101 protein-coding genes and 1 pseudogene (2 of these 102 running past the window's edge) are annotated in these 114459 nt (G+C 69.2%); 58 read left to right on the top strand and 44 right to left on the bottom strand.

Annotated elements, in window-relative coordinates:
• From ACTWPT_RS09760 to ACTWPT_RS09750, 3 genes are all read left to right on the top strand, one after another.
• Positions 1-653: the 3' portion of a hypothetical protein gene (locus ACTWPT_RS09760; RefSeq protein ID WP_443176945.1), read on the top strand. Its footprint begins 169 nt before the window's first position; the window shows 653 of its 822 coding nt (coding positions 170-822); its start codon lies beyond the left edge, outside the window; the stop codon is at positions 651-653.
• 349 nt (positions 654-1002) lie between these two features.
• Positions 1003-2694 carry an RNA ligase family protein gene (locus ACTWPT_RS09755; RefSeq protein ID WP_443176944.1) on the top strand — a complete coding sequence of 564 codons (1692 nt, stop codon included), beginning with the start codon at positions 1003-1005 and terminating at the stop codon, positions 2692-2694.
• Positions 2694-5510, top strand: coding sequence for a poly(A) polymerase (locus ACTWPT_RS09750; RefSeq protein ID WP_443176943.1), 2817 nt, complete (start codon positions 2694-2696; stop codon positions 5508-5510). The genes ACTWPT_RS09755 and ACTWPT_RS09750 overlap by 1 nt, the downstream gene beginning before the upstream one ends.
• A gap of 127 nt (positions 5511-5637) precedes the next feature.
• On the opposite strand, the gene ACTWPT_RS09745 is transcribed toward ACTWPT_RS09750, so the two are convergent.
• Positions 5638-6075, bottom strand: a complete 438-nt coding sequence (locus ACTWPT_RS09745) for a DUF234 domain-containing protein (RefSeq protein ID WP_443176942.1) — start codon at positions 6073-6075, stop codon at positions 5638-5640.
• 180 nt (positions 6076-6255) lie between these two features.
• Here ACTWPT_RS09745 and ACTWPT_RS09740 point away from each other — a divergent pair, with 180 nt between their 5' ends.
• On the top strand, positions 6256-6381 hold the full coding sequence (locus ACTWPT_RS09740; RefSeq protein ID WP_443176941.1) for a hypothetical protein: 126 nt from the start codon (positions 6256-6258) through the stop codon (positions 6379-6381).
• A gap of 13 nt (positions 6382-6394) precedes the next feature.
• On the top strand, positions 6395-6772 hold the full coding sequence (locus ACTWPT_RS09735; RefSeq protein WP_443176940.1) for a DUF1801 domain-containing protein: 378 nt from the start codon (positions 6395-6397) through the stop codon (positions 6770-6772).
• An 825-nt stretch (positions 6773-7597) separates the two neighbouring features.
• Here the strand turns inward: ACTWPT_RS09735 and ACTWPT_RS09730 are convergent.
• The 4 genes from ACTWPT_RS09730 to ACTWPT_RS09715 all read right to left on the bottom strand — a co-directional run bounded on the left by ACTWPT_RS09730 (position 7598) and on the right by ACTWPT_RS09715 (position 12803).
• Positions 7598-8245 carry a nucleotidyl transferase AbiEii/AbiGii toxin family protein gene (locus ACTWPT_RS09730; RefSeq protein ID WP_443176939.1) on the bottom strand — a complete coding sequence of 216 codons (648 nt, stop codon included), beginning with the start codon at positions 8243-8245 and terminating at the stop codon, positions 7598-7600.
• A 648-nt stretch (positions 8246-8893) separates the two neighbouring features.
• Positions 8894-10057: a trypsin-like serine peptidase gene (locus ACTWPT_RS09725; RefSeq protein ID WP_443176938.1), complete on the bottom strand. Its 1164-nt coding sequence runs from the start codon at positions 10055-10057 to the stop codon at positions 8894-8896.
• Positions 10058-10267: 210 nt separating this feature from the next.
• Positions 10268-11398 (bottom strand): trypsin-like serine peptidase, encoded by a 1131-nt coding sequence (locus ACTWPT_RS09720; RefSeq protein WP_443176937.1) that lies wholly within the window; start codon positions 11396-11398, stop codon positions 10268-10270.
• A gap of 283 nt (positions 11399-11681) precedes the next feature.
• A complete protein-coding gene (locus ACTWPT_RS09715; protein WP_443176936.1) occupies positions 11682-12803 on the bottom strand; it encodes a trypsin-like serine peptidase in 1122 nt (373 codons plus the stop codon).
• A 284-nt stretch (positions 12804-13087) separates the two neighbouring features.
• Here ACTWPT_RS09715 and ACTWPT_RS09710 point away from each other — a divergent pair, with 284 nt between their 5' ends.
• The 6 genes from ACTWPT_RS09710 to ACTWPT_RS09685 all read left to right on the top strand — a co-directional run bounded on the left by ACTWPT_RS09710 (position 13088) and on the right by ACTWPT_RS09685 (position 18150).
• Positions 13088-14527, top strand: coding sequence for an acetyl-CoA synthetase (locus ACTWPT_RS09710; protein WP_443176935.1), 1440 nt, complete (start codon positions 13088-13090; stop codon positions 14525-14527).
• A gap of 81 nt (positions 14528-14608) precedes the next feature.
• The gene (locus ACTWPT_RS09705) at positions 14609-14878 is read left to right on the top strand and encodes a hypothetical protein (protein WP_443176934.1); all 270 of its coding nucleotides are present in this window, start codon (positions 14609-14611) and stop codon (positions 14876-14878) included.
• Positions 14865-15290: a type II toxin-antitoxin system VapC family toxin gene (locus tag ACTWPT_RS09700; protein WP_443176933.1), complete on the top strand. Its 426-nt coding sequence runs from the start codon at positions 14865-14867 to the stop codon at positions 15288-15290. Before ACTWPT_RS09705 ends, ACTWPT_RS09700 begins: the two co-directional genes overlap by 14 nt.
• Positions 15291-15335: 45 nt before the next feature.
• Positions 15336-16232 carry a hypothetical protein gene (locus ACTWPT_RS09695; RefSeq protein ID WP_443176932.1) on the top strand — a complete coding sequence of 299 codons (897 nt, stop codon included), beginning with the start codon at positions 15336-15338 and terminating at the stop codon, positions 16230-16232.
• Between the two features lie 33 nt (positions 16233-16265).
• Entirely contained in the window at positions 16266-17222 is a 957-nt protein-coding gene (locus tag ACTWPT_RS09690) for a zinc-binding dehydrogenase (RefSeq protein ID WP_443176931.1), read from the top strand.
• Between the two features lie 76 nt (positions 17223-17298).
• Entirely contained in the window at positions 17299-18150 is an 852-nt protein-coding gene (locus ACTWPT_RS09685; RefSeq protein WP_443176930.1) for an oxygenase MpaB family protein, read from the top strand.
• A 14-nt stretch (positions 18151-18164) separates the two neighbouring features.
• Here ACTWPT_RS09685 and ACTWPT_RS09680 read toward each other — a convergent pair whose 3' ends face one another.
• The 5 genes from ACTWPT_RS09680 to ACTWPT_RS09660 form a co-directional block, all read right to left on the bottom strand.
• Entirely contained in the window at positions 18165-18905 is a 741-nt protein-coding gene (locus ACTWPT_RS09680; RefSeq protein WP_443176929.1) for a helix-turn-helix transcriptional regulator, read from the bottom strand.
• Complete coding sequence (locus ACTWPT_RS09675; RefSeq protein ID WP_443176928.1) at positions 18902-19705, bottom strand: DUF4097 family beta strand repeat-containing protein; 804 nt, start codon at positions 19703-19705, stop codon at positions 18902-18904. The genes ACTWPT_RS09680 and ACTWPT_RS09675 overlap by 4 nt, the downstream gene beginning before the upstream one ends.
• A gap of 90 nt (positions 19706-19795) precedes the next feature.
• On the bottom strand, positions 19796-19975 hold the full coding sequence (locus ACTWPT_RS09670) for a DUF6104 family protein (RefSeq protein ID WP_305916790.1): 180 nt from the start codon (positions 19973-19975) through the stop codon (positions 19796-19798).
• A 286-nt stretch (positions 19976-20261) separates the two neighbouring features.
• Positions 20262-23900, bottom strand: a complete 3639-nt coding sequence (locus tag ACTWPT_RS09665; RefSeq protein WP_443176927.1) for a multifunctional oxoglutarate decarboxylase/oxoglutarate dehydrogenase thiamine pyrophosphate-binding subunit/dihydrolipoyllysine-residue succinyltransferase subunit — start codon at positions 23898-23900, stop codon at positions 20262-20264.
• 204 nt (positions 23901-24104) lie between these two features.
• On the bottom strand, positions 24105-24749 hold the full coding sequence (locus tag ACTWPT_RS09660; RefSeq protein ID WP_443176926.1) for a B3/B4 domain-containing protein: 645 nt from the start codon (positions 24747-24749) through the stop codon (positions 24105-24107).
• Positions 24750-24815: 66 nt separating this feature from the next.
• Here ACTWPT_RS09660 and ACTWPT_RS09655 point away from each other — a divergent pair, with 66 nt between their 5' ends.
• Entirely contained in the window at positions 24816-25382 is a 567-nt protein-coding gene (locus ACTWPT_RS09655) for a helix-turn-helix domain-containing protein (RefSeq protein WP_443176925.1), read from the top strand.
• On the top strand, positions 25379-26677 hold the full coding sequence (locus ACTWPT_RS09650; protein ID WP_443176924.1) for an MFS transporter: 1299 nt from the start codon (positions 25379-25381) through the stop codon (positions 26675-26677). Before ACTWPT_RS09655 ends, ACTWPT_RS09650 begins: the two co-directional genes overlap by 4 nt.
• 10 nt (positions 26678-26687) lie before the next feature.
• On the opposite strand, the gene ACTWPT_RS09645 is transcribed toward ACTWPT_RS09650, so the two are convergent.
• The gene (locus tag ACTWPT_RS09645; protein WP_443176923.1) at positions 26688-27611 is read right to left on the bottom strand and encodes a glutathione S-transferase family protein; all 924 of its coding nucleotides are present in this window, start codon (positions 27609-27611) and stop codon (positions 26688-26690) included.
• 46 nt (positions 27612-27657) lie between these two features.
• Between ACTWPT_RS09645 and ACTWPT_RS09640 the strand changes: the two genes are divergently transcribed.
• From ACTWPT_RS09640 to ACTWPT_RS09605, 8 genes are all read left to right on the top strand, one after another.
• Positions 27658-28722 carry an MBL fold metallo-hydrolase gene (locus ACTWPT_RS09640; protein ID WP_443176922.1) on the top strand — a complete coding sequence of 355 codons (1065 nt, stop codon included), beginning with the start codon at positions 27658-27660 and terminating at the stop codon, positions 28720-28722.
• Positions 28723-28780: 58 nt separating this feature from the next.
• Positions 28781-29653, top strand: a complete 873-nt coding sequence (locus tag ACTWPT_RS09635) for an SDR family oxidoreductase (protein WP_443176921.1) — start codon at positions 28781-28783, stop codon at positions 29651-29653.
• A 253-nt stretch (positions 29654-29906) separates the two neighbouring features.
• Complete coding sequence (locus ACTWPT_RS09630; protein ID WP_443176920.1) at positions 29907-31064, top strand: ROK family transcriptional regulator; 1158 nt, start codon at positions 29907-29909, stop codon at positions 31062-31064.
• Between the two features lie 16 nt (positions 31065-31080).
• Positions 31081-32565 (top strand): sugar ABC transporter ATP-binding protein, encoded by a 1485-nt coding sequence (locus tag ACTWPT_RS09625; protein WP_443176919.1) that lies wholly within the window; start codon positions 31081-31083, stop codon positions 32563-32565.
• A gap of 74 nt (positions 32566-32639) precedes the next feature.
• The gene (locus ACTWPT_RS09620; protein WP_443176918.1) at positions 32640-33569 is read left to right on the top strand and encodes an ABC transporter permease; all 930 of its coding nucleotides are present in this window, start codon (positions 32640-32642) and stop codon (positions 33567-33569) included.
• Positions 33566-34612, top strand: coding sequence for an ABC transporter substrate-binding protein (locus tag ACTWPT_RS09615; protein ID WP_443176917.1), 1047 nt, complete (start codon positions 33566-33568; stop codon positions 34610-34612). Before ACTWPT_RS09620 ends, ACTWPT_RS09615 begins: the two co-directional genes overlap by 4 nt.
• Before the next feature lie 11 nt (positions 34613-34623).
• Complete coding sequence (locus ACTWPT_RS09610) at positions 34624-35781, top strand: Gfo/Idh/MocA family protein (RefSeq protein ID WP_443176916.1); 1158 nt, start codon at positions 34624-34626, stop codon at positions 35779-35781.
• Positions 35782-35784: 3 nt separating this feature from the next.
• Positions 35785-36789 (top strand): sugar phosphate isomerase/epimerase family protein, encoded by a 1005-nt coding sequence (locus tag ACTWPT_RS09605; protein ID WP_443176915.1) that lies wholly within the window; start codon positions 35785-35787, stop codon positions 36787-36789.
• 69 nt (positions 36790-36858) lie between these two features.
• Here the strand turns inward: ACTWPT_RS09605 and ACTWPT_RS09600 are convergent, their stop codons facing one another.
• From ACTWPT_RS09600 to ACTWPT_RS09590, 3 genes are read right to left on the bottom strand one after another with little or no spacing between them, the layout of a single operon-like run.
• The gene (locus tag ACTWPT_RS09600) at positions 36859-37947 is read right to left on the bottom strand and encodes a Zn-dependent alcohol dehydrogenase (protein WP_443176914.1); all 1089 of its coding nucleotides are present in this window, start codon (positions 37945-37947) and stop codon (positions 36859-36861) included.
• Between the two features lie 54 nt (positions 37948-38001).
• Positions 38002-38193 (bottom strand): ferredoxin, encoded by a 192-nt coding sequence (locus tag ACTWPT_RS09595; RefSeq protein ID WP_305916774.1) that lies wholly within the window; start codon positions 38191-38193, stop codon positions 38002-38004.
• A complete protein-coding gene (locus ACTWPT_RS09590; RefSeq protein WP_443176913.1) occupies positions 38190-38642 on the bottom strand; it encodes a pyridoxamine 5'-phosphate oxidase family protein in 453 nt (150 codons plus the stop codon). Before ACTWPT_RS09590 ends, ACTWPT_RS09595 begins: the two co-directional genes overlap by 4 nt.
• Positions 38643-38721: 79 nt before the next feature.
• Here ACTWPT_RS09590 and ACTWPT_RS09585 point away from each other — a divergent pair, with 79 nt between their 5' ends.
• A complete protein-coding gene (locus tag ACTWPT_RS09585; RefSeq protein WP_443176912.1) occupies positions 38722-39360 on the top strand; it encodes a class I SAM-dependent methyltransferase in 639 nt (212 codons plus the stop codon).
• Between the two features lie 179 nt (positions 39361-39539).
• Here the strand turns inward: ACTWPT_RS09585 and ACTWPT_RS09580 are convergent, their stop codons facing one another.
• The 4 genes from ACTWPT_RS09580 to ACTWPT_RS09565 all read right to left on the bottom strand — a co-directional run bounded on the left by ACTWPT_RS09580 (position 39540) and on the right by ACTWPT_RS09565 (position 43648).
• Positions 39540-40526: a DUF1702 family protein gene (locus tag ACTWPT_RS09580; protein ID WP_443176911.1), complete on the bottom strand. Its 987-nt coding sequence runs from the start codon at positions 40524-40526 to the stop codon at positions 39540-39542.
• A 118-nt stretch (positions 40527-40644) separates the two neighbouring features.
• Positions 40645-41694 (bottom strand): prenyltransferase, encoded by a 1050-nt coding sequence (locus ACTWPT_RS09575; RefSeq protein WP_443176910.1) that lies wholly within the window; start codon positions 41692-41694, stop codon positions 40645-40647.
• Complete coding sequence (locus tag ACTWPT_RS09570) at positions 41691-42401, bottom strand: class I SAM-dependent methyltransferase (RefSeq protein ID WP_443176909.1); 711 nt, start codon at positions 42399-42401, stop codon at positions 41691-41693. The genes ACTWPT_RS09575 and ACTWPT_RS09570 overlap by 4 nt, the downstream gene beginning before the upstream one ends.
• On the bottom strand, positions 42401-43648 hold the full coding sequence (locus ACTWPT_RS09565; protein WP_443176908.1) for a glycosyltransferase family 4 protein: 1248 nt from the start codon (positions 43646-43648) through the stop codon (positions 42401-42403). The genes ACTWPT_RS09570 and ACTWPT_RS09565 overlap by 1 nt, the downstream gene beginning before the upstream one ends.
• Before the next feature lie 231 nt (positions 43649-43879).
• Here ACTWPT_RS09565 and ACTWPT_RS09560 point away from each other — a divergent pair, with 231 nt between their 5' ends.
• Positions 43880-44908 (top strand): GDP-mannose 4,6-dehydratase, encoded by a 1029-nt coding sequence (locus ACTWPT_RS09560; protein WP_443176907.1) that lies wholly within the window; start codon positions 43880-43882, stop codon positions 44906-44908.
• 6 nt (positions 44909-44914) lie between these two features.
• Here ACTWPT_RS09560 and ACTWPT_RS09555 read toward each other — a convergent pair whose 3' ends face one another.
• Together ACTWPT_RS09555 and ACTWPT_RS09550 are read right to left on the bottom strand one after the other, a co-directional pair.
• On the bottom strand, positions 44915-46381 hold the full coding sequence (locus ACTWPT_RS09555) for an AAA family ATPase (protein ID WP_443176906.1): 1467 nt from the start codon (positions 46379-46381) through the stop codon (positions 44915-44917).
• Positions 46382-46565: 184 nt separating this feature from the next.
• Positions 46566-47342: an AraC family transcriptional regulator gene (locus ACTWPT_RS09550; RefSeq protein WP_443176905.1), complete on the bottom strand. Its 777-nt coding sequence runs from the start codon at positions 47340-47342 to the stop codon at positions 46566-46568.
• A gap of 117 nt (positions 47343-47459) precedes the next feature.
• Here ACTWPT_RS09550 and ACTWPT_RS09545 point away from each other — a divergent pair, with 117 nt between their 5' ends.
• The 4 genes from ACTWPT_RS09545 (at position 47460) to ACTWPT_RS09530 (ending at position 50494) form a co-directional block, all read left to right on the top strand.
• Positions 47460-48041 (top strand): helix-turn-helix domain-containing protein, encoded by a 582-nt coding sequence (locus ACTWPT_RS09545; protein ID WP_443163744.1) that lies wholly within the window; start codon positions 47460-47462, stop codon positions 48039-48041.
• Complete coding sequence (locus ACTWPT_RS09540; protein WP_443176904.1) at positions 48034-48870, top strand: SRPBCC domain-containing protein; 837 nt, start codon at positions 48034-48036, stop codon at positions 48868-48870. Before ACTWPT_RS09545 ends, ACTWPT_RS09540 begins: the two co-directional genes overlap by 8 nt.
• Before the next feature lie 64 nt (positions 48871-48934).
• Positions 48935-49345 carry a DUF2000 family protein gene (locus ACTWPT_RS09535; RefSeq protein ID WP_443176903.1) on the top strand — a complete coding sequence of 137 codons (411 nt, stop codon included), beginning with the start codon at positions 48935-48937 and terminating at the stop codon, positions 49343-49345.
• Positions 49346-49537: 192 nt separating this feature from the next.
• Positions 49538-50494, top strand: a complete 957-nt coding sequence (locus ACTWPT_RS09530) for a DUF5685 family protein (RefSeq protein WP_443176902.1) — start codon at positions 49538-49540, stop codon at positions 50492-50494.
• Here ACTWPT_RS09530 and ACTWPT_RS09525 read toward each other — a convergent pair.
• The gene (locus tag ACTWPT_RS09525) at positions 50382-50915 is read right to left on the bottom strand and encodes a hypothetical protein (RefSeq protein ID WP_443176901.1); all 534 of its coding nucleotides are present in this window, start codon (positions 50913-50915) and stop codon (positions 50382-50384) included. The two genes, ACTWPT_RS09530 and ACTWPT_RS09525, sit on opposite strands and share 113 nt — an antisense overlap.
• Positions 50916-51683: 768 nt before the next feature.
• On the opposite strand from ACTWPT_RS09525, the gene ACTWPT_RS09520 reads away from it, so the two are divergent.
• Positions 51684-52511, top strand: coding sequence for a DUF559 domain-containing protein (locus ACTWPT_RS09520; RefSeq protein ID WP_443176900.1), 828 nt, complete (start codon positions 51684-51686; stop codon positions 52509-52511).
• A gap of 38 nt (positions 52512-52549) precedes the next feature.
• Here ACTWPT_RS09520 and ACTWPT_RS09515 read toward each other — a convergent pair whose 3' ends face one another.
• On the bottom strand, positions 52550-53734 hold the full coding sequence (locus ACTWPT_RS09515) for a cytochrome P450 (RefSeq protein WP_443176899.1): 1185 nt from the start codon (positions 53732-53734) through the stop codon (positions 52550-52552).
• Between the two features lie 646 nt (positions 53735-54380).
• Between ACTWPT_RS09515 and ACTWPT_RS09510 the strand changes: the two genes are divergently transcribed.
• Genes ACTWPT_RS09510 through ACTWPT_RS09495 form a run of 4 tightly spaced genes read left to right on the top strand, consistent with a single transcriptional unit; the run spans position 54381 to position 58305 of the window.
• The gene (locus tag ACTWPT_RS09510) at positions 54381-55226 is read left to right on the top strand and encodes a fumarylacetoacetate hydrolase family protein (RefSeq protein ID WP_443176898.1); all 846 of its coding nucleotides are present in this window, start codon (positions 54381-54383) and stop codon (positions 55224-55226) included.
• Complete coding sequence (locus ACTWPT_RS09505; RefSeq protein ID WP_443176897.1) at positions 55223-56524, top strand: enolase C-terminal domain-like protein; 1302 nt, start codon at positions 55223-55225, stop codon at positions 56522-56524. Before ACTWPT_RS09510 ends, ACTWPT_RS09505 begins: the two co-directional genes overlap by 4 nt.
• Positions 56521-57258 (top strand): SDR family NAD(P)-dependent oxidoreductase, encoded by a 738-nt coding sequence (locus tag ACTWPT_RS09500; RefSeq protein ID WP_443176896.1) that lies wholly within the window; start codon positions 56521-56523, stop codon positions 57256-57258. Before ACTWPT_RS09505 ends, ACTWPT_RS09500 begins: the two co-directional genes overlap by 4 nt.
• 15 nt (positions 57259-57273) lie before the next feature.
• Positions 57274-58305: a sugar ABC transporter substrate-binding protein gene (locus ACTWPT_RS09495; RefSeq protein WP_443176895.1), complete on the top strand. Its 1032-nt coding sequence runs from the start codon at positions 57274-57276 to the stop codon at positions 58303-58305.
• A gap of 1 nt (position 58306) precedes the next feature.
• Here the strand turns inward: ACTWPT_RS09495 and ACTWPT_RS09490 are convergent, their stop codons facing one another.
• Positions 58307-59230: an RNA-guided endonuclease InsQ/TnpB family protein gene (locus ACTWPT_RS09490; RefSeq protein ID WP_443176894.1), complete on the bottom strand. Its 924-nt coding sequence runs from the start codon at positions 59228-59230 to the stop codon at positions 58307-58309.
• 164 nt (positions 59231-59394) lie between these two features.
• Here ACTWPT_RS09490 and ACTWPT_RS09485 point away from each other — a divergent pair, with 164 nt between their 5' ends.
• Genes ACTWPT_RS09485 through ACTWPT_RS09475 form a run of 3 tightly spaced genes read left to right on the top strand, consistent with a single transcriptional unit; the run spans position 59395 to position 62791 of the window.
• Positions 59395-60876: a sugar ABC transporter ATP-binding protein gene (locus ACTWPT_RS09485; RefSeq protein WP_443176893.1), complete on the top strand. Its 1482-nt coding sequence runs from the start codon at positions 59395-59397 to the stop codon at positions 60874-60876.
• 5 nt (positions 60877-60881) lie between these two features.
• Complete coding sequence (locus ACTWPT_RS09480) at positions 60882-61862, top strand: ABC transporter permease (protein ID WP_443176892.1); 981 nt, start codon at positions 60882-60884, stop codon at positions 61860-61862.
• Positions 61859-62791, top strand: coding sequence for an aldo/keto reductase (locus tag ACTWPT_RS09475; RefSeq protein ID WP_443176891.1), 933 nt, complete (start codon positions 61859-61861; stop codon positions 62789-62791). The genes ACTWPT_RS09480 and ACTWPT_RS09475 overlap by 4 nt, the downstream gene beginning before the upstream one ends.
• An 80-nt stretch (positions 62792-62871) precedes the next feature.
• Here the strand turns inward: ACTWPT_RS09475 and ACTWPT_RS09470 are convergent, their stop codons facing one another.
• From ACTWPT_RS09470 to ACTWPT_RS09455, 4 genes and pseudogenes are all read right to left on the bottom strand, one after another.
• Entirely contained in the window at positions 62872-63327 is a 456-nt protein-coding gene (locus tag ACTWPT_RS09470) for a GNAT family N-acetyltransferase (RefSeq protein ID WP_443176890.1), read from the bottom strand.
• A gap of 14 nt (positions 63328-63341) precedes the next feature.
• Positions 63342-63674: a DUF4143 domain-containing protein gene (locus ACTWPT_RS09465; RefSeq protein ID WP_443176889.1), complete on the bottom strand. Its 333-nt coding sequence runs from the start codon at positions 63672-63674 to the stop codon at positions 63342-63344.
• A gap of 312 nt (positions 63675-63986) precedes the next feature.
• The gene (locus tag ACTWPT_RS09460) at positions 63987-64934 is read right to left on the bottom strand and encodes a DNA polymerase ligase N-terminal domain-containing protein (RefSeq protein WP_443176888.1); all 948 of its coding nucleotides are present in this window, start codon (positions 64932-64934) and stop codon (positions 63987-63989) included.
• A gap of 113 nt (positions 64935-65047) precedes the next feature.
• Positions 65048-65497, bottom strand: a pseudogene (locus ACTWPT_RS09455) (MmyB family transcriptional regulator); the annotation flags it as partial.
• 101 nt (positions 65498-65598) lie between these two features.
• Between ACTWPT_RS09455 and ACTWPT_RS09450 the strand changes: the two are divergent.
• Complete coding sequence (locus ACTWPT_RS09450; RefSeq protein ID WP_443176887.1) at positions 65599-66294, top strand: SDR family oxidoreductase; 696 nt, start codon at positions 65599-65601, stop codon at positions 66292-66294.
• Here ACTWPT_RS09450 and ACTWPT_RS09445 read toward each other — a convergent pair whose 3' ends face one another.
• From ACTWPT_RS09445 to ACTWPT_RS09425, 5 genes are all read right to left on the bottom strand, one after another.
• On the bottom strand, positions 66295-66975 hold the full coding sequence (locus tag ACTWPT_RS09445) for a FadR/GntR family transcriptional regulator (protein WP_443176886.1): 681 nt from the start codon (positions 66973-66975) through the stop codon (positions 66295-66297).
• Positions 66976-67000: 25 nt separating this feature from the next.
• Positions 67001-68038 (bottom strand): MBL fold metallo-hydrolase, encoded by a 1038-nt coding sequence (locus ACTWPT_RS09440; protein WP_443176885.1) that lies wholly within the window; start codon positions 68036-68038, stop codon positions 67001-67003.
• Positions 68039-68072: 34 nt separating this feature from the next.
• Positions 68073-69188, bottom strand: a complete 1116-nt coding sequence (locus tag ACTWPT_RS09435) for a steroid 3-ketoacyl-CoA thiolase (protein WP_443176884.1) — start codon at positions 69186-69188, stop codon at positions 68073-68075.
• A 76-nt stretch (positions 69189-69264) separates the two neighbouring features.
• On the bottom strand, positions 69265-70260 hold the full coding sequence (locus tag ACTWPT_RS09430; RefSeq protein ID WP_443176883.1) for a sigma-70 family RNA polymerase sigma factor: 996 nt from the start codon (positions 70258-70260) through the stop codon (positions 69265-69267).
• Between the two features lie 444 nt (positions 70261-70704).
• Positions 70705-71646 carry an NADP-dependent oxidoreductase gene (locus ACTWPT_RS09425; protein ID WP_443177004.1) on the bottom strand — a complete coding sequence of 314 codons (942 nt, stop codon included), beginning with the start codon at positions 71644-71646 and terminating at the stop codon, positions 70705-70707.
• Positions 71647-71723: 77 nt separating this feature from the next.
• Here ACTWPT_RS09425 and ACTWPT_RS09420 point away from each other — a divergent pair, with 77 nt between their 5' ends.
• The 3 genes from ACTWPT_RS09420 to ACTWPT_RS09410 all read left to right on the top strand — a co-directional run bounded on the left by ACTWPT_RS09420 (position 71724) and on the right by ACTWPT_RS09410 (position 74553).
• Positions 71724-72686, top strand: coding sequence for a GlxA family transcriptional regulator (locus ACTWPT_RS09420; protein WP_443176882.1), 963 nt, complete (start codon positions 71724-71726; stop codon positions 72684-72686).
• 152 nt (positions 72687-72838) lie between these two features.
• The gene (locus ACTWPT_RS09415; RefSeq protein ID WP_443176881.1) at positions 72839-73333 is read left to right on the top strand and encodes a SigE family RNA polymerase sigma factor; all 495 of its coding nucleotides are present in this window, start codon (positions 72839-72841) and stop codon (positions 73331-73333) included.
• A complete protein-coding gene (locus ACTWPT_RS09410) occupies positions 73330-74553 on the top strand; it encodes a hypothetical protein (RefSeq protein WP_443176880.1) in 1224 nt (407 codons plus the stop codon). Before ACTWPT_RS09415 ends, ACTWPT_RS09410 begins: the two co-directional genes overlap by 4 nt.
• 49 nt (positions 74554-74602) lie before the next feature.
• Here ACTWPT_RS09410 and ACTWPT_RS09405 read toward each other — a convergent pair whose 3' ends face one another.
• The gene (locus ACTWPT_RS09405; protein WP_443176879.1) at positions 74603-75256 is read right to left on the bottom strand and encodes a TetR family transcriptional regulator; all 654 of its coding nucleotides are present in this window, start codon (positions 75254-75256) and stop codon (positions 74603-74605) included.
• A 187-nt stretch (positions 75257-75443) separates the two neighbouring features.
• On the opposite strand from ACTWPT_RS09405, the gene ACTWPT_RS09400 reads away from it, so the two are divergent.
• The 7 genes from ACTWPT_RS09400 (at position 75444) to ACTWPT_RS09370 (ending at position 82766) form a co-directional block, all read left to right on the top strand.
• Complete coding sequence (locus ACTWPT_RS09400) at positions 75444-77087, top strand: AMP-binding protein (protein WP_443176878.1); 1644 nt, start codon at positions 75444-75446, stop codon at positions 77085-77087.
• Positions 77087-78058: an acyl-CoA dehydrogenase family protein gene (locus ACTWPT_RS09395; RefSeq protein WP_443176877.1), complete on the top strand. Its 972-nt coding sequence runs from the start codon at positions 77087-77089 to the stop codon at positions 78056-78058. The genes ACTWPT_RS09400 and ACTWPT_RS09395 overlap by 1 nt, the downstream gene beginning before the upstream one ends.
• Entirely contained in the window at positions 78058-79212 is a 1155-nt protein-coding gene (locus ACTWPT_RS09390) for an acyl-CoA dehydrogenase family protein (protein WP_443176876.1), read from the top strand. Before ACTWPT_RS09395 ends, ACTWPT_RS09390 begins: the two co-directional genes overlap by 1 nt.
• Positions 79213-79232: 20 nt before the next feature.
• Positions 79233-80132, top strand: a complete 900-nt coding sequence (locus ACTWPT_RS09385; protein ID WP_443176875.1) for a bifunctional MaoC family dehydratase N-terminal/OB-fold nucleic acid binding domain-containing protein — start codon at positions 79233-79235, stop codon at positions 80130-80132.
• On the top strand, positions 80129-80575 hold the full coding sequence (locus tag ACTWPT_RS09380) for a MaoC family dehydratase (protein WP_443176874.1): 447 nt from the start codon (positions 80129-80131) through the stop codon (positions 80573-80575). The genes ACTWPT_RS09385 and ACTWPT_RS09380 overlap by 4 nt, the downstream gene beginning before the upstream one ends.
• Entirely contained in the window at positions 80572-81735 is a 1164-nt protein-coding gene (locus tag ACTWPT_RS09375) for a lipid-transfer protein (RefSeq protein ID WP_443176873.1), read from the top strand. Before ACTWPT_RS09380 ends, ACTWPT_RS09375 begins: the two co-directional genes overlap by 4 nt.
• 143 nt (positions 81736-81878) lie before the next feature.
• A complete protein-coding gene (locus tag ACTWPT_RS09370) occupies positions 81879-82766 on the top strand; it encodes a sigma-70 family RNA polymerase sigma factor (RefSeq protein ID WP_443176872.1) in 888 nt (295 codons plus the stop codon).
• Here the strand turns inward: ACTWPT_RS09370 and ACTWPT_RS09365 are convergent.
• On the bottom strand, positions 82763-84301 hold the full coding sequence (locus ACTWPT_RS09365) for a hypothetical protein (RefSeq protein ID WP_443176871.1): 1539 nt from the start codon (positions 84299-84301) through the stop codon (positions 82763-82765). The genes ACTWPT_RS09370 and ACTWPT_RS09365 overlap by 4 nt on opposite strands.
• Positions 84302-84566: 265 nt before the next feature.
• Between ACTWPT_RS09365 and ACTWPT_RS09360 the strand changes: the two genes are divergently transcribed.
• From ACTWPT_RS09360 to ACTWPT_RS09340, 5 genes are read left to right on the top strand one after another with little or no spacing between them, the layout of a single operon-like run.
• Positions 84567-85625 (top strand): ABC transporter ATP-binding protein, encoded by a 1059-nt coding sequence (locus ACTWPT_RS09360; protein WP_443176870.1) that lies wholly within the window; start codon positions 84567-84569, stop codon positions 85623-85625.
• On the top strand, positions 85618-86298 hold the full coding sequence (locus tag ACTWPT_RS09355) for an ABC transporter permease (protein ID WP_443176869.1): 681 nt from the start codon (positions 85618-85620) through the stop codon (positions 86296-86298). Before ACTWPT_RS09360 ends, ACTWPT_RS09355 begins: the two co-directional genes overlap by 8 nt.
• Before the next feature lie 28 nt (positions 86299-86326).
• A complete protein-coding gene (locus ACTWPT_RS09350) occupies positions 86327-87010 on the top strand; it encodes an ABC transporter permease (RefSeq protein WP_443176868.1) in 684 nt (227 codons plus the stop codon).
• A gap of 48 nt (positions 87011-87058) precedes the next feature.
• A complete protein-coding gene (locus tag ACTWPT_RS09345; protein WP_443176867.1) occupies positions 87059-87991 on the top strand; it encodes an ABC transporter substrate-binding protein in 933 nt (310 codons plus the stop codon).
• A gap of 40 nt (positions 87992-88031) precedes the next feature.
• The gene (locus tag ACTWPT_RS09340; protein WP_443176866.1) at positions 88032-88514 is read left to right on the top strand and encodes a flavin reductase family protein; all 483 of its coding nucleotides are present in this window, start codon (positions 88032-88034) and stop codon (positions 88512-88514) included.
• On the opposite strand, the gene ACTWPT_RS09335 is transcribed toward ACTWPT_RS09340, so the two are convergent.
• Positions 88493-88999, bottom strand: coding sequence for an SDR family NAD(P)-dependent oxidoreductase (locus tag ACTWPT_RS09335; RefSeq protein ID WP_443176865.1), 507 nt, complete (start codon positions 88997-88999; stop codon positions 88493-88495). The genes ACTWPT_RS09340 and ACTWPT_RS09335 overlap by 22 nt on opposite strands.
• A 157-nt stretch (positions 89000-89156) precedes the next feature.
• Here ACTWPT_RS09335 and ACTWPT_RS09330 point away from each other — a divergent pair, with 157 nt between their 5' ends.
• Together ACTWPT_RS09330 and ACTWPT_RS09325 are read left to right on the top strand one after the other, a co-directional pair.
• Positions 89157-91868 (top strand): AAA family ATPase, encoded by a 2712-nt coding sequence (locus ACTWPT_RS09330; RefSeq protein WP_443176864.1) that lies wholly within the window; start codon positions 89157-89159, stop codon positions 91866-91868.
• Between the two features lie 85 nt (positions 91869-91953).
• Positions 91954-93774, top strand: a complete 1821-nt coding sequence (locus ACTWPT_RS09325) for a DJ-1/PfpI family protein (protein ID WP_443176863.1) — start codon at positions 91954-91956, stop codon at positions 93772-93774.
• A 52-nt stretch (positions 93775-93826) separates the two neighbouring features.
• Here ACTWPT_RS09325 and ACTWPT_RS09320 read toward each other — a convergent pair whose 3' ends face one another.
• Entirely contained in the window at positions 93827-94825 is a 999-nt protein-coding gene (locus ACTWPT_RS09320) for a helix-turn-helix transcriptional regulator (protein WP_443176862.1), read from the bottom strand.
• Positions 94826-94910: 85 nt separating this feature from the next.
• Between ACTWPT_RS09320 and ACTWPT_RS09315 the strand changes: the two genes are divergently transcribed.
• Positions 94911-95645: an SDR family oxidoreductase gene (locus tag ACTWPT_RS09315; RefSeq protein WP_443176861.1), complete on the top strand. Its 735-nt coding sequence runs from the start codon at positions 94911-94913 to the stop codon at positions 95643-95645.
• 108 nt (positions 95646-95753) lie between these two features.
• On the opposite strand, the gene sppA is transcribed toward ACTWPT_RS09315, so the two are convergent.
• Positions 95754-97451, bottom strand: a complete 1698-nt coding sequence (gene sppA, locus ACTWPT_RS09310; RefSeq protein WP_443176860.1) for a signal peptide peptidase SppA — start codon at positions 97449-97451, stop codon at positions 95754-95756.
• An 83-nt stretch (positions 97452-97534) separates the two neighbouring features.
• On the opposite strand from sppA, the gene ACTWPT_RS09305 reads away from it, so the two are divergent.
• Positions 97535-98974, top strand: coding sequence for an ATP-binding protein (locus tag ACTWPT_RS09305; RefSeq protein WP_443176859.1), 1440 nt, complete (start codon positions 97535-97537; stop codon positions 98972-98974).
• Positions 98975-99228: 254 nt separating this feature from the next.
• On the top strand, positions 99229-100299 hold the full coding sequence (locus ACTWPT_RS09300; protein ID WP_443176858.1) for a hypothetical protein: 1071 nt from the start codon (positions 99229-99231) through the stop codon (positions 100297-100299).
• A 265-nt stretch (positions 100300-100564) separates the two neighbouring features.
• On the opposite strand, the gene ACTWPT_RS09295 is transcribed toward ACTWPT_RS09300, so the two are convergent.
• The 4 genes from ACTWPT_RS09295 to glgB all read right to left on the bottom strand — a co-directional run bounded on the left by ACTWPT_RS09295 (position 100565) and on the right by glgB (position 107920).
• The gene (locus ACTWPT_RS09295; protein WP_443176857.1) at positions 100565-101923 is read right to left on the bottom strand and encodes a S8 family peptidase; all 1359 of its coding nucleotides are present in this window, start codon (positions 101921-101923) and stop codon (positions 100565-100567) included.
• A 177-nt stretch (positions 101924-102100) separates the two neighbouring features.
• Positions 102101-103543, bottom strand: a complete 1443-nt coding sequence (locus tag ACTWPT_RS09290) for a S8 family peptidase (protein WP_443176856.1) — start codon at positions 103541-103543, stop codon at positions 102101-102103.
• 212 nt (positions 103544-103755) lie between these two features.
• Entirely contained in the window at positions 103756-105669 is a 1914-nt protein-coding gene (locus ACTWPT_RS09285; RefSeq protein ID WP_443176855.1) for a S8 family peptidase, read from the bottom strand.
• A gap of 97 nt (positions 105670-105766) precedes the next feature.
• Complete coding sequence (glgB, locus tag ACTWPT_RS09280) at positions 105767-107920, bottom strand: 1,4-alpha-glucan branching protein GlgB (RefSeq protein ID WP_443177003.1); 2154 nt, start codon at positions 107918-107920, stop codon at positions 105767-105769.
• Positions 107921-108115: 195 nt separating this feature from the next.
• Here glgB and ACTWPT_RS09275 point away from each other — a divergent pair, with 195 nt between their 5' ends.
• The gene (locus tag ACTWPT_RS09275) at positions 108116-108823 is read left to right on the top strand and encodes a DUF4328 domain-containing protein (RefSeq protein WP_443176854.1); all 708 of its coding nucleotides are present in this window, start codon (positions 108116-108118) and stop codon (positions 108821-108823) included.
• Here ACTWPT_RS09275 and ACTWPT_RS09270 read toward each other — a convergent pair.
• Entirely contained in the window at positions 108820-111924 is a 3105-nt protein-coding gene (locus ACTWPT_RS09270) for a BTAD domain-containing putative transcriptional regulator (RefSeq protein ID WP_443176853.1), read from the bottom strand. The genes ACTWPT_RS09275 and ACTWPT_RS09270 overlap by 4 nt on opposite strands.
• A 59-nt stretch (positions 111925-111983) precedes the next feature.
• Here ACTWPT_RS09270 and ACTWPT_RS09265 point away from each other — a divergent pair, with 59 nt between their 5' ends.
• Entirely contained in the window at positions 111984-112838 is an 855-nt protein-coding gene (locus ACTWPT_RS09265; RefSeq protein WP_443176852.1) for an NAD(P)-dependent oxidoreductase, read from the top strand.
• On the opposite strand, the gene ACTWPT_RS09260 is transcribed toward ACTWPT_RS09265, so the two are convergent.
• Together ACTWPT_RS09260 and treS are read right to left on the bottom strand one after the other, a co-directional pair.
• On the bottom strand, positions 112835-114160 hold the full coding sequence (locus ACTWPT_RS09260) for a maltokinase N-terminal cap-like domain-containing protein (protein WP_443176851.1): 1326 nt from the start codon (positions 114158-114160) through the stop codon (positions 112835-112837). The two genes, ACTWPT_RS09265 and ACTWPT_RS09260, sit on opposite strands and share 4 nt — an antisense overlap.
• A 3-nt stretch (positions 114161-114163) precedes the next feature.
• Positions 114164-114459 carry the 3' end of a maltose alpha-D-glucosyltransferase gene (treS, locus tag ACTWPT_RS09255; RefSeq protein WP_443176850.1) on the bottom strand. 1408 nt of this gene lie beyond the right edge of the window, so 296 of the gene's 1704 nt are visible here — the last part of the coding sequence; its start codon lies off the right edge, out of view — the gene reads right to left on this strand; its stop codon occupies positions 114164-114166.

Below are 114459 nucleotides of genomic sequence, written 5' to 3'. Positions count from 1 at the left end.
GCTACGCTGCCGCGCTGTGGCTGATGCTGGGCTGCGACGTCACGGTGCTGGTGATCTGCCCAGATCGTGGGGTCGCCGACTACTACGCGCAGCCGATCGAGTCGGGGCTGACCGGCTACCGGCTCCAGGCCCGGGTGTTGGGACCGGACGGCATCCCTGCCATCACCGACCCCCAGCAGGCGGCGGACCACCTGGCACTGTCGGCCATGTCGGTCATGGTCCATGGCCGTGACCGCAAGGTCGTCGAGGCGTTCGCCACGGCACTGAACGACATGCGCGACGAACACGCTCCGAAGTACTATGAATACGCCTACAGCATGGCCGCGCCCGATATCCGGCGCCTCTTGGAGGAGATCATGACGTCCACCGACTGGCCGGTCTACAGCCCCTTCGCCCGTGAACACTACGGCCGCGGCGTAGCGGAAGGCGAGGCGAAAGGCAAGGCACAAGGCAAGGCGGAAGGCAAGGCGGAAGAGGCTGCCAGGATGGTGCTGCTGGTGCTGACCGCCCGCGGTTTCGACGTCCCAGACGACATACGCACCCGGATCACCACCTGCACCGATCTCGCCCAACTAGAAACGTGGGCCACCCGTGCAGCCACCGCTCAAGACCTCCGCGACCTGTTCAGCGAGACCGGCGGGCAGGCCGGCTAGCACCATGGATGCCGCCGAAGAGGCGGCATGGACGCTCCTTTACGGCTTCGCAGATGTGCTTGGCCCTAATCGCTCGCTCAACGTCGTGCTGGGGACCCTTCCCGGGTTTTGGAAACCGCCAACAAGACGATCACCTTCCCTTCTAGCCCGTAGGTAGCCCAGTAGGCGATTCGCCGCGACGTGGCTGTCTGATTATTCGATGGATCGGTCCTCCCGGCCGCTCGTACAGTGATGCGACCAAGCGTTCGTCGGGGGAGGGATCATGCGCGTGCACTATCCGCGTACCCCTCATCTCCCCTGGTCGCCTGGCGCGACACCGGACGACTTGCGAGCAGGTGACCTTTCCGGGATGCGGGGGCGAGAGGTGGTGGTCACCGAGAAGCTCGATGGGGAGAACACCACCCTGTACGCCGATGGTCTGCATGCGCGGTCGCTGGACTCCGGGCACCATCCTTCCCGCGCATGGGTCAAGCAGTTGCAGGGGCGGGTCCGTGCGAGGATCCCGGTGGGGTGGCGGGTGTGCGGGGAGAACATGTTCGCCCGGCACTCCATCGCCTACCAGGAGTTGGAAAGCTGGTTCTACGGGTTCTCCGTTTGGGACGATGATCGCTGCCTGGACTGGGATCGTACGGTGGCCTTCCTGCGGCGGCTTGGAATTCCGGCGCCGCCGGTGTTGTGGCGCGGCGTCTTCGATGAGCGGGTGTTGCGGGCGCTTCGGCTGGACACGGAGCGGCAGGAAGGGTACGTCGTTCGGACCGTTGAAGGGTTCGGGCGGGAGGGGTTCGGCGGGCGGGTGGCCAAGTGGGTGCGCCCGGCGCACGTGCGGACTGACACCCATTGGATGCACTCGACCGTTGTGATGAATGGCTTGGGGCCGGCCGTGGCTCTGTGGTCGGTGCGGTCGGGGGCGGATGCCGACGTCCCCGAACTGCTGGCCGCGGTGGGCATCGCGGTCAAGGACCCGGCCGGAGGTGGGGCGGCGGGCATCCGCGTGGATGATACGGCCCACGCCGAGGCGGCGGTGGCCGAGGTGATGGGCAGGCTCGACCTGATCGGGCGGTACGGGGATGCACGGCTCGCGGGTGTGCTGGCCACCATGCTGCACGCCATGCCCCGTGCCTGGCTGGCGGCTCGGTTGGCGGGGCCGCTGGGCATGCCGCTGGCGCGGCGGGTCGCGGACCTGGTCGGTCTGCACGCCGCCCTGCACCGGCCCTATCCGGATGAGGATCGGCGTGCCGGGCTCGTACGTATGGCGTCCGCCGCCGATCTGGGAGTGCTGCATGCTGTCGCGGCGGCCGTGCTGGTGGGCCGCACGGACGATGCGGATGGTGCGGACGACCAGGCGCGCGAGCAGGTCGAATGGTCGGCGATGCACGCCGAGGACGCCGGGTTGCTCGGGCCGGAGCCGCTGGAGCCGTTGCGGGCCGGCCTGCGAGAGGCCCTCGCCGGCCTCGGCGCGGAGGTGGTGGACCGGTGCTGGGCGGAGGCGCGTGATGCCTATGCGCGGGGGCGGATCGCCACGGTCGACGAGGCCGTGGCGGCGACCTGGCGGTGGCGCTCCGGGCGGTTCCCCCAGCTGGTGCACCTGGTCGGGCCATCGGGCAGCGGCAAGAGCACGTTCGCGGCGAGCCTGCCCGGCGTCGACGTGCACCTGTCACTGGACGACCTGCGCCAGGCCCGAGGGTCACGGGCGGACCAGCGGGCCAACCAGCAGGTGCTGGCGGAGGGGCTGGAACGGCTTGACGCCGCGCTGGCCGCCGGTGGCACCGTGGTGTGGGACGCGACGTCGCTCAATCAGCACCAGCGCTCCCTGGTGCACGCCGTGGCGCGCCGCCGCGACGCGCTGACGACGCACGCCATCATGGTGGTGGAGGAGGACGAGCTGCACCGGCGCAACGAGCGCCGAGCGCACCCGGTGCCGCCGCAGGTGCTCACAGCGCAGGTGCGCCGGTTGGTCCCGCCGTACCCCGGCCAGGCCCATCGCACCTGGTACGTCGGGGCGTCCGGAACCATCGAGGATGTGGACGGTGCGGAGGCGTGATGCGTACCAGCGAGGAGATCTATCACCGGGTTCGCTGGGATCCGCGGTTCGACCCTGCGCGTTTCGTTCTGGGCGTCGGCCAGCGGGGCGCCGCTCCCAAGCGTGTTCCGCTGCCCGCGTTCGTCCCGGGCGGCGAAATTCCGTGGCACCGGGTGCTGTTCGTGGAGGCGGACGGCGAGGTGGTGTGGGACCGGGCCAGCGGGTTGGACCGTGTCGACACCTGCGACGCCGGCCGGGTGCGGGAGCCGCGTCTCCTGCGGGCGCCGTTCTTCACGGCCCGGACGCCACACATCTGGGACGCCGGCTGGCGCCCCGGCTCCGGGGGCGCAGTGGCTGCTGCCACGGCCGTGCGGGTCCTGACATGGAACACGCTCTGGGACCGCTACGACAGCGAACGCATTGACACCGCCCGCCGTCGGCCCCTGCTGCTGGCAGCCTTGGAGGAGGCCGACGCGGACGTCATCGCGCTGCAGGAGGTCGAGCCCGCGCTGCTGTCCATGCTGCTGTCCGCCCCCTGGGTACGCGCCCGCTACGCCATCGGCACCGACCCCGACGGCGAGGACGTCGACGACAGCGGGCTGTTGTTGCTCAGCCGGTTGCCCGTACGGGAGGCGGCCTGGCACGTGCTCGGCCCACACAAGGCGGTGGCGGCCATCGTCGTGGACACCGCCGATGGTCCACTCACTGTCGCCGTCACCCATCTGACCAGCGACCACGCCGACGACGGCCAGACCAGACGGACGGAAGAGCTTGCTCAGATCGCCGAAGGGCTCGCAGGGGTCGGTGGCGACCTGATTCTCGCCGGCGACTTCAACGACGGCACGGACGCCCCCGCATCAGTGCTCGGGCTCCGGGACGCCTGGACGGAAGCGCACGAATCCGACCAGACCCCCACCTTCGACCCGCACGCCAACCCGCTGGCGGCACTCTCCTCGCTGTCCGGGCGTGCCACGCGGCTGGATCGCATCCTGCTACGCGGCCGACCACGGGTGATCTCGGCGGCCCTGCGAGGTGACGCGCCGACCCCGGAAGGGCTGTACATCTCGGACCACTACGGGGTAGAGGCTGTCCTCGATCTCTCGCAGTCCGACCTCGCCGGGGTGCTCGACGTGCCGCCGACTGCGCGTACGGCGGTGGCGTGGGTGCCGCCACGGGCGTTGTGGCCGCCGATCCAGGACGTCCGCCGGAAGCACGATCCGCAATTCGATCGCTGGCCACCGCACGTCAACCTGCTCTTCGGCTTCGTACCGGAGTCGGACTTCGAGTCGGCGGCGCCGATTCTCGCTGCGGCGGCCGCCGAGGTCGAGCCGTTCACCGTACGGCTAGAAGGGGTGCGTACGTTCCAGCATCGGGACGACGTGACCGTCTGGCTCGACCCCGCGTCCGCCAGCGGCGACGGCCCGGCACCGTGGACCCGCCTGCGCGAAGCGCTGGAGCGGCGCTTTCCCCGCTGCAAGGGGCGAGCGGAAGGGTTCACCCCGCACTTGACGCTGGGCCGCGCCAGAGATCGGCAAGGTTTCGCTGCCCGGCTTGAGGGGATGACCGCGCAGGTCGGTGACCTGGTAGTGCTGTCCCGCCGTGCGGACGAGCCCATGCGCCCACGGGCAGTGATCGCCCTGGGGAGCGGGGAGGTCCGATGGCTCGACGGGGCCGAAAACGGTGAGGTCGAGGTCGGCACACCCCTGCGGGCGGCGGGAACACCGCAGCGGAAAGCCTTGGCCGAACAGGTCGCCCAGCGCTTGGCGGAGGCGCTGCGTCCAGGGATCGTGCACGTCGCCGGATCCCGCCGCATGGGATGCGAACTCCCCGCGGCGGACCTGGACCTGGTGGCGGCGCTTCCCGGCGAGCCGGACGTGGCAGAGGTCGAAGCGCTGGTACGGGTGGCCCTGCCCGACGCCGTCCGGCTGCGGCAGGTGATCGGCGCCAGGGTGCCCGGCCTGCGACTACGCGTGGCCGACCTGGACGTCGACCTGACCGTGGTCTCCACCGGCTCGATGTCCCCCTCGCAGGCACTGGCCCGCCGCGCCGAACTCGGCCAAGCGGCCGCGATCGCCATGAGCGCGGTCAGCGACGCGGACGCAATACGCGGGGCCGTCGGCGCCGAGCACGCCCGTTTCGCCCTCCTCGCCAGGCAGGTGAAGGCATGGGCTAGGGCACGCGGCCTCGACTCTGCTCCGTTCGGCGGGCTGCCCGGCCTGGCCTGGACGGTGCTGGCCGCGCTCACCGTACGTCAGAGCGCCGACCTCCCCGCCGACCGTCTGCTGGGGCAGTTCTTCAGTACGTGGGCCGCTTGGAACTGGCGTGACCCGGTCACCCTCACGCCCACCGTCATCTCGGAGGACCCGGCCCCGATGACGGTGATGACGCCCAGCGACCCCATGCGCAACTGCGCGCGCCAGGTCTCTGCCGGCGGCCTGGATCTGCTCACGCAGGAGCTCTACCGGGCTTGGGAGCTCATTGAGAACGGCCGCTCTCAGGAACTGCTCGCCCCACCTCCCCTCCACCGCCGTCATACGGCGTGGGCCGTTCTGACGGTGCACTCCGACCGGACCGAGGAGTTCGACGCGGTGCTCGGCCGTGTCAGGGGCCGCATGCTGGAGCTGCTCAGCGCCTTGGAAGAGGCTGGAGTGCCGGACGTGCAAGCCTGGCCGCGCCCATTCGAGACGGGGCCGGCCTCGGCCCGGTACGCCATCGGATTGGGATCTACGCCGCTGGAGGCCGCCCAGCTCGCCGAGATCACCGGCCGATGGGGCAGAGGACTGTCCGAGATCACGATCGAACGCGCCGATGGCGGTGCCGTGCCCAGCCTGGCCTGACAGTTGACCTAGGGGTAGGTGGCGTGTTCGTGTCGAGCGTCTTCCAGCCCTACTGAGGGCCCGCGGGCCAGCCTGGGTGTCCAGCTGTTCATTTTCCGCGCCAAGCTGCGAGCAGCTCTTCTGGTCCCTATGCGGCCTGGAGCCCGGAACAGTTGACGCCGCTGCGGGAGACCGCGACCAGCGGTACGGGATCATCGGTGATCGCCGCCCGGTGCTTGTGCAGTGCGGCCAGATCGTCGCTGTCGAACGCCGAGTTCTCCAGCCACTTGACCGATCCGAGGAAGAGCAGTCGCTTGGCCACCGGCTGGCGGTCGGCACCGACCAGGTCGATCTCGACGTCGTTGCTCCGGGTCCAGTAGCCGCCGATAGCCGGGGCGGCGGGGAGGAGGCCGTCCGGGAGGATGCGGGCGAGGGATTCGCGGACGAGCGGTTCGATGGCCCGGCCGCGCCAACTCGTCCAGTTCTCCTTGATCCGGCTCAAGGTCAGGTCGCCTCGCATCCGTTCGATCTCCGCCATGTGCGGGTCGAGGAAGGCCAGCCAGAACCGCAGATACGGGTCAGCCACTCGGTAGCGGCGTTCCTTGGAGGGCCCGGGCAAGCTCTCACACGTGCATGCCGACTTCCGGTACGTCTTCGTGGCCGACGGATTCGAGACGTTCACGTCGACCAAGAAGGGCACCACCTTCGCCTGGCGACCGCCGCTCGATCTGCCAGCCCCTGGCGCTACGGCCCTGGCTTACGCGGCGTGGGCCGACAGGCGCGCATCTTGCTGAGCGGCAGGACCGCGGAGGGCTCCTTCCACCGGCATCACAAACTGGCCAGGGCCGCCATGCCCGTCGTCGTCGGGCTCGATCCATCCCCGCCGCTGTGAGTAGGCTTCCAGCATGGGAGATCCGGTTGACCAGCTTCTGGAGTCTTGCAGCCCCGCCGTCCGGGCACTTGCGCTGGCTGCGCAGGCACTCATCGAAGAGGCGGTGCCGGACGCCGTGGTTGAGGTCGATCCGTCCGCGCGGTTGATCGCTTACACCTTCCAGCCCGGTACATATAAGGGCCTGGTCACGGCGATCGCGCTGCATAAGGCGCACCTCAACATCATGTTCAGCCGCGGCGTGGAGCTACAGAAAGAGGACCCTGGCGGGCTGCTCGAGGGCACGGGCAAGGCGGCGCGGCATATCAAGGTGGCCGAGGTGGATCGGCTGTCGGATCCCGAGGTGAGAAGACTGATCGAAGCGTCGGCCAGGATAACGCCGCGCGCAGCCTAGCCTGGCGTTATGCGACGTGCGCTGCGAACCAGACCGATCCCAGATCGTGGCCCGGCGTGAGGTGGACGTCGGCACCCAGCGCCGCGGCTAGGTGGCGCAGTAGAGCGATGGTCGGCTCGGTTCCGCCTTGCTCGACGTGCTGCAGCGTGAGTGGATGATGGGTGCGCGCCAACAATGGCGCGTCGAGTATTGGGCGGACCACGCCGGCCGAGGTCGAGGAGTACCCGATGGTCGGGCTGCTCGATGAAGCGGCTGGCGAACTGCTGGAGGGACGGTATCGCCCGCTTCCGGCGCAGAGGGTCTTGATCCCCAAGCCGCGAACCACGGAGCAAGGCCGTCATCGATTCCGAACGCGAGTGCTCGCACAGCGGGAGTCGACGACCACTCTGACATGCTGTGGGACGACATTCCCATGCACCGGGTCCAGAGCTGCTGGTCTTCGCAACTCGGCATCGTACGGGTGGAGCCCATGCCCACCTTAAGCAGGAAGCGGACAATCAATCTCATTCCGGACACAGAACTCTCACAAGATCGTCGCTCGATGGACCTGCACTCTCAAGAGAAAATGTTGAGAACACGACGGAGAAATTGAGGAGTAGAGCTAGGAAAAAATGTCGAGTAGACGTGGTCGTGCACGGCGCTCACCAACGGGCAAGACCGCTTTGGCCAGTCGGCGCAGTTCCGCCTTCCTCGATGCACTCGATCTCGTCCTCGGTCATGCCTGCGCGGCCGGCAAGCTCGGAAACACTCGGGCCGAGGGCGGCAGGTCAGCGCCAGCGGATGGCGATCCGCTCAGATCCTCCCACGTACGAGCGAGCCTGCTGGCTACTTCGGGCCTCCCCCGGCACGCAGGCCGGCCTCCCAGTCTTGGAAGCAACGGCGTAGCTCTTGGACATCCTGGTCGCTGAGCCCATGGCTCGATAGGGCCCGATCGGAGATACGTTCCAATGCGGACAGGGCAACCGCGAACATCCCTTCATCGAAGCCGGGATCTGCCGCTGTGGCCAGCGCCATCAACTGGCTGGCGCTGTAACGTCCGCTGCGGAGGATGGCGAAGACGTCGACGAAATCACGGACCTCTGCTCTGCTGTAGAGCGCAGCGACCTTGTTGCCGACCGCGTCGTCGGGGTGGAGCACGGGGCCGATTTCAAGCCGTACCGGCGGATGGGCGCGCCAATCGACACCCATCTCGACTCTGACGGATCTCTCCTGGGCGTCCGTGACGTGCAATCGAGCGAAGCCAGCGTTCTGAAGCTCGATCTCCACCTTCAAGCCGGCGTTGCGATAGGCCGCTTCGGCTGCTGCAACCGCCGCTTCGAACTCCCCGCCTGCAGCAGTGAAGAGGTCCACGTCCTCCGACCGACGGGTGAGGAATCCGTGGACCTGGACGGCGTAGCCGCCGGCGAGAGCGAAACCGAATCGCCCCGTCGCCGCGAGACCAATCCGCGTGACAAGTTCGTGCAAGGGCTCCATGGGAACTATGCGACCCGTCGTAGCGTTGGGAATTTTGTTTCCCACGCCTGTCTCGCCTCGACCGGCAAGTAAAGGCGAGGCCAGATCCGGACCAGCGTTTCGTGGTTCAGGTATGTTCGCAGGTCGTCAAAGTGGACCGCTTCGCGGATCACGCGCTCATACATCAGGACCAAGTCGCTGCTGTCCGACAAGTCGTAAACCCGCTGTTCTGACCAGTCCAACCAAGTCGGCAGTTCTACGACACCGGTGGCTGGTCCAATCAGCTCCCCGAGGTCGGAGGGCACCAGGTATACGCGATTGCTGGCGTAGCGAGGTCGCGACTTCATGCTTCTAGTGTGCCCGTAAACGACCAGGTCTTGCACCGGGGGAGCGGGAGCGGCGGAGCCCCTCGCCCCGGGCGAAGCCCGATAAGGACAGTCCGAGCGTAGCGAGGTCCGCTCGGGGTGGGCTCCCGCCAGCCCACGGGGTAATCGGGCAACGGGTGGGTGCTTGTCGGGGGATCGAAAGGGGGCGGAGCCCCCTTGGGAGGCGCTGTCTGGAGCTCCCCAATGCCGAAGCGCCTCCGAAGCGGAAGGCCTTGCTGTGGGGGAAGCCAAGGCGAGGGCCCGGCCTGTGCCGCCGGGCCCTCGCCTTTTCCCCTGGCAGGGCTTACTTGTACAGTTCGCCGTTCGGGCCGACGATCTTGCCGGACCACACGTTCTTGGCCGCGTTGTACACAGCGGCCGTCTCGCCGTCGAAGTACGGCGACGTGATGTAGTCCACGCGGTCGTTACCGTCCTGGTCGGCGAACGTGCTCGTCACGCCGTTGACGTAGCCCAGGCGCTTCGCGTTGCTGTAGTTCAGGAGCCACGGGCCGCCGTCGTAGCCGGGGGTCACGGCGCACTTGAGGCCGATGTGCTCCTCGATCTTGAGCCAGGGGGCGCCGACCATCTTGGCGGTGGTCTTGCCGTAGCAGTGCTTCGGCGTGACGCCGCTGTACGGCTTGTCGCCGTCGGGGTGCGGGGCCGCCGGGTAGCCGAAGGCGCGGACGGCCTTGCCGGTGGGCTGGTTCCAGGCGAAGCCCTGGCCGCCGACGTTGTCGCCGAGGCGCCCGGCGTCCTTCGACAGCAGGATGTAGTAGTGGCCGCCCCAGCGGCGCTTGGGGCCGGTGAAGCGCTGGTAGTCCCGGCGGTCCACCTGCTTGACGCCGTTGAAGAGGATGCCGTTGTAGACGGTGACGAACGCGTAGTCGCGGTCGTAGTCCTCGTAGACGTCGAAGTCGTAGTGGGTGAAGGCCTGCTTGCCCACGTAGATGCCCCAGGGGGCCTTGCCCTGGTAGTAGCCGGGCACGAAGACCCAGTTGTCCAGGAGCGCCTTGTCCTGGTCCGTGTCGTACACGCAGTGGCCGGCGGTGGCGACCAGGTTGCGGTAGTTCGACTGGATGGAGGTGGCCGAGCACCAGCGGAACTTGCCGGAGGCGTCGACGAAGAAGACCTTGCCGACGGTCTTCGGGAGGTTGATGTTCTGGGCGCGGCCGGTGGACTTCGTCTCACCGGTGGGGGCCGTGGTGCCGGGCCGGCCGTCGGGGTCGGCGCTGCCCTTGGAGACGACCTTCCGCACCTCGTTCGAGTCCCAGGTGTACTGCGTCGCGGCGCGAAGAGCGGCGCCGTTCGACGCCAGCCAGAAGGAGGCGACGGAGGCGGCTTCGGACGTGTTGCGGGCCATCGGGTCACGGGCGACGTCAGGCTCGGCCTGCGCGGTGCCGGCCAGGCCGGCTGCGAGCAGACCGGTGACCAGAACGGCGCCACTGGCGGGGAGAAGGATTCGCTTCAAGGAAACTCCAGGTTGCGCTGACCTGAGGCGCCTTATGCACCTCGAAACTCAGCAAAACGCGATCAAACAGTCAGCCCGGGAACTTACTACCTTGACTCTGGTCATGTGAATTTCCGGTCAGGCGGGCCGACCTTCCAAACGCCCGTCGTGACCTTTCTGAGATCAAGATCTGGCCTGATCACCTGCAGTGACGGCAGGGTCGCGTATGACTTACGTCACTTTTCCTGGAGTGGTCTGTGCGGCGGCGCGTCGGTAGACCTCGCCCGTGACGCTGTCGAAGTGCGGGGACGACACCGCGTCGTACAGGCCCTTGGCGTCCCTGTTCCAGGTCAGGCTGTTGACGCCGTTCAGGCTGCCGATCCTGCGGTCCTTGTCGTAGCCGATCACCCAGGGGCCGCCGCTCGCGCCGGGGCTGAAGTCGCACGCTTGGAGCTGCACGCCCTTCTGCAGGTCGAGGCTGGGGGCCACGGTCCAGCGGGTCGGGCCCTCGCGGCACACGCGCAGCTTCGTGCCGTCGTACGGGTGGGTGCCGTCAGGCTGGGCGCCGGCCGGATAGCCGAACGCGGCCACCGTGTACGTGGCCGGCTTCTTGTTCAGCTCGAGCCCCAGGCCGCCCACGTTGTCCTGGAGTCTGCCCACGTCCTGCATCTCGTACTGGCCGTTCTTGGCCACCCAGGTGAAGCCGCGGTGCACGGTCACGAACGCGTAGTCGTAGTCGTAGTCGCCCTTGCCCGACCAGTCCTCGTGCATGCTGATCGACGAGCCCACGTAGATGCCGGCCGGCGTCTCGCCGTTGGGGCCGGGATTAGGGACGAAGATCCAGTATTCGGCCGGCTTGGCCTGCCGCGGGTCGTACACGCAATGCCCGGCGGTGGAGACCACGCTGCGGTTCTTGGCCGCGACCGCGCTGGCGGAGCACCAGTATTCCTTCTCGCCGAACTTGAAGTAGACCTTGCCCATGGTGCTGGCGACCTTGCTCTTGCGCGGCATCGCCGGAGCGGCGACCTGCGCGGCGGAGGTGCGCTTGGCGGCCGTGGAGGTGGGCGCGGCGGGGCCGGCGGCGCCCGAGGCGGCGGAGCTGGTCGGGGAGGCGGCTGCGCCGGGCGTGGCGGGGCTGTAGCTGTCGGCCTTCTTGAGCTTGTCCGGCTTCCAGTAGGCGGCGACCTTCTGGGCGTCGGCCACGGTCTTGGCCAGCGGGACAGAGTAGACCGCGGCGGCGGGTGCGGCCCCGGCAGACGCCGCGCCGGCGGACGTCGCATTGGCGACTCCCGTGAGGGCAGGCAACATCAGCAGCGCGCTGCTCAGCGCAGCCGCCACCACGTGCCTTGCCCGGGAGATCATCAATTGCCTTTCATTGAGGTCGTAAGGCTGGATTTTTCCAGATGTACAGAGGGTATTGCAGCTTGGATAGAGATTCGTTACCTGATCTAGGGTCCCTTGTGAACTATAAGCACTCTGTCAGCCGACCACTCCGGATACCTCGAAACGATCAGTAAAGGCGATCGTCGCCGCAGGTCAGGAGAGGTGCGCGTGGAGTTCGAATTGCTCGCGTATTGACCGGTGAACCCGCGAAGGGGAAGGCCCCGGGATCCCTACGGGACCCGGGGCCCAGGGTGCCAACTCGTTACGGCATGTTGCCGCTCCACCGGTTGGCGGCGGCCTTGTAGACCTTGTAGGTGTCGGTGTTGAAGTACGGCGACGAGATGTGGTCGAAGCGGTCGTTGCCGTCGGTGTCCCACGCGACGCTGTTGACGCCGACCAGGTAGCCGGTGCGCGACGCGCTCTTGTAGTTGTAGAGGAACGGTCCGCCGCTGGCGCCGGCGGTGAAGGAGCACTTGAACCCGATGTGCTCCTGCAGGTTGTACTTCCTGGCCTCGGGCATCGGCTTGGTCTTGCCGTAGCAGTACTTCATCGTGCGGCCCGTGTACGGCTTGTCGCCGTCGGGGTGCTCGCCCGCCGGGTAGCCGAACGAGAACACGTTCAGCTTCGTGCTCCGGTTCCAGGTGAAGCCCTGGCCGCCGACGTTGTCACCGAGCCGGCCGACGTTCTTGACCGTCCACTGCCACCGGCCGTCGACCTTCTCCCACTTGACCTTGATGCCGTTGTAGACGTTGACGAACGCGTAGTCGAAGTCGTAGTCCTCCTTCACCACGAAGTCGTCGTGCGCGTTGAACGTCTTGGCGGCGTAAATGCCGTAGGGGGCCTTGCCCTCCCAGACCTTGTCGCCGTCCCAGTACGACGGAATGAAGATCCAGTTGTCGTAGAAGGTGTTCTTGCTGGTGTCGTACACGCAGTGGGCGGAGGTCGCCACGAGGTTGCGGTACTTGCTCTGCACGGAGCTGGCCGAGCAGTAACGCCAATTCTTCGGATTACGCGGGTCGGCCTTCGGCAGCGTGAAGAACACGCGGCCGACGGTGTTCGGCAGGTTGACGTGCTTGCTCTTCTTGGCCTTCGTCTTCTCCTCGCCGATCGGCGGCACGGAGCCGGGAGGGCCGTCGGGGGTGTCGTTGCTGCCCTTGACGCCCTTCGACGTCAGGTCCAGGCCGTCGTTGTGGTCGGTGGCCAGCTTGATGCGGTCCGGCGTCCAGAACTGGATCGCCTGCTCGGCGGGGGTGGCGGCGTTCTTGGACACGACGTCGGAGGGTGCCGTCGCGCTCGCCGCGGCGCCGCTGAGGGTTCCCGCGGCCAGTCCGATGGCCACGAGGCCGGCGAGCGGGATCGCGATGCGCCTTGCTCGGGAATACATGGAGCTCCTCTCAGTTCTCGGCGGCCCAGAGCGGGGTACTGCGCCCCGGTGGGCCAGGAAAACGATCGGAACGTTAATGAATGACGCGAGCGGGCGGCCAGGAAACGACGTGAAAAAGCATGGCCCGGTTCCATTCCGTTATGGAAATAGCGAAATCGCATGTATGACGAGAAAGCATTTCCGCAGGTCGTGGCGGGTGCATAATCGAGCTCCGTAACAGCGGTAACGCTAATTATCAGAGGCCACTTCTTATCAACCGAATGTTGTTCTGGTTGAATGGGTTCATGGATCCACGCACCCCCTGTCTCATCGGTATCGCGCAACGCACCATTCGCGAGCAGCCCGGTCCTGAACCGCTCGACTTGTGGGAGGGGGTCGCCCGCGCGGCCGCCGCCGACGCCCGGCTCCCCGTCGAGCGGCTGGACTCGATCCAGATCGTCTACACCGACTCCTGGCAGTACGACTCGCCGGTCGGCCGTCTCGCCGAGCGCCTCGGCGCCACGCCCCGCCACCGGGCGTACTCCAAGGTCAGTGGTACGGCCCCGCAGCTGCTCATCGGCGCGGCGGCGGCCGGGATCGCGGCGGGCGAGTTCGACTCCGCACTCGTGACGGGGGCCGAGGCGCTGGCCACGCGGCGGGCGTACCGGCTGGCGGGCGAGCACGTGCCGTGGAGCCACCCCGCCGACCCCAAGCCGCCTTACGGTTGGGAGCGCCCGCCGCATCCTGCCGAGCTGGCGCACGGGCTGTTCCTGCCGGTGCACACGTACGCGATCATGGAGACGGCGCGGCGGGCGGCGCTCGGGATCTCCATCGAGGAGGAGATGCGCGATCGTGGGCGGATGATGGCGCCGATGACCGAGGTGGCCGCCGCGAACCCGCACGCTTGGCGCAGGACCGCCCGCACCGCCGAGGAGCTCGTGACGGGCGATCGGTTCGTCGGCTGGCCCTACACCAGGAACACCGTGGCCGTGCTGGAAGTGGATCAGGCGGCCGCCGTCATCCTGGCGAGCACGCGGCTGGCCGACCGGCTCGGTGTGCCCGCGGAGCGGCGGGTGTATCTGCGGGGGTGGGCCTACGGGGAGGACACGTGGGAGGTGGCCGCCCGGCCGGCGCTCGGCGCGTCCCAGGCGATCCCGCGGGTCGCCGAGGCCGCCTTCGGGCGGGCGGGGCTGGGGCTCGGCGACATGGACGCCATCGACCTCTACAGCTGTTTCGCGATCGCGCTGCGGCAGGCGTGCGACGCGATCGGGCTCGATCCGCTGGAACGGCGCGGGCTGACGGTGACCGGCGGGCTGCCGTACGCGGGCGGGCCGGCCAGCGATTACGTCCTGCACTCGACCGCCACCATGGCGGGGCTGCTGCGGTCGCAGTCGGGGCACGGGCTGGTGACCGGGGTGGGGATGCACCTGACCAAGCACACGTACGCGGTGTGGTCGAGCGAGCCGGGCGGGCGGCTGGGGGACGCGGCGCCTGTCTTCGTGGCCAAAGGGGTGCCGATCGTGGGCTCTTACGAGGGGCCGGCCGTGGTCGCGGGATACACGGTGGCCCACGGGCGGGGCGGGAGCGCCGAGAAGGGGATTCTCGTGGTGGATCTGCCGGGTGGCGGGCGGGCGCATGCGGTGGTGGAGCGGTCGGAGCTGCTGGCGGACGCCGAGTGCCGGGAGCTGGTGGGGGAGGAAGTGCGGCTGACGTCGGACGGGAAGGTCAATGTGGCCACGTGGTGACGTAAAGTAGTCGTCAATCCAGTGACCGTTCGACTACGCTCCGGGATTGACATTTTGATGTCAGGCGCGGACGCTGGAGTCATGCGGAGGACAACGGTGCGCATCGACGAGCAACTCCTCAACGAGGCGAAGGCGTACGCGGCGCGAAAAGGACGCAGTCTCAACTCAGTGATGGAGGACGCCTTGCGGCAACTCATTCACCGCTCCGCCGACGTCGCGGAACGGCCCCCGATCAAGCTCCCGCTCTCCGGGGACCCCCACGGTCCGAAGCTGATCTGGGCGGAGCTCAAGGAGCTCGACGACCAGGACTTCGTCGAGCATGTGCTGAGGGCCGGCCATGAGGATGCTTGACACGAACGTGTTCGTCAACGCGCAGCGGCGGGATGCCGATCATCACGAGCAGTGCCTTGCCGTGGTCACGGAGCTCCTGCAGGGCGATGAGGCCTATGCCGTCAGCGACTTCGCACTCAACGGCTTCATCCGCGTGGCCACTAATCCGCGCATTCCCGGCGCCACCTCGTTCGACGAAGCGCGGGAGTTCGCCGACACCGTCCGGCACCAGCCGCATGCCGTCGTGGTGCACGCCGGTCCGCGCCACTGGGAGATCTTCGTCAAGCTGTGCCGCAAGGCCGACGCGCGCGGCAAGCTCATCCCTGACGCCTACCTCGCCGCACTCGCCATCGAGCACGGTTGTGAATTCGTAACCTGCGACAAGGACTTCGCCAGGTTCGAGGGCTTGCGCTGGCGGTCGCCGCTCAACTGAACTGGAGACGAGGGCGCAAGCCGCACTACTCGGCAAGGAACGCCGGTGGTTGACCAGTTCGACGTCATCGAGGCGGGCCAGAGTGGCCGCCGCCGGTGGATCGGGCTGATCGTGGTGGTGGCGGTCCTGGTCGTCCCTGTCATCGGGCTGATCGCCAGCCGGGACCCCGAGCCGCTTCCCCCGACTCGGCCCATCCCTGAGCCGATCAGGTCCTTGACCAGACTCGACAGCCCGCCGAACATCCTGCAGGTCCCGTCCAGGGCGGCCAAGGGCGGCGACGAGGTCATCGAGGTGGTGTTCCCGCACGGGCTCCGGGCCGAGGTACGTTACCCGGCCGAGCTGGACCTGGCAGGGATGGGGTCGCGGCCGTTCCAGGGCGGGTGGATCGATGGGGACTACCGCCAGTTCGTGGCGCCGTATGGCGGGGAGGTCGAGATCACCCGGGGTGGGCAGCCGATCAGGAACTACGCGTCCCACGTCACGCTCTGGCCGCGCCAGGCGGGCAGCGGCTCGTATGGGCAGGTGCTGCTGTTCGCGTTCGAGAAGTGGCGGCTGGCGATGTACGACCGGGGCCAGGGTCTGACGTTCGACCAGCGAATCGCCGTCGCGCGGGGCTTGAAGGGGACGGTGACCAAGGACGGCTATCTGGTGTTGTCGGCCGGCGGGAAGCTGCGGCTGACCGAGCCCGGCGAGAGCGCTGATGGGGAAGCGGTCGGGCCGCAGCTGTGGTTCGGTGGTGGGGCGAGGGAGATGATCGCGCTGGTGCCCACCCCCGGATGCGCGAAGAAGGCCAGGATGCCGTTCGTGATCGATGGGCGCGGGCTGCCGGCCGAGTCGGTGTGCCGGGGCGACGTGCTGGTCGCCGTCACGGGGCCGGGGTGGTACAGAGAGATGGCGATCGAGGGGATTCGGGTCACGGTAAAGGGGCGGGGCTCCCAGTAAGGTGCGGCCGTGTTCGCTTAGTAAGGTGCGGCCATGTTCGCCGTAACCGCCACACAGACCGATCCCGACAACCCGCTCGCCGGACTCACGCTCGGGGAGCATCCGGAGCCCACGGCGCCGGACGGATGGACGACCGTCTCCGTGCGGGCGGCCGCGCTCAACCACCACGACCTGTGGACGCTCAAAGGCGTCGGCATCAAGCAGGACCGGCTGCCGATCGTGCTCGGGTGCGACGCCTCCGGGGTGGACGAGGACGGCAACGAGGTCATCGTGCACTCCGTGATCGGCACGGGGGCGGACGAGACGCTCGATCCCAAGCGCACGCTGCTGTCGGAGGTGTACGACGGCACGTTCGCCGAGCGCGTGGCCGTGCCGCGCCGCAACCTCGTGCCCAAGCCGTCCGCGCTCAGCTTCGAGGAGGCCGCGTGCCTGCCGACGGCGTGGCTGACCGCGTACCGCATGTTGTTCGACAAGGCCGGTCTGCAGCCGGGCTCCACCGTGCTGGTGCAGGGCGCCGGCGGGGGCGTCGCCACCGCGCTGATCGCGCTCGGCCGGGCCGGCGGTTACCGGGTCTGGGCCACCAGCCGCTCCGAGGCCAAGCGCGACCGTGCCCTCCGGCTCGGCGCCGACCGGGTGTTCGAGACCGGCGCGCGGCTGCCCGAGCGGGTCGACGCGGTCATGGAGACCGTCGGCCAAGCCACCTGGGACCACTCGCTCAAGTCGCTCAAACCCGGCGGGCGCATCGTCGTCAGCGGCGCCACCAGCGGTGCGGTCCCGCCCGCGGACCTCAACCGGGTCTTCTTCCTGCAGCTGTCGGTGGTCGGGTCCACGATGGGGACGCGTGACCAGCTCCAGCGCCTCGCCGTGTTCCTGGAGCAGACCGGGCTGCGGCCGGTGATCGACCGGACGCTGTCGCTGGTGCAGGCGCGGGACGGGTTCGCCGCGATGGCGGAAGGGGAAATCTTCGGAAAGATCGTCTTTTCCGTCTGAATAAGTGAAGGGTTACTTCTGGGCCTCCTGGGTGATACAAGGAAAGTGAGGTTGTATCAACCGGGAGGCCGCCATCATGGACGTTGAGCCCTTCGGCCCGGGTTCGATGCATTGGGACACCGCGGGCGAATATCGAAATCTGCTGGTCGCCGGTAGCGCGCTGGTGCTGCAGACCATGCATCCGGCGGTCGGCGCGGCCGTGGCCGAGCACTCCACGTACAAGGACGACCCGTGGGGGCGGCTCACCCGCACGCTCGAGTCCGTACAGAAGTGGGTGTACGCCGACGGGCCGGCCGAGGGGGAGCGGCTCCGGAGGGTGCACCGCACGATCGGCGGCGTGGACGAGCAGGGCCGGCCCTACCATGCGCTGAACGGCGAGGCATGGGCGTGGGTGCACCTGTCGTTGTTCGAGCGCTTCATCGCGCTCAACCGCTACTTTGCCACGCCCTTCAGCGTTGCGCAGGAACGCCGGTTCTACGCCGAGTCGCGGCAGCTCGGCGCCATCCTGAAGGTCCCCGAGCGGGAGATGCCCGCCGACCTGGACGCGTTCTGGCGGTACTTCGACGACATGGTGGCCGACCGGCTGGAGGCGCACCCGACCGCGCTGGAGGTGTTGTCGGTCCTGCGCGGCACCCCGGCGCCTCCTGGGCTCCCCAGGCCGCTACGCCGGCTGTGGACGCCCGTGGGGGTGGGGTCGGGCGAGTTCAACCACTTCGTGACCGTCGGCACCCTGCCGCCGGCCGTACGCGCGAAGCTGGGGCTGCGGTGGACGGCCCGGGAGGAGCGGCGGCTGCGGCATCTCGGGCACGCGGTGGCGGTGCTGACGCCGCGCCTGCCCGAACGCCTCCGCTACATGCCGATCGCCTACCACGCGCGCAAGACCGCACGGACCTCCCGCCGCCTCGAGCGCCAGCTCCGCTCCGCGTAGCGCGCGGGGTCAGGTCAGGACTCCAGGATGTCGCGGATCCGGCGACTCGCGTCGTCGAGCGCCGTACGCAGCTCGACCATCTTCTCCGGGGTCAGCCGGGCCTGTGACGCCTCCTGGCGCTGCTGGGCGACGAAGTCGGCCAGCAGCTCGCCCAGCGCGGCGTCGAGATCGGCCCGGCTGGGCGCCTCGCCCCCGAGTGTGGCCCAGATCTCCGTCCAGATCCTGCGCCACTCGCCGGCCAGCCGCTCGCCCTGCCCCTGCCACTGGTAGGCGTGCTCCGTCCACTGCCGCTTCTGCTGCTCCCGCAGCCGCTTGAGGTCCTCTTTCTGCTGCTCCCTGAGCCGCCTGGTGTCGTCCCGCGCGCCGGTGCGCACGTCCTTGGCCATCCGCGTCAGCTCGTCGCGCAGGGACTTGACCGTGTCGCGGACGTCCTCCTTGACCTCGCGGGCGATGTCGCGTACCGAGGCGGAGATCTCCTGCTCCAGATCGTCGAGCTCGTCGAGGCGGGCGTTCAGCTCCTCGCGGCCCTTGTCGGTGATCGAGAACACCTTCTTGCCCTCGACCACCTCATGCGTCACCAGGCCCTCCTCCTCCAGGCGGGCCAGGCGCGGGTAGATCGTGCCGGGGGAGGGCGAGTAGACGCCGAGGAAGCGGTCCTGGAGCAGCCTGATCACCTCGTAACCGTGGCGCGGGCTCTCCTCCAGCAGCTTGAGCAGGTACAGCCGGAGCCGGCCGTGACCGAATACAGGGCTCATTCCTTCTCTCCCTTGAGCAGCGCGACCTCGCCGGAGACCGTGATCGCCGACACCGAGGCCATGCCGCCGCCCAGCCGCCCTGACATCGTTTTGGTGCCTGGGCTGCTCGTGTTGAACAATTCCTCGAATGTGCTCACTAGCCTGCCGGACGTGGACCGCACTCTGACGTCCGCGTCCGCGCTCTCCGGCAGTCTGACCAGGATGTCACCGGAGACGCTGTTGAGCGTGACATGACCCGTGGGTCGCAGCGCCAGATCCGCGGTGATGCGGCCGGAGACGGTGTTCGCCTTCAGCCGGCGCGGCGTGCCGTCGGCGACGGTCAGGTCCCCCGAAACGCTCTTGAACGCCAGATCGCCGTCCATCGCCCGGCTTTCGACCGGGCCCGAGACGGTCGTGGCGCTGACGTCGCCGCTGACCCCGTCCAACACGATCTCCGCGCTCACGCTTCTCACCTGGGTCATCTTCTCGAATCCGGCCACCACGGCGGGCGCGGACACCACCCCGGCGTTGACGCTGCAGCCCTTCGGCACGGTGATCGTCAGGACCGTCCTGCGCCGGTCGCGCCGCAGCCAGCCGAGCAGGCCGTCCCAGGTGAGGTCCTTGTACGCGACCGAGAGCTCCCTGGCGTCCTCGTCATAGGTCACCATCAGCGGCGAGGCCGACTCGAACTCGGCCACCTCGAGGGTGGGCGGACCCTCGCTGGCGAGCACGGCCAGCCGCCCGGCGACGATGCGCACGTCGAGCGACTCCACTGGGCCGAACGTCAGCTGTTCCGGTGCCTCGATCGTCCACTGCTGCATGATCCCCGCCCTTCCGGCGACACATCTCGATGTAAGACACGATATGTCGCGTCTAGCCAAAACTCAAGATGTATCGCGTCTATTGCGGGGTTACTCGTCGTCCTCGTCGTCGAGCCGCGCCAGCCACGTGGCCAGGCGCTCGACCGGGATCTCGAACTCGGGGTTGAGGTCCACGAACTCGCGCAGCCGCTCACCCAGCCACAGCAGGCTGACCTCCTCCTCGCCCCGCCGTTCGACGAGTTCCTCGATCCCCCGATCGGTGAAGTACATCGTTCTCCATTCAGTCCGTACGCAACCGTGACGCCAGGTCGCCGACCGGAACCCAGGCATCGGCGCGCCCTCGTCTGACTTTAGTGAGTAGCCCACGATGCTCCAGCTCGCGCAGGTCGGTGCTGGCCGTCTGGAGCACGATTTGGTGGCCGGCGGCATGGGAAGCCACGGTGTACTCGGCTCTGGGCTGGTGGGCGGCGTGCCGTCCTCGAACCAAAATTGGCAGTTGTCAGCAGCCAATTAGCTGCTGACAACTGCCAATTTGGCAGTAGGTCGGCCGGCTCGGTCAGCCGAACAGCTGGTGGAGGATCTCCTCCAGCTCGGTGTCATGGCCGTGGTGCGAGCCCGTCGCCGGCGAGCTGTTGGGCGTGCGCGACACCCGCCGCACCGGCCGGCCGGCCAGCGCCTGCGGGTCCTCGGCCAGCTTCAGCGTCAGGTACGGCCACGGCCCCATGTTGCCCGGCTCGTCCTGTGCCCACACCAGCTCCACCTGCGCGCCGTACCGGCCCAGCTCGGCGACCAGCTCCTCGGCCGGGAACGGGTAGAGCCGCTCCAGCCGGACGAGGGCGACGTCGTCGCGGCCCGTCTTGTCACGCTGCGCGGCTAGCTCGTAGTAGAGCTTGCCGGAGGTGAGGACGACCTTGGTCACCTTGGCCGGGTCGACGGTGGTGTCGCCGAGGACCGGCTGGAAGGTGCCTGAGGTGAAGTCGGACGCCTTGGAGGTGGCCGCCTTGTGGCGCAGCAGCCACTTCGGCGTGAAGACCACCAGCGGCTTGTGCCGGTTGGACTCCACCTGCCAGCGCAGCAGGTGGAAGTAGTTGGCCGGCGTGGTGGGCTGCGCGACCGTCATGTTGTCGAGCGCGCAGACCTGCAGGAACCGCTCGATGCGGGCCGAGGAGTGGTCGGGGCCCTGGCCCTCGAAGCCGTGCGGCAGCAGCAGCACGACCGAGGACTTCTGCCCCCACTTCTGCTCGCCCGACGAGATGAACTCGTCGATGATCGTCTGGGCGCCGTTGACGAAGTCGCCGAACTGCGCCTCCCAGGCCACCAGGGCGTCCGGGCGGACGACGCTGTAGCCGTACTCGAAGCCCAGTGCCGCGAACTCGCTGAGCAGCGAGTCGTAGACGTAGAACTTCGAGGTGCCCTGGTTGAACGCCTTGAGCGGCGTGTGGTCGGCGCCGGTCATCCGGTCCACCAGCACGGCGTGGCGCTGGGTGAACGTGCCGCGCCGCGAGTCCTGGCCGACCAGGCGCACCGGGTGCCCGTCCATCAGCAGTGAGCCGAACGCCAGCGTCTCGCCCATCGCCCAGTCGATCGCGTCCTGCTCGACCATCTGGCCACGGCGCTGCAGCACCGGCGCCAGGCGCGGGTGCGGCGTGAAGCCGTCGGGCAGGTTGAGCTGGGTGTCGACGATGCGCTTGAGCGTCTCGTCGCTGATCGCGGTCGGCGTGTCGTCGTGCGACCACTTGACGACCTCGGTCGGGGGCACCCGCATCGCGGCCGCCTCCGCCGGCTTCTTGGCCGCCTCGCGGACCTCGGTGAACGCCTGCTCCAGCTTGGCCTGGTAGTCGCGCAGCGCCTGCTCGGCCTCCTCGACCGTGATGTCGCCCCGGCCGATCAGCGCCTCGGTATAGAGCTTGCGGGTCGAGCGCTTGGCGTCGATGAGGTCGTACATCAGCGGCTGGGTGAAGGCCGGGTTGTCGCCCTCGTTGTGGCCGCGGCGGCGGTAGCAGATGAGGTCGATGACGACGTCCTTGCGGAACGCCTGCCGGTATTCGTAGGCCAGCTGGCCCACGCGGACCACCTGCTCGGGGTCGTCGCCGTTGACGTGGAAGATCGGAGCCTGGATCATCCGCGCCACGTCGGTGGCGTACACCGACGAGCGGGACGAGGCGGGCGAGGTCGTGAAGCCGACCTGGTTGTTGACCACCACGTGCACGGTGCCGCCGGTGCGGTAGCCGCGCAGCTGCGACAGGTTGAGCGTCTCGGCCACGACGCCCTGGCCGGCGAAGGCCGCGTCACCGTGGATGAGCACGGGCAGGACGGTGAAGCCCTCCTCGCCACGCTCGATGAGGTCCTGCTTGGCGCGGACGACACCCTCCAGCACCGGGTCGACCGCCTCCAGGTGGGAGGGGTTGGCGACCACGGAGGCGGCGATCGTGTTGCCACTGGGCGCCGTGAACGTTCCAGTGGCGCCGAGGTGGTACTTCACGTCACCGGAGCCGTGCGCGGTGCGCGGGTCGATGTTGCCCTCGAACTCGCCGAAGATCTGGGCGTAGGACTTGCCCACGATGTTGGCCAGCACGTTGAGCCGGCCGCGGTGGGCCATGCCGATGACGACCTCGTCGAGCTGCTCGTCCGCGGCGTCGCTGAGGACGGAGTCGAGCAGCGGGATGAGGGACTCGCCGCCCTCCAGCGAGAAGCGCTTCTGGCCGACGAACTTCGTCTGCAGGAACGTCTCGAACGCCTCGGCGGTGTTGAGCCGCGACAGGATGTTGAGCTGCTCGTCGCGCTCGGGTGAGGCGTGCGCCTTCTCCACCCGCGCCTGGATCCAGGCCCGCTCCTCGGGGTTCTGGATGTGCATGTACTCGATGCCGACCGTGCGGCAGTAGGAGTCACGCAGCACGCCCAGGATGTCGCGCAGCTTCATCAGCGGCTTGCCGCCGAAGCCGCCGGTGGCGAACTCGCGCTCCAGGTCCCACAGCGTCAGCCCGTGCGACTGGATGTCGAGGTCGGGGTGCTTGCGCTGCTTGTACTCCAGCGGGTCGGTCTCGGCCATCAGGTGGCCGCGCACGCGGTAGGCGTGGATCAGCTCGATCACGCGAGCGGACTTGGCCACGTCGTCGTCGTGGGTGGCGGAGATGTCCTGGACCCAGCGGACCGGCTCGTACGGGATCCGCAGCGCCTCGAAGATCTCGTCGTAGAAGCCGTCCTCGCCCAGCAGCAGCCGGTGGATCTGGCGCAGGAAGTCGCCCGACTGGGCGCCCTGGATGATCCGGTGGTCGTAGGTGCTGGTCAGCGTCATGACCTTGGAGACGGCCAGCCGCGACAGCGTGTCGGGGGAGGCTCCTTGGTATTCCGCCGGGTATTCCATCGCGCCGACGCCGATGATCGTGCCCTGACCGGGCATCAGGCGGGGCACGGAGTGTACGGTGCCGATGGTGCCGGGGTTGGTCAGCGAGATCGTGGTGCCGGCGAAGTCGTCGACGCCCAGCTTGCCGGCGCGGGCCTTGCGGACGACGTCCTCATAGGCCATCCAGAACTGCCGGAAGTCCATCGCCTCCGCGCCCTTGATCGAGGGCACGAGGAGCTGGCGCTCGCCGTTGCTCTTCTGCACGTCGATCGCCAGGCCGATGCCCACGTGAGCGGGCTTGACCAGCGTCGGCTTGCCTTCGACCTCCGCGTAGGAGTAGTTCATCTCCGGCATGGCCCGCAACGCCTTGACGATCGCGAAGCCGATCAGGTGCGTGAAGGAGACCTTGCCGCCGCGACCCCGCTTGAGGTGATTGTTGATCACAATGCGGTTGTCGATGAGCAGCTTCGCCGGGATGGCACGCACGCTCGTCGCAGTAGGCACCGACAGCGACAGGTCCATGTTGCTCGCCGTGCGGGCCGCGGCGCCGCGCAGCTTGACCTCTTCGGCATCCTTGGGCACCGGAGTGGCCGGCTGCTTCGGCTTCTCGGCCGCCGGTGGCGCCTTGGGGGGCGCCGGGGTGGGAGCGGGGGCGGTCACAGTGCCGTTCGCCGCTTCTTTGACCGGGGTACGGCCCGGTCCGTAATCAGGGTTGTAGTCAGCGAAAAAGTTCCACCAGGCCTTGTCGACCGACTCGGGGTCCTGGAGGTACTTCTGATACAGCTCGTCGACAAGCCACTCGTTCTGACCAAAGCTTGCCAGCGGGTTTGTCCGCGACGACTCAGACGACACGGCGGAAATCGCCCTCTTCCGCAGATCGGCGTTGATGTTAGAGAACCTGTCCAAGGCTACTCGCCCGAACTGGCAGCGTGCGCCGGGGTACCCGTGCCGCCTCGCACGATCCTCTCAAGACCAGGCAAAGAGGTCACGACCCCCTCGTCAATCCGGGTGGTGCCGCGTTTATTGCTGTTTGGTATCAACACTAGGACATCGGGTTTATTTCGCGCTGGACAGCAATCTGCTTGTGATCCGCACCTCAGGGGAGAGCTGGGACAGAAGATCGGTGAGCTCCTCGCCGGCCTCCTTGAGCTCCTCCAGCGACATCGGCTCCAGCCGCTCCAGCAGGAAGATCGCGTTCGTGGTCTCCTCGGTGAGGCGAGTGCGCACCACCTGGCGCCAGTTCCACCGGCGGCAGGTGACGCCGACGTCGTCGCGCCAGATCACCTCGCCTGGCTCCGGCTGCCCGAGGGCCTCCTCCGATGCCTCGTCGCCGGTGGCCCTGACCAGTCGCGCCGGGCCGACGTAGTGGTCGAGGTCCTCGCCGCCGATCGGCAGCGCGTGCTTCACGCTGATCGAGTTGTACGCGTCCACGGCCCGGTTGATCTCCGGCAGCGGCATGCGCCGGGTGAGGGCGTCGACCGAGGGCCTGGTCCGCTGCGGCTTGGCCCCGAACGCACGGTAGGCGTCCTTCCACGCGTCGATCTTCACGGTCTGCACCTCCAGGTCGGAGGCCGCCGCCAGCCAGGCACGGGAACGGTCGTCGGTCGGCCCGTTGTGCAGCCCGTGCGCGGTCATGATCAGCACCGCGAAGTCCGGACGTAGTTCGAAGACGGCGTCGTCCACCCAGATGTCATCAAGCATGAGGCTCAGCTTACCGTCCGCAAAATTCCATTTGCAAAATTGTCTTTGCGGTCTAGGGTGGGGCTTGTGGAGGAGCAATACAAGATCAGCGATCCGCAGGTGCTGAAGGTGGTCGCCCACCCGTTGCGGGTGCGCCTGCTCGGCCTGCTGCGCACCGACGGCCCGGCCACAGCCAGCGAGCTGGGCCGCAAGGTCGGCGAGAGCTCCGGCTCGACCAGCTATCACCTGCGCGAGCTGTTCAAATACGGCTTCATCGAGGAGGACGCCGAGCAGCGCGACGGTCGCGAGCGGCGCTGGCGCTCCCGCCACCGTTACACCTCGTGGGACGCCGTCGAGATGTCCGGCACCGCCGAAGGGCGCGAGGCCGTCAGGATCATGCATCTGCGCCAGGTCGAGATGGTCGGGCGGGTGATGGAGGAGTTCGACCTCGCCGACTGGCCCCGCGAGTGGGTGGACGCGTCAGGGATGAGCGACCACATCCTCCACATGCCGCCGGCCGCGCTGCGCGAGTTCCACGACAAGGCCGAGGCGCTGCTGCTCGACTTGGCCGCCCGATACGCCGACGACCCCGAGTCCAGGCTGGTTCATGTCTGGATGGGGTCCGTCCCGCGCACACGACAGGAGGACCCATGACCGCTCGTTCGGCGTTACGCCGCTACCTGCTCGTCAGCTCCCTGACCTGGTTGCCCATCGGGCTCATGATGGCCTCCATGGTGCTGCTGCTGACCGAGAGAGGTCTGAGCCTGGCCCAGATCGGCCTGGTGGTGACCGTGTTCTCGATTGTGACGATCGGTCTGGAACTGCCCACCGGCGGGCTGGCCGACGTCGTGGGGCGGCGTGTGGTGCTGGCCGCCTCCGCCGCGTTCCTCACCGCGGCTCTCGTGCTCATGAGCGTGGCCACGACGTTCTGGATGTTCCTGGTGAGCGGCGTGCTCAAGGGTGTCGCCAGGGCGTTGTCCAGCGGACCCGCCACCTCCTGGTACGTCGACACGCTGCACCGCATCGAAGGCCCAGGCGCCGACCTCAAGCCTGGACTGGCCCGAGGCGGCGCGGTGGAATCGGTGGCGCTGTGCGCCGGTGTGCTCGTCGGCGGCGGCCTGCCGCTCGTGGTGCCGCCGACGCTGGTGTTCCCCTTGGCGGCGCCGAGCCTGCTGGGTGCGCTGGCGGCGGCGGGTCTGCTGGTCGTGGTGCTCCTGGCGCTGCCCGAGCCGCCCCACGACCGCAGGTCTCTTCGCGGGGTGCTGCGTGAGGTGCCCACCACGGTCGTCTCCGGCGTGCGGCTGGCGGCCCGAGGCCCTGTGCTGCGCCGCATCATGCTCGCGTCGGCCGGCTGCGGCGTGATGCTCATGTCCATCGAGTTGCTCACCCCGGGGCGTTTGGCCGAACTGGCCGGCACGGCCGAGCGCGGCACGACGGCCTATGCCGTGGTCGCCGCGCTCGGGTTCGCCGGCAGCGCCACGGGCAGCACACTCGCGCCCCGCGTGGCACGGCTGGCCGGCGGCTCGGCCAGGGGCGCGATCGCGGGTGTCGTCCTGGCCGCACTATCGGTCGGCGCGCTGGCCGCGACGGCCGGGCTCGGCGGGGCTGCCGGGCTGCTGACGGCCGGGGTTGCCTACGTCCTGCTGTTCGTCGGGCACTCCGCGGCAGGACTGCTGTGCCTGGAGATGACGCACAACGCGGTCACGGCCGCCGAGCGCACCACCGTGAGCTCGACGGTCTCGCTGTCCCTGCAGTCCGGCGGGATCCTGGCCAACCTGACGCTCGCCACCCTGGCCGCACAGGCAGGCGTGGCCGCCTCCTGGGCCGTCGCCGCGACCGTGATGCTGGCCTCGGCCCTGCTGTTCGTCCGGATGCCCGCGGCTACTGTGTTGAATGGTCGCGCTCACTTGGCCCTCGCTGGTCACGCGAGCTCCCGCTCTCGGGCCTGAACGTTCGCCGCTACTGTGTTGAATGGTCGCGCTCACTTGGCCCTCGCTGGTCACGCGAGCTACCGCTCTCGGGCCTGAACGTTCGCCGCTCCGGTCTCCAGTCGAGTTCCGGCCCCACTGGCACGATCCGGGTCGGATTGATGTTCGGCTGGGTCATGTAGTAATGGCGCTTGATGTGGTCGAAGTCGGTGGTCTCGCGGAAGGCCGGGATGGCATAGAGCCTGCGCGCGTACGCCCACAACGCCGGATAGTCGGTCAACCGCCTGACCGAGCACTTGAAGTGCGCGTAGTAGACGCTGTCGAACCTGGCCAGCGTCGTGTAAAGGCGCACGTCGCTGTCGGTGAGGGTGTCGAAGAGGTAGTCCGACTCCGCCAGGCGCACCTCGAGGAAGTCGAGCGTGGTGAAGACCCGCGCCACCGCCTCCTCGTACGCCTGCTGGTCACGGGCGAAGCCCGCCTCGTACACCGCGTTGTTGAGGCCGTGGTAGAGGCGGTCGTTCATGATGTCGATGTCGGGGCACAGGCGCTCGGGATAGAGGTTGGGGACGGTGCCCCATGACATCTCCAGATCGAGCGTGATCTGCGGGAAGTCGTTGGTGACGATGCGTTTGTCCCTGGTGTCCCAGATGCAGGGGACGGTGTAGCGGCCCGTGTAGCCGGGGTCGGTCGCGTGGTAGAGCTCCGACAGGTACTCCGGGTCGCCATCGGGGATGCGCCAGCCCTTCTCGTCCCTGATGGGGTCGACGATCGTGACGTGCAGCAGGTCCTCCAGGCCCAGCAGTTTCCGTACGATCAGCACGCGTTGCGCCCAGGGGCAGGCGTAGGAGGCGTAGACCCGATACCGGCCCGGTTCTGGAGGGCCGAGCCGTTCCGTGAAGTGGTTCGGCTGCCGGACGAAGCGGCCATCGCCTGAGATCTCGCGGCTCAGCTTCATGACTCCCAGTAGAACACGGTTCGGATCCAGAACTATATTCGGGCCTGTGTCGAAATTCGTGGTGACGCCTGCCAGCGAGGCGCAGCGGGAAGCGTGGACCGGCGGGACGATCCCAGGAGTCGAGAGGGTACGCCCGGGACTGTGGTCCATCCCGGTGCCGATCCCGATCAACCCCCTGCGGTACGTCCTGGTCTACGCCCTGGAACTGCCCGGCGGCGTGGCCGTCATCGACGCCGGATGGAACACCGACGAGGCGTACGACGCGCTCGTCGCCGGCCTCGGCGTGGCCGGGTACACCATCACCGACGTCCAGGCCGTGCTCGTCACCCACATCCATCCCGATCACTACGGCCTGGCCGGGCGCGTCCGCGAGGCGTCGGGCGCCTGGATCGGCCTGCACCCGGCCGACGCCCGCCTGGTCCGCGAGCGTTACGACGACGAGGCCATCGACTCCCTGGTCCAGCGCGAGCGGGCGCTGCTGGCCCGCTGCGGGGTGCCGCCGCTGACGCTGGACGAGCTGGCCGGCGCGTCCATGATGATCAGGCACATGGTCGCGATGGCCGTGCCCGACCGGCTGGTCGAGGACGGAGACGAGCTCGCGTTGCCCGGCTGGGACCTGCGGGCGATCTGGACGCCCGGCCACTCGCCGGGGCATCTGTGCTTCGTCTCGCCCGAGCGCAGGCTGCTGTTCTCCGGCGACCACGTGCTGGCCAAGATCACGCCGATCGTGGCCGTGCACCCGCAGTCCGGGCCGAACCCGCTGGCCGACTATCTCGACGCGCTGGCCGCCGTGCGCAAGCTGGACGTCGAGGAGGTGCTGCCCGCACACGAGTACCGGTTCCTGGAGCTGGCCGAGCGGGTCGACCACGTCCTGGCCCACCACGATGGGCGACTGGCCGAGATCGAGCGGGTCGTCGCCGCCGGCGACGGCGTGACGTGCTGGGACGTGGCGACCCGGCTGAGCTGGTCGCGGCCGTGGGAGACGATCCCGCCGTTCATGCGGCGCGCGGCCAACAACGAGACCCTGGCCCATCTGGTCTGGCTGGCGGCCAAGGGGCGCGTGGTGCGGATTCCCGGCGATCCGGAATCGTGGCGCACCGCTGATCGGTGACCCGGGCCGGGTTATGGTAATTCGTACTAGAACGTTGTTCTCCTGCGTTGGAGGTTCGATGCTTCGGTTCGATGACAGGGTCGCGATCGTCACAGGGGCCGGGCATGGTCTCGGCAGGGCGCACGCCCTCCTGCTGGCCGAGCGGGGCGCCAAGGTCGTGGTCAACGACCTCGGGGGCGCGCTCGACGGCACGGGCGCCTCTACCGGGCCCGCCGCCGAGGTGGCTGAGCTCATCACGAAGAACGGCGGGCAGGCCGTCGCCAACGCCGACAACGTCGCCACGCCCGACGGCGCCAGGGCCATCGTGCAGGCCGCGGTGGACGCGTTCGGCACGGTCGACATCGTCGTCAACAACGCGGGCATCCTGCGGGACAAGTCGTTCGGGAAGATGGCGGTCGAGGAGTTCGACGCCGTCATGGCGGTGCACGTACGCGGGTCCTACCTGGTCAGCCAGGCCGCCTACCCGATCATGAAGGCGGCCGGCTACGGGCGCGTGGTCAACACCTCAAGCCCGGCCGGGCTGTTCGGCAACTTCGGCCAGGCCAACTACTCCACGGCCAAGATGGGCCTGGTCGGGCTGACCAAGACGCTCGGGATCGAGGGCGCCCGTAACGGCATCAAGGCCAACGCCATCGCGCCTGTGGCCTGGACCAGGATGACCGAGTCGCTGCTGCCGGCCGAGTTCGAGGCCAAGTTCACGCCGGAGCGGGTGAGTGCGCTGGTGGCGTACCTGGTGCACGAGTCGTGCGAGGTCAGCGGCGAGGTGTTCACCGTCGGCGGGGGCCGGGTGGCGCGGGTGTTCGTCGCCGAGGGGCCGGGCTGGAAGGACGACGACGTCACGCCCGAGTCGATCGCGGGCAACTGGGAGTCGATCATGGCCGAGCAGCCGTATGTGCTGACGGCCGGCGACTCGATGAAGGCGATGATCTAACGCCCAGCCCCGCCCGCCGGTCGGCGCCCGCTGCCCGGCGCCGGTCGAAGGCGCCGGCCTGAACGAGCCATCTCGAGCGCGCCGATCCCGAACGCGCCGGTTCCCGTCGCAGGTGGGGGCCGGCGCTCGCGTTTGAGGACAGATCCCGAAATATCCCGGTAGAACGGTCTTTGTTCGATCTTCGGCGGAAGTTGGCGGAGTTTGGTCGATTCTCACTCTTGATTTGTCGCATCAGTGATCTTATTGTCGCGGCATGACCCCCCAGCCGGGCTCCGCCGGGGACGTACTGACGCTGATCAGCGCCGGTTCGGCGACGACCCGTTCCGATCTCGCGAGGCTCACCGGCCTGGCCAGGTCCACGATCTCGCAGCGCGTGGACGCGCTGATCGAGCGCGGCCTGGTCGAGGAGACCGAGAGCGGCGAGTCCACCGGCGGAAGGCCGCCGCGGCAGCTGCGCCTGCACACCGAGGACCACGCCTTCGCGGGCGTCGACCTGGGCGCCACCCACTGCCGGGTGGCGCTGATGGACATCTCGGGCAACGTGCTCGCCGAGTGCCAAGACTCGCTGCTGATCGGCGAGGGCCCCGAGAAGGTGCTCGCCCACGTGGACGAGCGGCTCGACCGGCTGCTCGGCCAGGCCAGGCGACCGCGGGCGGTGTTGCGCGCGGTCGGGATCGGGGTGCCGGGGCCGGTGGAGTTCGCCACCGGGCGGCCGAACAATCCGCCGATCATGCCGGGCTGGAACGACTACCCCGTCCCTGAGTACTTCGACGGCGTGAACGTGCTGGTCGACAACGACGTCAACGTGATGGCGCTGGGCGAGCACCGCAACGCCTTCCCCGGTATCAACCACCTGCTGTTCGTCAAGGTCGGCACGGGCATCGGCTGCGGCATCGTGGCCGACGGCAAGCTGCACAGGGGCGCCCAGGGCTCTGCCGGCGACATCGGGCACATCAGGGTCAGCGGCCACGAGGACGCCGGCTGCCGGTGCGGCAACAGTGCGTGCCTGGAGGCCGTGGCCGGCGGGGCGGCGATAGCCCGGCGGCTGAGCGAGCTGGGCCTGGCGGCCGAGACGGGCGCCGACGTCGTGGCGCTCGTGCAGTCGGGCAACACGCAGGCGCTGCGCCTGGTCAGGGAGGCGGGCCGGCTCATCGGTGAGGTGCTGGCCAGCCTGGTCAACTTCTTCAACCCCGAGGTCATCGTCATCGGCGGCGCGCTGTCGCGGGTGCACGAGCTCCTCCTGGCCGGCATCAGGGAGACGGTCTATCGCAGGTCGCTCCCGCTGGCTACGCACTATCTGTCGATCACGCCGAGCCGTACCGGGATCAACGCGGCCGCACTCGGGGCGGGGCTGCTCGCCATCGAGCACTACCTCTCACCGGACAACATCAACCGGATCGTCAACGCCTAGAGGAGTGGGACGTCCGATGCTGGTCATGAAGGGCATCGTCAAGCAGTTCCCCGGCGTGCGCGCGCTGGACGGCGTCGATCTGGACGTGCGGGCGGGCGAGGTGCACTGCCTGCTCGGCCAGAACGGCGCCGGCAAGTCCACCCTGATCAAAGTCCTGGCCGGCGTGCACCAGCCGGACGAGGGCACCATCGTCTTCAACGGCGAGCAGGTGCGGCCGAGCAGCCCGATCGACGCCATCAGGCTCGGCTTCGCCACCATCTACCAGGAGCTGGACCTGGTCGACGGGCTCAGCGTGGCGGAGAACATCTTCCTCGGCCACGAGCACGCCCGCTTCGGCTTCGTCAACCGGCCGGCGGCCAGGAAGGCCGCCCGCGACGTGCTGGAGCGGCTCGGCCACCCGGAGATCCGGCCCTCGACCGAGGTCGGGCGGTTATCGCCGGCGGCCAAGCAGGTCGTCTCGATGGCCAGGGCGCTCTCCCACGACGCCCGGCTGATCATCATGGACGAGCCCTCCGCCGCCCTCGCCCACGACGAGGTCGCCAACCTCTTCCGCATCATCCGCGAGCTCACCGCCCAAGGCGTGGCCGTGGTCTACATCTCGCACCGTCTGGAGGAGATCCGCGAGATCGGCGACCGGGTCACCGTGCTGAAGGACGGCCGGACGGTCGCCGTCGGCCTGGCGGCCCGCGACACCCCCACCACCCAGATCGTCTCCCTCATGACCGGCAGGAACGTCGAATACGTCTTCCCGCCCCGCGGAGGCCGCACGCTGGGGGAGGAGGTGCTCCGCGTCGAGGGCCTGACCGCGCCGGGCGTCTTCCGCGACGTGTCGTTCTCCGTGCGGGCGGGCGAGATCGTCGGGCTGGCCGGGCTGGTCGGCTCGGGACGCTCGGAGATCCTGGAAGCGGTGTACGGGGCGCGCCCCGCCGCCGGCCGCGTCCTGCTCGATGGGCAGCCGGTGCGCCGCGGCGTCGTCGGCACCGTCCGGCGCGGCATGGGCCTGGCTCCCGAGGAACGCAAGGCCCAGGCGCTGATCCTCGACCAGAGTGTTACCGCCAACATCACGCTGGGCACCCTGCCGGGGTTCGCGACATTCGGCTGGATCGACCGCAAACGCGAGCGGAGTGAGGCCAAGCGGCTGTCAGAAATGCTGGACATCCGCCCGCCTGACCCGGAACGCCCGATCAGGAATCTGTCGGGCGGCAACCAGCAGAAGGCCGTGCTCGCCCGCTGGCTGCTCGGCGGCCTCAAGCTGCTCCTGCTCGACGAGCCCACCAGAGGCGTGGACGTAGGCGCCAGGGCCGAGCTGTACGCGGTCATCCACGACCTGGCCGAGCGGGGCATCGGCGTGCTGCTGGTCTCCAGCGAGGTGCCGGAAGTACTGGGCCTGGCCGACCGGGTGCTGGTGCTGCGCGAGGGGACGGTCATCCACCAGGGTGACGCGGCGGATCTGGACGAGCATCACGTACTCGACATGATCATGAATGGGAGGGCGGCCTGATGAGTGAGCCCACAACGAAGCGGCCTCTCGCCGGATCGGCCGTAGCCTCGGTGAGCCGCTTCGGTCTTGGTGAGATGCGACATCTCGGCCTGCTGGCGGCGCTGGCGATCCTGGTGGTGGTCGGCCTGGTCACCAGGCCGGACAACTTCGCCACCGCGTCCAACCTGGTCAGCATCCTGTCGCTGGCCGCCACGATCGGCGTGATCACGGTCGGGGCCACGTTCGTGATCATCGGTGGTGGCATCGACCTGTCGGTGGGCGCGGTCATGGCGCTCGCCTCGGTCTGGGCCACCACCTTGGCCACGCAGTCGTACGGGCCCTGGGTCATGGTCATGTGCGCGATCCTCGTCGGCACCGGCGCGGGGCTGGTCAACGGGTTGCTGATCTCGTACGGACGATTGGTGCCGTTCATCGCCACGCTCGCCATGCTGGTGGCCGCCCGAGGGCTGGCGCAGCGCATGTCCGACCGCAAGACGCAGCTCATCCAGCCGGAGAACTCCGCCATCGTGGACCTGTCGACCCAGCGGTTGCTCGGTGTCCCGCTGCTGGTCTACATCTTCGCCCTGGTCGTGGTGCTGGGATGGATCATGCTCAACCGCACGACGTTCGGGCGGCGGACGTACGCGGTCGGGGGCAACCCCGAGGCGGCCAGGCTGGCCGGCATCGACGTACGCAGGCACACGATGCTGCTCTACGCCCTGTCCGGGCTGTGCTGCGGCATCGCCGCCGTCCTCATCATGGCGAGGACCACGACAGGCTCGTCCACGCACGGCGACCTGTACGAGCTCGACGCCATCGCCGCCGTGATCATCGGCGGCACGCTGCTCACCGGGGGCCGGGGGACGATCGTGGGCTCGATCCTGGGCCTGCTGATCTTCACCCTCATCACCAACCTGTTCATCCTCAACGGCCTCAACACCAGCGACCAGCTGATCGCCAAGGGCCTGATCATCGTCGTCGCCGTCCTTCTCCAGCGGCGAAACCTGAAGGAGAGAGCACCATGAGTGAGAACGTCGCGCGCAGGGGATTCCTCGTCGGCGGGGCCGTGCTCCTGACGGCCGGCTGCACCAGCAACGAGCCCGCGGCCACGCCCACCACCGCGGCCCCCGCGCCGGCCCCCGCGGCGAGCGGCAACGACCAGCCGGGTACGAAAGTCACCATCGGCTTCTCCGCGCCGGCCGCCGACCACGGGTGGATCGCGGCGATCGCGAAGAACGCCGAGGCCACCGCGAAGCAGTATTCCGACATCGACTTCAAGCCCGTCGAGCCCACCAACGACATCAACCAGCAGATCTCGGCCGTCGAGTCGTTAATCGCGGCCAAGGTCAACGCGCTGGTCATCCTGCCGAACGACGGTCAGCAACTGAACCAGGTCGCGCTGCAGGCCACGGAGGCGGGCATCCCGGTGATCAACCTCGACCGGATTTTCCCCGACAAATTGGCATATCGGACCTGGGTCGGCGGCGACAACTACGGCATGGGCGTCGCGGCCGGGCACTTCATCGGCAAGCAGCTCAAGGACAAGGGCGTGGCGAACCCCGTGATCGTCGAGATCCAGGGTATCGCCACCCTGCCGCTGACGCAGGACCGCACCAAGGGCTTTGCCGACGCGCTGAAGACGTACGGGTTCAGCGTCACGGCCAAGCAGGACGCCAAGTTCACGGTCGAGACCGGCAACCAGGTGGCCACGTCGCTGCTCCAGGCGCACAAGAAGATCGACGCGCTCTGGAACCACGACGACGACCAGGGCGTCGGCGTGCTCGCCGCGATCAGGGAGGCCAGCCGCGACGAGTTCATCATGGTCGGCGGGGCGGGCTCGCTCAACGCGATGAAGGAGATCCAGTCGGGCACATCGGTGCTGCAGGCCACCGTCACCTACAGCCCGACCATGGCCTCCTCAGCGATCAAACTGGCTCGCTTGATCGCGCAGGGGAAGGGCATGAGTGATCTGGTGGAAAACCAGGTGCCTCAGTCCATCACGCTCGCATCGGAGACCATCACCAAGGATAACGTCGAGAAGTACCTGGCACTCGGCTTCGAATCCTGATCGGGGGTTGCATGTCACACAAGACCACCATCGGCGTGGGAATGGTCGGCTACGCGTTCATGGGCCGCGTCCACTCACAGGCCTGGCGGAGCGTGGGGGCCTTCTTCGACCTGCCGCTCGCGCCGCGCATGGCGGTGCTGGCCGGCAGGTCGAAGGAGCGCACCGAGTCGGCCGCCGCGCAGCTCGGCTGGGCCGCCGTCGAGACGGACTGGAGGCAGCTGATCGAACGCGACGACGTGCAGATCGTCGACATCTGCACGCCCGGCGACTCGCACGCCGAGATCGCCATCGCCGCGCTGGCCGCCGGCAAGCACGTGATCTGTGAGAAGCCGCTGGCCAACACCGTCACCGAGGCCGAGGCCATGGTGCGGGCCGCAGCCGCGGCGCCGGCCTCGGTCAAGAGCATGGTGGCCTTCAACTACCGGCGGGTGCCCGCGGTCGCGCTCGCCCGCCGGTTCGTGGAGGAGGGCCGGCTCGGCGAGATCAGGCACGTGCGGGCGCAATACCTGCAGGACTGGATCGTCGATCCGGAGTTCCCGCTGGTGTGGCGGCTGCAGAAGGACAAGGCCGGGGCCGGGGCGCTCGGCGACATCGGCTCGCACATCGTGGACGCGGCCGAGTTCGTCACCGGGCAGCACATCGTGGGTGTGTCCGGGCTGATGGAGACCTTCATCAAGGAACGTCCGCTGGCGGGCGAGTCTGCCGGGCTGGGCGCCTCCCGTACGGACGCGACGGGGGAGGTCACCGTCGATGACGCCGCTTTGTTCTTCGGCCGGATGTCGGGCGGGGCGCTGGCCTCGTTCGAGGCCACGCGGTTCGCCTCCGGCCGCAAGAACGCCATGCGGATCGAGATCAACGGTCAGCTCGGCAGCCTGGCGTTCGACTTCGAGGCCATGAACGAGCTGTGGTTCAGCTCCGGCGGCGGCGGTTTCGAGCGGATCCTGGTCACCGAGCCCGATCATCCGTACGTGGGGGCCTGGTGGCCGCCTGGGCACGGACTCGGCTACGAGCACACCTTCACCCACGAGATCAAGGACTTCCTGGAGGCGATCGCCACCGGAACCGACCCGTCGCCGTCGTTCGCCGACGGTCTGCGGGTGCAGCGGGTGCTGGAGGCGGTCGAGCGCAGCGCGGCTGACGGCAGCCGCTACACGAACGTGGAGGATTGACCGATGCGACCAGTCACACTGTTCACCGGGCAGTGGGCCGACCTGCCGTTCGAGGAGGTGTGCCGGCTGGCGGCCGAATGGGGCTACGACGGGCTCGAGATCGCCTGCTCCGGCGACCACTTCGACGTGGCCCAGGCCATGGCGGACCCGTCGTACGTGGAGCAGAAGCACGCCCAGCTCGACAAGCACGGCCTCAAGGTATGGACGATCTCCAACCACCTTGTCGGCCAGGCCGTCTGCGACCACCCGATCGACGAGCGCCACAAGGGGATCCTGCCCGCGCGCATCTGGGGCGACGGCGAACCCGAAGGCGTGCGGCAGCGTGCCGCGGAGGAGATGAAGAACACCGCCAGGGCCGCGTCACTGCTGGGCGTGGACACGGTCGTGGGCTTCACCGGCTCGTCCATCTGGCACACGGTCGCCATGTTCCCGCCCGTGCCCGCCTCGGCGATCGACGCCGGCTACCAGGACTTCGCCGACCGCTGGAACCCCATCCTCGACGTCTTCGACGAGGTCGGTGTCCGCTTCGCGCACGAGGTTCACCCGAGCGAGATCGCCTACGACTACTACACGACCGTCCGGACCTTGGAGGCCATCGACCACCGGCTGGCGTTCGGCCTCAACTGGGACCCGTCGCACATGGTCTGGCAGGACCTGGACCCGGTGGGCTTCATCCTGGACTTCAAGGACCGCATCTACCACGTGGACTGCAAGGACACGCGCATGCGCGTCGGCGACGGCCGCCGCGGTCGCCTGTCCTCCCACCTGCCGTGGGCCGACATGCGCCGCGGCTGGGACTTCGTCTCGACCGGACGCGGCGACGTGCCGTGGGAGGACTGCTTCCGCGCCCTGAACTCGATCGGGTACGAAGGCCCGATCTCGATCGAGTGGGAGGACGCCGGCATGGACCGGCTGGACGGGGCGAAGGAGGCGCTGGGCTACATCCGCAAGCTCAACTCCATCACCCCGCCCACCACGGCCTTCGACGCCGCCTTCTCCACAACCTAGGGAGCCGCAAAGGAAGGCGCCGGAACGCTTGGTGTGCGTCCGGCGCCGTTCTTTGTCATCGGGTACGTCCTAGTCCATAAGGACGATCTGGCGAAGGACCTCTCCGCCCCGCAGCGCCTCGACCGCGTCGTTCAGGTCGGCGAGGCGGATACGGGCGCTGATCATCGATTCGAGGTCCAGCTTGCCGGCCTTGTAGAGCTTGGCGAAGTACGGGAAGTCGTGCCGTACGTCCGCCTCGCCGTACAGGCTGGACAGCAGGTTCTTGCCCTCGAACAGCAGGCTGAACGCCGAGATCGACACCATGTCGTCCATCGCGCCCGCGCCGACCACGATGACGTCGCCGCCCTGCCGGGTGATCTGCCACGCGTTCTGGATGGTGGCCGACTTGCCGACCACCTCGAAGCCGTAGTCGAAGCCCGAGCCGCCGGTGAGCTCGCTGAGCGCGTCCGGCACCTGCTCGGGCGTGACCGCGTGCGTCGCCCCTACCTTCTTGGCCAGCTCATGCTTGGACTCCAGTGGGTCCACCGCCAGGATGATCCGGGCGCCGGAGACGCGGGCGCCCTGGATGACCGACAGGCCCACGCCGCCGCAGCCGATCACCGCGGCCGTGGACCCCGGGCGTACCTTCGCGGTGTTGACCGCCGCGCCCACGCCGGTCGTGATGCCGCAGCCGATCAGGGCCGCCGCCTCCCACGACACGTCCGGGTCGATCTTGATCGCCCCCTGCCAGGGAACGACGATCTCCTCGGCCCACGTGCCGCAGCCCGCCATCCCGAACGCCGTCGCCCCGTCGCCCCCGAACCGGAAGTTGCCCTTGGTGAAGCCCTCGATGACGTACTTCAGGCACAGGTACGGCTGCCCGCCCAGGCACAGGTCGCACTCCTGGCAGGCCGGCCGCCAGTTGATCACCACGTGGTCGCCCGGCTGCAGGGAGGTGACGTGCTCACCGACCTCGACCACCTCTCCCGACCCCTCGTGGCCGGGGACGAGCGGAACGGGCTGCGGCAGCACGCCCGACATGGCCGACAGGTCCGAGTGGCAGACACCGGTGGCCTTGATCCGTACGCGAACGTCCGTCGGGCCCACCGGGGCGAGCGTGACGTCGTCACGGATCTCGAGCTTGTCGTTGCCTACGGCGTGCAGGATCGCGGCGCGCATGGGGGGTTCCTCCTCCGGCTCGAAGGCTGGGTCCTCGAGGGGGTCCTCGAGGGGCTATTCCTCGATGGACAGAGCGGCTTTGGGGCAGGACCTCACCGCGTGGCGGACGCGGTCCTGCAGCTCGGGGGGTGGTTCTGGAAGAAGGATGTGCAGCTGGTCGTCGTCGTCCACGTCGAACACCTCCGGCGCGAGCCCCATGCACACGGCGTTGGCCTCGCAGACCAGCTCGTCGACCTTGACCTTCATGACAGCCTCCTGTGGTCCCACGAGACCACTCTGGTGCGCTCGACGACGTACGCAACCCGCTTGCGCCCGGTCTGCTCCACGTACGGGCTCAGCAGCTCGTCCGGCACACCCGGAGTCATCCTGCGGGCGACCATCATCCCGATGGCCATGACGCCGTCGCGGTCCGCGATCGGCTCGGCCTTGCCGTACACCAGGACGCCGCGCAGCTGGTCGTAGTCGTCACCTGCCTCGATCAGGCAGCTTACCCGGGGGTCGCGGGCCAGGTTGCGGGCCTTCTGCGCCTTCGTGTAGGTCCAGAAGGCGATCCGCCCGGCGTCCAGGCCGTAGAACATGGTGACCAGGTGTGGCGTGCCATCCGGGTTGATGGTGGCCAGTTGCAGCTTGCGTGAGCTCTCCAGGAAGGCGACGACGTCGTCGTCCGACATCGCGATGCGAGCGCGCTGGTTCACGTGCCAAGTAGAACAGGTTCCAGAAGAGGGCTGCAAGAGTTCCCTGGAATGTTATTCGGTTCGGCTAGGGTTCACTCCTATGACGATGCCGTCGCAGCTGCTCTACGCAGCTAAGCATGCCAAGGGGTTCATGCCGGACGACGAGGGGCTGGCCCTGTTCGCGGCGGCCTGCCAGTACGGCGAACTCGGTCCCATCTGCGAGATCGGCACCTACTGCGGCAAGTCCGCGATCTACCTGGGCGCGGCGGCCAGGGAGACGCGTTCTGTGGTGGTCACAGTGGACCACCACCGCGGCTCCGAGGAGATCCAGCCGGGGTGGGCGCACCACGATCCGACGCTGGTGGACATCCGGTTCGGGAAGATGGACTCGCTGCCGACCTTCCGCGCCACGATCGCCGCGGCGGGTCTGGAGGACGAGGTGATCGCCGTCGTCGGCAATTCGGAACGGGTGGCCGGGCTCTGGAACACGCCGCTGGGCATGCTGTTCATCGACGGCGGCCACTCCGAGGAGCCGGTAACCCGCGACTACGAGGGCTGGGCACCGCACGTCATGGCGGGCGGGGCGCTGATCTTCCACGACGTCTACCCCGACCCCGCCGACGGCGGGCAGGCGCCATACCGGGTCTACCTGCGCGCACTGGAGTCGGGCGCATTCAAGGAGGTCCAGGTGCAGGGCTCGTTGCGCATCCTCGAACGCATCAAACCAGGCATCATCTAACGGGCACCCACACAACGCGCTGCCGCTGCTGGAGCCGGTCAAAGAACCAGCCACGGACCCGGTCAACATGGGCTCGCGTAACGGTGGGCAACTTGTGAAGGGTCAGAGGCCGTTTCCTGGAGGGCCATCAGCCGAAGTGCGGCGAGTGGCGAGCCACGGCAACGCGTAACAGATGGGCTTTAAGTCCGGGTCCAAGACTGGCGGGTTTGGGACTGCCAGGTGCGGAAGTCCTCGTGTGTACGAGCCTCGTGGCCGAGCGCGATGAGCGCTCGGTCGGTCCAGGCGGCCGCCTCCTCCGGCTCGGCCCCCGCCAGGATCGGCACGGCCTCCGCCGTGTGATCCGGCACCAGCCCCGACCGCAGCCGGGCGGCCACGGCGAAGGCGCACCCTTGCGCCAGATGAGCGCGGAACCCGTCGGCCCCGGCGTGCTCGGTCAGCCACCACAGCTCGTCGGCCTCGGCGCCGCCCGTGTACGCGGCCGCGAAACCGACCCCGCTCCACAGGTCGCCCCGCCGCACCGGGGGAAACCCTCCGATCCTGGCCGCGACATCGTCGGGCGAGGCGCAGTCGTGGTACCAGAGCAGCCGCCCCAGCCCCTGGTCGAACACGGCGCAGTGAGCTCGGCTGAAGAGGTCGGGCATGGTCCGGTCGCCGATCATGCGATCGGCCCTGGTCAGGCTCCACTGAAAGCCGAACCCGTCCACTGCCAGCCACCGCAGCAGCGGGTGGGCCTGCCGCGCGCCCCGCATGGGACGCAGGCGCACCAGCGCGTACCCGCGGCCCGCGCCGAGGTAGGCGGCGTGCCGATGGTGTTGGGCGGGGCCGGCAAGTAGCTCGTGAAGGCGCCGGCCCCGGGTCAAGGTGAGCAGATCGAGTACGGTGCAGGCGGCTGCCGCCCCCTCATAGCCGAAGGGCCGCTGCTCAGCCGGGATCTCCTCGACCTTCTCTACTTCTTTCGACATCACCGCGTTAAAACCGAAAATGTAGGACTTTTCGGCTCTCGCGAAGGCTGTCCGAGAAGGTCCATATCTGAGCCGGAACCTGCGCCGGCCCAGATCGGACTCCAGAGGATCCTTGATCAGGAACCTCCGCAGCCCCTTCGCCGGGGACAGTGTCGGCTCGGTTCCCGCCTGGTCCAAGAACGATGTTGTGCCCGTGTCGCCCACGCTTCCCCCGAAGACGCATCGTACGGCCACTACGAAGCTAGTGACCCCATTGCGCCCGTCATCGGCGACGCACCGGATTTCCCCGGCAAAGAACCGGCAAAAGCCCTTGCGGCGCCAATCAGTGGACCTGGGGGGGCAGCACCGGGGCCGAGCACCCGCACACGTCCGGGTCGAACACCGACGTCCCCGCGATGTCGCGGAACAGCCCGGCTCCGGGGGACGACTCCAGCAACGCGTCCGCCGCCAGGACCACGGCCGCGGCCGTGTAGCCGGAGCGCTCGTACGGGAAGTGCTTGCTGTTGGCGAACTGCCACCCCGTCCAGTACGAGCCGTCCTCGTGCCGCAGATGTTGCACGTCGGCGAAGAGCCGGACCGCCCGCTCCCGATCCCCGAGCGCGTCGAGCGCCAGCACCAGCTCGCACGTCTCGGCCCCGGTCACCCACGGCTGGTCGGACACGCACCTGATGCCGAGCCCCGGCACGACGAACGTGGCCCACTCCCGCTCCAGCAGCTCGAACGCCTGCTGCCCGCGTACCGCGCCGCCGAGCACCGGGTAGTACCAGTCCATCGAGAAGCGGCTCTTGTCGGCGAACGCCTCGGGATGCGCTCTCAGGACGTGCGCCAGCCGGTCGGCGGCCAGCTCCCAGTGCGGTTGCGGGTCGCCCAGGTGGTCGGCCAGCCGTACGCCGCAGCGCAGCCCCTGGTGGATCGAGGAGCAACCGGTGAGCAGCGCGTACGCGGCCGCCCTGCCCTGCGCGTCACGCTCCCAGACGATCTCGCCCCGCTCGGTCTGGAGCCCCGCCACGTAGTCGAGCGCGGCCTTGACCATGGGCCAGCTCTGCTCGGTGAGGCCCTGGTCGCCGGTGACGAGATGGTGGTGCCAGAGCCCGACGGCGATGTAGGCGGCGTGGTTGCTCTCGCCGCCCAGCTCCGCCGGGACGCCGTCGGCCAGCTTCATCGGCCAGGAGCCGTCGGCGCGCTGGTGCCGGGCCAGGTACGCGTACCCCCGCCGGACCGGCTCCTCGAGGCCCGCGACGGACATGGCCATCAGGCACTCGATGTGGTTCCACGCGTCGACGTGCCCTTCCGGCCATGGGACGCCGCCGTCCTCCTGCTGCATCGCCGCGATGCTCTCGGCCGTCCGCACGACCTCGGCGTGCGCGATCATGGCTTCCGGACGTACACGACCACGCTCTTGCCGATGATCGGATTGAGCACGGCCTCGGCGATCCTGGTCGCGGCGGGGCGCTTCATGATGTCCCAGACCAGCAGCTCGTGGTATGCCTTCGCGAGCGGATGGTCGTCGTTGTTGACCCCGACCGCGCATTTGATCCACCAGTAGGGGGCGTGCAGCCCGTGGGCGTGGTGGTGCGGTCCGATCTCGAAGCCGGTGGACTTCAGCTTGGCGGACAGCTCCGCCAGCGTGTAGATCCGCACGTGCCCCCCGGGGGCGGTGTGGTAGGCCTCGTCCAGCGCCCAGCAGATCCGCTCGGGCAGGAAGCTCGGGACGGTGATCGCGGCCGTGCCGCCGGGCTTGAGCACGCGGAAGATCTCCCGCATGGCGCTCATGTCGTCCGGGATGTGCTCCAGCACCTCGGCCGCGATGACCCGGTCGAAGCTGCCGTCCTCGAACGGCATGCCGAGCGCCGTGCCCTGGACGGTCTGGCCGCTGGCGCCCGGCGGCACCTCGCCGGCCTTGTCCATCGCCGCGAACATGCTCGCCACGTTGTCCAGCTCCGACTGGTCCATGTCGAACGCGATCACGTCCGCCCCGCGGCGCAGCACCTCGAAGGCGTGCCGGCCGCCCCCGCAGCCCAGGTCCAGCACGCGCGTGCCAGGGCCGACGGGAAGCCGGGCGAAGTCGACAGTCAGCACTATTTCTCCTTGTGGGCCTGGATGGCCTCGCGGTACGCCTCGACGGTCTTCTTGGCCACGACGTGCCAGGTGTAGCGCTCCATGACGCGGTCGTATCCCGCCTTGCCCACTCGCTCTCGCTCCTCGGGAGAGTCGTGCAGGCGGCGCAGCACCGCGGCCAGCTCCTCCGGGTCGCCCGGCGGCACCTGGACGGCCGCGTCGCCCACGACCTCGGGGAGCGCGCCCGTGCGGCTGGCCACCAAGGGCGTGCCGCAGGCCATGTGCTCGACGGCGGGAAGGGAGAAGCCCTCGTACAGCGAGGGCACGACCGAGATCTCCGAGGTGGCGATCAGCTCGCCCAGCTCCTCGTCGGTGATGCCGTGCACGAACCGCACCCGATCCTGCAGCGACAGCTCCTGCACGAGCTGCTCCGTGGGGCCGCCCGGGGTGGGCTTGCTGACGACGGTGAGCTGCACGTCGCGCTCGGTGGCCAGCTTGGCCACGGCGCGCAGGAGCGTCGCGACGCCCTTCATGGGGGAGTCGGCGCTGGCCACCGCCACGATCGAGCCCTTGCGCTTGGGCTTGTCGGGGCGCGGGTGGAAGTAGCGGGTGTCCACGCCGAGCGGGATCAGCCGCATGTTGGCCTGCGGGACGTTGAAGTCGCGGTGGATGTCGGCGAGAGACGACTCGCTGACGGTCAGGATCGGGCTGAGCCGGGGCGCGACGCGCGACTGCATCTTCACGAACCCGTACCAGCGCCGCATGGTCAGCCGCTTCGCGCCGGTGGCGGCCTCGAGTTCGATGCGCCGGTCCACGCTGATCGGGTGGTGGATGGTGCCGACCACGGGGAAGAGCTTCTGGATGCCGAGCAGGCCGTATCCGAGGGTCTGGTTGTCCTGCACGACGTCGAAGTCGCCCACTCGCTTCTTCAACTCGCGGTAGGCGCGCAGCGTGAACGTCAGCGGCTCGGGGAACCCGGCCGTCCACATCGTGCCGACTTCGAGCCAGTCGATCCAGTCGCGGTATTCGTGCAGCTTGGGCGTTCTGAACGGGTCCTCGTCGCGGTAGAGGTCGAGGCTGGGCACCTCGCGCAGGATGACGCCCTCGTCCAGCTCGGGGTAGGGCTGGCCGGAGAACACCTCGACGTGGTGCCCCAGCGCGACCAGCTCGCGGCTCAGGTGGCGGAGATAGACGCCCTGGCCACCACAGGTGGGCTTGCTGCGGTACGACAGCAGCGCGATCCGCAGCCTTCGCTCCGGCACGGACACCCCTTTCACCGCTGATTAGATCATGAATGATGACCTTAGCCCGAGAAGGCTACCATTCGGTAGGTCGCCTGGAATTGTTCACAATGCGTTCCACACGTGGTGCGAACTGCGACGTTGCTGTAACCGAGCGTGGTTCGGTGGAACAGGTTCTAGGGGGCTTGATGCTCTTTCCAGGTGCTTAGCTGTACATTCCGTCACAAAGGGATGCGGTACCCGATCGTTGGAGGACCCTTGGCCAGGCGCGCTCTGATCACCGGCATCACCGGCCAGGACGGTTCCTACCTAGCGGAGCACCTGCTCGAGCAGGGGTACGAAGTCTGGGGGCTGGCCCGGGGGCAGGCGAACCCGCGGGTTTCCCGGATGCGCAAGCTGTTGTCCGACGTGCAAGTGGTGCGTGGTGATCTGCTGGACCAGGGGTCGCTGATCTCGGCTGTGGAACGGGTTCAGCCGGACGAGGTGTACAACCTGGGCGCGATCTCGTTCGTCCCCATGTCGTGGGAGCAGGCCGAGCTCACGGCCGAGGTGACCGGGATGGGCGTGCTGCGCATGCTCGAGGCGATCCGGGTGTGCTCGGGCGTGTCGCGGGGTGCTTCGGTCGGCCCGTCGGGACAGATCCGCTTTTATCAGGCCTCCTCCTCCGAGATGTTCGGCCAGGTCAGCGAGACCCCGCAGACCGAGCGCACCGCCTTCCACCCGCGTTCCCCGTACGGCGTGGCCAAGGCCTACGGGCACTTTCTCACCCAGAACTATCGCGAGTCCTACGGCATGTTCGCCGTGTCCGGGATCCTGTTCAACCACGAGTCGCCGCGCCGCGGCGCCGAGTTCGTGACCAGGAAGGTGTCGCTCGGGGTGGCAAGGATCAAGCTCGGCCTGGCCACGGAGCTGCGGCTGGGCAACCTGGAGGCGCGGCGGGACTGGGGGTACGCCGGGGACTACGTGAAGGCCATGCATCTCATGCTGCGGGCCGGCACCCCCGAGGACTACGTGATCGGCACCGGGCGGATGAAGTCGGTCAGGGAGCTGGTGGAAGCCGCCTTCAGCGCGGCCGGGCTGGACTGGGAACGTTATGTGGTGACTGACCAGTCGCTGCACCGGCCGGCAGAGGTGGATCTGCTGTGCGCGGATCCCAAGAAGGCGCGGGCGCAGTTGGGCTGGGAGCCGAGAGTGTCGTTCGATGAGCTTGTCGCGATGATGGTCGAGTCGGATTTGCGGCTTCTGTCCGAAGGCGGCGATCCCGACCAGGACAGCTCCTGGCCGTAACTGAGCTCAGGCATAGAGATCCGCGATGCCCACGAGATGGATATTTCCGGCAGCCTCGGCCATGACGCGGGCCTTCTCGTTGAATCCGGCTCCGCTGAAACAGATCAAGCGGGTGTCCGCTACGTCGTACTTGCCGACCGCAGCGATGACGTCGCGGATGGTCCGGAGCCGGTCAACGTGTGCGGCTCCCAACACGTCATTCCACTTGGCCTCGCCGATCGCGAGGAGGCGTGGCTTTCCTCCGTCAGCGGCGGCAACCGCGACCATGTCGACTTCGTGGTTGGTCCGTGAACGTGGATCGTGCACGACGCCATGCCCGACTTTGCCCGGAAGATCGCCCAATATGTCGGGGTCCGCGTGATGCAATGTCCAGTCGCGGCAGACCTGTTCGAAGTGTGGTCCCAGCACGTTGCCGACGAAGCGCTGCTGGCTGGCTCGCCAGACACGCGCGGCGCTACCCGGACGTTCCAGCTGATCCCACATGGGCCTCATGATTGCGTGATAAAAGGTGATCAGGGGCTCGGTGATGCGGTAGGTGGGTCGGTTGTCGCGGAACATGTCAGCATCCCTGACCAGCAATCCCGCATCCTCGAGCACGTTGAAGGGGTGGGCGATGTCGGCGGCCTTGCGGCCCAGGAAACTCGCGACCCCGCCACGGGTTGAGTTGCCATCAGCGACCGCGGCCAGAACCGACAGATACAGAGCGGTGTCTCTCAGATCTGGTTCCTCCGCCAGCAGATAGCGCGCCTCCCGGAATAGGGGGGTTTCCGGATTGAGGACCGTTCTCCTGACCCAGTCGTCGAAGTCGTCCGGCCCGGATGGAGAGTCGCTGCGGGCGAATTCCCGCCGATACGCGGGTGTGCCGCCGACGATGGCGTTGACCTTCATAGCGAGGAGTGGGTCGGTGATGTCCCAGAACGCGGCGGCGAGTTTGTGATCCAGTGGGCGGAGGAGGAGTTCCAGCCCTGCCCGGCCGCGGAGCGGCGCATCACCACCCAGCAGTCGGCCCATGAAGGAGAGGGCTGAGCCGCACAACAGCACCCTGGATCGGGAGCGCACGCGCTCGCTGCGGAGTGGCCGGAACGCGTTCTGCAGGAGCGAGGGGAGCTCGGGGTTCGCCCGCGCGAGGTAGGGGAACTCGTCGATCACCACCGGGATCGGGCGTTCGACGCCGAGGCCGAGAAGGACGTCGATGACTTCCGACCAGTCCGCGAAATGGTAGGGGCTGTGGGGTTGGAGGTGCCGTGTCAAGGCGTCGCTGATCCGCCGCAGCGACTCGGCGTCGGTGGCTTCGGTCGCGCCGAAATAGAACCCGCCGTATGCCTGACACGCGGCTTCCAGCAAGAAGGTCTTGCCCTGACGACGTCGGCCAGACACCACGCCCAGAGTGGCACCAGGCTGCTCATCAGCGATGAACCGAGACAGTGCCGCCCACTCGTAGTCTCGATCAAACATTCCTGCCGGCTTGTCCACGGTGACCGTCCTGCAAGATCTAGGTGTGCAGTTTATATAAGTGTACCCCTAGATCAAGGGAGCTCCCGAGAGGGCAGAGCCCCAGAGGCACGCCCAAGGCTGTGAGTAAGAACGCCGGCGCCCGCGAGCGGGTAGCGAGGACCAGCGCCGCCCCGGCGAAGGCGAACACGGCGCGCACGGGCACCTACTCCGTGGTCACGGCTTGGCGGTAGGCGCCTGGGGTGAGGCCGAAGTACCGCGTGAACCAGCGGGTCAGGTGGCTTTGGTCGGCGAAGCCCGTCGCGTTGGCCGCTTCGCTGATGGGCGTTCCGGTCGCTATGAGATCGCGAGCCCTTCTGAGGCGGAGCTGGCGCTGGTAGTCGCTGGGTGGGAGGCCGTACTCGGCCTGGAAGGCGCGGTAGACCGTGTAGCGGCTGGTGTCGGTGGACCTGGCCAGATCGTCGATGGACAGGTCGTCCGTCATGCGGTCGTGGAGGAGCTGTCTGGCATGCCGGGCGATGGCTGTCGACCTGCTGGGCTCGGCTGGGCCGGGAAGGGGCTTCGTCGCCGTCCGGTGGACGATGCGGGCGATCGTGGCCGTGAGGAGCTCGTCGCGGCGGAGGGCCGGGGTGCCCGGGTCCAGGAGGGCCACGTGGAGGGCGCGCAGGGTGGTCGCCAGGGCCGGGTCGGCGGCTACGGGCGCCGTGAAGAGGGGGAGCCCGGTGCGGTGGCCTGTCGCGTCCTGGAGGGCGTCGGCGACCAGGTCCGGGGCTATGTGGATCATCCGGTAGGTGAAGCCGAGGGCGTTCGCGGCGTGGCCGTCGTGGGGGTCGTCGGGGTTGAAGGCCATGACCATACCGGCTGCGCTCGTGTGCGCCGAACCCCGGCACGTGAACGACTGCGCCCCGGTCTCCGTCACTCCGAAGGAGTAGGTCTCGTGGCTGTGGCGGTGGTAGACGTGCCGCTCGAAGTGGGCGTGCATGGCCTCTATCGGCCGATCGGGCGATCGCCAGTATCTCGACCAGTCATGCGGCATCCCTCCATTCTCGCGAGCCCACCATTGACAAAGAGAATTTTTACGTAAAGGATTGTTTTTGCGATGAGAGATGTCCTGTACCTGGAAGAGATCGAGCAGGCCGAGGCGCTGCTCAAGCCGCAGCGCGTGGAGGTGCTGCGGCAGCTGGCCGAGCCGCGCACGTGCTCGGAGGTCGCCGAGCGGCTCGGGCAGACGCCGCAGCGGGTCTACTACCACGTGAAACGGCTGGTCGAGGCGGGGCTGGTGGACCTGGTGTCCGAGCGCAAGGTGCGCGGGATCTCCGAGGGCATCTACCAGGCCGGTGCCCGCTCGTACTGGCTGTCGCCACGCCTGGTCGGCCGGATCGGCGGATTGCGCCAGGCGCGCGACGAGCTGAGCCTCGGCTACCTGCTGGACCTCATGGAGGAGGTGCAGGCCGACATCGCGGCGCTCGACAGGACCGCGCCCGAGCTGCCGTCCATCGGCCTGTCCGGGGAGATCCACGTGCGTCCGGAGAACCGTCAGGAGTTCCTGAGCGAGCTCCAGACAATGCTGCAGGACCTGTTCACGCGGTACGGCGGGGCCGAGGGCGACGCCTTCAAGCTCGCCGTCGCCTGCTACCCGAAGCAAGTCGACGACTCGTCAGAAGGAGATGACCATGACTGAGCCCGTGATCCTGCGCGCCCGCGTCCAGGCGCCGCTCAAGGACGTGCGGCAGGCGCTCACCGATCCGGCCGCGCTGCGCATTTGGCTCGCCGAGCACGCCGAGGTGGAGCTGCCTGACCGGTTCGGGTTCTGGGGGCGTACGACGCCTGAGGGGGACGCGCCGCATCAGCGCCTGCTGCACGCCGACGAGCGGACGGTGCGGTTCGCTTGGCTGCTGGACGGTGAGGAGACGACCACCGAGTTCACGCTGGCGGAGGAGAGCGAGGGCGTCACCATCGTGACGCTGTCGCAGACGCACTTCGACTTCCAGGACGTGATCACGGGCAAGAGCATCCGGGGCGTGCTGCAGACGTACTGGTGCCAGGCCCTGGCCAACCTGGCCGAGCACTTCGAAGGGCGCGAGCTCACGCCCAAGGTGGACTTCACCACTACGGAGATGCGGGCCGAGGTCACCATCGACGCCTCGCCGTCCGACGTGTTCGCCTCGATCACGGACTCGGAGGCGGTGACGAAGTGGTTCGGGTTCCCGATCGAGATCGAGCCTTTCGTGGGCGGGCGGTTCGCGATGGGCGGACTCGCCAACGACCCCAGCCCGGCGAAGGTGCTGGAGCTCGAGCCCGGCCGCAAGTTCTCGCTCGACTGGGGCGGACCCGGCGTTGGGACGTGGGAGCTGGAGGGGTCCGAGGGGAAGACGCGGCTGACGCTGGTGCAGAGCGGGTTCGACGCCCAGCGGCCGCCGTACGCGGCGTGGGGCGGCTTCCTGTCGGGGGTGTCCGAGCTGCGGCGCTACCACGAGGTGCCCGATTGGCGCCCGGTCATCACGGCGTAGCCCTCTCCCACTGCCGCACGAGCGTTCAAGACCGGGTGAGGCGGGGGCGTGGAGACTTGCTGCCATGCGTTTCGACACCAAGATCGGCATCGTGGTCCGCGCGGATCTAGCCGCATGGCAGCAGCTCAACGTCACCGCCTTCCTGGCCAGTGCGGTCGCGGGCGGGGTTCCGGAGACTGTCGGAGAGCCGTACGAGGACGGGTCGGGCAACTCGTACCTGCCGATGTTCCGGCAGCCCGTGCTGGTGTATGTGGCGGGTCAGGAGGAGCTGCGGGTCGTCCGGGAGAAGGCGGTGGGGCGGGGGATGGACGTGGCCGTGTACATCGAGGAGATGTTCAAGACGGGGCACGACGCGGACAACCGGGCGGCTGTGCGGGCTGTGGAGGCCGATGAGCTGGGGTTGGTGGGGGTGGCGGTCCATGGCGCCAGGAACGGCGTTGATAAGGTCCTGAAGGGCCTCACGCTGCACCCCTGAGGCATTAGTGATCCCGATCCTGACAGCCGAGAGGGCAAGGTGCCGTCACAACCGATGCGGCGCGCTCCTTGCCGCCAACCGAGTTGGACAACCTCGCTTCTCACCGCGCTGTAAGCTGCGCAAGGCCACCAGCGACCACAGCACGAACAATGGGCCCTCACGCGCGAGTCCCCCCGCCGTTGGACGCCCGGCATGCGCTCTTTACAGGAGAGGCGATCGGCGGCACCCGGCATTCGACACCCCGCGGACAACGGTCAGGCTGGAGGTGAACAGGGATACCTCCAGCCTGGTTTCGGAAACGTATCCCGCGGCCCAGGCGGCGACCGCGCAGAAATACCCGTCCGCACTGTGCCGTCCGCCATCGCGCCGGCTCGTCGTACGATGCGCTGGGTGTTCGGAATCATCCGCCTTGCGCCGCGCATGGAGTGCCCGTCGCTGTTCGAGGCGTGGCGGGCGCACCTGTGCGGGCTGTGCCTGACGTTACGGGACGGGCAGGGGCAGGCCGCCCGGTTGACCACCAACTACGACACCATGGTCATTTCGGTGCTCACGGTGGCGCAGCTGCCCTCGGCCGCGCCGGATCGCCGGGCCGTGCGCGCGAGAGTTCCGCCCGGTCGAGGTGGTGGACTCGGGGCCGGTGGGGCACGTGGGGCGCGGCTGGCGGCGGTGGTCTCGCTCGTGCTGGCCGCAGGCAAGCTCCGCGATCACGCCGCCGACGGCGACGACCGCCTTGGGACACGGACGGCGCGCCGCAGGCTGGCGGCCGGGGGTCGGGGCCGCTTGCCAGAGGCTTGGCAGGCCGCAGAGGCACCCATATGCAGCCATAGGGCCTTGATCAGGGGACCGAGGCGAGGTCATAGCTCATTAGCCCGGAGACCCGTAGAGGCGTCAGCATACGGAGGAGCGCCATACTCAAGGCATCGATCATCGCTTCGCCGATCATCATGGCGAGCTCGCCGCGGTTCCTCGATGCCGAGAGTCCGCATGGCCGCTTGTCGCCAGTCGGCCGGCCCAGCATTCCGGTCGACCTTGAGGCTCACTGTTCTTCCACCTGTTCGTCAGGGGGAAACACCACATGCTCTGCACCTCTTCGCAGGAAACGCCACGCCTCGGCGCGCCCGGACCCGGCCGGAAATGCCTGCACCGTGAACTCGCGTTCCAGATCGACATGGAGATCGCCGAAAGGCGATACCCGCACAGCGGTCACGGTGGGCCGCAGCTCCGTGAAGGTAGCGTCGACCCGATCCGCCATGAAGTCGTACATGGTCCGTTCGCTTTCAGTCTCGCCGGTGCCACGGACTTCGCGTTCGAGCCACGCGAGGTCAGCGGAACCGAGAATCACCCGGCTCTCGTACGTGATGCGGAAGGGGCATTGGAGGTGGAGCGCGAAGGCGCTCCGCCAGTCGTCTGCCCAGGTGTCCGGCGGTGCGGGGTCGAAGTCGATGATCCCCATGTCGAGGGCCCGGCCGACACCGACCGCGTGGAGTCCCAGGAGAGCATGGAGACTTGCCTCCATGCGGTTCGGGTCGAATACCAGTTTGGTCCTCCGCTCAGTGTCCCGGGCGGCCATCTTACGATCTTCGGGTAATGGCAGACGAGACTGTCGCCCGTCGCTATTTGCAGTCGCCGTCACCGAACATCCCGATGACCTCGTCCACGATGTCGTGATAGCCGTACCCCTTCTTGGATATCGCGTCGTGCACCCTCCTACGGCCGGCGTTCTCGGGCTGGTAACCGTATCGTGCGCGCTTTCCTGGCTCGCTGATTCAGCCCCTGCGGCCGGCGGTCGGCGGCCCTTGGCGCAGGAATTGACATGGCCGAGGACGACTTGAGCTTCCTGGAGCGCGCCGGGATAAGTTCGGTCCTTTCGTACAAGTCTGGTGGCGGCAGACGCAGACGTGGTCGTACGAGAGACAGCCTGGAGGCGTTCGTGGACGACATCAGGCGCGAGGAGATGGGCCGGAAAAGGCCGGGCGGGCCGGGATGGGTGCGTTTCGGAGATCGATGAGGATTTCGTGGCGCATGAAAGGCCGTAGGGCTGGCAGCCCAAGGGGTTGGAAATACCGGTGCTCGTGTGGGCGCGGTTCATCGTTGCGGTCGGGCAACTCGCTCTTGGGACTTGGGCCACGAGTGGATGAGCGTTCCTCGGGGGGAGCGTCCGGGAGTACCGTTAGCTCCTGTGCGGAGCGGCGTGTGCTACGACCATGCCAGTGAGACCAGCGCCGCATCGCAGCCGCAAAGCCCCAGGCAACCCACCTGATCGCCGATAACGCACAGTTCTCCACAGAATCCCGTTCGGCCCCGCTGCGGCGGGCTCCGCCCCGGCATCCTTCTCGCCGTGAACCCACGCCCTCGCCCGACAGCCCCCTTGATCGACCGTGCCAGGCGGATAACCCGCGCGGTCCCGCAGGCCGTCGTTTGTCGTCAGACGGCCGCCTGGATCTGGGGCCTGAACATCTTGCCCGCACCGCCGGACGACTGGCCGATCGAGCTGACTGCCCCTAGCCACCTGGCGGTCCCCGACTGCGTCACCTGCATCGCGCCCTTGCCCGATGAGGACATCACCGAGCACAAGGGCGTCCGCATCACGACCATGGAACGCACCGCTCTCGACTGCGCCCGCTGGTTGCCCCGCATGGAGGGCGTGGCGATCCTCGACCAGTTCGCCAGGGAGGGAGTCGACGTCGAAGCGCTGTGGCACCGCCCGCTCAACTCCTGGCGCCTGCGCGACACCCTGAGCTTGGCCGACCCCGGAGCCGCCTCCCCCAGGGAGAGCTGGCTCCGCGTCATTCTCGTGGAGGGCGGCCTTCCCAGGCCCACCACCCAAATCAGGGTCGACCTGGACGATGACAGGCACGCCTACCTCGACCTGGGCTGGGAGGACTTCAAGGTCGCTGTCGAATACGATGGCCAGGAACACCACACCTCGACCACCGACCAGCAACACGACGTCGACCGCCGTGAGGAGCTACGCCGGCGCGGCTGGCGGGTGATCGCCGTCCGGAGAGACGTCATTCCCGGCCAGATTGCCGACCTCCTTCACCATGTGGCCGACGCCCTGATCGAGCGCGGCTGGCAACCGGGCCCGGAAGGCACCACCCGCATCCTCCGCGGCATCCGCGCAGCCCGCCGCCAGTCCCGCTTCAGGTCGGTCAGCCGATGGTGAGGGGTTGGTCGGTCGGTCGATGGTGACGGGTTGGTCGGTTAGCCGATGGTGACGGGTAGCTCCTTGATGCCGTTGATGAAGTTCGAGCGCAGGCGGCGGGCCGGGCCTGTTTGGCGGAGGCGGGGGCGGCGGCGGGCCAGTTGTTCGAACAGGATGCGGAGTTCCAGCTTGGCGAGGTGGTTACCCAGGCAGAAATGGGCGCCGCCGCCGCCGAAGCCGATGTGCGGGTTCGGGTCGCGGCCGATGTCGAAGGCTTCCGCGTCCGGGAAGACGGCGGTGTCGCGGTTGGCGGCGGCGTAAAAGACCACGACCTTGTCGTCGGCCTTGATCTGCTGCCCGCCCAGCTCCTGATCCTTCGTGGAGGTCCGGCGGAACAGGTTGACCGGGGAGATCCAGCGGACGATCTCGTCAGCGGCCGTCTTGGCCAGCGTGGGGTCGGCGACGAGGCGGTCCCACTGGTCCGGATGCTCGAAGAGGGTGAGCATGCCGCCCGAGGCGGCGTTGCGGGTGGTCTCGTTGCCGGCGACCACCAGGAGGAGGACGAAGAGGTCGAACTCGTGCTCGTCGAGCGTTTCGCCGTTCTCGTCCGGCTGCAGGAGCTTGGTGACGATGTCGTTCTTGGGATTGGCTCTTCGTTGCGCCGCCAGCTGGTTGGCCCAGGCGTAGACCTCCATGGCGGCGGCGGAGCCCTCCTGGGGGTTGGCGGCGTAGTCGGGGTCCTGTGCGCCGATCATGCGGTTGGACCAGGCGAACACCTTGTCGCGGTCGGATACAGGCGCGCCGAGCAGCTCGCAGATCACGTAGAGGGGCAGCGGCGCGGCGACTTCGGTGACGAAGTCGATCTCGCCCGTGCACTTGTCGAGGAGGTCGTCGCAGATGTCGCGGATGTGTTGTTCGAGGGCTCCGATCGTGCGGGGGGTGAAGCCTCGGTTGACCAGGGAACGCCGTCTCGTGTGCTCCGGCGGGTCCTGGTTGAGCATCATGAGCCGCTGGAGGGCGATCTGCTCCTCCGTCAGCTCCTCGACCAGGGCGAGCTTCCGGTACGAGGAGAACAGGTCGGAGTGGCGTGAGATGTGGACGACGTCCTCGTAGCGGGTGACGGCCCAGAAACCGGGCTCGCCTTCGTGCCAGTGGACGGGAGAGTTCGCGCGTAGCCACGCGAACTGGTCGTGCGGTGGTCCAGCGGTCGCGTAGCGGTCCCTGTCGACGAGGTCGATGTGCACCGGGGTCACCCTCTTGATCAAGCGCTTGGTTAGACCGTACTGAAACGTGTTCTATTACGGGACTGTACGACCGTCAAGGAGAGTCAATGGTGACTCGGCAGTGCCACGGCCTCGGGCGCCGAAGTCCCAATGCCAAATCACGCCCGCCACCTCGCTTGACGTCCCTGCTCGATATCACCGCTCGATATCCCATTGCCGCGCCCGTCCGCCGCCGCGCCTCGTGACCGCCACAGCCCCACGTACCGAAAGGCCGCCGCAGGGCTGTGCCGCACGCCGACGCCGCCGCACGCCGACGCCGCCGCACACCGACGCCGCCGCACGCCGACGCCGCCGCACGCCGCGCCGCACGCCGCGCCGCACGCCGCACGCTGCGTCGCAGTTGAGCGCTGCGTAGCTCGGCCGTCGTCGTGCACGGTCATGGCTGGCTGTCTCGTTCGACCTCCGATGTCTCTTCTCGCTGGCCTTTCGGCGGCAGGGACACGATCCTCCGGACGGTAAACCCGGTTCACAGATCGGAGTTGCCCCTTTGCGAAGAATCTCCAGGTCACGGATCGGATGTTTCCCACTTCTCACCCTTGACACATCCCGTTCGCGCGCACGAGCATCGGGAGACGAGACATCCGATGTATATGATGAAGGATGCGGTGTGAAGCTGCTGCGAGTAGGACCTGTCGGACAGGAGCGGCCGGCGGTGCTGGACGACGCCGGTAACCTGCGCGACATAGGAGAGCCTGAGATCGATGGCGCCTTTCTCGCCTCCGGGGGAGTGGCACGCGTCCGCGAGGCGCTCGAGCGCGGTGACCTGCCGGTCATCGACGTCGAGGGGCTGCGCGTCGGCGCACCGATCGCGCGACCGGGCAAGATCGTCTGCATCGGCCTGAACTACAGCGATCACGCCGCGGAGTCAGGCTTGGAGGCGCCGGCCGAGCCGGTCGTGTTCATGAAGGCTCCCAACACCATGATCGGCCCTTACGACGAGGTGCTCGTCCCGCGGGGGAGCGTGAAGACCGACTGGGAGGTCGAGCTGGCCGTGATCATCGGCCAGGAGGCCCGCTATCTGGGCAGCAAGGAGGAGGCGCTGGGCGTGATCGCCGGCTATGCGGTCGCCAACGACGTGTCCGAGCGCGAGTTCCAGCTCGAGCGCGGCGGGCAGTGGGACAAAGGCAAGTCGTGCGAGACGTTCAACCCCCTCGGCCCCTGGCTGGTGACCGCGGACGAGGTCGGGGACCCGCAGAACCTGCCCCTGCGCCTCTGGGTCAACGGCGAGCGCCGCCAGGACGGCGACACCAAGAACATGATCTTCGATGTGGCGGAGATCGTGCGTTACCTCAGCCAGTTCATGGTGCTGGAGCCGGGTGACGTCATCAATACGGGCACGCCGGCCGGTGTGGGCCTGGGGATGCCTGGGCAGCCGTACCTGAAGGCCGGTGACGTGATGGAGCTGGAGATCGAGGGGCTGGGGCGGCAGCGCCAGACGGTGGGGCAGGCATGACCGGACCAGGGGCGACGTACAAGATCGTCGAAATGGAGACGCACGACGTGCGGTTTCCGACCTCACGGGAGCTCGACGGCTCCGACGCGATGAATCCGGACCCCGACTACTCCGCGGCCTACGTCGTGCTGAAGACCGACGACGGGTTCGAGGGGCACGGGTTCGCGTTCACCATCGGGCGCGGGAACGACATCCAGACGATCGCCATCAGCGCGCTCGAGCCGTACGTGCTGGGCAAGGACGTCGAAGACCTCGGCACCCTGTACAAGGACATGGTCAACGACTCGCAACTGCGCTGGCTGGGGCCGGAGAAGGGCGTCATGCACATGGCGATCTCCGCCGTGGTCAACGCCCTGTGGGATCTCAAAGCGAAGCGGGCGGGCAAGCCGTTGTGGCGGCTGCTGTCCGAGATGTCCCCCGAGGAGATCGTCGACCTCATCGACTTCCGGTACTTGAGCGACGCACTGACTCCGGACGACGCCCTTCAGATCCTGAGAAACGCGGAAGACGGCAAGGAAGAGCGGATAAATCAGCTCATCGAGGTCGGTTACCCCGCTTACACGACCTCGCCGGGGTGGCTCGGGTACGACGACGAGAAGCTGCGGCGGCTCTGCAAGGAGGCCCTCGAGCAGGGGTTCGGGCAGATCAAGCTCAAGGTCGGCGCGGATCTCGACGACGACAGGCGCCGCTTCCGGGTGGCCAGGGAGGTGTGCGGCCCCGAGTTCCCGATCGCGATCGACGCCAACCAGCGCTGGGACGTCGGCTCGGGCATCGCGTGGATCAACGCGTTGCGTGAGTTCAACCCCCACTGGGTCGAGGAGCCGACCAGCCCCGACGACGTGCTCGGACACGCCGCCATCGCCAAGGGTATCGAGCCCATCCCAGTGGCCACCGGCGAGCACGTGCAGAACCGCATCGTGTTCAAGCAACTGCTGCAGGCGAGGGCGATCTCGTACCTGCAGATCGACTCCGCCCGCGTCGGCGGGGTCAACGAGAACCTGGCGATCCTGCTGCTCGCGGCCAAGTTCGGGGTCCCGGTGTGCCCGCACGCGGGCGGCGTCGGACTGTGCGAGCTGGTGCAGCACCTGTCGATGTTCGACTACGTGGCGATCACCGGGACCATGGACGACCGGGTGATCGAATACGTCGACCACCTGCACGAGCACTTCGTCGACCCGGTCGTGATCCGTGACGGCCGGTACGTCGCCCCGTCCGCGCCGGGCTTCAGCGCGGAGATGCACCCCGAGTCGATCGCCGCGCACACCTTCCCCGGCGGCGAGGTCTGGAGGGACGTGTGACCCTGAAAGCGATCGTGACCGGCGGCGGGTCCGGCATCGGACTGGCCGCGGCCACCCTGCTCGCCGAGCGCGGCATGAAGGTGGCCTGCCTGGACCTCACTCCGCCGGGCGAGCCGTTCATCGGGATCAAGGTGGACGTCACCGACGACGCCGGGGTGCGCGCCGCGGTGGCCGAGGCCGCCGACCGGCTCGGCGGCGTCGACGTGCTCGTCAACAATGCGGGCATCGGAGCGCAGGGCACCATCGAGGACAACCCGGACAGCGAGTGGCAGCGGGTGTTCGACGTCAACGTGCTCGGCATGGTCCGGGTGGCGCGGGCGGCACTGCCGTACCTCAGGAAGTCCCAGCACGCCGCCATCGTCAACACCTGCTCGGTCGCGGCCACGGCGGGACTGCCCGACCGGGCCCTCTACAGCGCGACGAAGGGCGCGGTGTTGTCGCTGACGATGGCGATGGCCGCGGACCACATCCGCGAGGGCATCCGGGTCAACTGCGTCAACCCGGGCACCGCGGACACCCCGTGGGTCAACCGGCTGCTCGACTCCGCCCCCGATCCTGAGGCGGAGCGGGCGGCGCTCAACGCCAGGCAGCCGATGGGCCGCCTGGTCAGCGCGGAAGAGGTCGCCGCGGCCATCGCCTACCTCGCCAGCCCCGAGGCCGGTGCGACCACCGGGACCGCCCTCGCGGTCGACGGTGGCATGCAAGGGCTCCGGCTCCGGCCGCCAATCAACTAAGGAAGGTAACCCCCCATGAAGTTCGCACGGGTGGTCGCGGGCGCGGCCCTGATAGCGGTCGTCTCGGCATGTGGCTCAGGGACGTCGACGACCACAACAGGAGGAGGAGGCGGTGGCGGGAAGGTCGGCATCGACCATCCCCGGGCCGACTCCGACTTCTGGAACTCCTACATCAAATACGTCCCCCAGATGGCGGGCGAGCTCAAGGTGGACCTCATGCCCGCCACGAACTCGCAGAACGACGTGTCCAAGCTGGTCAACAACGTGCAGGCGTTGATCGGCCAGGGCGCCAAGGCGATCGTCATGGCGCCGCAGGACACCGGCGCCATCGCCAACACGCTGCAGCAGCTCGATAACAAGAAGATCCCCGTCGTGACCGTCGACACCCGGCCGGACACGGGCAAGGTGTTCATGGTCGTACGCGCCGACAACCGCGCGTACGGGACCAAGGCCTGCGAGTTCCTCGGCGAGAAGCTCGGCGGCAAGGGCAAGGTCGTGCAGCTGCAGGGCGCGCTCAGCTCGATCAACGGCCGTGACCGGTCCGAGGCGTTCCTGGAGTGCATGAAGACCAAGTTCCCCGGGATCACGGTGTTCAGCGAGCCGACCGAGTGGGAGGGCAGCAAGGCCGCGTCCATGCTGCAGACCCGCCTGGAGCAGAACCCCGACGTCAAGGGCATTTACATGCACGCCGGCGGCGTTCACCTGGCGCCGACGCTGCAGACGCTCAAGCAGAAGGGGCTGCTCGTCCCGCCGGCCGACCCCAAGCACATCTTCGTGGTCTCCAACGACGGGATCCCGCAGGAGTACGAGGCGATCAGGAAGGGCGAGATCGACGCCACGGTGTCGCAGCCGGCCGACCTGTATGCCAAGTACGCGCTCTTCTATGCCAAGGCCGCGTTGGAGGGCAAGACGTTCAAGGCGGGCCCGACGGACCACGACAGCACCATCATCCAGCTCCCGAACGGCCTGGAGGACCAGCTCCCCGCGCCGCTCGTCACGAAGGACAACGTGGATGACAAGAGCCTCTGGGGTAACCAGGTCAAGTAGGTCAACTACCCCCGGCTGAGGCCGATGATTTGCTCTCACGATCCCGTCTGGCTGAAGGGAGGCCGGTAGCGTGCGGCTGGTTGACAGCAGCCCAGCCCGCAACGCCGCGTACGGCGATGTTGCAGGCCGCGATGTGATCGGCGTGCCCAGCGAGGCCACAGCCGGTGCAGACGAACCGGCCCCGGGCGGGCCGGTTCGCTCTGGAGACGCACCCGCAGTCGGGGCGGGCCTGCGAGGTGTAGGCGGGGTCGACCAGGTGGAAGGCGACTCCGGCCCGTGCGGCCTTGTAGCGGGTGAACTCGATCGGCTGGGCGAAGGCCCAGCCGTGCAGGGTGCGCCGCTGGAGCCGGTGAGCCCTTACCCGGCCGCGGATGCCCTGGAGATCCTCCAGGGCGATGCCACGGTCGGTGCGTTCGGCTTCGCGCACCACATGGTTGGAGATTTGGTGGTTGACGTCGGTCATCATCCGGTGCTCACGCCCGGACAGGCGGCGCAGCACCCGCCGCGCCGCAGGTGTGCCCTTCTTCTGCAAGCGGCGGCGTTGCCGATGCCGCCGCTCCCGCAGGCTGCGCACGTGCCCGTTTCCACGGATCGGGCCGGGCAGGGCGGGCCCGGGCAGCACCGCGCCGTCGCTGGTTACCGCCAGATTCGCCACCCCTTGGTCCAGCCCGACGAAGCCGTTGACCGGCTCACGCACCGCCGGTTTGGGCAGGGTGACGGCGACCTGCAGCAGCCACACGCCGCGCCGATAGATCAGGTCGGCCTCGCCGAGCGGAAGCGTGTCGATGGCCTTGAGATCGTCCGGTCGGCCGGTGTAGGGCACGGTGACGCGGCCGGTGGGGGTCCACAGCGACACGGTGCGGGCATCCCGGTTCCAACTCATCAGCCGCGCGTCGTAGGGGACCGCGCCGTACGGGCGGAACACATGAGGTGGCAGAGCGACAAATCGCCATCCCCCACCTCCTGTAACGAGGGCCTCATCCGCCGCATACATTACCGTGTGTCACCAAGCTTTTCCGTACTGTTTTCGAAAGGAGGGATGGTGCTACCTCCCGGTCTTGAGGGCCGGTTCTCGGCGCCACAGTTCGGATGAACATTCACGTTGAAGCCCGAAACGTCGTCAAGCGCTTCGGCCCCACCGTCGCGCTCAACGGCGCGAAGATCGCCATCGCCGAGGGCGCGACCCATGCGCTGGTCGGCCGCAACGGCGCGGGCAAGTCCACCCTGGTGTCGATCCTCACCGGGCTCCAGCAGGCTGACGAGGGCGAGGTGCTGTTCTCCGGACAGGCGGCGCCCGCCCTCGCCGACCGCGACGCCTGGCGGCAGCGTGTCGCCTGCGTCTACCAGAAGTCCACGATCATCCCGGCGCTGACGGTCGCGGAGAACCTCTTCCTCAACCGCCAGACGGACCGCCCCGGCCCGATCGGCTGGCGCGCGCTGCGGGCCAGGGCGCGCGAGCTGCTGGACACGTATGAGGTGGACGTGGACGCGCAGGCGCTGGCCGGGGACCTGAGCGTGGAGCAGCGCCAGCTCGTGGAGATCGCTCGCGCGCTGTCGTTCGGAGCCAGGTTCATCATCCTCGACGAGCCCACTGCCCGGCTGGACGGGCCGGCCATCGAGCGGTTGTTCGCGCGCATGCGCTCGCTGCGCGAGCAGGGCGTCACGATGATGTACATCTCGCACCACCTCGACGAGGTGTACGAGATCTGCCAGAGCGTCACGGTCTTCCGCGACGCCCGGCACATCGTGACCAAGCCGGTCGCCGACCTGCCGCACGACGAGCTGGTCGCCGCGATGACGGGAGAGGCCACGGCCGCGTACGCGTCCCGCTCCCGCACCCCCGGCGACCGGGTGGTGCTGTCGGGCGAGGGCCTGTCGCTGGCCGGCCGCTACGCAGATATTGATATTTCGGTTAAATCTGGCGAGGTCGTCGGCCTCGCCGGCTCCGCGAGCAGCGGCAAGGTCGGCCTGGCCGAGACCCTGGTCGGGCTGCGCAAGGCCGACGCGGGCACGGTCACGGTCAACGGCGCCCGGGTCAAGCCGGGCGATGTGCCGGCGGCCATGAAGGCCGGGCTCGGATTCGTGCCCGAGGACCGGCACCACGAGGGCTTCATCCCGCTCCTGTCCGTGGGGGAGAACGCCACGTTCCCGATCGCCCGCAAGCTGGGCCGCTACGGCATCGTCTCGCCGATGCGCCGCCGTGCCAAGGCCGAGCAGATGATCGAGACCTTGGACATCAAGGCCGAAGGCCCCGATCAACCCGTCGGCGACCTGTCCGGGGGGAACGCGCAGAAAGTGGTATTCGCTAGGGCGCTCGTGGACGACCCGACGGTGCTGGTCGTGATCAACCCGACCGCCGGCGTCGACGTCAAGGCCAAACAGGCCCTGCTCGGCGCCGTCGAGGACGCGGTCGAGAGGGGGGCGGGGGCGGTCGTGGTCTCCGATGAGCTCGATGACCTGCGGATCTGCGATCGCGTGCTGGTGATGTTCCACGGCAAGGTCGTGAAGGACGTGCCGCGTGGGTGGACCGACCACGAGCTCGTGGCCGTGATGGAAGGCATAGAAGATTGACCACTTTGACCGCACCGATTCCCCGGGTACGACTGGCCAGGTTCCGTGACCTGACGCTCGTACCAGTGATCGTGATCCTGCTCGTCGTCGGCGCGATCCTGGACCCGACCTTCCTGACCGCGGGCAATCTGACGAACGTGCTCCAGCAGCAGGCGGCGATCTCGCTCCTCGTGCTGGCCGAGGCGATGATCCTGATCGCCGGCAAGTTCGACCTGTCCCTGGAGTCGACGGTCGGCACCGCGCCCGCCATCGCGGTGATGCTGGTGATCCCGGTGACGGCCGGCGGCTTCGGCATCGGGCTGCCCGGCGTGCTGGCGATCCCGCTCGCGCTGCTCATCGGCGCGGCCATCGGCGCGTTCAACGGCTTCCTGATCATCAGGTTCCAGCTGTCGGCGTTCATCGTCACGCTGGCCATGCTGATCATCGTGCACGGCCTGCTGCAGGGGCCGACCGAGGGCAAGACGTTGTTCCAGCTCCCCGACTCGATCCTCTACCTTGGCACCGCCACCTGGCTCGGGCTTCCCGCGGCCATCTGGATCGCCGGGCTGCTGTTCGCGGCCGGCATCTTCGGCCTCGGCTACCTCCGGCTCGGCCGGGCGCTCTACGCCGTCGGCGGCAACACCGACGCCGCCCGCGCCGCAGGCATCCGGGTGGACCGGGTGCTGTACGGCGTGTTCATCGTGGGCGGGACGCTGGCCGCGCTGGCCGGCATCCTGGAGACCGGGCGCCTCGGCGCGATCGGCAACAACATGGGCGTCGGCTGGATCTTCATGGTGTTCGCCGCGGCCGTCATCGGCGGCGTCAGCATGGACGGCGGCAAGGGCACGATCCTCGGCGCGCTCACCGGCGTGCTCGTGATCGGCCTCGTGCAGAACATCCTGACTCTCATCGGCGTCTCCGGCTTCTGGCAGCCGGTGATCTACGGCGGCATCATCCTCATCGCGCTGATGATCAGCCGGATCGCGGGCGGAAAGGCACAAGATTGACGACAGACCTGCCCCGTTACGGGCTCGGCGGCGCGCCGATCGGCAACCTCTTCCAGGAGGTGACGGATGAGCAGGCCCGCGCCACGGTCGACGCGGCGTGGGACAGCGGCGTGCGCCTGTTCGACACCGCGCCGCACTACGGGCTGGGCCTGTCGGAGCGGCGTCTGGGCGCGGCGCTGGCCGGCCGCCCGGGCTACGTCCTGTCGACCAAGGTCGGCCGCCTGCTGGTCCCCTCTTCCCGCTCCGGCCGTGACCAGGAGGGCTTCGACGTGCCGGCCGCACTGGAGCGCGTGTGGGACTTCTCGCGTGACGGCGTACGCCGGTCGCTGGAGGAGTCCCTGGTACGGCTGGGCCTGCCGGCCGTGCACATCGCGCTCATCCACGACCCGGACGATCATGTGGAGCAGGCGCTCGCCGAGGCGTACCCGGCGCTGGCCGAGCTGCGGGCCGAGGGCGTGCTGCAGGCGATCGGGCTCGGCATGAACCAGTGGCAGGTTCCGCTGCGCTTCGTCCAGGAGACCGACATCGACGTGGTCATGCTCGCCGGCCGCTACACGCTGCTCGACCAGTCGGGCCTGCCGCTTCTGGACGCGTGCGCGGAACGCGGTGTCCGGGTGCTGGCGGCCGGCGTCTTCAACAGCGGCATCCTGGCCACGGACAGGCCGACGGGCACGTACAACTACCTGCCGGCACCTGAGCCGCTGGTTGAGCGGGCCACCCGGATCGCCGGGGTCTGCCGGCGCCATGGCGTCTCACTGCCCCAGGCCGCCATAGCCTTCCCCCTTCGCCATCCCGCGATCGCCACCGTCGTCCTGGGTGCCCGCGCCCCGGAAGAGGTCACCACGAACGCCGCCCTGTGGTCCCGACCGGTTCCGGAGGCGTTGTGGGAGGAACTGGAGTCCGAAGGACTGCTGTCCCAGGGGAGGTAGGAGAGCGCAGGTCCCTGAGTTGGCGGCTCGGGCCGAGGGCGGCGACGCGCCCTCGGCCAGCGGGTGGCGGGTGCGCCGGTTCAGGCCGGTCGGGCGTAGTTGGCGATCCACAGGCCGGGGATCACCTCGACCTCCCCGGCCAACACGAACCCGAGCCCTTCGTACAACCGTCGCGCAGGCGCGTTGTCCCGCCCGGTGGCCACGACGACCCGCCGCGCCCCCGCCCGTACCAGGACCTCCTTGACCAGCGCCCGCCCGATCCCGCGCCGCAACGCGCCCGGATGCACGATCAACCGGTTGACGTCCACCTCGTCACCGGTCTCCTCCCACGCCACAGCCCCGGCCAGACGCCCGTCCTCATCCACGGCCCCGAGCCACTGCAGCGGCCGCGCCCGCAGCTCCTCCAGGCTCTCGTGTAGCGGCGGGATCCGATCATCGCCGATGAGCTCCGCCTCGATGGCGTACGCGGCTCTCTGCAGCGCGAGCAACTCGGCCCCGAGGGAATCCTCGACAGGGGAAATTACGGCAATGAGCACCGGACGAGTATCGCTTACCCGACCTCCCATAGTGTGCTCACGGGCCTGGCCCGCATCCGATCGCCAAAGGGAAGCGTCTGCGTACCGGTGTGGAGGACGATCCCTGCGTCCACGCTGAGCAGGTTCGCCGCGATCCCTGAGTCCGCAAAGGCCACCTTGGCCGTGCTGACAGCGCGGTTGCTGAGATTACGCGACCAAGCGGGTACGCGCTTGATCAGGTAGACCTCTTCGAGAAGGTTGAGGTATCTATGCGTGGTGCTCGTGGGAAGTGCGAGTTCGCGGCCGAGAGTCTGACGTGCGAGCAACTGACCGGACCGCGCAGCGAGGAGGCGGGTGCGCGCGTGCATATCGGACACCCGCTCGATCTCGGATAGCTCAGTCCGCGCGAGAGATCTCGGACGTGTGCCGAAGAGTGGCGCCTTGAGTGAAGATCGCATCGATGAAGCCGTCTGGCGCGCTGTCGATCTCGCCTTGGGAGAAGGGCCAGAGCTCAATGGTCTCCATCCGGCCCACAAGCGTGTCCGGCAACGCTCGCAGACCGACAGTTCGCGTGGTTACTTGGCCGCCATGGTCGTGGAGAGATGGTCGCCATGTATGTGGTCATTTAGTCGCAATGTGCATGGTGATTTGGTCGACGTGGCCATGGTGGATTGGTCGCGTCACGACGGAATGAACAGCCAGGACCTGGACGGGCCCGGCTCGTACGGCGAGTCCAGGCGTTTGGCCACCACCCCCGGCAACCCCTGCCCTCTGGCCGCCTGCCGCACCGGCCCCGCCTCCCCCGGCCAGGAGGGGGCGGTCTGCCAGTGGGCGCCCGACAACTCGAGTGCCTCCAGGGCCGACCTCCGGGCCGTATAGGGCTCCCCGACCAGGGAGTGGCCGTCGTCGTACAGGAGGTCGTAGAACACCAGGATCTCCGCGCCGCCGAGCGTGGCGACCTCGCCGTCCAGCACCGCCGTGTGACTGCCGAACGACTCCGCCAGCCCCCGCAGCCAGGGATGTTCCCGGGCGGCGTCGGTCCGGCCGCCCTCGATGGGGACCAGGAGGCGGCGCCCGCCCCACGCGAATTCGAACGCGTACGCGGAGGCGTCCTTCGGGGGTTTGGCCCGCTCCGTCGGGAGCATAGGGTCGAGCGGCGGGAACGGGTCGCGGGCGGGGCCGTCCATGCGGTGGATCATCCAGTTCTTGCCCCGCGTCTGGAACAACACGAACCGGCCCGAGGCCCGCTTGCCGTGCAGGACGACCTTGACCTCGCGGTCCGACCACTTCTCGGTCTCGTAGGTGCCGGCGTCCCAGACGGTCATGGTGCCGCCGCCGTACTCGCCCTGGGGGATCTCGCCGTGGAAGGTGAGGTACTCCATGGGGTGGTCCTCGGTGTGCACGGCGAGATGGTTGGTCTTCGGGTCGGCGGGCAGACCCTTCGGGACGGCCCAGGAGACGAGGACGCCGTCGCGTTCCAGGCGCAGGTCCCAGTGCAGCGACCGGGCGTGGTGTTCCTGGATGACGAACGCGTTGCCGTCCCCGCTGGGCGGGGCCTCGGCGGGGATGGGCTCAGGGGTACGGGTGGGGTCGCGTTTGCTCCGATATCGCTCAAGTTTGTCCGGCACGCCCCGGGTACTACCCCGGATCCGCGGTCAAGCTTCCCGTGTGTGCTGGAGGTCCTGCGTGCCGATGACCTTGAGCAGGCGTAGCGCCTCGTACGACGGCGAGCCCGGATGATGTTGCGCTCGCCAGGCGGCAGCGCCGAGAAGTCCGTGAGCAGCGCAGCCGCCATGGGGTTCCAGGCGAGCACGTCGTGCTTTGCGTCCAGCACCATCACCGGGGTGTCGTCCAGCCGGTTGAGCAGGTGCAGCACGCCCTGCCGCACCTCCTGCGGCGGCCCGGGCGCCGGACCAGGCGGCTCGCCGGCCAGGTAGTGCAGGTAGACGCGCTCGTCGTCGGACAGCCGCAGCGCCCGGGTCAGGGCGGAGAGGATCTGCCTGGACGGGCGCGGTCCGCGGGCCTGCTCCAGCCGCGCGTAGTAGTCGACCGACATCCCCGCCAGCCGCGCCACCTCCTCACGACGCAGCCCGGGCGTACGGCGGCGGTTGCCCTGCTCCAGGCCCACGTCGGCAGGTTTGACCCGCTCGCGGCGGCTACGCAGGAATGTGGCGAGCTCGGCCCTGTCCATGCTTTCAGCATGCCTGCCCGCGGAAGCGGTAACCAGGGACCGTCGATCCGCGGTTGAGCGGGTCTCTCCACACACCGCAGGCCGGCAGGCACGGTGAAGGCATGAAGATCGCACTCATCACCGGTGCCAACAAGGGCATCGGATTCGCGACCGCACGGGTGCTCAGGGAGGACGGCTGGACCGTGCTCGTGGGCGCCCGCGACCAGGAGCGGGGCACAAAGGCCGCGGCCGAGCTCGGGACCAGGTTCGTCCGGCTGGACGTGACCGACCCGGCCACCATCGCGGCCGCCGTCGCGCTCATCGAGGCCGACTACGGACGGCTGGACCTACTGATCAACAACGCCGCCATCAACCGCGGCATGCCGGACGAACTGACCACCCTGCCGATCGCGGACCTGCGCGAGGTCTACGAGACGAACGTGCTCGGCGTCGTGGCGGTGACCAATGCCATGCTGCCGCTGCTACGTAAGTCCCCGGCCGGCCGCATCGCGAACGTGTCCAGCGGCCTGGGCACGTTCGCGTACCTGACCAACCCCGACGAACTGGGGACGCTGCTGGCGTACAACTCCTCGAAGGCCGCGCTGAACGCCATCACCCTCATGTACGCCCGCGCGCTCCGCGACACCCCGATCACCGTGAACGCGGTTTCGCCCGGCTTCTGCGCTACCGACCTCAACGGCCACCTCGGGGTGCTCACGGCGGACGAGGGCGGCGCGCACATCGCCCGGCAGGCCACCATGCCGGACGCCCCCAGCGGGGTGTTCCTCAGCGAGCGGGGCGGCGCCTACCCCTGGTGATCAGTCCAGCTCCAGCGCCGTCCGCAGCCACGACTCCACGCCTGCCACGTGGACGGTCGCCCAGGAGCGGGCGACGTCGGCCTGGCGGGCGGCGATGGCCTCGTAGATCGCGGTGTGCTGCTCACGCGTCTTGTCCATCGCGCCCTCCTGGGTGAGCCCCCGCCAGATCCTGGCCCGAGTGGTCGGACCTGACAGGCTCTCGATGAACGAGCAAAGCACGCTGTTGCCCGACCCCTGCGCGATCCGCTGGTGGAAGAGCAGGTCATTGGCCACGAGCTCCTCGATGGTGGGCTCGGCGGGCAGCGACTCCAGGATCACCCGCAGCTCGTCGATCTCGTCGTCGCTCATCAGCTTGGTCGCCATCGCCGTCGCGGCCGGCTCCAGGATGCGGCGGACCTCGAAGAACTGCAGAACCGTGTCGTCGCGGTGCAGGTCGAGCACGAACGACATGGTGTCGAGGAGCAGCCGCGGCTCCAGGCTGGTGACGTACGTGCCGTCGCCCTGGCGCACGTCCAGCACGTTGATCAGGGACAGCGCGCGCACGGCCTCGCGGAGCGAGTTGCGTGAGAGGCCGAGCCGTTCGGCCAGGTCGGCCTCCTTCGGCAGCCGGTCGCCCGGGGCCAGCTCCCCGGAGACGATCATCTGCTTGATCTTGTCGATGGCTGCGTCGGTGACCGCCACACTCTTCTCCCTAGACATCGGATGTCTATGAGTTTAGAGCCTGGAAGCGGACTGGATCGACCCCCGAGATTCCCCAGCTCCGCGAGCTCCTGCGTACTCCGCCCCTAGCCTCCAGGGCGCGCAGGTGGGCCGCGGCCTCGCCGGCCGCCATGCCTCGCAGCATGGGGGACAACTCCTCCCACGGCCTGTTCCACGTCATCATCGCGGCGACCTCCCAAATGGTCAGCGGCTCCGGCCGCTGGGCCAGGAGGGCGCGCAGCCGTGCGAGCTTCTCCTCGTGATGGTGGCGGATCTCGGCGGCGCGTGCGGCCACATCCTGAAATATCCACTCGTGGGCGGGCAACGCGTCGAGCGGGCCCAGCTCGCCGACCCGGTCCAAGGAGTCCAGGAAATCACCCAAAGGATCGACATCATCACGGTCATAGGGATAAATGCCGACGTGCGGGGTGATGTCGGGCAGAACGTGGTCGCCGGTGAACAACCGGTCGGCGTCCTCCAGATGCAGGCAAATGTGCCCAGGGGTGTGGCCGGGCGTGTGCACGGCCCGCAGCTTGCGCCCCGGCAGCTCCACGAGGTCGCCGTCGCGTAGCTCGCGATCGGGCAGGGCGGGGGGCGTCGGCCGGCTCACCGCCTCCTGGACCTCGCCCGGGTCGGCGCCCGCCCGCCTGAGCATGTCGGACTGGAAGCTCGCGTGCTCGCTCGCGGGGAGCTCGTGCATGAGCCTGACCAGTGCCGCGTCGCTCTCGTGCATGGCGATCCAGGCGCCGGACGCCTCCCTGACGTGCCCGGCGAGGCCTGCGTGGTCGGGATGGAAATGGGTGACGACCACCCCGCTCACCGTGCGCACGTCGATCCCGAGGGCCGCCAGACCGCCGCTGAGCGCCTCCCACGCCTCCGGATGATTCCACCCGGCGTCGACCAGCACCGGTCCCTTGGGCGACTCGATGGCGTAGACGAGCGTGTAACCGAGCGGGTTGCCGGGGATCGGCACCGGCACGCTCCACACCCCGCCGCCGAGGTCCTGCGGGCGCTGCTGCGCGTACGGCCTGCGTCTGCTCTTCATGTGCCCCCGCTCGGTACCGAATGAAATGACGTGATCAGTTGATCCGTTCCAGGATCGTCGCCGTGGCCAGGGACCCGCCTGCGCACATCGTGACCAGCGCGGTGGTGGAGTCGGACCGCTCCAGCTCGTGCAGGGCCGTGGTGATCAGCCGGGCGCCCGTGGCGCCGACGGGATGGCCGAGCGCGATCGCGCCGCCGTTCACGTTGACCCGGTCGAGGTCGGGCTCGTGCACGCTGGCCCACGACAGCACCACGGACGCGAACGCCTCGTTCACCTCGAACCGGTCGATGTCGCCGATCGTCATGCCGGCCGCCGCCAGCACCTTGGCGGTCGCGTCGACCGGCCCGTCCAGGTGGTAGTAGGGCTCGGCCCCGACCAACGCCTGCGCCAGGATCCTGGCCCGGGGCCGCAGCCCGTGCCGCCGCGCGGCCTGCTCGCTCGTCACCAGCACAGCGGCGGCGCCGTCGGAGATCTGCGAGGACGTGCCGGCGGTGTGCAGCGCGCCCTCCATCACCGGCTTGAGCTTGGCCAGCCCTTCCACGGTGGTCTCGCGCAGCCCCTGGTCCCTGCGGACGTCGCCGACCGGCACGAGCTCTCGCTCGAACCGCCCGTCGGCCCACGCCTTGGCCGCCAGATGCTGCGAGCGCGCTCCGAACCAGTCGAGCCGCTCGCGTGTCAGCCCGCGCCGCTTAGCGATCCGCTCGGCCGCGGTGAACTGGTCGGGCAGGTCGATGCTCCAGTCGTCGGGCTTGGGCTTGGCAGGCAGCACGTTGCTGCCGAGCGGCGCCCGGCTCATCACCTCGACGCCGCATCCGACGCCGACCTCGATCACGCCCGCGCCGATCAGCGCCGCCGCCAGGTGCACGGCCTGCTGCGAGGACCCGCACTGCGCGTCCACGGTGGTGACGCCCGCCTGGTATGGCAGCCCGGCATACAGCCACGCATGCCGCCCGACGTGCCCGCCCTGCTCGCCCGCCTGGGTCACGCACCCGGCGAACACCTGGTCGACGGCCGCCGGGTCGATGTCGGACCGCTGGATGAGCCCGTTGAGCGCGGTGGCCAGGACCTGCTGCGGCTTGAGCTCGGCGAGCCAGCCCGCCCGCTTGCCGATGGGAGTGCGAACGGCCTCGACGATCACAGGTGTGCCCATACGTCGCCTCCAGGATGATGCACTGGCCAGAATAATGCTCTGCCAGAGCGATGCCTTGGCGCGACTGTAACGCGTTCTACTTTGGTGCGGAAGCCTCGCTCTCCAAAGTCGAAGGAAGCCCGAAGGTCTCGAACAGCCGCTCCTCGTGGAACATGCCCACGTGGCTGATGCTCTCTCCGGAGAACGTCAGCACCATGATGGCGAACTGGCGGTAGACGCCGTTCTCGCGCATATACATGGCGAAGGCCGGCTGTCCGTTGGCGGCGACCGGAACCAGCTTGAGGTCGCCGGAGCGCTTGGCGGGGCACTGATTCTTGGTGAGCTCGACGATCGTCTGCGGCCCCTGGTACCAGCCGATGAACGGCGGCATCTCCCAGATCGCGTCCTTGGTGAACAGGTCCACCAGGCTGTCGATGTCGTAGTTCTGGAACGCGGCGACGTACCGATCCAGCTTGGCCCGCTGCTCCTCGCTCAGCGGCTCCACCGGGTCGTCCAGGCTCGGTGACACCTCGTTGAGCTGGGCCCGGGCTCGCTGCAGGATGCTGTTGACGGCCGCCGAGGAGACCCCCACGGCCTCGGCCACCTCGGCCGCCTTCCACCTGAGCACGTCACGCAGGATGAGGACCGCGCGCTGCCGGGGCGGCAGGTGCTGCAGCGCGGCGATCAACGCGAGCCTGATGCTCTCGCGCGAGGTCACGATCGAGGCTGGGTCGTCGGCGCCCGCGCCCGCAAGCGCGTCGGGCACCGGCTCCAGCCACGGCACCTCGTTGTCCTGCACCAGGGGCGCCGTCGGCTCGGTGCTGGGCGCGCCCAGGCCGGTCGGCAGTGGCCGCCTGTTGCGGCTGTCCAGCGCGGTCAGGCACGCGGTGGTGGCGATGCGGTAGAGCCACGTACGCAGCGAGGAACGCCCCTCGAAGCCGTCGTAGCCCCGCCACGCGCGGAGGTAGGTCTCCTGGACGAGATCCTCGGCGTCGTGCACCGACCCCATCATGCGGTAGCAGTGCGCCAGCAACTCGCGCCGCATCGGATCGGCCAGCCGGAGGAAGTCCTCGTTGGTTGGCTTGTCGCTCATACCTCCCTGTATAGACCTCGCCACCGACAGACCGATTACTTTTTTCCCTCCGCCCGGTCAATTAAGGCGATTCCCGTAACGGAAGGCAAAGGAATCACCATGAAACGGATCGTTCGCGTGGGTTCCGCTGGCCGTGTTGTGCACGGGAATGCTGATGATCGTTCTTGACGTCACGGTGGTGAACGTGGCATTGCCGGCGCCCGGCGGAGGCGCATGAGGAGCACGACGACGTGGTCCTCACGGCGGCCCGGTGAACCCTTGACGTGGGGCCCGGGAGCACGGCCTCCCCCGGGAGCCGCGGGGGCTTCCCGGGGGCGGCCGTGATGTGGGCCACCCGTGAGGCCGAGGGGCGGCCGTGACGTGGGGCCTGTGGGCCCTCCGTGAGGCCGAGGGTCTTCCGTGGCGTCCCCGCGCGAGGGACGGGGACGCCACGGAACCTCGTCCTCAGTGGGGAACCGTAAGGACGATCTTGCCGGTGGTGCGGTTGGTCTCACCGAGCTCGTGCGCCTTGGCAGCGTCCGCCAGCGGCAGGGCGGCCGCCACCTCCACCCGCAGCCGCCCGGCCTCGGCCAGCGCCGCGATCGCCCGCATCCCGGCCTGGTCGGGCTCCACCAGCATGGTCTCCGAACGCAGGCCCAGCTCCGCCGCCACGTCGTGCACACCCCGGTCGAACAACGAGAGCGCGAGCGAGACGATCGTGCCGCCCCTACGCATGGTGCGCAGCGAACGCGGCCCGTAGTCGCCGCAGATCGTGTCGAGCACCACGTCCACGTCTCGCACGATCTCGGAGAAGTCCTCGGTCCGGTAGTCGATGAGCTCGTCGGCGCCGAGACCGCGCAGGAAGTCGTGTTTGGCGGCGCTGGCTGTGCCGATCACGTACGCGCCGCGGGCCTTGGCGATCTGCACCGCCAGATGCCCTACACCGCCGGCCGCGGCGTGAATGAGCACCCGCTGGCCGCCCTTCAGCCCGGCCACGTCCACGAGCGCCTGGTAGGCGGTCAGCGCGGCCAGGGGGATCGCGGCCGCCTGCACGTGGTCGAGGTTGGTGGGCTTGCGGACGAAATGCCGGGAGGGCGCGGTTACGTACTCGGCGAAGGCGCCGTGACCGTCCGGGTAGCGCAGCATGCCGAACACCTCGTCGCCGGGCTTGTAGAGCGCCTGCCCAATCCCCGACGCCTCGACCACGCCCGAGACGTCCCACCCGAGCACGAACGGCGGTGGCGTGCTCAGCAGCCCGCCGCTCGCGCGGGTCTTCCAGTCGGTCGGGTTGAGCCCGGCCGCCTCGACCCGCACCAGGATCTCGGTCGGACCTGGTTCGGGCCGGTCCATCTCGACCATCTTCAGCACTTCCGGGCCGCCCAGGGCGTCCTGACTGATCGCCTTCATCTTCATGCCGTACAGCCTGCTCCGCCGCCGGTCCGCTCGCGAGTGGCCCAAAGGTCATGATGTGTAAAAATCGGGCCATGCATCGTGTGGTCGTCCTGGCCGTAGACGGCGTGATCCCGTTCGAGCTGAGCGTGCCGTCCCGGATCTTCTGCGTGGCTAAGGGAGCCAGCGGCGAACCGCTCTACGAGGTCCTCACGTGCACGATCGACGGAAAGCCCGTCGCCACGGCCGCCGACTACTCCCTCGCTGTCGAGCACGATGTGAGCGCTCTGGCTGGTGCCGACACGGTGGTGGTGCCCGCGGCCGAGTGGTACGCGGAGATCACCGACAGGGAGTCACTGCCGGCCGGGCTGGCCGAGGCGCTGGCCGGGATACGGTCGGGCACGCGGGTGGTGTCCATCTGCATCGGCACGTACGTGCTGGCCGCCGCCGGCCTGCTCGACGGCCGCCCGGCCACCACGCACTGGCGCCACGCCAGGCGGTTCGCCACGCTGTTCCCCCAGGTGCGGATGGACGCGGACGTGCTGTTCGTGGACGACGGCGACGTGCTCACCTCAGCGGGGGCGTCGGCAGGCGTGGACCTGTGCCTGCACCTCGTACGCCGAGACCACGGCAGCGAGATCGCCAACCAGGTCGCCAGGTTGTGCGTGGTGCCGCCGTGGCGGGATGGCGGCCAAGCCCAGTACGTCGAGCAGCCCGTGCCCGACCCGTCCGGCGCCGGCATCGCCCCCACCAGGGCCTGGGCCATGGAACGCCTGGGCGCCCCGCTCCGGCTCGACGATCTGGCCGGGCACGCGGGCATGAGCCGGCGGACGTTCACCCGGCGCTTCCGGCAGGAGGTCGGGATGAGTCCCGGGCAGTGGCTGACGCAGCAGCGCATCACGTTGGCCAGGCACCTGCTGGAGAGCAGCGACCTGCCCGTGGACCGCATCGCCGACCGCGCCGGCTTCGGCACCGCGGCCTCGCTCAGGCAACACCTCCAAGCGGCCCTCGGCGTCTCTCCCCACGCCTACCGCCGCACGTTCCGCGCGCTTGAGTAGTGCCTGCTCAGGCGCGCGTGGCGAGGCCCCGGACGCCGCCGCTGACGAGCACCTGTCGGCGCGACCTCTAAGCCGTGTCGAGGCATCTGGAGGCCAGATGCAACACTTGCCGTCTCCGTTCCGTCTAGATCGGGATGGAGGAGGATGCAGACGTGCAGGAAGATCCGCTGTTCGAGCAGTTCGTGGCCGAACGCGTGGACGGATTACTCCGCTACGGCTACGTACTGACGGGCAACCCGCACGACGCGGCCGACCTGGTACAGGAGGCCCTGGTCCGGCTGCGCGGCTCGTGGTCGCGGGTGCGCCGGAAGAACGCGCTGGACGGCTACGTCCGGACGACGATGACGCGCCTGCACATCAACTCCTGGCGGGTGCGCAGGCGCGAGCACATCACGGCCACGCCACCCGACAGCACCTTTGAGGACGCCCCTTACGAGGGCTCCGGCCTCTGGGAGGTGCTGTCCAAGCTGCCGCGCCGCCAGCGTGCCGTGCTCGTGCTGCGGTACTACGAGCAGTTGACGGACGCCGAGATCGCAGACGTCCTCGGTGTCTCCCGCGGGACCGTACGCAGCCAGGCCTCCCGTGCCCTGGACAAACTCCGCGGCGACCTTCCCGGAATCGTGGAGAACATGGGGTACGTCACGTGACCAACGACCTGGAGATGTCCCTGGCCGCCGAACTCGCCGCCGCGGCCCGCCACGCCCCCCGCCCCGCCGACGACCTGCTGGCGCGCATCGAGGAAGGACACCGCAGGCGCCGCCGGCATGGCGCGGCGGGGTTCGCCGCCGCCGCGGCCGTGGTCCTGTTGACCGCCGGCGCGCCGTTTGTGATCGACGCTGCGAGAGGAACGCCGGCGGCGACGCCCCCGCCCGCCGTCGCCACCACCAAGGCGCCGGTCCAGGAGGCGGACCCGACGTACCCGCCGATCGAGGAAGTCTGGCCCGACGCCGTGCACGTCGTGCCCGCGACGCTGCCGAACGGCAGGCCGTTCAGGCCGGAGGTGTTTCTCGACGACCACACCGTACTTGTCCGTACGGAGAGGGACGGCAACGCCGACAAGATGGACGGCCTGTGGGCCTACGACGTCGAGGCACGGACGGCGCGGCTGCTCGTCCAGGTCACGCCGCCGCCTAAGACCGTCGGCACCGCGTCTTTCGTGCTGGCCGACCGCGATCGGCTGTACTGGTGGACCTTGCGCAAGCAGGAGCGCAAGCGGATCGTGGACATCTGGACCGCGCCCCGCGCCGGCGGCACGCAGCGCCGGCTGACCACGTTCGAGGGCGTGCCCGGCTACGGCGGCATCGATCTGGAGATCGTCGGCGACAAGGCGGTGTGGACGCTGTGGGGCAAGGGCGGCGTCTTCGAGATGCCGCTGTCGGGCGGCACGCCCCGGCTGCTGCCCGGCACATCCGGGTACACGCTGATCGGCTGGCCCTGGGCCGCCACCCCGCGCCACGACTACAAGCAGCGGATCGACAAGCAGGTGATCTTCGGCGACCTGCTCAACATCGAGACGGGCAAGCGCAGCAAGGCCCCCGTCGAGCCGTTCGCCTCCTGCGGGATCAGCTGGTGCGTGAAGGGCGGCACCCTGGTGGGCCGCGAGGGCGGCACCCGGGCCCTGCCCGGCATGCCAGACATCTTCCCACCGGCGTTTGACCGTTTCCTCGCCCTGCTCCAGCGCGGCAAGGGAGGCGGGCTGCGTGGCCAGGTGCTGTACGACCTGACCACGGGCCGGGGCGCCGATCTTGGGCTGCGGCCGACCAAGAAGGGGATGCCCACGGCGACGCTGGACTACCGGGCGCGCGGGCTGTTCTGGTACGGCCGGGACGGCGAGCAGGTGATCGTGAATCTGGGCGCCATCCGCTGATCAGCTGCAACCCCCCGCGGTGACGGACTCTGGGGCCAACTCCTGATGGTCAGATGTCGGCCAGCAGCCGGGCGGCGGCGGTTTCGATGCGGCGCTGGATCTGGTCATACGTGCGGCGGCCACGCAGCATCTCCAGCAGTTCCTGGACCCACACGCTGGCCAGCGACCCCGCCAGATCGCGCTGCTCCTCGCTCGCCTGCTCGAGCGTCAGCCCTTCGGCCGAGACCCGCAGCAGCAACCCGGTCATGCGGTCGCCGAACGGCGTCTGCACCTCCGCCATGATCAGGGAGCGGATCAGTGCGTCGGCCAGCTCGGGCTCGCGCATCAGGCCGCGGGTCGCCCGCATCAGTACGTCCACCGCGCGGCTCGACGGGGTCGAGGCGCCCGGCGGCCGGCGCTCAATGCTGCTCTCCAGGAGGTCGATCTCCTCGCCGACCACCGCCACGACCAGGTCCATCTTCGAGGGGAAGTACCGATAGAGCGTGCCAAGGGCAACGCCCGCGCGCTCGGCCACCGTGCGCATCTGCATGGCCTCGACTCCGCCGCGCGAGGCCAGGGCGGCCGCGGCCTGGACGATGCGCTTGCGGCGCTGGTGCTGGCTGCGCGTGCGGATGCTGTGCCCGCCGGTCGGAGGCTGGCTCTCCGTGGTCCCCTCGGTGTCGCTCGAGGAGGGCGTGGCGATCGGGCCATGCGAGGTGCGCATAAGAACACGTTATCTGATTTCTTGCAGACGCGGCTTGTTACTCGCCAGTCACAAACAAGCCTTGTCGGACCATGTCTACGGCGTTACAGGGAGGTATCCAGAGTTATCGGCATGGACGGCCTCTGGACAGATATTAGAATCTGTTCTAGTTTGCGATTCGGCTGACCGAGCGCTTGGTGGAGGCGGCATGACCGCGAACACCCTCGCGGCCCTGCTTCTCGCACGGGCCGAGGACGATCGACCTGGGCTGATGTTCGAGGACGCGGCGTGGTCGTGGCGCGCGCACGTCGCCGCCTGCCGGGCGGCAGGGGCCTGGTTGTCCGGGCGCGGCACGGGGTTGCACGTGGGGGTGCTGAGTGAGAACGTTCCCGAGCTGGTCTTCCTGCTGGGCGGGGCGGCGCTGGACGGCCACGTGGTCGTGGCGTTGAATCCCACGCGGTCGCCTGACGAGCTGATTCGAGATGCCCGCACGACCGACGTCGAGCTGCTCCTGTGGGACGGCCCGTATGAAGAGGCGGCCCGGCTGGTGTCCGAGGCGCTGAGCGGCGTGGAGTCCGTGCCTTTGGCCGGTGTCGGGTCGCCGGCGAAGGGCACTTCCGGGACTGGTCCGGTGCTCGCGGATGCCGCTTCCGGAACTGGCCCGGTGCCCGCTCCTGGGGACCTGGTGATGCTGATCTTCACCTCCGGCACCTCAGGCCGCCCGCGTGCTGTCCGGATCACACAGCGGAAGATCGCCGTGCCGGGGACGAGCCTCGGGGCGCTGCTCACGGCCGAGGACGTCGTCTACTGTTCGATGCCGCTGTTCCACTCCGGCGCCTTGATGGCCGCCTACGCCCCCGCCGTCGCGTCGGGCGCCGGGCTGGTGCTGCGGCGACGGTTCTCGGCCTCAGGGCTGCTGCCCGACGTGCGGCGGTACGGGGCCACGTACCTGCACTACGTCGGCAAGGCGCTCTCCTACGTCCTGGCCACACCCGAGCGCCCGGACGACGCCGGCAATCCGCTCAAGCTCGCGTTCGGGAACGAAGGGAGCGCGGTCGCGATCAGGCGGTTCGGGGAGCGGTTCGGGTGTCATGTGATCGACGCCTTCGGCTCCACTGAGACGGCCATTTCGCTCAGCCCCGACCCCTCCGGTCCGCCCGGCTGCCTCGGCAGGTTGCCCGAAGGCGTCGCGATACTCGACCTCTTTACCGGGCGGCCCTGCCCGCCCGGCCGCGTCGAGGACGGCCGCCTGCTCAACCCGGACGAGGCCGTCGGTGAGCTGGTCAACACGGCCGGGCTGGGGCTGTTCGAGGGCTACTACAACGACCCGGACGCCGACGCCGAGCGGGTCAAGGACGGCGCGTTCTGGTCGGGCGACCTGGCGTACATGGACGCGGACGGGTACGTGTTCTTCGCCGGGCGCGGCACCGAGCGGCTGCGCGTGGACGGCGAGAACTTGGCCGTCGCACCCATCGAGGCCGCGTTGCGGGAGTTCGCCGGGGTGGTCGAGGCGGCCGTGTACCCGGTGCCCGATGCGGCGGCGGGTGACCAGGTCATGGCGGCGCTCGTGCTGGAGAGGGGCTTCGACCCGGAGGCGTTCACCGCGTTCCTCGCCTCCCGGCGCGATCTGGGCGCCAAGTCCTTACCCTGCTATATCCGCGTTTCTGATCAGCTGCCCCAGACGCCCTCCCACAAGGTCGTCAAGCGGGTTCTCGCCCGAGAGGGCTGGCGTACCGGTGACCCGGTCTGGTGGCGTACGCCTGCCGGGCTCCGGCCGCTGACCGAGGCGGACGCCAAGGGCATCGAGGAGGAGTTCGTACGGCATGGCAGGCAACACCTCTTGGAGACGTAGTGGATTTCAACCTGGACGAAACCCAGCAGGACTTGAAGAAGCTGGCCACCGAGGTCCTCGCCAGGGAAGGGGATGAGGAGCGGCTGTGGCAGGCCGGGCTGATGAGCGTGTGCGTGCCGGAGGAGGCGGGCGGCGCCGGGCTCGGGCCGGTGGAGATGGCCGTGGTGCTGCGGGAGGTCGGGGCTCGGGCGGCCTCCGTTGCCGCGCTTCCGACGCTGGCAGGCACGCTTGCGCTGGCCCGCTATGGCACGCCTGCCCACCAACGGCGTCATGGCCGGATCACGCTCGCGCTGCGGGAGCCGGGCCGTGCCCTGGCCGGGCCGCCTTCGACGGCCGCGCGGTCGTCGAGCGGTGGCTGGGCGCTAACCGGGCGCAAGGTCTCCGTGCTCTACCCCGCTTCAGCGGTGCTGGTCACCGCCGACGAGGGCCTGTTCCTGGTCGAGGGACCGGCGACGACGGCGGAGTTCACGTCCACGGGTGAGCCCGCCGCCACGATCGTGCTCGACGCCACCCCGGGCGAGCGGGTGGCGGGGGCCGAGGCGGTGGCAGGCGCCAGGCAGCTGTTCACCGCCGCGGTCGCCGCCCAGGCCAGTGGTGTGCTGGCCGGAGCGCTGGAGTTGACCACCTCCTACATCAAGAGCAGGAGGCAGTTCGGCCGGGCGCTGGCCGAGTTCCAGGCCGTGACCATGCAGATCGCCGACGTCTACGTCGCGGGCCGGGCGCTGGACGTGGCGATGTGGTCGGCGGTCTGGCGGCTGGGCGCGGGCCTGCCGGCCGAGCAGGACCTGGCGCTGGCCGCGTACCACGTCAGTGAGGCCGTCAAGGCTCTCTACACCTGCCAGCACCTGCACGGCGGCCTCGGGCTCGACGTGACGTACCCGCTGCACCGCTATTTCGCCCAGGCCAAGCACCTGTCCCACCTGCTCGGCGGCGCCGACGCCCAGCTGGATCTGATCGGAGCGCTCGTCTGATGCTGATCGACCTGACCCCCGAGCAACGCAGGCTCCGCGACGAGCTGCGCGCGTACTTCCAGGGGTGTCTCACCGACGAGGACCGCAGGAAGATCGCCGAGGACCCGTTCGGCGGGGCGTACATGGAGCATTGCCGCCGCCTGGGTCGCGACGGCAAGCTCGGCCTCGGCTGGCCCAAGCAGTACGGCGGCAGTGGTTACGGCCCGCTGGAACAGCAGATCTTCGCCAACGAGATCGCCCGGGCAGGCGTCCCGTATCCGATCATCACGGTGCAGACCGTCGGCCCCACGCTCATGCAGTACGGGACCCAGGAGCAGAAGGAGCTCTTCCTGCCGCGCATTCTCGCCGGCGAATGCCACTTCGCCATCGGCTACAGCGAGCCCGAGGCCGGCACCGACCTGGCGTCCCTGCGGACCACGGCGGTGCTCGACGGCGACCACTACCTCGTCAACGGCCAGAAGATCTTCACCAGCGGCGCGCACTACGCCCAGTACATCTGGCTGGCCGCTCGCACGAACCCCGAGGCCAAGAAGCACAAAGGCATCACCATGATGATCGCCTCCACGGACGACCCCGGCTTCTCGTGGACCCCGATCGTGACCATGGACGGCCGTCACCACACCAATGCCACCTACTACAGCGACGTCCGCGTGCCGGTGAACATGGTGGTCGGCGAGGTGGACCGGGGCTGGGACCTGATCGTCAACCAGCTCAACCACGAACGAGTCACGCTCGGCCCCGCCGGGAACATCGGCCAGGCCTACGACCGCTTCCTCGCCTGGGCCAGGCGCACCGGCCTGGTGCACAACCCGGACGTGCGGCGCGCGCTGGCCAGGGTCTGGGCGGCGTTACGGACCAACGAACTGCTCAACTGGCAGGTGGCCGCGAACATGGACCTCGGCTGGCTGGGCGCCCCAGACGCGTCGGCCACCAAGATCTACGGATCCGAGCGTATGCAGGAGGTCGGCCGGATCATCGGCGACGTCCTGGCCAGGTACGGCGACCCGGGTGACCCGGAGACGGCCGAGCTGCTCGAACGCAACGACCACGGCGTGAAGGGCGCCGTGGTGCTGACGTTCGGCGGCGGGGTCAACGAGGTGCAGCGTGAGCTGATCGCGATGCTCGGCCTGGGCCTGCCGAGGCCGCCGCGATGACCAAGGAGACAGCGGGGCCGATGACGGATGAGGAGCTGCACGACCTCGCCGACAAGCAGGCGGCGTTGGGGGAGGTACGCGGCTCCCCGGCGCCCGACCCGGTGAACACTCCCATGATCAGGCACTGGCTGGCCGCCATGGGCGACGAGAACCCGGCCTACCTGGACAAGGGCGTCGCCCCGCCCGCCATGGCCCAGGTGTGGACCATGCAGGGGCTGCGCGCTGGGGCCAAGGACCGCTCGCCGGTGGACGACATGATGGGCGCGTTGAACGCCAGCGGCTACACGGGCGTGGTGGCGACCAACTGCGAGCAGACCTACCACCGCTATGCCCGCCTGGGCGAGCGCCTCACCCCCGCGACCAGGTTCGCGGGCCTGGCGGGACCCAAGAAGACCGCCCTGGGCGTGGGGTACTTCGCCACCTGGAACGTCACCTGGTACGCGGACGACGACGTGCCGGTGGCGGAAATGCTCTTCCGTGTCCTGAAATTTCGCCCGCCCGCCGCCAAAGCGTCCAAGGAGCCCTATCCGCTCCAGCCCGCGATCAACCAGGACACGGCGTTCTTCTGGGAAGGCGTGAAGAAGGGCGAACTGCGCATCCAGAGCTGCGCCGACTGTAGCCTGCTGCGCCACCCCCCGGGTCCGCTGTGCCCTCACTGCCGCTCGGCCGGCCGCTCGTACACGGTCGCGAGCGGCGCGGGGACCCTCTACAGCTACGTCGTGCACCACCACCCTCCGGTGCCGGGCCGCGAGACCCCGTTCGTGGTGGGCGTGGTGGAGCTGCCGGAGGGCGTACGCATCGTCGGGAACGTCGTGGACTGCCCGCCCGAGGAGGTGCGGATCGGCATGTCATTGCGCGTGACGTATCGCCCGATGGACGACGAGCTCGTCCTGCCGATGTGGACACCGGGGGAGCCATGACCGAGATCGGCCCCAAAGAGATGGGCCCTGAAGAGTTGGGCGCCGAAGAGCTGGGCGCGGTGCTGCCGGAGTTGTCCATCGACCTCACGCCGACCGTGGTCGTCTCCACGGCCCTGGCCACCATGGACTTCACGCCCGTGCACCACGACATCCAGCTCGCCCAGGCCCAGGGCTCGAAGGACATCTTCCTCAACATCCTGACCACCATGGGCCTGGTCGAGCGCTACGTCACCGACTGGGCGGGCCCCGAGGCCGTCATCAAGCGCATCAACGTCAAGCTGGGCGTCCCGGCGTACGCGGGGGATCGCCTGAGCTTCAACGGGACCGTCGTGTCGCGCGAGGACGGCCAGGTCACGGTGGAGGTACGCGGCAAGGTCAGCCTCGGCGACCACGCCACCGGCACGGTCACCCTCATGCTCCCCGAGGAGAACGCACGTTGTTGAGCGGACGCACCGCCATCGCCGGCATCGGCGCCACCGAGTTCAGCAAGAAGTCCGGGCGTTCCGAGCTGCGGCTGGCCACCGAGGCCGTGTTGTCGGCCCTGGACGACGCCGGACTGTCGCCGGGCGACGTGGACGGCATGGTGACCTACAGCCAGGACTCCAACCAGGAGATCGCCGTCGCCAGGGAGGCGGGGATCGGCGACCTGACCTTCTTCTCCCGCGTCGAGTACGGCGGCGGCGCGGCCTGCGGCACCGTGGCGCACGCCGCCATGGCCGTGGCCACGGGGACGGCGCGTACGGTGGTCTGCTACCGGGCGTTCAACGAGCGCTCCGGCCGTCGCTTCGGCCAGCCGAACGCCCGCCTGACCGGCGAGCCGACCTCCCAGGGTCTGGAGATGAGCTGGCACGTGCCGTTCGGCTTGATGACCCCGGCGGCCTGGGTGGCGATGTTCGCGCGCCGTTACATGCATACGTATCAGGCGACGTCGGAGGACTTCGGCCGGGTGGCCGTGGCCATGCGCAGACACGCGGCCACCAACCCGGCCGCCTGGTTCTACCAGCGCCCCATCACGCTGGAGGAGCACCAGGCGTCCAGGTGGATCGTGGAGCCGCTGCACCTGCTCGACTGCTGCCAGGAGAGCGACGGCGCGGTTGCCCTGGTCGTGACCTCGGCCGAGGGGGCCCGGGACCTGCGCAGGTCCCCGGCGATGATCACGGCCGCCGCGCAGGGCTCCGGAGCCGGCCAGATGATGATGACCAGTTACTATCGCGATGACATGAGCGGCCTGCCGGAAATGTCCGTCGTCGGCCGCCGGCTCTGGGAGATGTCCGGGTTGTCGCCACGGGACATCCAGACCGCCATCCTCTATGACCACTTCACCCCATTCGTCCTGGCTCAGCTGGAGGAGTTGGGGTTCTGCGGCCGGGGCGAGGCGCCGGAGCTGCTCAAGGACGGCGGGATCGAGCTGGACGGCCGGCTCCCGGTCAACCCGCACGGCGGGCAGCTCGGGGAGGCGTACATCCATGGCATGAACGGCATCGCCGAGGCGGTGCGCCAGATTCGCGGCACCGCCGCCAACCAGCTGCCTGATGTCGCCCACGTCCTGGTCACGGCCGGGACCGGCGTGCCGACGAGCGGACTGATCCTCTCGGCCGGCTAGCCCTGTTTCCGCACGTCACCGCGGCTGCTCCTGCGCCGCCTGCGCACTTTGGTGGAGAGTGAGGTCCGAGGGCCGGCGAAGGTCAGTGCTTCGTGATTCGGTCGGTCACCGCTTTGGTGCGACAGCGAGAGAGAATGTGACCGATGGATGACAAAGATATGGTGACCGGCGTCTTCGAGGCGCACCGCGATCATCTGCGGGCGGTGGCGTACCGGATGCTCGGCTCGCTGAGCGAGGCCGATGACGCGGTGCAGGAGGCCTGGCTGCGGTTCAGCCGCACTGACACCAGCGACGTGCAGAACATGGGCGGGTGGCTGACCACGGTCGTGGGCCGCGTCTGCCTCAACATGCTGCGTGCTCGCCGCACGCGCGGTGAGGAGCCCCTGGAGATGCGGATGCCGGACCCGGTGGTGAGCACCGTGGACGGGGTCGACCCTGAGCACGAGGCGCTCTTGTCCGACTCCGTGGGGCTGGCGCTGCTCGTGGTGCTCCAGACGCTGGAACCGGCGGAGCGGCTGGCGTTCGTGCTGCACGACATGTTCGCCGTGCCCTTCGACGAGATCGCCCCGATCGTGGACCGCACGCCGGCCGCGGCGCGTCAGCTCGCCAGCCGCGCCCGCCGCCGGGTACGCGGTGTGACGGCGGAGCCGGACCCCGACCTGTCGCGGCAGCGCGAGGTCGTGGACGCCTTCATGGCGGCCTCGCGCGCCGGTGACTTCGATGCCCTGGTCGCGGTGCTGGATCCGGACATCGTCCTGCGCGTGGACCAGGGCGCCCTGGCGACCGGCCGCTGGCTGGAGCTGCGCGGGGCCCTGACGGTGGCCAAGCAGGCGCTCATGTTCCAGCGGCTCGCCCAGGTCGCCCAGCCGGTCCTCGTCAACGGCGCCCCCGGCCTGATCAGCGCGGTCGGCGGCAAGGTGATGGCGGTCGGGGCGTTCACCATCGCCGGCGGCAAGGTGGTGGCCATGGACATCCTCGCCGACGTGGACCGCTTGAGCACACTCGACCTGACGGCGGTCGAGCAGCCTTAGGGGTTGACGAACATCGGCACGGAGAAGAACACGATCATCGCGATCGCCACGCAGATCAGGAAGCCGATCAGCTCCCAGGCCCAGTCGTAGTGGCGCTCCCCGCGGCGGCGTGCCTTCTCCGGCCGGGGTTTGTCCGGGCGGCGCTTGGGGACGGGCCTGGCCCGGACCGGATGCGGGGCGAGCAGGGACTCCCTCGGTTCCTCGGCCGGCGCGTCCTCCCAGGGCAGCGGCATCCGGTAGACCGGCTCCGCGGGCTTGGGACGCGGCTTGAACAGCGGGGCCGTGTCGCGCACCAGGTCCTCGGACTCCTGCTGGAGCGGACGGGCCGGGCCCTTGTGCACCAGCACGTCCTCGGCCGGGGACGGCTGCGGTCGCCGCACCGGCCTGGGCCTGCGTAGTTCCCTGCGTCCCTCGCTCCTGGACGGCAACGGGTCGCGGCCGGACGACGGCAGGTCGTGGCGCGACTCGCCGCCTTGCGCCAGCAGGTCGCCCGCCTCGAACGGCGGCTGGGGCGGCGTCTCGCTGGGCAGCAGTACGTCGCCCGTCGCGAACGGCTCCGGCGAGTTCTTCGGCAAGAGCACGTCCCCCGTGGCGAACGGCTCCGCCCCGTCCGCCGGCGCCGCCATGAAGAACGGCCGCTCATCGAAAGTACGGGGGGAGTTCAAGGCGCCTAGCGGGTCCCTGAGCGGGCGGGCAAGGCCGAGCGGCGGGCCCAGCGGGTCCCTGAGCGGGCGGGCGAGGCTGCGCGGTGGGCCCAGCGGGTCGCGGACCTTGGGCATTGGGGCCGTGGTCGCCTCGTGGTGGGAGGCCTGGGACGGCGGCGTCAGCAGCTCCTTGGGGAAGATCAGCGTGCTGGTGGCCGGGTCGGCGTCGGACAGCGGCTGCGGCCACATCGGCGGACTGGGCCAGCGCGGCTTCACGAACAGCGGCGCGGGCGTGGCCGTACGCGAGCCGGCGAAGTGGATGCGCAGCGCCCCGGGCGGCTGCGGCCACGGCAGGCGGCCGAGCACGTCCCGTAGCGGCGCGACCCCCAGCGCGCCGTAGATGTCGGCGATCGGCTTGGGCACGCGAACCCCGGTGGAGGCTAGCGCCGCCCCCAGGGCCTGCCGGAACCGATGCCCCGCCCCCACGGCCAGCTCCTCGGCCGTGTCGGGCGCGACGTCGAGCACCCAGGCCAGCTCGGCCTTGCTCAGACCGCAGACCGCGCAGAGCACCAGAACCTCCCGCTGGTGCGGGCGCAGCTCTCGCAGGCTCCGCTCGACGAGGGACGTGGCGGGATCGATGAGCGGGTCCACCATGGGCGGCGCGTAGACGACGTCCCGCCGGTGGATCTGGCGGCGAGCGAAGGCGTAGAGAGCGGCACGGGGCGGTTCCGCGGCGGGGACGCCGGAGAGCACCGACATCAGGACGTCGGACGCGGAGCCGAGGTCGCCGAGCTGGTCAGCGCAGTACGCGAACAGCCCGGCGGCATGACGGTCGTAGAGCTCTGCGATCTGTTGTGCGCGTGGGCGCTGATCGGTGAGCGGCTGGGACACGGGGCCGGATCCTCTTGCTCTGTGCGGACGCTGAGGGTGGTGGTGAGGGGTGCGCGTCAGGTGATTGTGGAGGTAATCATGCCAACACAGACAGGTTCGGCGCACTACCAGATCCAGATTTAAGTAAATATGCCTGGTCAGTGAAACGCTTAAGCCAGGCCCAAGGGGACAGAGCGGGCTGGATCACCGTAGTCTGTGGGTCCGAGAGATCATGCGGCGGTCGTGGCAGGGGGGTCGCGGCCCTGCCCAGAGCGAGAGGTCACGCGTGATCACATTCGACGCTGTCACCAAACGCTACCCGGACGGCACGGTCGCCGTGGACCGCCTCAACCTCGAGGCGCCCACCGGCGAGATCACGGTGCTCGTCGGCCCCTCCGGCTGTGGGAAGACGACGTCCCTTCGGATGATCAACCGCATGATCGACGCCTCCGAAGGCCGAATCCTCCTCGACGGCGAGCCGGTGCAGGGCATCGACCCGCCGACGCTGCGGCGCGGCATCGGGTACGTCATCCAGCAGGCAGGGCTGTTCCCGCACCGGAAGATCGTCGACAACATCGCCACCGTCCCCTACCTGCTCGGCTGGGACAAGAAGAAGGCCCGCGCGCGGGCCATGGAGCTGCTGGAACGTGTCGGCCTCGACCCGGCGCTGGCCGGGCGTTACCCGTTCCAGCTGTCCGGCGGGCAGCAGCAGCGCGTGGGCGTGGCCAGGGCGCTGGCCGCCGACCCGCCCGTGCTGCTCATGGACGAGCCGTTCAGCGCCGTGGACCCGATCGTGCGCACGAGCCTCCAGGACGAGTTGCTCAGGCTCCAGGCAGAGCTCAACAAGACCATCGTCTTCGTCACACACGACATCGACGAGGCGATCAAGCTCGGCGACCGCGTGGCCGTGCTGCGGGTGGGCGGCACGCTGGCGCAGCTAGCCGATCCGAAGACCTTGCTGTCGGAGCCGGCCGACGACTTCGTGCGCGAGTTCCTCGGGCACGACAGGGGCATCAGGCGGCTGCAGTTCATCTCCACCGCCGGGCTGCGGCTGCGTACCGACCTGACCGTCGAGGAGGGTGCCGAGCGCGGCACCTCCGAGCCCTGGCTGCTGGTGGTGGACGCCGAGGGGCGGCCGGTCGGCTGGGTCTCCGGGGCGCGGCCCGGGGAGCTGGAGCCGTACGGGACGTTCGTGCCGGGCCGTGACTCGATGCGCTCAGCGCTCGACGCGGCGCTGCTGTCGCCGTCCGGCTGCGCCGTGGCCGTGGACGAGCAGGGCAAGGTCGTCGGCGTGGCCGCCAGGGAGACGCTCGACCAGGCGCTGGCGGAGGCGGCAGATGGGTGACGGTCCTCCCTCCATCTGGGAGTGGATCGCCCGCAACTGGGACACCGGGCGGGTCGACAGCATCAGGAACCTGCTCACCGACCACCTGACCATGTCGCTCGTGCCGATCCTGGTCGCGCTGGTCGTGGCGCTGCCGCTCGGGCTGGCCTGCGTGCGCTGGCGCTGGCTCTACCAGCCCACCTCAGGGCTCATGAACGTCGTCTACGCGCTGCCTTCGCTGCCGGTCTTCATGTTGCTGATCTCGGTGACCGGGTTGTCGCAGACCACGGTGATCATCCCGCTGACCTTCTACGGCATGGCCGTGCTGATCCCGGCCGTGGTGGACGGGCTGGGCTCGGTGCCCGACCACGTACGCCAGTCGGCGGTCGCGATGGGGTTCACGCCGCTGCGCCGCCTGCTGCTGGTCGAGCTGCCGATCGCGGTGCCGGTGGTGCTGGCCGGGCTGCGGGTGGTCGCGGTCTCCAGCATCAGCCTGGTCAGCGTGGGCGCGTTGATCGGGCAGGGCGGGCTCGGCGGGCTGTTCACGCGGGCGTACCAGAATCCGTTCATGCCGCCGGTCATCGTCGGCATCGTGCTGATCGTGGCGCTGGCGCTGATCGCCGACGGGCTCATCGTGATGGCGCAGCGGCTGCTCACCCCATGGGTGCGGGCACGGAAGGGGCAGGGGTCGTGAGCCTGGGCTTCGGAGGGGAGGTCACGTCATGGGCTGGCTGAGCGCCTTCTTCTCCTGGCTGGCGGAGTTCTTCGGGACCCCGGAGAACTGGTCGGGGTCCGGCGGCATCCCCATGCGGCTGCTGGAGCACCTGGAGTTCTCGGCTCTCGCCCTGGTCCTGGCGGCGCTGATCGCGGTGCCGCTCGGCCTGCTGATCGGCCACACCGGCCGGGGCGAGGTGCTCGTGGTCGTCTCGGCGAACCTGGCCAGGGCGCTGCCCACGCTGGGCCTGCTGGTGTTGTTCGTGCTGCTGCTCGGCGCGGCCTCGATCTGGCCGGTGATCATTCCGCTGGTGTTGCTGTCGGTGCCGCCGATCCTGGTGAACACCTTCGAGGGCATCAAGGGGGTCGACCCCGAGCTGCGGGACGCGGCGTACGGCATGGGGCTGCGCGGCGGCCAGGTGCTCCTGCGGGTGCTGGTGCCGGTCGCGCTGCCGCTGATCCTGCTGGGCTGCCGGCTCTCCGCGATCCAGGTCGTGGCCACCACCACGGTCGCCGCGTACACGGGGCTGGGCGGCCTCGGGCGGTACGTGATCGACGGATTCGCGACAAAGGATTACGCGAGCGTCGTCGGCGGTTCAGTACTGATTGTGCTGTTTGCGCTCGTGGTGCAGATCCTGTTCACGCTCGCCCAGAGAGTGACGGTCTCGCCTGGAGTGAGCCAGCGACTTTAGGTTCGATAGTCTCCCTATATTACCTCCCGCTTAGAAGGGAAAAGCAAGATGAGACGCATGTACGGCATCGCGGGGGTGCTGATTTCGGCGATGCTCGCGCTGGCCGCCTGCGGTGGCAGCGGAAGCACCGGCACCGGGGGCAACCCGCTCGACACCTCGAGCGCGGCTCCCAGCGGCTCGGCCTCAGGCGGGGGTGGCAAGGCCGTCATTGGATCGTTCGACTTCGACGAGAGCGTGCTGCTCGGGTCGATCTACGCCCAGGCCCTGGAGGCCAAGGGCGTCCAGGTCGAGGAGAAGCCGCGCATCGGCAGTCGCGAGGCGGTGTACGACCAGGTCAAGAGCGGCGGGCTGACCATCGTGCCCGAGTACAACGGCAACCTGCTCGCCTTCATCGACCTGCAGAACACGGCCGCGACCACGGACGAGGTCAACGCCGCGCTGAAGGAGAAGCTGCCTGCCGAGCTGGAGGTGCTCGACTCCTCGCCGGCCGAGGACAAGGACAGCCTGTCCGTCACCAAGGACACCCAGACCAAGCAATCGCTCAACACCATGGAGGACCTGGCCAAGGTCTCCAAGAACATGACCGTCGGCGGCCCGCCCGAGTTCAAGAAGCGGTGGGAGGCCCGGTTCAAGGAGGTCTACGGAATCGAGTTCAAGGAGTGGAAGCCCACCGGCCCCACTACCGCCGACGCCCTCAAGGACGGCTCGATCCAGGCCGGCAACGTCTTCACCACCGACCCCAAGATGACCGCCAACAACCTGGTGGCGCTGCAGGACCCCAAGAACGTCTTCCCCGCCCAGAACGTGACCCCGCTGCTCTACAAGGCCGGCGCCACCGACACGATCAGGACCACGCTGAACTCCATCTCGGCTAAGCTCACCACCGAGTCCCTGCTCGACATGATGCAGAAGATCTCCGTCAACAAGGACGAGCCCGCCACGGTGGCCAAGGAATGGCTGACTTCGAACGGCCTCGCCTGAGGCGTTCCGCTTCCGCGAGGGCCTCTGGGAGGACCTCGCGGTGAGCGAGTTCACGGAGGCGATGGCGCAGCTCGCGGCGGGGGTTTCGGTGGTGACCGTCCGCGACGGGCGTGACGACCTCGGCACCACGGTGTCGGCGTTGATGTCCGTCTCGCTGGAACCCCCGCTGGTGCTGGTCAGCCTGGCCAGCCGCGGCTACCTGAACGAGGTCCTGCTGCGGCAGGACCGATGGGCCGCCACCCTGCTGTCCTCCGGGCAGGCCGCCATCGCCAGCCGCTTCGCCACCCCCGGCCGCCCCAGCGCCCGACTCCTGGTGGCCGGCATCCCCCACCACCGCGGGGCCCACACGGAGGCGCTGGTGGTGGAGGGCGGGGTGGCCGCCCTTGAGGCCGAGACCACGAAGGTGGTCGCGGCCGGCGACCACACGCTCTTCATCGCCGCCGTCATGGCCGTCTCCTACGTCAACCCGGCCCTCCAGCCCTTGGTACGGCTCCGCGGCCGCTACCGCCCGATGGGCACCTGACGAGCGATCCGCCACAAGACGGCGGTGGCGACATCCTCCTCGCTGCCTGCGGCCACGGCGTCGATCCGCACGCCAGAGCAGGCGACGTCCAGCGCCACCCTGCGGGTCAGCTCGGCCACCGCGGCGTACGCGCCGGCGGTCGCCGCCAGGTTGACGATGCAGCCCCCGTACCGCATCGACGGGATCTCGTACTTCATCGCCAGCGCCACCTCGCCCACCTCGCCGTGGTTGAACGCGGCGTCGAGCCGGCCGAACGCGCCCAGCGTCTGCTCGACCAGCCGCCGCACCGACACCGGATTGGCGAGATCCGCCGGGACGGCGACCGCGTGGCCCCCCGCCGAGCCGAGGTCCGCGGCCAGCTCCCGGAGAGCCTGACCGTCGCGGGCGGCGAGGACCACGCTGGCGCCGGCCCTGCTCAGGGCCGAGGAAACCGCGGCGCCGATGCCGCTGCCGGCGCCGGTGACAATGGCGGTGCGACCGCTCAATGCTCCGAGCGTCATGATGGCCTCGCACTTTGTGGGTGTTCCTGTGAACGCGGTCGACGTTAGAGGCCAGGTCGCGCGGGCCGCATCAGTGAAGTCGCCGGTCTTCGGGGATTCCGCGCGCGTTGTCACCGGTGCGGCAGCTTTCTATGCTCGGCGTGTGCTGGGGAGAGACTCCGAGGCGGAGCTGCTCGAGTCGTTACTGCGGCACGCCGCCGAGGGGCACGGCGGCGGGGTCGTCCTACACGGTGAGCCGGGCATCGGCAAGACCGCACTGCTGTCGTACGCGGCGGAGCAGGCCGCCGGCTTCCAGGTGCTTCGCGCGGTCGGCGTCGAGCCGGAAGCCGATCTCGCCTACGCGATCTTGCACCAGCTCCTGTTCCCCGTGCTCGGGTCGGTCGACGAGTTGCCTGGTCCGCAGGCGCAGGCCCTGCACATCCTGTTCGGGCGCGCGCACGGCGCACCACCCGACGCGTTCCTGGTGGCGCTGTCGACCCTGTCGCTGCTGTCCCTGCTGGCCGGCGAGCAGCCGGTGTTGTGCGTGGTCGACGACGCGCACTGGGCGGATCAGCCGACGCTGAAGACCCTGGCGTTCGTCGCGCGCCGGCTGGACAACGAGCCCATCGTGCTCGCGCTGGCCGCGCGTGCCGACGAGGGCCACGCCACTGACCTGCCCCACCTGCGCCGTGTCCCGCTCATGGGCCTCAACCCGGACGCGGCCAGGGCAATGCTCGCCGAGCGCGCCGGCGGGCGGCGGCTGACCGACGGCGAGCAGACCCACCTGCTGGCCGCCACCGGCGGCAACCCTCTTGCCCTGCTGGAGCTGGCAGGAAAGGAGATGCCACCGGAGGGCACGCAGGAGCCGCCCGCCCTGACCGACGAGTTGCAGCGTTCGTTCCTGACCAAGATCCGGGCCGGGCACGCCGGATCGTTGCCGCTGCTCCAGTTGATCGCCGCCGACGGCTCGGGCAGCGTCGCGACCATCGAGAAGGCGGCCGCCTCGCTGCGGATCGGCGCCGACCCGCTGCACCGCGCCGAGCTCGACGAGCTGCTGACGTACGACGGAGCTCGGCTGGTGTTCCGGCACCCGCTGATCCGGTCGGCGGTCTACCACAGCGCCTCGGCCGACCGGCGGGCCGCGCTCCATCGTGCCCTCGCCTCCGCCTTCGACACCCCGGCCGACCAGCACCGGCGTGCCTGGCACCTCGGGCAGGCCGCCGTCGGCCACGACGAGCAGGCCGCCGAGCAACTCGAGCGCTCCGCCGAGCAGGCGGCCCTGCGCGGCGGCCCCGCCGCGGCCATGGCCGCGCTGTCCCGGGCGGCCGAGCTCACAGCCGACGGTTCGCGCCGGGGACGGCGGTTGTGGAACGCCGCGCTCGCCGCCATCGGAGGGGGATTCACCGCCGTGGCCGTGGAACTGCTCGACCGCGCCGAGCGCGAGCCCCACCTGGAGGAGGCGGACCGGATCGCCCTGGCCGCGATCCGCGCCACCGTAGCCGAGTTCGCCGGCTCGCCTGAGGACGCGATGGACCTCATCAAGCCGTGGATCCCGCGGGCGCTGCGGATCGACCGGCGCCTTTTCACCCCGACCGTCGCGATGTACGCCGACCTCGGTCTGCGCGTCAACCGGCCGCAGGCGTGGGCCGATCTCGCCGGCTGGCTCGACGGGATCACGCTGACGCCCGACGACCCGAGGGACGCGGTGCTGCGGCTGCTGCGCAGCGCCTGCCTGGCCCGCGGCGGCCGCGATCCAGGACCGCGAGACTGGGCTACGGCCGAGTCACTCACCGATCCCGTCACGATGACCCTGGCCGGGGGGATCGCTCGCCAGCTCGGCGACTACGAGCTGAGCAGGCGCCTGCATCGCAAGGCCGGGCAGCTGGCGCGCACCAACGGATCACTCGGTGCGCTCGCCTGGAATCTCGAGTACCAGTCCGCCGACGAGATCGCCCGCGGCAGGTACGGGCTCGCCGAGGCCTACGCCGAGGAAGGCCGCCAGTTCGCCGCCGAGGTCGGCCAGCCGAACACGGCCTGCCGCCACCAAGGGCTGCTGGCCTTGTGCACGGCCATCCGAGGCCGGCCGGAAGCCGCCGAGCTGGCCACCGACGTGCTGGCCGAGGCGAGCGGCCGCAACCTGGCCGACGCCATGTCCTACGCCAGGCGGGCGCTCGGGCTCATCGACCTGGTCGCGGGCCGGCACCGCGAAGCCGCACGGCACTTCGAGGCGGTCGGCGGCTGGGACGCCGACGTACCCTCGGACCTGGCCATGGCCGTCGTCCCCGACCTCGTCGAGGCCCTGGTCCGCGCCGGCGAGCGCGACCTGGCCGCCGCGGCCACGGCCCGCTACGCCCGGTGGACCGAGCACACCGCCGCACTGGAGCCGGCCGCGCTCACGGCCCGCTGCCGGGCGCTGGTCTGCGCCGATGGCAGTGCCGAGGTCCACTACGCGGAAAGCCTGCGCCTGCACGCCAGGTCCGACGCTCCGCTGGAGCACGCGCGTACCGAACTGCTGCTGGGCGAGCACCTCCGGCGTGACCGGCGGCGCTCGGAGGCTCAGCGGCACCTGCGCGGCGCCGCGGACGACTTCCGCCGCATCGGCGCACTCGCCTGGGCCGATCGGGCGCTGGGCGAACTGCGCGCCACCGGGGAGTCGGCGCGTACCCCGGAGGCTGGCGTGCTGAGCACGCTGACCCCGCAGGAGCTACGCATCACGCTGGCCGTCGGCGAAGGGCTGACCAACCGGGAGATCGCCGCGCAGCTGTTCCTCAGCCCGCGGACCGTGGACTACCACCTGCGCAAGGTCTTCCAGAAGGCCGACATCACCTCGCGAGCCGAACTCATGCGGCTGGTCCTCGCCGAACGCCCCGCCTGAAGGACCGGCGACTTCACTGATTCGGCGGCCGCCCAGGATTCCTAGCGTTAGCGACGTCACGTTCCTCACGTCAGGAGTCCCCATCATGACGATCCAAACCAGTAAGAGGCGCATGGTCGGCCGCTTCGTCTGGCACTACATCGAGATGGTCATCGCAATGAGCCTCGGGATGGTGCTGCTCGGTCCGGTGTGGGGCGCGGTCCTGCCGGACGCCATCACCCGGGTCGACGTCGGCACTTTGACCATGGCCGCCGACATGTCCATCGGCATGGCCGTCTGGATGCGGGTCCGCCGCCACAGCTGGGCCGCCATCGCCGAGATGAGCCTGGCGATGGTCGTGCCGTTCCTCGTTCTGCTCGTCCCCTACTGGTTCGGTGTGCTGCCGGGCCACCTGGTGATGTCGATCGGGCACGTGCTCATGTTCGTCTTCATGGCCCTGGTCATGCTGAGGCGGCGCCACGAGTACACGCACCACCAGCACCGGTTTCGCCTCCCGCGGAAGTGGATCGGGCGAGGGGCCGTCGTACTGGTCGCGTTACTGGTCCCGGGTGCGGTCTCCGCGGTGAACACCGTCGGGAAGTTCGGCGACCAGTACAAGGCACGCTCGGACACGGTGGCGGTCCAGCCTGCGTCGAAGGCCGCCGGCCATGACCCGGCCAAGCCCACGGTGGCCTTCGTGGTCAACGGCAGCGGCACCAACGTGGCCGACCTGCTCGGGCCGTACGAGGTGCTGGCGGGCACCGGGCGGGTGAACACCTACGTCGTCTCGCCCGGCCCTCGGCTGGCGCCGCTGACCGGTGGGCTGGACCTCGTACCGGACCTGACCTTCGGCGAGCTGGCGCGGCTGCTGGGCGAGCGGCGCGACACCCTCGACGCCGTGGTGATCCCGGCCCTGAACAAGACGGCTCCCACGGAGCTCGGCTCCATCACCGCGTGGCTGCGTGAGCAGTCGGCGGCCGGCGCGATCACCGTCAGCGTCTGCAACGGGGCCCGCACGCTCGCGGCGAGCGGGCTGCTGGACGGCAGGCCGGCGACCTCCCACTGGTGGCGGCTGCCGGGGCTGCGTACGGACTTCGGCCAGGTCCAGTGGGTGACCGGCCGGCGGTACGTGGACAACGGAAACCTGATCACCACCGCCGGAGTGTTGTCCGGAATCGACGGCGCCCTCCGGATCATCGAACGGCTGATCGACGTGGACACCGCGCGCGAGGCGGCGCGGAAGGTCCACTGGCGCCACTACTCTCCCGGCGTCGCCGCACGGATCCCCGAGTCCAGCTTCGAGGCCAAGGACGTGGCCGTCGTCTCCCTCACCTCCTCCTACCAGCCCGGGCCGTCGACCATCGGCGTGCGGCTCATCGAGGGCACCGGTGAGCTGGAGCTCGCCTCCGCGTTCATCACCTACACGGAGCAGTCCATGATCGGGCGCACCGTCGCGGTCGGCGACGGCGTGGTCCGCTCCAGGCACGGCCTGACGTTCGTCCCCCGCACGGCGGTCGCGGACGGCCTCGACCGCCTGCTCGTTCCCGGCGTGGACGCCGCACGGCGCCAGGCGGCGGGCACTGGGCCGTCGGCGGCCACCGGAGGGCTCCAGCCCGAGTACCTCCACGTCGGCGAGGAGTTCGCGTTCGATCCCGTGCTGCGTGACATCGCCCGCACCTACGACGTGCCGACGGCGCGGTGGGCGGCGAAGACGCTGGAATACCCGGTGATGGACGTCAAGCTGACCGGCAGCGCCTGGCCGTGGGCGGCCACCATCGTCCTCGTGGTGCTCGCGCTGCTGGGCGCCGCAGTCGCCATCGCCGCCGGCATGGTGTTCCGCCGGATTCGCGCCAGGTCCCGTGCGGCCGGCCGGGGTTCGGATCCGCACGACGCACCGGGCGCCGAACTCGCGCAATGCGGGTCGTGATGCTGATGTGGCCGGGAGGTTCGAAACCTCCCGGCCCTTTTGATGTTGTCCGCTAGCGCTCTGGAACGGCGCCATGCGCGGCGGCGTCGACTGGAGGTGAGGCGGCGGCGCAGTGCCGCGCCACCTGCCGCAGCGCCTCCAGCAGCTCCGCGGGCCCGTCCACGGTGAACGGCAGTCCGAGGGCCGCGAGGTAGACCGCCAGCGTCAGCGGGGTGGCGGCGCCGATGTGCAGGAGGCACCGGTCGTCGTCGAGATGCTCCACCCGGGCCACCGGCGGCACCCGCTCGCTGACGGCCGCGGCCGGTGCGTTCACGGTCGCGACGGTACGGCAGGGGCCCAGCGTCGAGGCCACGCCCTTGGTGACGAAGTCGATCGCGTCCCCTGGCGGCATCCACCGGCCGGGGAAGGACGGTCCCATCGGGGTTCTGGGCGTGAGCCGGTCGATCCGGAACGTCCGCCAGTCGTCGCGGCCGACGTCCCACGCCACCAGGTACCAGCGGCGCCCGGTCGACACCAGCCGGTGCGGCTCGGTGTCGCGCACGGTGGCGTTGCCGTCGTGGTCGCGGTAGTCGAACCGCAGCCGTCGCCGGTCCCGGCACGCCGTGGCCAGCGTGGCCAGCACATCGGAGTCCACGGCCGGGCCGCTGCCCACCGGCACGGGCACCGTGTACGCGGTCAGCGCGGCCAGACGCGGGCGCAGCCGGGCGGGCAGCACCTGTTCGAGCTTGGCCAGGGCGCGCAGCGACGTCTCCTCGATCCCGCCCACCGTCTGGGCCGCCGCTGTACGCAGGCCGACCGCGACCGCGACGGCCTCGTCGTCGTCCAGCAGCAGGGGCGGCAGCCTGGCCCCGGGGCCCAGGCGGTAGCCGCCAGCCGTTCCGGAGGTGGCCGACACCGGATAGCCGAGATCGCGGAGGCGTTCGATGTCGGAGCGGATGGTTCTGGTGCTGACGCCGAGCCGGTCCGCCAGCTCGGGGCCCGGCCAGTCGGTTCGTGATTGGAGCAACGACAGCAGGCGCAGCAGTCGCGCGGCGGGGTCTCTCGTGGTCACGGAATCCACCCTTTCTCACCTCGCGGAAGTTCTGCTTCCGCGACGGCTGCCATGGTGAGGGCTCTCGGAACAGAAAGGGACATCCATGCATGCGGCAGCAGTGGTGACGGGTGGATCGCGCGGGATCGGCCGTGCCGTGGTGGAACGGCTGGCCGGTGACGGCGCCACCGTCGTGTTCAGCTACGTCGCCGACGAGCGGGCGGCTCGGCAGGTGGAGGAGGTGTGCGGGGGGCGGGCGACGGCCGTACGTGCCGACGCGGCCGACCCCGGCCAGGTGGAGCGGCTGTTCGCCGCGGCGGACGAGGTGTTCGCCGCCCAGGCGGCGGGGCCGCTGTCGGTGCTGGTCAGCAACGCGGGCGTGATCGACCACACGCCGATCGACGGAGTGACCCAGGAGGTGTTCGAGCGGGTGATGGCGGTCAACGTACGCGGCGCGTTCTTCGCGGTGCAGGCGGCGGCCCGCAGGATGGCCGACGGCGGACGGATCGTGACCGTCTCCTCCACCGGCACCGCCTGGCCAAGCGCGGGTGAGTCGGTCTACGCCGCCAGCAAGGCGGCGCTCGAACAGCTCACCCGGGTCGCCTCCCGCGAGCTGGGGCGGCGAGGGATCACGGTCAACGCGGTGTCACCTGGCCCGACCGACACCGACATGCTCCGCGCCAACGTCCCGCCGGAGACGGCGGCCGCGGTCGCGCACATGACGGCCCTGGGCCGGATGGGCACGCCGGCCGACATCGCGGCTGTCGTGGCGCTGCTGGTGAGCCCGGACGCCGCCTGGCTGACCGGGCAGAACCTCACAGCAGACGGCGGCCTGGTGTGACGACGTCAGGTGCCGTGGCCGGCTGAATCCGCGTCCGCCGGCTTCAGCGCCGGTGGCGGATGTTGTGCCACCCGCCACCGTCAGGCCATGCCCCACCTGGTCACCTGGTCAGCGGATGACGTACCACTCGGGCAGGATCAGCGGGCCCGCGGCCGGGAGGCCCAGTTCCGCGGACAGGCGGGCCAGGGGCCCCCAGGCGTCCAAGCGCACCCTCGCCAGGGCGGCCGACTTGTCCTCGCTGGACTCCGGCCCGCGCAGGCGCTCCAGCGGGTTGAGTCGTGGGTACATGCGGACGGGAGCGTCGTCGCCGAGCCCGGCTCGTTTCCTGGCCAGCGCCAGCGCGTCCTCCAGCCCGCCCAGCTCGTCCACCAGTCCATTCGACTGCGCGTCGGCGCCGGTCCACACGCGGCCTCGGGCCAGCTCGTGGGTACGCTCGCGGGTCAGTTTGCGGCTCTCGGCGACCTTGGCCACGAAGTCGTCGTAGATCCGGTCGAGCCAGGCGTTGATCCGCTCCCACTGCTCGGGGGAGAAGCTGCGGGACGTGGAGAACATCCCAGCGTTAGCCCCCTCCGCCACCATTTCCGAATTTATCCCCATTTTGCCGAGCAATTCGGAAAAGACGGGCTTGCCGCCGTACACGCCGATGGAGCCCGTCAGCGTGCCCGGCTGGGCCACGATCACGTCGGCGGCCATGGCGACGAAGTAGCCGCCGGACGCCGCCAGGTCACCCATGGAGACGATCACCGGCTTCACCTTGCGCGTCAGCGACACCTCACGCCACACCGTGTCGGAGGCCACGTACGAGCCGCCGGGGCTGTCGACCCGGAAGACGACCGCCTTGATGTGCTCGTCGCGCCTGGCCGCTCGGAGCGCGGCGCTGATCGTGTCGGAGCCCATCGCGCCGCCCCCGCCGAGCGGGCTCCGGCCGCTGCGCCCTGTCTTGATCATGCCGGTGCCGTGGACGAGCGCGATCCCGTCGGCCATCGGGTGCGGCAACTTCCGCACGGCCGCTGCCCTGGCGTACCTGGACACGTACTGCAAGTGCGCCTCGCCGCCCGCGGCCTTCTTGACCTCGTCGTACACCTCGTCCCGGTACGCCAGCCCGTCGACCAGCCCGGCCTCCTTCGCCTCCGCGGCAGTGAAGGGGCCCCGGTCGATCAGCTCGCGCACCTTGCCCGCGTCCAGCCTGCGGCCGTCGGCGATGCCGGCGATCATCGTCTCGGTGACCGACTCCACGATGCGGCCCATGGACTCGCGGTGCGGCTCGGTCATGTGGTCCTGGGTGAAGGTGTTGGGGGCGGTCTTGTACTCGTGCCGCTGCCCGGACTCGAACCCCACGCCCAGCTTCGTCAGCGCCCCCTTGAGGAAACGCTGCTCCAACGCCACCCCGGTCAATCCGACGTCGCCGCTCGGCTGCAGGTAGACGCGCTCGAACGCGCTGGCCAGGTAGTAGGGCACGGTGCCGCCGCCGAACTCGCCGAACGTCTCTGAGAACGCCACCGTCAGCTTGCCGGAAGCCCTGAAGTGGATCACGGCCTGGCGCAGCTCCTGCACCATGGCCAGGCCCAGGGGAGCGGCCCCGATCTTCACGATCAGCGCCTTGACCCTGGAGTCCTGCCTGGCCCTGCGTAGCCCGGACAGGACATCGGACAGGCGCGTCTTCCGCATGGACAGCACCGCGGCGAGCGGGTCCGTCGGCGGGCCTTCCGTGATGCCCTCAGTAAGATCGAGCTCCAGCACCAGCGGGGCGGTGCGCCGCTGGCGAAGCTTGTCGACGGTTTCGAAGATCGCCTTGCCTGCGTCCATAGAGCCACCCTAAGCGACACATTTCGAAATGCGCTTAGAACTATACAGCTAAGGTGTACAGGCCTTAGCTGTATAGTTCCACTATGCTGCCGGTGATCAAGCCCGACTTCGTCTTCGATCGTGACGAGGAGTGGGCCGGCCTGGTGAGATTCGCCACGTCGCCCAGCCCTGACGTGCGGCTCGGCATCGTGAGCGGCAGGCGCCGTCAGGGCAAGACATTCCTTCTAGACGCTCTCGTCCAGGAAACCGGCGGGTTCTTCTTCACCGGGCTGGAAGAGACGGAGGCCCAGGCGCTCGCCCGATTCGGTCAGAGGCTGGCCGCGCGGACAGGAGGCGGGCGTTACGCGTTCGCCAACTGGGACGAGGCGCTGGAGCGGCTGTTCGCCGTAGTCCAAGAGGGGATCATCGTGATCGACGAGTTCCCCTATCTGACCAAGGCATCGCCTTCGCTGCCCTCATTGATCCAGCACGCTCTCGACCCCAGGGGATACATCCGGCGAGGCAACGCTCGCTTGCTGCTGTGTGGCTCGGCGATGGGGGTGATGGGCAAGCTCCTGGCGGGCAACGCGCCGCTGCGCGGGCGGGCCAGCCTGGAAATGGTCGTCAAGCCGCTGGACTATCGGGCGTCGGCCGAGTTCTGGGGGATCGACGATCCCCGTCTCGCGGTGCTGGTCCACTCCATCGTGGGCGGCACGCCGGCGTATCGGCGCGAGTTCGTGGCCGGCGACGCTCCGGCGTCGATGGAGGATTTCGACGCATGGGTCCTGCGGACGGTGCTCAACCGGCAGATGCCGCTGTTCCGCGAGGCGCGTTATCTGCTGGCTGAGGAGACTGATATCCGCGACATGGCCTTGTATCATGCCGTGCTCAGCGCCATCGCCGGCGGGAACGCCACGCGGGGCGGTATCGCCAACTACATCGGCCGGAAATCTCCGGACATCGGGCATCCGCTGGCGGTGCTGGAGGACTCCCACCTGATCGCCCGTGAAGCCGATGCTGTCAGGAAGGGCAAATCCCTCTTCCGCATCTGCGAGCCCTTGATCGTCTTCTATGAGGCCGTGATGCGGAGCGAATGGCCCCGTCTGGAACGAGGCAGGTCCGAGGCCACCTGGCGGGACTCCCGGGCACGGTTCCTGTCTCAGGTGGTCGGACCGCATTTCGAAGGACTGTGCAGGGAGTGGGCGGTGCGCGCGGAAGCCGAGGTGTTCGGTGGCTTCCCCGGCGAGGTGGCCGCCGGCACCGTCGCGGACCCGGTCAACCGGACGCAGATCGAGGTCGACGTGGCGGTTCTCGCCCCGGAGGAGCACGGGCGTCCGCGCCGCGTGCTGTCTCTCGGAGAGGTCAAGTGGGACAAGGTGATGACCTCAGGGCACGTCGACCGGCTGCGGCGAGCCCGCGACCTGCTGTCGGCGAAGGGCTACGACACCAGCGGCACGGTGTTGGCCTGCTACAGCGGAGCCGGCTTCCAGGAGGACCTGCCTGGGGACGTCCGCTTGGTCAGTCTGGGGGACCTCTACGCGTAGTCGGAGACTCACGCTGCGCCTGGCAATCTCCGCGCCGGAGCAGGCCCCTTCTCGCCGCCCCAGCGCCCGCCATCCTCGTACCAAGCTGTGCACGTAGATAGCCGGCATGTGGTGGAAGCAGGCGGAACGCACTGCGCCTGGCCCTCGACGATCGGCATTCGGCTCGGAACGCGCGTCATCCTCTCACGCCACATGCGGTCCGGCCGCGGACACGCTTTCCTATGAGGGTGCGGATCAAGCGAGTGCTGTGTTTCGTGGCCGTGGTGCTGTTGGCTCACATGACCGTACGGGCGGTCGAGAACGACTGGCTCGTGTACGGCGCCCTCCTGACCATTGTGGGGATCATCGCGCTCACCCTGGTATCCAGACCATGGACGCGGTGGTGGCGCGGGCTGACCGACAAGACGCGAAAGTGGACGCGACGAGGACTCTACGCCGGGGTGACTCTCGCCGCGATCGTGTGGGGCCTGTTCATTGGACTGATCGACGTTCTGGGGCAGTGGTCCGCCGGACGCGGCACAGAGGACGTTCGGCTCGGGTTCACCACGATGCTGTCGTGGGGTCGCGTCGGCAAAGGGTTGCAGTTCATCGCCGGTCTTGTGGTCCTGCTCGACCTCGTGCCCGCCGACACGCTGCGGAAAATAGGCAAGCGAGCCGGGATGCGGCTGCGCGGCATCGACCCGAAGATCTCCGAGCGCCGGAGTGTAAACGAGTACCTGGCGGCGGAAAGATGGCTCTGTGACAACGTGATCACGCATGAGACAGCGTTGGGCCCGCGGAATGAGCAGTGGACGGGCCCGCCGACTCTCGCTGCGGAAGCGAAGAAGGTGCCACCGGGCGCGCCATATACCTGGGAGGAGTACCTGGCGGTGCGCCAGCTGTTCGTCGACGTGCCCATCGATCACGAGCAGAAGCCACGGCTCGCCTCCATGGCGCGCGAGCTCGTGGAACGAGGTCTGTCCCGAGAGCAGGTCAAGCGCTTGCGGCGGGCCAGGAGATGGCGGGCGTTCGTCAACGACAAGATCGCTCCTGTGGCGGTCGTTCTGTTTCTGGCCTGGTTCGTAGCCAGTGTGGGAGGCCTGATGCCCACCGGCGACTGGTACTCCCTCCTCGTAGGGCTTGTAGGCATGGGCATAGCCGGCGTGATGGCCGTCCAGCCCGGCGCGCTTTACGAAAGCTGGTTACAGATCATCTACTTCCCCGTCCGACTCATCACCGAATGGCAGGCCAATCTCCTCGACCGCGACCCTCCAGCCCATCCGCTGCGCTGGCTCGCCTTCTGGATCTTCATCTACGGTTTCGTTCTGGACCTGCTGGCGTCATGACAAAGCGCCGAGGGGCAAATCTGCGCCACGGAATCTGACCAATACAACGCTGCCGCACACTCCGGCGGCGCACCACCTGACGAGGGAGCCATGTGAGCACCCGCGCGCGGCTGGAGCACCTCCAGCCATCGCCTACCGGCGGCGCGCCCCAAGGAGGACAGCCCGAGCGATAGCGAGGACCGCTCGGGGCGGGGTCCCGTCAGGCAACCACGTAATTGGGCAAGGGGTAGGTGTGCGAGGGCAACCTACCCCTTGCGTTCGTTGGTCAGAGGCGGCTGCGGAGTGCGGCGTAGACGTTGATTCTGGAGGTTGTCACCTCAGTGCCTGCGCTTGAGTACGTGATCGGCTTGCCTGTGCTCTTCAGGGCTTCCAGCAAATGGTCCACTCCTGCCCTGCGGTGCTTCTGGTGCAGCAGGGCGAAGGCGCCCGTTACGTGGGGGGTGGCCATCGAGGTGCCGTTCAGGGCCGCGTACGAGTCGTCCACGATTGCCGCCGTGATGGCCACGCCCGGTGCGAAGACGTCCAGGAGCGGGCCGCGGTTGGAGAAGGCGGCCACGCCGTCCTGCTTGTCCGTGGCGCCTACCGCGACCGTGTTGGAGACGCACGCCGGCCAGGACACCGACGCGTCGTAGCCGTTGTTGCCCGAGGCCACCACCGTGGCCACGCCCTTGGCCAGGAGCTTGTCCACCTCGGCCTTGAAGTCCGCACCGTCGCCCGCGTCGCAGGCCGTTTCGTACTTGCCGCCGCCCAGGCTCAGGTTCACTGAGGCCAGGTTGTACTGGCCGGCCAGCATGTCCGCGTACGCCATGCCGGTCAGGATCGAGGAGTCGTACGCCAGGACGCAGACGGGGCGGCCCGCGCAGTACGGCGAGTTCTCGAAGCGGCTGAAGACCTGGACCGGGATGATCTTGGCCTTCGGGGCGACGCCGTTGGCCGCGAAGCCGCTCGTGGCCTGGCCCGCCGCGATGCCCGCCACGTGCGTGCCGTGGTAGCACAGGCCGTACTGCGGCTGCGGGGCGCCCGTCATGCACGCGCCAGTCTCGGCGTCGGCGGCGCCGTCGCCGATCTGGAACTGGCTGCCGTTCGGGCACAGCGGCTTGGAGCCGTCGACGGGGTCGGTGGCCGAGAAGCAGGCCTGGGCCACGATGCGGCCGCCGAAGGCGGGGTGGTCCTGGTCGATGCCCGTGTCGAGGATGGCGACGGCCGTGCCCTTGCCCGTGAAGCCCTGCTTGTGCGCCTTGTCGGCCCCGATCAGCGGGATGCTCTGGACCAGCGTGGGCTCGTTGAGCTTGTCCTTGCGGATGGAGACGACGTCGGACTGCTCGGCGATCTTCTCGAGTTCGGCGCGGGTGCCGCGGTAGACGAAGAAGTCCAGCTTGCCGGCGATCTCCGAGGGCGGCTCCGCAGAGACGTTCTTCCTGTCCTGCTTGACCTGTTCCGCGCTGGTCTGCGCGGAGTCGACCTGGGCGGGCTGCTGCACGCGGACGATGGCGCGGTGCTCGCCGGTCGCCGTGATCTCAGGGTCGATCTTGGATTCGGGGTCGGCGAACGCGGGTGTGGCGACCAGTGTTGCCGAGGTGGCGGCTAACACGATGGCGCCGGCCAGCAGAGACGGGAGTCTCAACTGCTCCTCCGGGGGTCAGGGGGCGTCTGTCCACGGAAGTGTAGTTATTAGACATCTGGTATCAGAGGGGCTAGTGGGTTCCGTTACCGCTTCTTGTTCTGTATGCGGTGATTTCCCTGGGGCCGAAATCCCCTCATTGCGCGGGCTCCGGCCCCTGCTCGACGCTCTGCACGCGCCTTATGCGGCGGCGCGGCCGTCGGCGGTGGCGCGCTCGGCGTCGATCCGCGACGTGGTCGTCGGGGTGCCCCCAGCGTCGTACGGGATGCCCCTTCCTGTCCTCTGCAGACGCTGCAGGTTCTGCGCGACCGAGCTGCCGGGGAAGGCCTGCTTCAGCAGCGCGAACGTGCCCGCCACGTGCGGCGCGGCCATCGACGTGCCGCTCGCGTCGAGGTACCTCTCGCCCGGCACCGCCGATCGGATGCCCACACCCGGCGCGAACAGGTCGACCAGCGGCCCCCGGTTGGTGAACTCGGCCAGCCTGTCAGCATCGTCGGTCGCGCCTACCGCGACGGCGGTGGAGACGCAGGCGGGGGAGGTGACGCCGTTCGCGAAGCCGTTGTTGCCGGCCGCCACCACCGGCGCCACCCCGAGCCCCACCAGCGTGTCGAACTCTTGCTTGACCGCGGCGGCGCCCGCGTTGTCGTCGCACGCCCTGGTGTGCGGGCCGCCGCCGCCCAGGCTCATGTTCACCGCCGCGATGTTGTACGTCCTGACCACCCTGGCGACGTACTCGAGCGCCAGCTTCTGATTGGAGGTGTAGCTCAGGAGGCACGGCGACATTCTCCTGCCGATCGCGCAGGTCCGGGGGTTGTCCACGCGGCTGAAGACCTGGATCGCCAGGATGCCGGCCCCGGGAGCGACCCCGTTTGCCGGGGCGCCGGCGGCCATCCTGCCCGCCGCGATGCCGGCCACGTGCGAGCCATGGGAGCAGATGCTCGTCCCGTTGACCATGCACTGTGCCGTCTCGGCGTCCGCCGCGCCGGGACCGGTCTGGCTGGGCTGGTTGTTCGGGCAGAGCGAGACCGTGCCGTCGCTGGCGACGGACGAGGAGAAGCACGCCTCGTTCACCAGCCGGTTGGTGAAGAAACCGTGGTCGCGGTCGATCCCCGTGTCGAGTACGGCGATCGCCGTCCCCCTGCCGGTCCAGCCTGCGGCATTCGCCCGGTTCGAGCGGATCACGACGGTGCTGGTGTCGAGGGTGGGCGGGTGCAGCTCATCCTTGTAGACCGACTGGACGCGGACGTCCTGCTGGAGCTTGGCGAGCGTCGGCTGGTCCACTTCGGCGACGAAGAAGTTCGGCGATTTCGCCGACTCCAGGACTCGGCTGCCCTCGGAGGCCTGTTCGATGTCGCCGGCGACGGCGTCGACGCTCTGGCCGGGCTTGACCTGGATGATGGAGCGGACCCTGGTCCCCGACTGGATCTCCTTGATGAGCGCGGGGCTGATGGCCGGGCCGGCCGCGTCGGCCTTGCTGGGTGTGATGGGCGAGTCGGTGGAGCCGGCGTTGCTGGGTGTGATGGGCGAGTCGGTGGAGTCGGCGTGGAGTGCCGGGGCCGTGCAGAGCATGGCGGATGTGGCGGCCAGCGCGGTGGCGCAGACGAGCAAGGACCGTAGCCTCACTATTTCCTCCGTGGAGCGGGTGTGACGTTGGCTGAGGCTGGAGCCGTGAAGCTCTTCCGGCTCCCGGCTTGCGTACAGCCGCATACATCCCCACCTGCGACAACGGTGATGTCGGTGACGTATGTGACCGAGATAAACGTTGGAGGCGTTTTTGCTTGGCGAGGCAAAAGAAGAAAGGCCGGTCAAGACTGACCGGCCTTTCTGGAAATTACTTATTTGACGGTTTTGAGGACGTTTTTTGTCGCCTGCTTCAGCGACGTCGCGGACGGCTTGTCGCTCAGCCGCACCTTCTCAGCGGCCGTCAAGGTCGTGGTGCCGTTCGTGCCGTGCGCCCAGTTCAGCCAGGCCGTCAGCAGCGCGCTCTCGAGCTTGGCCTTACCGGTCTTGGTGTTCTTCAGCACCCGGTACGCCTTGCCCAGCGACGACGCCTTCGTCAGTTCAGGGAACACCTTGCTCGACTTGCTGATCAGCTTCAGATAGCAGGTGAGCGTGGCGTCGGGGATCGTGCCGCTGCTGCGGTGGATCTCCACGGCCCAGGCCTTGGCGGACATCTTCGTGGCCGCCGTGCCGCGCGTGCACACCGCCGCCGTGGTCGCCGGCGTCGGCGTGACGGTCACCGTGACCGTGACGGTCGGCAGCGGGACCGGTGAGGTGGACGACGAGGGCTCATCCGAAGGCTCGTCCGACGGAGTGTCCGAGGGATCGCCGTCCGTAGGCTCGGGGCTCGGGCCACTCTCCGTGGGGCCGGGCTCCGGAACGACCGGTGTCTGCGTGATGGGCGGCTGCGGCGTCGCGCCGGCCAGCGCCGCCGCCAGGTCCAGGCGCGGCGTGGTGACCTGCGTGCCGTTGGCCTGGTACACGTACGGACGGCCGGTCGACTTCAGCGTGTTGATCAGGTCGGGCATCGCCGTCTGCGGTGCGGCCTGCTTCATCAGCGCCAGTGCCCCGGCCACGTGCGGTGTGGCCATCGACGTGCCGCTGTAGACGGTCGTCACGTTGTCCGGCACCGACGACTCGATGTCCACACCCGGCGCGAACAGGTCCACCAGCGCACCCCGGTTGGAGAAGTCCGCGATGGCGTCGCTCCCGTTGTTCGCCCCGACGGCCACCGCCGAGGAGATGCAGGCGGGGTACGACGCCCCTTCGAAGAACTCGTTCCCCGCGGCCACCACGGTCGCGACGCCCTTGGCCAGCAGCGCGTCGATCTTCGGCTTGAAGATCGCGCCCTCTTCACTGGCGTCACAGTCGGTCTCCGACAACATGCCGCCCAGGCTCAGGTTCACCGCGGCGACCGGCTGGTTCAACCCCGCCACGTAGTCCATGGCCAGCCGCAGCGACGACTCGAACGCCAGCAGGCACGACGGCTCGCCGCAGACGTCCTCGTCGTTGACCCGGCTGAACACCTGCACCGCCACGATTCCGGCGCCCGGTGCCACGCCCCCCGTGCCGGCCGCGATGCCCGCGACGTGGGTGCCGTGATCGCACAGGTTCACGCCATTGGCCAGGCACTTCGCCGTCATGGCGTCGGCCGCGCCGGCCCCGATCTGCTCCGGCTGCCCGTTCGGGCACAGCGACTCCACGCCGCTCTCCACGGCCGAGAAGCACGCCTCGGCCACAATCCGGTTGCCGAACCACGGGTGGTCGCGGTCGATGCCGGTGTCCAGCACGGCCACCGCCTGGCCGGTCCCGGTGAAGCCCTTGGCGTGCGCCTGGTCGGCACCGATCAGCTTGAGGTTGGGGGAGACGTCGGCAGGCGTGTACGTCCTGTCCCGGTGGATCGAGGTGACCCGCGGATCCTCGGCCAGCTTGGCCAGCTCCTCCGCGGTGCCCTCGACGACCATGAACGACTGGTTCTGCGGCCGCAGCAGCACGTCCACGCTCTCGGCCGCCGCCTGGCTGGCCACGGGCTCGTTCTGCGCGGGCTCGGTCAGCTCGACGATGGCCCGCTCGGCGCCGCCGTCGACGGCTAAGCCATCCTCGACCTTGTCCTGAGCGCGGTCCTGAGCGGGGTTGGTGCTGCTGGGCGCGGGGGTCGGCGTCGGTGTCGGGTCGTCTGCGTAGGCCGGACCCGATAACGGGAGCACGGCCAGGGCGATCGAGCACACGATCAGGTGGCGAAGTCGCACGCGTTCTTCCTCCGAGGGGATGATCTCGGAGTTTATGGCGATTTGCCCGTCAGGCACAGGCCCCGGGCCCGTTTCCCACCGAACTTTCAGCGGATATTCAGTGTGTGCCTTCGTGCGTGAGCCACACCGCGCCCATCGGCGGCACCCGCAGCGTGGTGGAGTACGGCAGTCCGTGGTGCGCCTCCACGGCCGCCTCGACCGACCCCATGTTGCCCACGCCGCTGCCCCAGTAGTCGTAGGCGTCGGTGTTGACCGCCTCCTCCCACCGCCCCGCGTACGGCAGCCCGAGCCGGTAGTTCTCGTGCGCCCCGCCGCTGAAGTTCACCACGCACGCCACCGCCGACCCGTCGTTCGCGTAACGGACGAACGAGAACGTGTTCCCTGAAGCGTCGTCGGCGTCGATCCACCGGAACCCGTCCGGCGAGGAGTCCTGCTGCCACAACGCCGGGGTCTCCTTGTAGATCCGGTTCAGGTCGCGGACCAGCCGCTGCACGCCCTGGTGCCCGTCGAACTCCAGCACCCACCAGTCCAGTCCGCGCTCCTCCGACCACTCCGAGCCCTGGCCGAACTCGCCGCCCATGAACAGCAGCTGCTTGCCCGGATGCGCCCACATGAACGCCAGCAGCGCCCGCAGCTGCGCGAAACGCTGCCACTCGTCACCGGGCATCTTGCCCAGCAGCGATCCCTTGCCGTGCACGACCTCGTCGTGCGACAACGGCAGCACGTAGTTCTCGGAGTACGCGTACAGCAGCGAGAACGTCATCTGGTGGTGGTGATACTGGCGGAAGATCGGCTCATGGCGCAGGTACTCGAGCGTGTCGTGCATCCAGCCCATGTTCCACTTGAACCCGAATCCGAGCCCGCCCAGGTGCACCGGCCGCGACACCCCCGGCCAGGCCGTCGACTCCTCCGCCACGGTCGAGATGCCGGGCGTCTCCCGGTAGCAGACGGCGTTCATCTCCTTGAGGAAGTCGACCGCGTCCAGGTTTTCCCTGCCGCCGTAGACGTTCGGCGTCCACTCGCCCTCCCGGCGCGAGTAGTCCAGGTAGAGCATCGACGCCACCGCGTCCACCCGCAGCCCGTCGATGTGGAACTCCTTGAGCCAGTAGACCGCGTTGGCGACCAGGAAGTTACGCACTTCCCTGCGGCCGAAGTCGAAGACGTACGTGCCCCAGTCCGGGTGCTCTCCCCTGGCCGGGTCGGCGTGCTCGTACAGCGGCGTGCCGTCGAACCGCGCGAGCGCCCAGTCGTCCATCGGGAAGTGCGCGGGCACCCAGTCCAGCAACACGCCGATGCCCAGCTGGTGCATGCGGTCCACGAAGTGGCGGAACTCGTCGGGGGTGCCGAACCTGGCCGTGGGCGCGTAGTAGGACGTCACCTGGTAGCCCCACGACCCGCCGAACGGGTGCTCGGCCACCGGCAGCAGCTCCACGTGCGTGAACCCCATGTCGGCGACGTACTCCGAGAGCTGGTCGGCCAGCTCCACGTACGTCAGCCCGGGCCGCCACGACCCCAGATGCACCTCGTAGACGCTCATCGGCTCGGCCTGCGAATTCCTCTCCGGCCGGTTCGCCATCCAGACGTCGTCGTCCCAGCCGTAGGCCGACTTGTCGATCACGGAGGCCGTCATCGGCGGCACCTCGGTCCGCCTGGCCATCGGGTCGGCCTTATCCCGCCAGATGCCGTCCGCGCCGAGGATCTGGTACTTGTACCGCTCGCCCGCCGCCAGCTTGGGGATGAACAGCTCCCACACCCCTGACCGGCCCAGCGACCGCATCGGGTAGGCGGTGCCGTCCCAATGATTGAAGTCGCCGAGGACCCTGACGCCGCGCGCGTTCGGGGCCCAGACGGAGAACGCGGTGCCCTCGACGTCCTCATGCTTCATCACCCGCGCGCCGAGCGCCTCCCACAGCCGCTCGTGCCGCCCCTCACCGATGAGGTGCAGGTCCACCTCGCCCAGCGTGGGCCAGTGCCGGTACGGGTCACGGAAAGCATGCGGCTCCGCGCCGGCGTACTTGACGCTGAGCGTGTAGTCGGGCACCTTGTCCAGGCCTGGGACCGTGACCTCGAACACCCCGTGGGCCTGGTGTTTCATGTCGTGGGCCGTACCGTCATCCAGCACCACCCTGACCCGCTCGGCAAGCGGGCGCAGCGTGCGGAAGACCACCCCGCCGGCGACGGGGTGCGCTCCCAGCACGGAGTGCGGATCATGGTGTGCCCCGCCCGCGAGGCGGTCGAGCTCTGTCCTCATCGGCATGCTCCCAACCTTGCCCTACGATGACCGTCCATCCCAGGCACTGCCCGCTTTCACCGAGACAATCACAGAAAGTGCAAAATCCCGGCTTCATCACGAGAGCATGCCGGGAGGGATAACTGATCCTTTCCCCGCTCTTGGCTCGACATACTGGTGCGTTGCTCGGTCAATCCCTCCAGAAAGGATCGAGCCATGCATCCGCCACCTTACTTACCCGGATACCCACCACCACCCCCGCCACTGCGCCCGGTCCGCGGCGTAGCGATCTTCGCGGTGGTGGCGCTGGTGTGCGAGTCCGTCGTCGGCGTCGCCGTCGCCGCGATCGACTTCTGGTACGCGGCCCTGGTCGACCGCATGATCACCGACCGCGGCTCGGTGAGCGAAGCGCAGGTCGACGCAGCCGACCTCGTCTACGGCATGTCCGGCATCCTCGAGGCCGTCGTGTACGTCGTCGCGGTCGTGGCGTTCCTGGTCTGGCTGTTCAGGGTCAGGGCGAACGCCGAACTCCTCGCGCCGGACGGGCACCGGCGCTCCAAGCCTTGGCTGATCCTCGGTTGGTTCGTGCCGATCGTCTGGTTCTGGTTCCCGAAGCAGATCGTGGACGACATCTGGGACGCCTCCACCCGCAGTCCCTCGCCTCAGAAGGGCGTGTTCCACGCCTGGTGGGCCGCCTGGTTGATCGCCAACTTGGTGTCGAACGTCGGCGCGCGGCTGATGTTCGGCGCCGAGGAGCTGGACCAGATCGCCGCGGCCGCCCGGTTCGACATGGTGTGCATCGCGTTGACGCTGGTCGCCGCCGTGCTGGCGATCGTCGTCGTCCGCAAGATCACAGACGTGCAGGAGGAACACCGCTCCGCGGTCGCCGTCTACGGCGTTTCCGGCGCTTATCCGGCGCACTAGCTGTACTCGGACAGGAGGTCCTCGAGCGGCAGGGTCGCGCCACGGGACACTGCCGCCGCGGCCTCCTGCCGGCCCAGGGCACCCTCCACCGCGGCGGTGATCCGGTCCACGTCGCCCCGCTCGCCGGCCGGCAGCGGGGCGCCCACGGACGACCTGAGCGCCGCCGCCTGGCCCAGCAGCAACCCCGCCTCCTCGTGCCGTCCGGCGAGCGCCCGTGCGCCGGCCAGGCCCTCCAGCGCCAGCGCCGTGGCCCGCGGGTCGCCGACCTTGCGTGCCGCCGCCAGGCCCTGTGACTGCAGCTCCAGCGCGGCCGCCGGGTCGCCCCGCTGCTCGGCGGCGAACCCCAGCTCGGCCAGGATCAGTGCGGCTCCTGGCTCGCCCGCCACGTCCCTGACCCAGTCCAGCCACTTACGCAGCCGCCGCTCGGCCTCCTCCAGCCGCCCCTGCCGCCTGGCCGACAGCGCGAGCCCGAGCTCGGCGAACTCCTCCGCGGGCCGGTTCGACTGCGCGGCCGCGAGCCGCCTGGCCCGCTCGTGGTAGTCGTCGGCCGCCGCGTGGTCGCCCGTCAGCAGGGCGATCCTGCCCAGCCGTGACAGCGCGTCGGACACCGAGCTCCACAACCCCAGCTCCTCGGCCATCCGCAGACCCTCCCCGCGCAGCGTGGCGGCCTGCTCGTAATCGCCGGTGATCTCCGCGAGAGTGCCGAGGTTCTCCGCGGCCCGCATCTCGCCCCACCGGTCGCCGACCTCCCTGAACAGCGCCAGCCCCTGCTCGCCGGCCCGCCGCAGCGCCTCCAGGTCGCCCTGCATGGCGGCGTTCCTGGCGAGCACGCTCAGCGCCGCGGCCGTGCCCCACGTGTCGCCCAGCTCCCTGAAGCACTCCAACGCTTCGCGCACCAGGCGCACGCTCGCCGACAGGTCGTCGTAGCCGAACAGCGCGAACCCGGCAAACCACCTCGCCCTGGCCCTGGTGAGCGGATCCTCGATGGCCTCGAACACCGCGGCGTCAGGCACTTGCGGCCGCCCCGCCAGCGTCCGCAGCCCGGCCAGCCACACCTGGGTCTCGGCCGCATCGCCGCGGATGGCCAGGGTGCTCTCCAGCGCCCGCCGGCCCTCGCCCAGCCTGCCACTCAGCACCCAGTACCAGGCCATCGCGTTCACCAGCCGCACCGCCTCGCCGGCCGCGCCGAGCCGTACCGCCGTCTCCAGCGCCGCCCTCAGGTTGGCGCCCTCGGCGTCGAGCAGCGCGAGCGTGCGCCGCTGCTCATGCCCCCTCAGGTATGGCTCCGCCCGCTCGGCCAGGGTTGTGTAGTAACGGGCGTGCCGCAGTGCGATCAGGTCGTCCTCGCCGGCCTCCCGCAGCCGTTCCCGGCAGTAGGCCGCCACCGACTCCAGCAGCCGGAAACGCGGCCCGGCGGCCCGCACCACCAGCGACCTGTCCACCAGCCTCGCCAGCAGGTCGAGCACGTCCACGCCCGGTTCCGCGCACACTTCCTCGGCTGTCTCCAGCGTGCACCCGTCGGCGTGCACCGCCAGCCGCCGCAACACCACCTGCTCGTGCCGGGAAAGCAGCTCCCAGCTCCAGTCCATCATCGCCCGCAACGTCTGCTGCCTGGCCGGGGCGCCCCGCAGCCCCGAGGCGAGCAGCCTGAACCGGTCGTCCAGGCGCTCGGCGAGCTGGCGGGGCGTCAGCGCCCGCATCCTGGTCGCGGCCAGCTCAAGCGCCAGCGGGAGCCCGTCGAGCCTGGCGCAGATCTCCGCCACGTCCGCGTCCGGCTCGATGCCCGCCCGCGCCGTGAACAACTCCACCGCCGCCTCCGGCGCCAGCGGCGGCACCCTCCACAGAGCCTCACCCTCGATCCGCAGCGACTCCTGGCTGGTGGCCAGGATCCGCAGCTCGGGTGCGGCGCGCAGCAGCCGGGCCGCCAGCGTGGCGACCTGCTCGACGACGTGCTCGCAGTTGTCGAGGACGAGTAGCGTCCTCTTGCCTTCAAGAGCGGCCGCCGCCCGATCGACCATGGACCCGGCCACGTCATCCCGCAACCCCAGAACGCCGCCGACCACCTCCGCCACCTCGACGACCCCGGCATGCGGCCGCAGCGCCGCCAGCTCCACCAGCCACACACCTCCGCCGAACCCAGCACCGGGGCCGGGGCCGTGCAGGGTGCCTGGTGCCGGCGCAGCGGGACGTGGGCCCACGGCCGCCGCTGCCGCCAGGGCCAGGCGCGTCTTGCCGACGCCTCCCGGCCCCGTGAGCGTGACCAGACGGGAAGCCCGCAGCAGCGCACGGACCTCGGCCACCGCTTCCTCCCGCCCCACCAGATCGCTCAACGGCGCGGGCAGGTTCGAGTGAACCCGGACAGGCGCGTCCAAGGCCGGATCCTGGCGCAGGATCGCCTGGTGCAGCGCGGCCAGCTCGGACGACGGATCCGCCCCGAACTCCTCCCGCAGCCGGCCTCGCAGATCCTCATACGCCGTGAGCGCCTCACTCTGCCGCCCCGCCAGATAGAGCGCCCGCACGTGCACGGCCCGCAGCCGCTCCCGCAGCGGATGCCGGGCCACCAGGTCGGCCAGCTCGGCGGCGACCAGCGCGTGCTCGCCCAGCCCGAGCCGCGCCTCGGCCAGCTCCTCCATCGCCACGAGTCGCTGCTCGTCCAGCCGCGACACGGCGGCCTGCGCGAACGGCTCGTCGGCGAACTCGGCATAGGCGTCACCACGCCACAGATCCAGCGCCTCCCGCAGCAGCGTGGTGCGTTCCCGGAGGTCACCGGCGTTCTGCGCGCGCCCGAGCAGCGTCTCGAAGCGGCCGGCGTCCACCGCGTCCGGTTCCACGCGCAGCACGTACCCGGGCGCCCGGTACGCCACCAGCTCCCGATCCCCGAGCACCCCGCGCAGCTGCGACACCTTCACCCGCAGCGCGGCGGGCGCGTTGGCGGGCGGACGCGCGCCCCACAGGTCCTCCACCAGCCGGTCGGCGGAGACCGTCCGGCCGGCGTGGATCAGCAGGCCGGCAAGGAGCGCCCGGACCTTGGTCTCGATCACCCGGACCGGCTCCCCGTCCGCCGTCCACACCGCGAGCGGCCCCAGCACCCCGAACCGCATCCCACCCCCCATAACCCACTCCGAACCAGACCATAACCTCGCACTCCGACACTTTTCCCATGCCAGAAAACATCTCCGTTCTCGGCCTCGGTCTCATGGGCTCCGCGCTCGCCGACGCCTTCCTGACCGCTGGGCACCGCGTCACCGTGTGGAACCGCACACCGGGCAAGGCCGACCCGTTGGTGGCCAAGGGCGCCACTGCCGCCGCGACCCCGGCGGAGGCCGTCGAGGCGAGCCCCCTGGTGATCGCCTGCCTCCTCGACTACCCGTCCGTCTACGAGGTCCTCCACGAGGTCTCGCTGGCCGGAAGGACGCTCGCCAACCTCACAACGGGCCGCCCTGCCGAGGCACGCGAGGCCGCCTCCTGGGCGACCGAGCGTGGGGCCGACTACCTGGACGGCGGCATCATGGCGGTGCCTCACATGATCGCCAAGCCTGGCGCCCTCATCCTCTACAGCGGCTCAGGAGCCGCCTTCGACCGCCACGAGCAGGCGCTCGCCGTCCTGGCCGAGCCCCGGTACGTGGGGGAGGACCCCGGCATGGCTCCGTTGCTCGACCTGGCCATGCTGACCGGCATGTACGGCCAGATGGCCGGCTTCCTGGAGGCGGCGGTCATGGTCACGTCGGCGAAGTATCCGTTGAAGGAATTCACCACGAACTTGCTGATTCCATGGCTCAACGCAATGGCCGCGCTCCAGCCGGCCTGGGCCGAGAAGATCGAGGCGGGCGACCACCGTACGGAGGTGTCCAACCTGGAGATCAACAGGGCGGGCTTGGAAAACCTCGTGCGTGCCTTCCGTGAGCAGGGCGTCAAACCCGACCTGCTGCTGCCCATGAAGACCGTCATCGACCAGCGCGTGGCCAGGGGTCTCGGTCATGAGGGACTGTCGGGCCTGGTCGAGGAGCTGTCCTAACGCGGACGGAAGGCGGCCAAGGGGATGGGCAACCACGTGGGCCGGTTCCTGGCCTCGTAGACCACCTCGTACACCGCCTTCGCCAGCTCGAACGCCCGCAGCAGCGCCGCCTCGCCACGGTTGATCTTGCCGCCGCCCTCCATGTATCCGTCCAGGAAGGCGGCCCGGTTGCGGTCCGCCCACTCCTGGGCCCTGGGCTCCAGCCCGGCTGCCTCCGGGTGGCCGGCCAGCAGGTGCCTGGCCGCGTAGTCGAACGAGCGCAGCATCCCCGCCACGTCACGCAGCGGCGACGACAACGCCCTGCGCTCGGCCAGCGGCTGCCCTGGCTCGCCCTCGAAGTCCAGCACCACCCAGTCGGTCGGCGTCCGCATGACCTGGCCCAGGTGGTAGTCGCCGTGAACCCGCTGCACGAACACTTCGGTGGTGAGGTACTCCACCTGGTGGTAGGCGTCCTCCAGGACGCCCACATGCTGCCGCAGCTCGGGCACCTCGGACACGGCTCGGCCCAGCCGGCGTCTGAAGCCCTCCGCCGTGCGCTTGACCTCGTGCGACTCGACGACGTCCGTGGGGAAGGCAGCCGCCAGCTCGCGGTGCACCTGGGCGGTGGCGACGCCCAGCCGATGCGACTCGGCCGCGAAGTCGCCGCCCGCCTCGGCGGCCGCGAGCTCGGGCATGGAGGCGTACAGGTCGCGCACGCTGGCCAGCGCCAGGTCCCAGCCGTCATTGGCGTTGGACAGGAACTCCTGCATGATCGCGAGCGTGGTGTCCGTGCCGTCGAGATCGGCCTCGATCCACCCGTACGGCTGCGCGATGTGCGGGGCGTCCCTGGCGGCCAGGGCGGTGATGATCTCCAGCTCCGGGTTGACCCCGGGGATGAGGCGGCGGAAGAGCTTGCAGATGTAGGCGTCGCCGTACACGAGAGAGGTGTTGGACTGCTCGGCCCCGAGCACGAGGCTGCGTGGCGAGGTGTCGATCTCGGCGCCGGAGACGTGGCGCATGCGCAGGCCGCTGCGGGTCTCGTCGTGGGCCATGCCCTCGAGCAGCCAGCCGGTGCGGTCGGGGTCGTGCGCGGCGTCGTACAGGTAGATGTCGTCGACCGTGGCGATCAGGGCGTGGGTCAGCCGGTCGGGAAGCTCCGTGCGCTCGCCGAGCAGGAGCTGGTAGCGATCGCGCGAGCCGTCCTGCCAGACGGCGACGATCAAGTGTCTGAGCCCGGGCGTCAGCTCGACGTCCGAGTCGATCGATAGCTGGTCGATCGGGCGCCCCTTGCCGCCGAACCATCGTTGTCGGCTGATCCATGCGGCAAGGAGCTCAGCAAGCACGTCCTACTCCTCCTGGGTTATGGCCGGCGGGAGTGTGAACCAGTAGAACCCATGCCCAGGTAGCGTCAAAAGATACGGAAGTTCGCCAATTGCCGGAAATGGCACGCCTCCCATGGTTTCCACGGGGGAGACGCCGACGAATCTCCGCAAGTCGAGCTCGACCGGCTGCGGGAAGCGTGACAGGTTGTTCACGCACAGCATCCGGTCATCACCCAGCTCCCTCACGAACGCGAGCACGCTGGGGTTGGAGGAATTGAGCTCGATGTACTCGCCGAGACCGAACACAGGGTGCCGCTTGC

This window comes from Nonomuraea sp. 3N208 (assembly GCF_052245935.1).
GTDB lineage: Bacteria > Actinomycetota > Actinomycetes > Streptosporangiales > Streptosporangiaceae > Nonomuraea.
The sequence above is the reverse complement of the archived record's forward strand: the minus strand, read 5'-3'. Positions and strand labels throughout refer to the sequence as shown.

Excerpts from the sequence above, each read along its gene's own strand:
- ACTWPT_RS09690 (WP_443176931.1), top strand. The coding sequence starts at position 16,266 with ATGTTCGCCGTAACCGCCACACAGACCGATCCCGACAACCCGCTCGCC.
- ACTWPT_RS09535 (WP_443176903.1), top strand. The coding sequence starts at position 48,935 with ATGCGTTTCGACACCAAGATCGGCATCGTGGTCCGCGCGGATCTAGCC.
- ACTWPT_RS09505 (WP_443176897.1), top strand. The coding sequence starts at position 55,223 with ATGACCGGACCAGGGGCGACGTACAAGATCGTCGAAATGGAGACGCAC.
- ACTWPT_RS09625 (WP_443176919.1), top strand. The coding sequence starts at position 31,081 with ATGCTGGTCATGAAGGGCATCGTCAAGCAGTTCCCCGGCGTGCGCGCG.
- ACTWPT_RS09730 (WP_443176939.1), bottom strand. The coding sequence starts at position 8,245 with ATGGAGCCCTTGCACGAACTTGTCACGCGGATTGGTCTCGCGGCGACG.
- ACTWPT_RS09420 (WP_443176882.1), top strand. The coding sequence starts at position 71,724 with ATGCATCGTGTGGTCGTCCTGGCCGTAGACGGCGTGATCCCGTTCGAG.
- ACTWPT_RS09275 (WP_443176854.1), top strand. The coding sequence starts at position 108,116 with ATGCATCCGCCACCTTACTTACCCGGATACCCACCACCACCCCCGCCA.
- ACTWPT_RS09465 (WP_443176889.1), bottom strand. The coding sequence starts at position 63,674 with ATGCACGCGCGCACCCGCCTCCTCGCTGCGCGGTCCGGTCAGTTGCTC.
- ACTWPT_RS09750 (WP_443176943.1), top strand. The coding sequence starts at position 2,694 with ATGCGTACCAGCGAGGAGATCTATCACCGGGTTCGCTGGGATCCGCGG.
- ACTWPT_RS09430 (WP_443176883.1), bottom strand. The coding sequence starts at position 70,260 with ATGAGCGACAAGCCAACCAACGAGGACTTCCTCCGGCTGGCCGATCCG.
- ACTWPT_RS09305 (WP_443176859.1), top strand. The coding sequence starts at position 97,535 with ATGCTGCCGGTGATCAAGCCCGACTTCGTCTTCGATCGTGACGAGGAG.
- ACTWPT_RS09585 (WP_443176912.1), top strand. The coding sequence starts at position 38,722 with ATGACGATGCCGTCGCAGCTGCTCTACGCAGCTAAGCATGCCAAGGGG.
- ACTWPT_RS09545 (WP_443163744.1), top strand. The coding sequence starts at position 47,460 with ATGAGAGATGTCCTGTACCTGGAAGAGATCGAGCAGGCCGAGGCGCTG.
- ACTWPT_RS09645 (WP_443176923.1), bottom strand. The coding sequence starts at position 27,611 with ATGAAGCTGAGCCGCGAGATCTCAGGCGATGGCCGCTTCGTCCGGCAG.
- ACTWPT_RS09380 (WP_443176874.1), top strand. The coding sequence starts at position 80,129 with ATGACCGAGATCGGCCCCAAAGAGATGGGCCCTGAAGAGTTGGGCGCC.
- ACTWPT_RS09350 (WP_443176868.1), top strand. The coding sequence starts at position 86,327 with ATGGGCTGGCTGAGCGCCTTCTTCTCCTGGCTGGCGGAGTTCTTCGGG.
- ACTWPT_RS09485 (WP_443176893.1), top strand. The coding sequence starts at position 59,395 with ATGAACATTCACGTTGAAGCCCGAAACGTCGTCAAGCGCTTCGGCCCC.
- ACTWPT_RS09525 (WP_443176901.1), bottom strand. The coding sequence starts at position 50,915 with ATGGCCGCCCGGGACACTGAGCGGAGGACCAAACTGGTATTCGACCCG.
- ACTWPT_RS09610 (WP_443176916.1), top strand. The coding sequence starts at position 34,624 with ATGTCACACAAGACCACCATCGGCGTGGGAATGGTCGGCTACGCGTTC.
- ACTWPT_RS09270 (WP_443176853.1), bottom strand. The coding sequence starts at position 111,924 with ATGCGGTTCGGGGTGCTGGGGCCGCTCGCGGTGTGGACGGCGGACGGG.
- ACTWPT_RS09615 (WP_443176917.1), top strand. The coding sequence starts at position 33,566 with ATGAGTGAGAACGTCGCGCGCAGGGGATTCCTCGTCGGCGGGGCCGTG.
- ACTWPT_RS09685 (WP_443176930.1), top strand. The coding sequence starts at position 17,299 with ATGGACGTTGAGCCCTTCGGCCCGGGTTCGATGCATTGGGACACCGCG.
- ACTWPT_RS09635 (WP_443176921.1), top strand. The coding sequence starts at position 28,781 with ATGCTTCGGTTCGATGACAGGGTCGCGATCGTCACAGGGGCCGGGCAT.
- ACTWPT_RS09630 (WP_443176920.1), top strand. The coding sequence starts at position 29,907 with ATGACCCCCCAGCCGGGCTCCGCCGGGGACGTACTGACGCTGATCAGC.
- ACTWPT_RS09595 (WP_305916774.1), bottom strand. The coding sequence starts at position 38,193 with ATGAAGGTCAAGGTCGACGAGCTGGTCTGCGAGGCCAACGCCGTGTGC.
- ACTWPT_RS09650 (WP_443176924.1), top strand. The coding sequence starts at position 25,379 with ATGACCGCTCGTTCGGCGTTACGCCGCTACCTGCTCGTCAGCTCCCTG.
- ACTWPT_RS09735 (WP_443176940.1), top strand. The coding sequence starts at position 6,395 with ATGGGAGATCCGGTTGACCAGCTTCTGGAGTCTTGCAGCCCCGCCGTC.
- ACTWPT_RS09315 (WP_443176861.1), top strand. The coding sequence starts at position 94,911 with ATGCATGCGGCAGCAGTGGTGACGGGTGGATCGCGCGGGATCGGCCGT.
- ACTWPT_RS09440 (WP_443176885.1), bottom strand. The coding sequence starts at position 68,038 with ATGAAGAGCAGACGCAGGCCGTACGCGCAGCAGCGCCCGCAGGACCTC.
- ACTWPT_RS09605 (WP_443176915.1), top strand. The coding sequence starts at position 35,785 with ATGCGACCAGTCACACTGTTCACCGGGCAGTGGGCCGACCTGCCGTTC.
- ACTWPT_RS09705 (WP_443176934.1), top strand. The coding sequence starts at position 14,609 with ATGCGGAGGACAACGGTGCGCATCGACGAGCAACTCCTCAACGAGGCG.
- ACTWPT_RS09325 (WP_443176863.1), top strand. The coding sequence starts at position 91,954 with ATGACGATCCAAACCAGTAAGAGGCGCATGGTCGGCCGCTTCGTCTGG.
- ACTWPT_RS09700 (WP_443176933.1), top strand. The coding sequence starts at position 14,865 with ATGAGGATGCTTGACACGAACGTGTTCGTCAACGCGCAGCGGCGGGAT.
- ACTWPT_RS09400 (WP_443176878.1), top strand. The coding sequence starts at position 75,444 with ATGACCGCGAACACCCTCGCGGCCCTGCTTCTCGCACGGGCCGAGGAC.
- ACTWPT_RS09425 (WP_443177004.1), bottom strand. The coding sequence starts at position 71,646 with ATGAAGGCGATCAGTCAGGACGCCCTGGGCGGCCCGGAAGTGCTGAAG.
- ACTWPT_RS09345 (WP_443176867.1), top strand. The coding sequence starts at position 87,059 with ATGAGACGCATGTACGGCATCGCGGGGGTGCTGATTTCGGCGATGCTC.
- ACTWPT_RS09405 (WP_443176879.1), bottom strand. The coding sequence starts at position 75,256 with ATGCGCACCTCGCATGGCCCGATCGCCACGCCCTCCTCGAGCGACACC.
- ACTWPT_RS09575 (WP_443176910.1), bottom strand. The coding sequence starts at position 41,694 with ATGATCGCGCACGCCGAGGTCGTGCGGACGGCCGAGAGCATCGCGGCG.
- ACTWPT_RS09390 (WP_443176876.1), top strand. The coding sequence starts at position 78,058 with ATGCTGATCGACCTGACCCCCGAGCAACGCAGGCTCCGCGACGAGCTG.
- ACTWPT_RS09715 (WP_443176936.1), bottom strand. The coding sequence starts at position 12,803 with ATGTATTCCCGAGCAAGGCGCATCGCGATCCCGCTCGCCGGCCTCGTG.
- sppA (WP_443176860.1), bottom strand. The coding sequence starts at position 97,451 with ATGGACGCAGGCAAGGCGATCTTCGAAACCGTCGACAAGCTTCGCCAG.
- ACTWPT_RS09450 (WP_443176887.1), top strand. The coding sequence starts at position 65,599 with ATGAAGATCGCACTCATCACCGGTGCCAACAAGGGCATCGGATTCGCG.
- ACTWPT_RS09660 (WP_443176926.1), bottom strand. The coding sequence starts at position 24,749 with ATGCTTGATGACATCTGGGTGGACGACGCCGTCTTCGAACTACGTCCG.
- ACTWPT_RS09680 (WP_443176929.1), bottom strand. The coding sequence starts at position 18,905 with ATGAGCCCTGTATTCGGTCACGGCCGGCTCCGGCTGTACCTGCTCAAG.
- ACTWPT_RS09620 (WP_443176918.1), top strand. The coding sequence starts at position 32,640 with ATGCGACATCTCGGCCTGCTGGCGGCGCTGGCGATCCTGGTGGTGGTC.
- ACTWPT_RS09385 (WP_443176875.1), top strand. The coding sequence starts at position 79,233 with ATGACGGATGAGGAGCTGCACGACCTCGCCGACAAGCAGGCGGCGTTG.
- ACTWPT_RS09265 (WP_443176852.1), top strand. The coding sequence starts at position 111,984 with ATGCCAGAAAACATCTCCGTTCTCGGCCTCGGTCTCATGGGCTCCGCG.
- ACTWPT_RS09355 (WP_443176869.1), top strand. The coding sequence starts at position 85,618 with ATGGGTGACGGTCCTCCCTCCATCTGGGAGTGGATCGCCCGCAACTGG.
- glgB (WP_443177003.1), bottom strand. The coding sequence starts at position 107,920 with ATGAGGACAGAGCTCGACCGCCTCGCGGGCGGGGCACACCATGATCCG.
- ACTWPT_RS09435 (WP_443176884.1), bottom strand. The coding sequence starts at position 69,188 with ATGGGCACACCTGTGATCGTCGAGGCCGTTCGCACTCCCATCGGCAAG.
- ACTWPT_RS09720 (WP_443176937.1), bottom strand. The coding sequence starts at position 11,398 with ATGATCTCCCGGGCAAGGCACGTGGTGGCGGCTGCGCTGAGCAGCGCG.
- ACTWPT_RS09530 (WP_443176902.1), top strand. The coding sequence starts at position 49,538 with ATGCGCTCTTTACAGGAGAGGCGATCGGCGGCACCCGGCATTCGACAC.
- ACTWPT_RS09550 (WP_443176905.1), bottom strand. The coding sequence starts at position 47,342 with ATGCACGCCCACTTCGAGCGGCACGTCTACCACCGCCACAGCCACGAG.
- ACTWPT_RS09675 (WP_443176928.1), bottom strand. The coding sequence starts at position 19,705 with ATGCAGCAGTGGACGATCGAGGCACCGGAACAGCTGACGTTCGGCCCA.
- ACTWPT_RS09710 (WP_443176935.1), top strand. The coding sequence starts at position 13,088 with ATGGATCCACGCACCCCCTGTCTCATCGGTATCGCGCAACGCACCATT.
- ACTWPT_RS09600 (WP_443176914.1), bottom strand. The coding sequence starts at position 37,947 with ATGCGCGCCGCGATCCTGCACGCCGTAGGCAACGACAAGCTCGAGATC.
- ACTWPT_RS09540 (WP_443176904.1), top strand. The coding sequence starts at position 48,034 with ATGACTGAGCCCGTGATCCTGCGCGCCCGCGTCCAGGCGCCGCTCAAG.
- ACTWPT_RS09495 (WP_443176895.1), top strand. The coding sequence starts at position 57,274 with ATGAAGTTCGCACGGGTGGTCGCGGGCGCGGCCCTGATAGCGGTCGTC.
- ACTWPT_RS09370 (WP_443176872.1), top strand. The coding sequence starts at position 81,879 with ATGGATGACAAAGATATGGTGACCGGCGTCTTCGAGGCGCACCGCGAT.
- ACTWPT_RS09755 (WP_443176944.1), top strand. The coding sequence starts at position 1,003 with ATGCGGGGGCGAGAGGTGGTGGTCACCGAGAAGCTCGATGGGGAGAAC.
- ACTWPT_RS09670 (WP_305916790.1), bottom strand. The coding sequence starts at position 19,975 with ATGTACTTCACCGATCGGGGGATCGAGGAACTCGTCGAACGGCGGGGC.